Below are 115343 nucleotides of genomic sequence, written 5' to 3'. Positions count from 1 at the left end.
CAGTACGGGAACGGGTTCGAGCAAAGAAGCTACTAACGTAAAAGGCGGGTTTTTGACCGATAATAGGGGCGATAACTGATAGGGGCTGCCAAGGTAAAGCTGAGATGCGTATTCGAGGTAGTTGTTGTCGGCGTCGGTATAATGGTCAAACAACAGCGCAACTTGTTCGGTGTCGAGCGACGGTTGCACCCGTAAATGCCCGTAAAAGAGCACCAAAAAGATAAGGCCAATGCCCAAAAGTTTAAATGCCCATTTGCGTTTGGGTTGAAAATAAACAAGGATAACGCCCAGAAAGGCAAGAATAGGAAAGGCCATATTGGCCCGATTGCTACTAAAGGTGAGGGTAAAAGCTAGCAATAAAAAAACAAGGTGTTCAAACCATTTTAAACGCCGTGACTGGCGAACATGGTAGCTGTACCAAAGCAATACAATTCCCCAAAAACCAAATCGCTGACCAATATTAGCCAGTACACCAATAAAATTTCCTTTGAGGTTTTCGATGGCTTCGTGGGTGGTGTAGGTAAACAACGCCCCCGTCCAGTAGCTAGAAAACGAACCATAAAATAAGACGATAGAAGTAAAACCAATGATAAGGTAAAGCCAACCATAACGCGCTGGATGAGCAAAAGGACGCCATAGGGCTCGGGAAGGAAAAAGTGGGCTATGGTGCCAACCTACGGCGAAAAACACGAAAGAAGTCAGGATAATGCCGCATTCGAGCGCGATGGATGAAACAGTTTCGCTGAAAGAAATGTGGTTGCCTACCCACAGAATTTCGGCGGGAATGATAACCAATTTGCACAACCAAATAAAAAGAACGCCATTTTTTGGGGTCATCAATGGGGCATCATCATCGAGGCTAGGAAATGTCACAAGCGTAGATTTCCAACCCAAAATTAACAAGAAAAGAAGAGCAGAGGTGCAAGGATTAAAGATAGGGTTGTGTAAACACGCAATACCTATCAAAACTACCACAAACAGTGCCCACCAGCCTGCTGCGAGCAACGGACGACGCACAAATAGCATAAGTAAACCATTGAGCCTGCGTTTTTGACCATAAATCGGAAAAAAGTCACCGTTTAGTCAAAGCCTATTGCGAATAGGGGAATCGGTTTCTAACTTCGTGAAAAATTCAACCACAATGAGCAAGAAAAAAGCAACCCCGCCCGAAGGGACCGAGAAACCTCGGGTTCATAAAGACCTCGATGGCTTCGATATTCGTATCAATTCATTTGGGGAAATTACGTCAACAATTGACATTGATAAAATCAATCAGTTTTTGAATAAACACGTGGACGATAAAAAATTACGTCACCGCGACGACCTCAATGAAGGGGGAGAAGATGAGTAATCGACAACACAAACATTCCAAATAACCTTAACAAACAGAAAATCATGTATTCTCACGAAATTGACTACAAAATCATTGGCGAGGACATCCAAATCGTCGAAATTGAGTTAGACCCGAACGAAACGGTGATTGCAGAAGCAGGCTCAATGCTTTTTATGGAAGACGGCATTCAGTTTGAAACCAAAATGGGTGACGGTACAAATCCCAACCAAAGCATCATGGGCAAAATCTTCCAAGCAGGTACGCGCTTGCTAACGGGAGAGTCGCTGTTCATGACGCATTTTACCAACCGTGGTTACGGCAAAAGAAAGGTGGCTTTTGCGGCGCCTTATCCTGGCACGGTGATGCCTATCGACTTGAGAAATATTTATGGTAATACTCTCATTGTCCAAAAAGATGGCTTTTTGTGTGCTGCCATGGGTACAAAGTTGAGCATTCACTTCAACCAGCGTTTGGGAAGTGGTTTGTTTGGGGGAGAAGGTTTTATTCTTCAAAAACTTCAAGGTGATGGACTTGCATTTGTTCACGCAGGTGGGGTAGTGATTGAGCGTCAGCTTAATAACGAAACGCTCCGCGTAGATACAGGTTGCGTGGTGGCATTTGAACCTTCTGTTAATTTTAGTGTACAGCGTTCGGGTAGCCTCAAGTCAATGGTATTTGGCGGAGAAGGTATTTTCTTGGCAACTCTTCAGGGCACAGGTAAGTGTTGGATTCAGTCAATGCCAATCTCAAAATTAGTAGATCGTCTTTCTATCTATGGCCCACAATCACGTAAAGAAAGTGGTTCGGTTTTGGGGGGATTGGGCAATTTGTTTGAAGATTAATATTCTTAGGGGTATAAAAAATGAGGAGGTTGCGTACAACCTCCTCACACCTTCTAATTTTTCCCTCCGCCTAATGAGCCACTTGCACCGCCTAATTGTTGGTTGATGGCCACAATTTTGGTGTTGAGCGTATCAATCGCTTTCGCGTGGCGAGCTTCCAAATCAGGCAAATTGGCCGTTGACTTCAACGATGCTTCGTACTGGAAAGCGGGTAACATCCAAGACGCATACCCACTGTATGGGTCAGACGAGGCATACAACGAACGGTACCATGAACCATACGCCATGCCTTTAGGGTCGATAAAGGCTTTTTCCAAATCCCGTAATTCTTTGTTGATAGCCACCACTTTGGCTTTGTCGATTTGGTCGGCGGCCAAAAGTGTTTTGATGCGGCTTTCGTAGTTTTGAGCGTTTTGTTTCAACGTTTCCACTTGTGCCAACAACTTATCTATTGAGTACGACGGAGAATAAGCTTTGATGGCTTTCTCAGCGGTTTTGAGGTGCGTCGCCAAGTCGGTGGCATACCTAGAAACGTCGTAAGGCAAAATGTCGGCATTGGCCAAACGCAACGACATTGTTCCTACTACTTGTTCTACCATTGGCCCCATTTTATAGGTAGAGTCCACAAATTTGTTGTAGAAAAATAGGTCATCATACTGGGAGTGGTACAAGGTAGGGCCGCCTACGCCCGCGCTCAACGACGGGATACCTGCGTGCATATAAAACGCAATGTGGTCGGAGCCTCCGCCTAAGTTGCCAATGCTAGGTTCGCTATCGGCTAATACGGGAGCCGAACCACCCACGTTGGTAGTACTACCACGGCGGCCGCCTTTTTGAGCCATCCAATGTTCATAAACAGTTTTATTAGAATCGGGGTATTCGACGGCTTGAGAAGCCTCAATAAGTAGTTTTTTGAGCGAAGGAGAAGCACTTCCGCCGAAAATTTTCCCTGATACCGCCGCGTCATAGTTCATGTAGGCAACGGCTTTGGCACTCAATTCGTCGCGCATTTGCTCTACCCATTCTGCCGAGCCAATCACGCCGTGTTCTTCGGCATCCCAGTGACAAATCTTAATGGTACGTTTTGGCTTTTGGGGCATTTTACCCAACGACTCAGCAAGGGTCAAAAGCATGGCCGTACCGCTGTTGGGATCGGTAGATCCAAAAGACCAAGCATCGTAGTGACAACCCGCGATAATCCACTCGTCAGGAAATTCGCTACCTGTGAGCGTACCCACTACTTCATAAATTCTGACAAACTCTTTGTCTTGTTTTACCTTGAGTCGCACTTTGAGTTCTGGGCCACCTTCTAAGCGATATGCCAGCGGCAGACCGCCCTGCCAACTCGTAGGGACACCTTTGCCCGTCATTCTTTTGAGAATTTCAACGGCCGAGCCCCAAGGCAATGGCGTCACGGGGATTTTATGGAAAGCGGCGTCTTTGGGGTCAAGGCGTTTTACTTTTTTAGGCCCATCGAGTGGGAGAGCAGGTTCAAAGGGCGTCAGCGGATCTCCTGTATAATCGACGGTCAATAACGACCCCCGTTGGATGGTGTTGTCGTTTGACTGAGAACCTTCAGGAAACGTAATGCCTTTGGTATAGCCATTATCAGCAGGGTCGGTGTAGATAATGACGCCTGCTGCACCTGCTGCTTCGGCGTGTTTGGCTTTGTAGCCACGGAAGTTTCCACCGTAACGTGCCAATACAATTTTTCCTTTGACCGAAACGCCCATGGCTTTCAGCTGTTCAAAATCTTCTTTGCGTCCATAGTTGGCATACACAACCTCGGTTGTCACGTCACCAGAGCCAGAATACGAGTTCCAGCCAGGCGTGAGGCGCGGGTCACTCGAATACTTATCTTCTTTTACAATATACTCGCGATTGTTGAGTGGAAGTCGTACGGGTTCTACTACCTCAACGAGGCTTTCGCCTGGGCTTTTTGATAAATAAATATCATGCGGAAAAATTTCCACTTGCAAGCCTGCCTTACGCATAACATCGGCGATGTAGTCGCGTACTTTTTCGTTTTCAGGAGTTCCTGCCAAGTGTGGTACACTTGTTAGTTTATGTAAGTGGGTTTTAAAACGCTCGGCCGACTGTTTTGTACGGTACTCTTGTTCAATTTTTTCTTGTTTCGACTGGTTTGAAGCCGAAAACCCCGAGATGTTTTTTTGGGCGAAGGTCAGTGTGGAGGCGCACAGCAGACTCCCAATGAGCAAGTTTTTTTGCATGGAGGTTGTTTGATTGATGATGGAAAAGAGTTTAGGTTAAGCTATAAGTTTGGATGAGCCATTAAACTTAAAAAAAGCCACAAAAAGCCCCAAAAATCCATAAAAATGAACATTGAAGGCACTTTGTATCTTGGTGTAGCAAGTTACTAAAATCTTTTAAAAATGGTGTTAACAATCATTAACCAAGCCATTATAAACCTTCGTCGTTTTTAGCGTTCTAAGAGTAAAATAACGAAAAATAACCGTTCACATAAACCAATTAAAAGCCATGAAAAAGTTAGTGTTTGCCGCAGCCATGATTTTAGTTTCTATCGGTGCCAATGCACAATGGGGAAACAACAATAACCGCGATCGTCGTTATGACGACCGCTATGACAATCGCCGCGATGACCGTGGATATGACAATCGGGGAGGAAGAGGAAATATGGGCGATCGTGTTGATGATTTTCAACGTGAAGCTCGCCGCCGAATTGCCGATGGCATTGCGCAAGGCTCTATCACGTCACGTGAAGCCAAAAACTTAATGCGTGATGTAGAACGTATCGAACGTAAAGAACAAATTTTCTGGCGCGACCGCGTGCTAGATATACGCGAACGCCGTGAACTTCAAGAAGACTTATACGCACTTAATCGTGAGATTACCCACGAAAAGCGAGACAATGAACGCTCTACCTACGACGACTACGGTCGGAACGGGCAGCGTAACAGAGGATGGTGATTACATAACAGCGGGTCGAAATTTCGGCCCGCTGTTTTTTTTTCGCGGTAAACGTAACCTTTTCAATAAGGTCGAGTACACTTCAGTGAGAGTCCTCCACTAGATTTAACAAACTTTAATATAAAATTTTCTTTGTATTGTTAGGTAATAAACTAACCGAATAGTACGTTTGTATTGTTATAGCCATTTTCTAACCATTTTTAAACACATTTATAACCTAAACAGCCATGAAGAAACTTCTCCTCGGGGCACTTATGTGCCTTAGTGCGTTGTTTGCGTGCGCCCAAGCTCCCACACGTTTCCAAATCCAAGGTATCACTGCTGATACATCCTCAGGACCACTAGGTTCGGCAACAGTCATGCTGTTGCAGCGAAAAGATTCATCTTTGGTCAATTTTACACGTTCCAATGACAAAGGTGTGTTTTTGCTTCGTAACGTCAAAAAAGGCGATTATTTGCTCAAGGTTTCATTCGTAGGGTATATCCCTTTTCAAAAAGACATCGTGTTTGGTGACAAAGAGCTCATTGACCTTGGTACTTTAGAAATGAAAGCAATTACCAAAGAATTGTTTGAAGTAGTAGTCAAAACCGCCCGTGCGCCACTCAGTATCAAAGGGGATACGATTGAGTACAACGCCGCTTCGTTTAAAGTCCCACCTGGGTCAACGGTAGAAGATTTACTTCGGAAATTACCAGGGGTTCAGATTGACCAAGACGGAAACATCGTTGCCCAAGGCCAGCAAGTACGGAAAGTAACCGTCGATGGAAAACGTTTCTTTGGCGATGACCCTAAAATGGCTACTAAAAACCTTCCAGCGGAAGCCATTACCAAAGTTCAGATTTTTAACGATAAATCGGAACAAGCAAAAGTAACGGGAGTGGATGACGGTAAAAAAGAAAAAACGGTCAACCTTGAATTAAAGGACGGATTTAAAAAAGGCGGATTCGGGAAGGTGACGGCTGGCGTAGGAGCTGATGGAAATAATTCCCGAGGAGCACGCGGAGAATTAAAAGGAAACTACAATAAGTTTGATGATAAAAACCAATTCTCACTCATTGGCTTGACCAATAACACCAACCAGACGGGGATGTCATGGGATGATTACCAAGATTTTAGAGGAAGTGGTTCGTTTAATAACTGGAACGACAACGGCGACTTTGGCTTTGGTGGCGGTGGTGGCCGCTTCTTCATAATTGGCGGAGATGACGACGGCGGACTCAATATCCCCGTTGGTGGAGGTAGAGGACAAGGTTATTCCAACAACGTTGCCGCTGGTATTAACTACAATTACAACGGTAAGAAAACCAAAGTAAATTCGAGTTACTATTATAATTCTACGCGCCAAGTATTGGACGCAGTTCGTAGTCGTGAAAACTTCTTGACCAACGGGTCGTTCAAGTCACAAGAAGAAAGTAGCCAAATCAATTTCATCGGAAACCACCGTTTGGCTTTCCGTTATGAGCAAATGATTGACTCAACTAACACCATTATTTTTACCAACAATAGCCGCCTCAATGGCGGAAACACCAGCCTCAATAGTCTTCAGCAGTATTTTCAAGCAGGTAACTTTAAGTCGAACGAAACGACCATTAAAAACGCTACGGACGTTGACAAAATGGAAACTTCCAATACCCTTATTTACCGCTGGAAGGCCAAGAGTAAAAAAGGGCGGAACTTCGCAGCCAGTGGTTCTTACGGGTACGTTCAAAATGATGGAATTGCAGACCAAAATTCATTGAACTTATTTTACTCAGCCAACACCGCCAATGATGTGATTCGGAGAGCACTTGATTTGACCAACAATACCAATAGTCAAGTAAATGAGCTAAAATCAAGTTTGTTGTTTGTGGAACCAGTGTCGAAACGGGTATTTTGGGAAACATTCTTAAACCTAAGCCGCCGTGGAAATTTTGTTGACCGTGATGCCTTTGATTTGGCCCAAGAAAGTGGAAGAAGAATCCCCGTTGATACTTTGAGTAGTTACTTTAAAAATGACATTACATACGCGCGAATTGGGTCATCGCTCCGCTACTCTTACAAAGGGTTTAATGTTTCGGGAGGACTAGCCGTACAACGCTTTGGGTTGGATGGTAAATTTGCATTGGGTCAAAATCCAAGTTCATTCATCAACGTAAATCGTACGTTTGTAGCGTGGTTGCCCAACGCCTCTCTCAACTATGACCTCAAAAACAACCGTTATCTCTGGTCGGAATATGATGTAAGTGTGAACCAGCCAAACGTTCGTGATTTACAACCTGTCATTGACAATAGCAATCCGCTGTATATCCGTCAGGGAAATCCCGACTTACTTCCTTCGGTCAATCATAACATTAATTTTGGCTACAACATGTTTAATCCTGCGAGCTTCACGAACTTGGGCTTCAACTTGTTTTATTCATACAATGTCAATCAAATCATTTACAATCAGCAAGTTGATCCAAGAACGTTGGTGACCGTCACTACCCCTACCAATATTTCTGGTGGACAGAGTGTGGGTGCTTGGATGAACTTTGGTTTCCCGTTGAAGAAAACAAAAAGTAATCTTAGTGTAAATGCGAACCCTAATTTTAGCCGTAACTTGACTTACATCAACGGAGTACTTAACCAAACCAACAACGACAGCTATCGTTTTGGAATGCGTTTGGACTTGACGCCTAGCGACAACTTTACGTTTTTTGCCAATGCTAACTGGGGCGTTACCAACTCTCGTTTCTCGGTAAATACGTCGCAAAACATGAAAATCATCAACCATACTTATGGAGGTACGATGAACATTAAGTTGCCAAAAGATTTCTTCATTAACTCGAACCTTGATTATCGTATTTATGTCAACAACCGTTTCAACCTTGACCAACGTTTGCCGATTATGAATGCGTCGATTTACAAGATTTTGGGTAAAGCCAAAAAGGCGGAGCTTCGTTTGTCGGTGTATGACGTGTTTAACAAAAACTTGGGAATAAGTCAGTTTGCCAACCAAAACTTTGTTTCGCAAGAAAAAGTACAGACCTTGGCTCGTTACGGAATGCTTACCTTTACCTACAACATGCGTGGAATGAATACCACCCTCAAACGCCGTGGAGGTTTCTTTTAATTAATCGTTAATCCAACCAAACAAGATAATCGCTATAAAGACATGAAAAATAGATTGAACTTTTTAGTAGTGGGTCTGTTGTGGATAGCCAACAGTGTGTATGCCCAATCGACCCAAGGGATGGTCACGTACGAACACAAAAGCTACTGGACCAAAATCAATGCCCGACTGACGTTTTTGAGCAAAGAAGAAAAAGACCGCATGAAACTTACGTGGGGAAATGAAGACGGGTATGGCGTAAAAATGAAGTTGTATTTTGACGAAAAGCAAAGTCTTTATACCTATTTCAGTGACCAAGGCCAAAGCGAAGATGGGCAATGGTCGTGGCGGCAAGACGATTACCTAATTCACCGTAATTTTGATGCGAACAAGCTCATTGAGCACCACGAAATGTTGGGCAAAACTTACCTGATGGAAGACTCACTTGTAACGTATAATTGGCGGGTGCAAAACCAAATCAAAGACGTTGCGGGTTATATTTGTATGAAAGCGGAGACGTTTGATCCTGTTAAAAACCAGAAGATTACGGCTTGGTTTGCGCAAGATATTCCTGTGGCTGCGGGGCCTGAGCGTTATTTTGGTTTGCCTGGTTTGATTTTGGAACTAGATATTAACGACGGAGACGTAGTGGTTTCGGCCCAGAAAGTGGAGCTTAAAAACGTACAAAAAGAGCTTGCTTTACCCAAAATGAAAGGCAAGAAAATCAAAGTAGCCGACTACAATCAAATGATTCAAAAGCACATTGCCGAAAGCATGAAAGCGCAACGTAATCCATTTTGGTCGATGAGGTATTGAGTGAGGTTTTATTGCTAAAAAGAAAATAAAAAACGAATCGAAAAGCGGGAGAGTATTCTCTCGCTTTTCGATTTTAGAGGAGTTGCCCTAGTTATTAGCCGAAAAGACTTTCCAAGTTTATCAATTGATAGGGTATTAAAATATAAAGCCGTTATTCATTGCTCCAGAGGAGGCATTTTGACAGCCTATTCATCTTTTAAGTAGTAAAGTAAAAGTTCTAGAGTAATTCAAAATAGCCTCGGTAGAGGCGCAACATTTGTAGGCTAGAGTAATTCAAAATAGCCTCGGTAGAGGCGCAACATTTGTAGGCTTTTAAAAATAAAAAAGGGAACCGCATCGTGCGGTTCCCTTTTTTGTGTCAGACAAAAATGTCTTAGTTTTTCTTTACTGGATTAGCAGGAGTTTGAGTCGCTGGTTTGTTGGCAGGCTGCGTAGCAGGGGTAGTTGCACCACCTGTTTTTTGCTGCAATTGCTGAACTGCTGCTTCTGCTGCGGCTTTTTGTTGTTTTTCAACTTCCGCAGGGTCAACACCCAATTTTTTCAAAATCAAGTTGCTAACGTTCAATTCTTCCGAACCTGCAAACAAGATGATAGGAGTTGTGTTAGCCCCTGCATCCATGTTGAAGATATACGTGTAGCCGTTCTCTTTACCAACTGCGTCGATAGCTCCTTGGATTTTCACCATCACAGGTTGAAGCAATTGTTGTTGCTTTTTCTGCAATGACTCTTGAGAATTACGTTGAAAATCTTGGAAGTCCGTTTGAAGGCGGTTCAATTCTTTTTCTTTATCTGCACGAATGATTTCAGACCATTTGGCAGCGTTTTGTTGATAAGCCTTGTATTTGTCTTCGAACTCTTTCGATTTCTCTTGCATGGCTTTTTCAATTTGCTGTTGCTGAATCGTAAGCTCGTTCTCAATTTTTTTATAGTCAGGTAACAACGTCATTACGTAGTCCACGTTGGTCCAACCGATTTTGTTCGTAGCCTGTTGTGCTTTGCTTTCAAAACTCACTAAAGCAATAATCGCAAGGAAGGCTACAGTCAATGTACGTTTCATTTTTATCTACTGTTTTGGTTTGGTTACTTTATTAGCTGGGGTATTTGTTGCTGGTGTTTTTGTTGTTGGCGTATTAACGCTATTAGTCGCTGGTTTAGTATTTTTTTCTTTTTCTTCGGTACCTAAACCAAGCTCTTCGATAACATAATCAGTATAGTCATGTACTGGATTAGAATAGATAATGACAAAATCGCTTGATTTGTCAAGTAGTATATCCAACCTCCGCTGACGACATACGCGTTCTACTGCTTTATAAACCTGATCGGTGATGGGCTTGATGATTTCTTTTTTCTTTTGAAACAACATCCCTTCAAATCCAAAAATTTTGTTGTTATAATCTTTGGCTTCGCGCTCTTTATCAGCGATTTCCTGCTGACGTTTGCGTTTCATTTCGTCGGTCAAAAGTACTTCTTCTGCCTGATAAAGCCGCTGTAGGCGGTCTATTTCGGTATATTTATCTTGAATTTCTTTTGCCCAACGTTCCGAAAACTTATCAAGCTCAGTTTGTGCTTTTTGGTATTCAGGCATTTTGCTCGTGACATACTCCATATCCATATATCCCCATTTTTGGGCTGATAATGAGTAGGTTACCAAGACGAATTGCAAAATTAGTAAAAGCCTACGGGTTTTCATTGTAGATGCTTGGATTTTGTTGGTGGAGTAGGCGATAATTTGCCTACTCCATTCGGTCTATGTCTTTTCTAGCGAATTTGTTGTCCAATCGTGAAGTGGAATTGAGGGCCACTGCGATTTGTTTGCCCTGGTAGTGGGTCAAACCCGTACGCCCAGTCAATACCAATCAAACCAAAGGCTGGCATGAAGATACGTGCCCCAACCCCTGCCGAACGTTTCAAATCAAATGGGTTGTAGTCTTTGTATTTCTTTTGAGGTTGGTCGGTGCCCCAGTTGTTTCCTGCTTCTGCAAACACCAAACCAAAGATGGTCGCCGATGGATTAAGCGAAAGGGGATAACGTAATTCCATCACGTATTTGCTATAGGCAACTCCTCCAAGACTACTTACACTGCTTGTAGTGGTGCTGGTACTTTGTGAGGCATCAACTGTACTAAGTCGGTTGTAGATAGGTACAAGCGAGCGGTCGGTGTATCCTCTCAAACCGATGATGTCTTGGGCCAAAGCAAACATACCATAACCCGCCAATCCCGAGCCTCCGAGTACAAAGCGTTCAAATGGACTGATGGATAAGTTTTGGTTGTATCTACCCAAGAAACCAAGGTGAGCACGGGTGCTTAATACGAGTTTGCCTGCTATGGTTTGGTACCATGTCGCATCAAACATCCACTTGTGGTACTCTACCCATTTGTACTGTGCTTCTTTTGTTGAGAAAGACGTGTTTCCTGTGATGGCGGAGTAAGGCGGCGTAAAAGTGCCACTCAACGAGAACGACGAACCTCCGCGCGGGAACTGAGGGTTGTCAATCGTATTCCGCGATAGTGTTAAGTTCAAGGTTACGTTGTTTGAAACCCCGTTTGGATAGCCAATACCAAATAAGTCAAGGCTGTCCATTCTATATCTTTGGTATGAAAGTGCGGTACTTAATACGAAGTAACGATCAGGTATTTTAAGGCGCTTGCCAAGAGAAATGGTAACACCTGTATTTTTGTAAGAACCCAAAAATGTTAGCCCGCTTGTTGAACGAGTGTAGAGGTTGTTATAGTCAACTGTACGATATACCGTGTGGCTCAAGTTAATTCCAAAGTTGACAGGTTTTTTACCACCCAACCACGGTTCTGAGAAACTAAGCGTATATGTCTGGAACTGACGACCACTTGCTTGGAAACGTACAGAAAGCTTTTGCCCGTCGCCCGATGGAAGTGGTTTCCATGCTTTGAGGTTGGTAATGTTTTTGGTAGAGAAGTTGTTGAACACAAGCCCTAAAGTACCTACGAATCCAATGTAGCCACCCCAGCCTCCTGAAAGTTCAATTTGGTCACTTGGTTTTTCTTCTACGGTATATTCAATGTCCACTGTTCCATCTTCTGGGTGAGGGACAGGGTTAATCCCAATTTTTTCAGCATCAAAATACCCTAACTGAGACAACTGACGTTGGGTATTGATGATTTCCGTTTTGCTAAATTTTTGGCCAGGCAACGTAAACAATTCGCGAAGTACAACGTGGTCGCTGGTCTTGGTATTACCATTCAAAATAATCTTGTTGATGGTCGCTTGTTTCCCTTCAAAAATGCGCATCTCAAGGTCGATAGAATCCCCTTCAACGGCTTTTTCGATGGCGCGGCAGTTGTAGTACAAATAACCATCATCCATGTACAACGAGCTCACGTCTTGGCCTGGGTTGGCTTCAAGGCGTTTCTGGATTTCTTCAGGGTTATAAACATCTCCTTTTTTAAGGCCAAACACCTTGCTAAGTTGTTCGGTCGTACGAAGGTAGTTGCCTTGCCAAGTAATATCACGGATGTAGTAGCGAGGGCCTTCTTCGATGTTCAACACCACATCAATGGTTTTTTCTCCTGGGTTGTGAATAATGGAATCGGAGATAATGGTCGCATCACGGAACCCGTTTTTGTTATAGAGTTCGAGGACTTTCTCTTTGTCTTCTTCGTATTTCTTAGGAATGAATTTTGAAGGCGTAAAAAGGCGGCCAAAACGCATTTGTTTTGTCCCCTTCAGTTTGTTGCGGAGTTTTCCTTCCAATATCTCTTGACGACCATTAAACACAATTTGACGAATCTTCACTTTTGCGCCTTTGGTGACGAGGATTTTGAGGGTTGCATTTCCGCGAGTAGAATCCGAAATCTGGGTGATTCTGACCTTCACGTTCATGAAGCCTTTGTCGATAAAATAGCGTTTTACGGCCAATTGGGTGTTTTTAATCATCGTGTTAGAGATGATACGCCCTTTGGGAAGCTTGATCTTATCATTAAGAGACTCTTTTTCCCCCTTCCGAATGCCGTCAAATTCGACTTTGAAAAGACGCGATTGCTCCTTAATGCGAATCTCTAACCAGATTTGTTCGCCTTCGATTTTACGAGCTAAGATTTCGACATCTTCCAAAATCTTTTGGTCCATCAATTTTTTAATGGCTCCATTGATGGCATCGCCAGGAACTTTGATTTTGTCGCCTACTCTCAATCCCGACATTGAAATCATCGAGTTAGGGTCCAAAAATTGGTTGCCAGTGACAATAATTTCGGCAACAACATAGTCTTTAGGTTCCGCATAGTTGATAGCTTCGTCTTTCGGAGCAGACGTAGTTGCAGGGGTGTTTCGCCCTAGGCCCAGCTGCTGCGCATGAAGGCATACGGTTGTCATGACGAAAATACCAAAAAAGCTAACGAGACGGATAAGTTGGTTGAATTTTTTCATAGATACACTGTTCTTTCCCATTTTCTTATAACGGCAAAAGAAGGGGTTTATTTCGCTTCGGTCACAATCTGTTCACTGGTTTTACCAAAACGTCTTTCTCGTTGTTGAAACGACAAAATGGCCTCATGTAAATGCTCTCGGCGGAAGTCTGGCCAAAAGACCTCGTCGTAGAAGTAAAGCTCGGCATAGGCCAACTGCCACAACAAGAAATTACTGATGCGGTGGTCGCCTCCTGTGCGTAGCATCAGGTCAACATCGGGGCGGGGATAGGTCGAGAGCGTTTGGTTAAATAAGTCTTCGGTAATGTCTTCTGACCTCAACGAACCGTCTCTCACTTGTTGCGCTAAACGTTGGGTGGTTTGGATAATGTCCCATTTGCCACTATATCCTAAGGCCAAAATCAGATTAAGGCCTGTGTTATGCTTCGTTTTTTCTATGGCTTGCGCTAGTTCTTTTTGGCAAGATTTAGGCAAACTAGCTGTGTCGCCAATGGTGTCAAGCTTGACATCGTTTTTTTGCAATGTTGGCAATTCATCAGCAATGGTATGCACCAATAGTTCCATCAAGGCCCTTACTTCGGCTTCAGGTCGCCCCCAGTTTTCGGTCGAAAACGCATACAACGTCAGGTACTTAACGCCCAATTCGGCGCAGCCTTCGGTGGCTTCGCGTACGGCTTTAATAGCGTTTCTGTGCCCAAACACCCGCATGGCACCGCGCTGCTTGGCCCAGCGGCCGTTGCCATCCATCACGATGGCTATATGTTGAGGAAGTCTAGTACGGTCTATCTGTTCTTTCATTCGCACTTAAAAATGGCCTGCAAAGTTAGAGGAAATTATCAGGTAATCAAAAGGATAAACCTTGAGGCTATACCTTCTTGGTTTTCCACTTTCCGCGTCTAAAAAGGAGAATCCCTACCACAGCAAGCATTGACTCGCTGAATGCGACAGAAATATACACGCCGTTGGGGCCTAAATCGAGGTATTTTGCTAAGAAATAAGCAAGGGGTATTTCGATAGCCCAAAAGCAAACTAAGTTCATGAGCGTAGGGGTTAGGGTATCGCCTGCGCCGTTGAACGACTGGCTGATAACCATCCCATAAGCAAAAAATAAATACCCAAAACAAATGATTCGTAGGCAGTTGACGCCCGTGGCTACCGTGGTGGGGTCGTCGTTGAACCAGCTAATAATGTTTGCCGAAAAGACAAAAAATATAACAGCAACAACGGCCAAAAATACAAAGTTGAAGAAGGCAGCTCGCCAAACCGAGGTTTCGGCGCGTTCGGGTTTGTTTGCGCCAAGGTTTTGCCCTACCAAAGTGGCGGCGGCATTGGCCATGCCCCACGAAGGTAAAATGGTAAACACAATAACGCGAATGGCGATGGTATAACCTGCCACAATTTGAGGGCCGAAGTCTGACAAAATACGCGTCAGGAATACCCAACTGGCAGAGGCAATAAGGAATTGGCCCGTACCGCCTGCCGAAACACTGATAAGGTTACGAATAATAGTAAAATCGGCTTTGAGTTGTGATGAAAGTACTTTGACAACCCCATTACCCTTGGTCAAAGCATATAATTGGTACAGAACCCCAAGACTACGGCCTATGGTGGTGGCCATGGCCGAGCCCGCTACTCCAAATGCAGGAACAGGCCCCCAGCCAAAGATAAAAAGTGGGCAAAGCAGCATATTGACGCCGTTGGCAATCCAGAGCGAGCGCATGGCTACGGCGGCATCTCCGCCACCCCGTAAAACGCCGCTAAGGGTGTAAAGCAAAATAATAGCCGGGCTACTGGCAAAGATAATTCGGGTGAAATTGGCGCCTGAGGCGATGAGTTTTTCGCTGCCACCCATGGCACGTAAGATGGTTTCTGCCCCAAAAAAGCCGCCAAGCCCAATCACGACGCCTAATATCACGGATACCAAAATAACCTGCGCTGCGGCATGGCCTGCTTCGGCCTGTTGTTTTTCTCCGATACGTCGCGATACGATGGCGGTCGCAGCCGTACTAAGGCCAATGGCCACGGAGTAAACAAGCGTCAAGACAGATTCGGTAAGTCCTACCGTTGCAACGGCGTCGGTGTTGACTTTAGATACAAAGAAAATATCGACAACCGCAAAAAGAGATTCCATGACCATTTCTAAAATCATGGGTACTGATAGTAGAAAAATGGCGCGATTGATACTTCCCGAAGTATATTCGTGCTCTTCTCCTTTGAGAGCTTGTAAAAATAAATCAAAAAATTTACGCATGGCTGTTTAGTTGGTCTTTATGTCCCAGACCGAAATTCGACGATCGTCGCTGGCTGAAATGAGTTGATTGTTAAAAGACGTCCAAAGGAGTTTATTGATGGAAGTACCGTGACCTGCATGACGAGCACGGTCAATCACTTTGAGAAGTCGGAAAGTAGTCGCGTCCCAAATCTTAATGGATTTATCCATACTACAGGAAGCAAACAACCTTTGGTCGGGGCTAAAAGTAAGGTGATTGATGGCGAAAAGGTGAGCAACAATGTCTTGATGAAGTGCGTAGCCATTGGTTACGTCCCAGATTTTCAAGTGCGCGTCGCGGCTTCCCGATAACAAATAGCGGCCGTCGGGCGAGAAGCAAACTGAAAAAACGGAATTGGTATGGGCTTCCCAAGTGTGTCGTAAGTCTAGCTCGTCGATACCAAACACGCGGATGCAGTTATCGCTGTAACCGATGGCTATTTCGCGGGTGAGGGCGTTAATGGCGATAGATCGGACCGATTGCTGACTGGCTTTGATATGTTTACGAACGGCAAAGGCTTGGCGGTCCATTACGATAACAACGCCGTCTGAAAGGGCCAGAAACGCTTGGTTTTCAAAAAAAACAATGTCAAAAATAGCGGCTGTGGTCAGTTGTGCTGAAGCGACAACGCGTTTTTCGAGTGGGTCAATGACCTGAACCCCTTCGTAGTTTTGCCCTACCCACAGCTGATTTTGGGTTGTGTCAAATGCCAAAGCATAGACGGATGCAGGCACTTGTGCTACCACATCCCCCCAGTCGGGACGGGTTAGGTCCCACTTGACAACGAGTCCATCGCCACCTGCTGAATAAAAATGCTTGTCTTCCGCCGAAGGTTGAACGGCATACACGCAGTCGCGGTGACCAGAAAATGTGTCTATTTTAGTTACTTGAAGCATAAAACTCTAAACGCCCGTATTTTTGTGCAAAGTTACACCAAAAGATTGCATCTATGCCTATCGTTCGTCAGTGGACTATTTTTGATGAATGTTTGCTCCTGATTTGGGAGATTTCTGAGCCTATCGAAGAATTGAAAGAAGGACTTGTGGCCACTGCCGAAGAATGGGCAGAATACGACACCATTTCGCACCCACAAAAACGACTGGAATGGCTCACAGGGAGACGAGCGATGCAGTCGATTGTCGAAGCCAGTGGGCGTATTTATACAGGAATGCGGAAAGACAATTTTGGAAAACCGTTTTTGAACAATGCCGTAGCGGAGATTTCACTTACCCACACGGCGCGGTTTGTGGTGGTAGCCTTGCACCCGTCAGTATCCATTGGCGTTGACTTAGAACGAGTCGCGCCTAAGCTCGCCCGCGTGGCGCCCAAATTCCTTTCGGATTCAGAAACGACCCATGCGGGCGAGCAACTAGCGCGCCTTTGCACGTACTGGTGTGCCAAAGAAGCATTGTATAAATTGCACGGCACTCGAAATTTGAGTTTTAAAGAGGAAATTTTCGTTCACTCTTTTACCGACGAAAACGACTTTTTTACGGGCGAAATTTTTCCCATTCATACCCCACTACCACGCCAACAATACCGTCTATACCGTTTTCAGGTGGACGATTTTTTGGGGGTGTTGGCGGTGTAATAGGCCGTTCTTTTACTCCTCAATCGGTTCTTGCAATACTGCTGACATTCGCTCAATTTCTTTTACTTTATCGCTATCGCCCGTTTTTTCAAATGCGAGCGTAAGGTTACGAAGAACCCGACGCAAGATGTCGAGGTTAGAACAAGGCTGATAAAACGAATCGTTGGACTTGAGGTTGAGCTGCGCAATGTAATGGTCAATGTCGGAGCGCATAAACACCAAGCCCTTGTTAAAGACATTGATATAAAACTGCACTGCGTCCTTTTTGTAGGTAAGTACAAAAAGGTTCGGTAAATTAACCCCGTAAACGGGCATATTGAGGCGCTGGGCCACAATCATGTAAATACAACACAAGGTAATGGGATTCCCCTTACGGGATTCCAACACGATGTTGATCATCGAGTTGCTTGCCGCGTGGAAATTTTTGGTGTTTGAACCAAACTTTAGCTTTGAAAAAAAGACGTGATTCAAGGCTCGAATTTGATCAATCGGGTGCATGTCTTCTTTAAACTCAAGCCATGTTTCGTAATAAAACTGTTCAAAGTCGCTTCGGAGGCTTTCCAGCGACAAATCAGGATATTGGTAGGTAGCAATTACCCAGAGCCCTTCAAGTAAGTCAATTGCTCCGCCGTGGTGCCAAGTGGACAGGCGTTCAAGCAAGACTTCAAACTGAAGCTCGTGCACTAGTTCTTCGATGCGGCGCTGAATTTTTGGGTTAAAGCCCGCACCTTCCCACTCATTCTCTAAATAAGGAATGATAATCTCTCTTTGCTGTCTAATTTCTTTTTCAACCAACTGCAACACCTCTTTGTCGTCGTCGTCGAGAAGCGAAACCAGCGCTTTGATTTCTTGTTCTGTCATGGAGCAATGTCAGTGAAGTTTGCGTTAAAGAAAAACATTTTTTTTTCAGTGCCCAAATTTTATAGTTTTGTCATTCAATTTTCTACACTTTACATGAAAATATTGGTCACAGGAGGAGCTGGTTTTATTGGCTCTCATACGGTTGTTGAACTGCATCAGTCAGGTTTTGAGCCAGTTATCATTGATGACTTCAGTAACTCAGAAGAAAAAGTACTTAGCAGGCTAGAATCTATTATTGGGAAGGCTGTTGTGTCATACAGCGCCGATTGCAATGATGAAACAGCGCTGCGGCAAATATTTGAAAAAGAAAAATTCGATGGCGTGATTCATTTTGCGGCAAGTAAAGCTGTAGGAGAGTCGGTGGAAAAGCCATTGATGTATTACCAAAACAACCTAGGCTCTACGCTTGCGATGTTGAAAGTAATGCAGGAGTTTGGCGTAAAAAGCTTTGTATTTTCTTCGTCGTGTACAGTGTATGGACAACCTGACGTGCTACCTGTGACGGAAGAAACACCTCGCCAAGAAGCGGCTTCTCCGTACGGCAATACCAAGCGTATCTGCGAAGATATTATTCGGGACGTGGTGATCTCAAAAACGGGTCTTAAAGCCATTTCATTGCGCTATTTTAATCCAGTGGGTGCGCACGAATCGGCGCAAATTGGGGAATTGCCGCGCGGCGTACCAAGCAATTTGGTCCCTTATTTGACGCAAGCCGCGGCAGGTTTACGCGAAAAATTAACGGTATTTGGGGACGACTACAACACGCCCGACGGTACTTGTATCCGTGACTTTATCCACGTGGTTGACTTGGCAAAAGCACACGTAAAAGCGCTTGAGCTTTTGGCAAAAACCGAAGAAGAGAATTTTTACGATGTGTTTAACGTAGGAACGGGCGAAGGCGTAACGGTGCTTCGTTTGATTCAGACGTTTGAGCAAGTAAATAACATTAAGCTAAATTATGCAATCGGGCCTCGTCGTGCGGGCGACATTGAGCAAATTTACGCTCAGGTAGATAAGTCGCACAATGTGATGGGGTGGAAAGCTGAAAAAACGCTCGAAGAATCACTTCGGGATGCTTGGCGCTGGCAACAAGCGTTGGCCGCAGATAACGCAACTGTTTAACGGAAAACACATTTTATGCAAACTATCCTTATTACAGGCGGAGCAGGTTTTATTGGGTCGCACGTAGTGCGCCGTTTTGTGACCGAATACCCAGCGTATCAGATTGTGAATCTCGATGCACTGACGTACGCAGGAAACCTCGCCAATCTTACAGACATTGAAAATGCCCCCAATTACCGTTTTGTCAAAGGCGATATCACCGATGCGGTATTTATTGATAACCTATTCAAAGACAATGATTTTACAGGGGTTATTCACTTGGCGGCAGAGTCGCACGTGGACAGGTCAATTTCTGACCCGATGGCTTTTGTAATCACCAATGTCATCGGAACGGTCAACTTGCTAAACGCAGCTCGTCAGAGCTGGAAAGGAAAAGAAGAAGGACGCCGCTTTTATCATGTTTCGACTGACGAGGTCTATGGAGAACTTCATGACCCCAACGAGTTTTTTGTAGAAACGACCAAGTACGACCCTCGGTCGCCTTATTCGGCTTCAAAAGCCTCGTCTGACCATTTTGTGAGAGCGTACCAGAATACGTACAAACTTCCAGTAGTAATTTCAAACTGCTCAAACAACTACGGTCCTAATCACTTTCCAGAGAAGTTGATTCCGTTGATGATTAATAACATTCGTCACCACAAACCCCTGCCAGTGTATGGAAAAGGCGAAAATGTGCGTGATTGGTTGTACGTAGAAGACCATGCGCGGGCAATTGATGTCATTTTTCACCATGGGGTTAACGGTGAAACGTATAATATTGGCGGCTGCAACGAGTGGAAAAATATTGATTTGGTGCATTTGCTGTGTAACATCATGGACCAAAAACTAGGCCGTGAAGAAGGGGCGTCGGCGCAATTAATTACGTACGTGACTGACCGTGCCGGCCACGATTTGCGATACGCCATTGACCCTGCAAAGTTAATGAACGAGCTGGGCTGGAAGCCGTCGGTGACGTTTGAGCAAGGGCTTGAAAAAACGGTTCAGTGGTACTTAGATAACCAAGAATGGCTCGACAATGTAACGTCGGGTAATTATCAAAAATACTACGAAGGAATGTACGAAGACCGCTGAGAAAGGGTGGTTTAGAGAATAATTTTAAAGGGCGTTGCACATTAGTGCAATGCCCTTTCTTTTACAATACCCCCTCGGGCATCGTCAATTCCGTGTTGTACGACAAAAGCCTGCGGGTCTATTTCTGAAATGGCATCTCGTAAACGGCTGACTTCTAGTCGAGTAACGACCGAGTAGAGTACTTTAGTCTCTTGGTTTTGAAGTCCACGTTTTCCAAAGCCTTTCTCGCTGTTTAAGACCGTGACGCCTTTGTGGAGTTTGTTCGTAATCATTTCTCGGATGGCTTCGTGGTGGTCAGAAACAATCCAGACGGCTGTGTATTCTTCGATACCATGTATCAAATAATCGACGGTTTTGGAGGCGGTAAAGTAGGTCAGCATGGAGTAAAGGGCAATGTCAACACCCAAAAAGTAGGCGGCGGTTGCAAAAATGAGAATGTTCATTCCTAAAATCACGTCGCCGACACGAACCGTAGAGTTTCGACGGCTCACAAGCAACGCCGCTACTTCGGTACCGTCCAAAACAGCACCTCCTCGCATGGCTAACCCAATACCCGCCCCAATAAAAAAACCACCAAATACTGAGGTGAGTAACAAGTCGGGAGTTACATCGGGGAAGTGAATAAAAGCTAGGCAGATGGACAAACCCGTAATGGCAAAGGTACTTTTGATGGCAAACGCTAAACCGATTTGACGGTATCCCATTAAAATAAATGGTAGGTTGATGATAGGAATAAGAACAGCCAAGGGGACTTTTAGGACGGATGAAAGAAGCATAGAAATGCCCGTAACACCTCCATCAATAAAGTGGCTCGAAAGTAAAAAACCTTTGAGGCCAAGTCCCGCGCTAAAAATACCTGCTGTGATTAAAACAGCATCTTTTAACAGAGAACGTTTGGTAATTCCTTGCATATTCATCTAAATAGAAAAGAGTGGTTCATTACCTATTGTAACGCATAAAATACAATATCGTTTCCTTTTCTTAAAAAAGAGAAGAAATGTTGCTGAAAACGCAGGTGGTCGTTACATTTGAGAAAAACCTAACCTTTTACGCTTCATGAATTGGCTTTTTGGACTACTTTATCGGCTAGTTGGCTGGCGCACAATAGGACATGCTCCCACCGAACTAAAAAAAGGGATATGGCTTGTGTGTCCGCATTGGTACAATTGGGATTTTTTTGTAGGAGTAGGCGTGAGAGCGTACATAAATCTCAAAATTGGCTACCTCGGAAAAAGTGCATTGTTTAAGTGGTATTCTGGCTGGCTATTTCGCGGGCTTGGCGGGTATCCTGTGGATCGTACAAAAAACAATAACTTGGTGGAGGCGGTAGCGGCTACGTTTCAAGAAAACGAAACAATCCACATTGCCATTGCTCCCGAAGGGACACGCAGCAATGTGTCAAAACTAAAAACGGGCTTTTATTACATGGCCCTAAAAGCCAACGTGCCCATTATTTTGGTAGGGTTTGATTATCCACGAAAAGCAGTGGTTTTTGGCGATGTTATTTATCCTACGGGCGATTTCGTGAAGGATATGAAGCCCATTTACGATTTTTTCCTTACGATTCAGGGTTCTAAAAAAGAATGGTTGATCAACTACGCCCAAACAGGAGAAATCCCTTTGCCCAAAGAAGGGCGTTAGTAGTGTAGTCGGTTACTCTACTGTGTCGTCGGTTACTCATAACCGACGAGATCATTTATGAGTATTTAACTCTAACCGACAATACTTTCCAAAAAATCAATAATTCGTTGACTCGCCAAACCATCACCGTAGGGGTTGTTGGCTTCTGACATTGCTTGATAGACAGATGCTTGTGTCCAAAGCTCAGTAACGGCTTGGGTGATCGTAGCGCGATTGGCTCCCACGAGCCGAACCGTTCCCGCCTCGACGGCCTCAGGGCGCTCGGTGGTGTCGCGCATGACCAGCACGGGTTTGCCCAAACTCGGAGCTTCTTCTTGTACGCCGCCTGAATCGGTCAGGATGACCCAACTTTTTTTCATGGCATACACAAAATCGGCGTAATCCATGGGAGCGGGTAGGTGTACATTTGGTAAGTCTCCTAAGCGTTCGTACACGGGTTTCTGGACGTTGGGATTGAGATGCACTGGGTAAACAATTTCTAAATTGGGATACCGTTGCGCAAGTTCACGCAAAGCTTCACATATTTGAATAAAACCTTCGCCGAAGTTTTCGCGACGGTGTCCTGTGACCAATAAAATCTTGCGATTGGTAGAAAAAAGCTGCTTCAAGTCGTTCGATACCCGTTCCGAAAAACCTTCCACTTGTTTGCTGACGTGCAGGAGCGCGTCGATGACGGTATTTCCTGTTTTGATAATGATGTTTGGGGCAACACCTTCACGCAACAAAGCTTCTACGTTGCGGTCTGTAGGGGCAAAATAATAGTTGGCGAGGCGGTCGGTGATGAGCCGATTGGCTTCTTCAGGAAAAGGGGATTGCAAATTCCCCGTGCGTAGTCCTGCCTCAACGTGGCCTATTTTAATGCCAGCGTAAAAAGCTGCCAACGACGTAGCCATGCAAGTAGTGGTATCGCCGTGTACGAGCACGAGGTCGGGGCGATACGACTGGAAAAGCGTACGCAACCCCGTGAGGATTCGACACGTGACATCGGTCAAATCCTGTCCCGTTTGCATGATATTTAGATCAAAATCAGGCGTTAGCTCAAACAATTCGAGCACTTGGTCGAGCATGTGGCGATGCTGCCCTGTTACGCATAATTTATGCTCAAAATGAGGGTGGTAGCGGAGCTGACGAACAAGCATGGCCATTTTGATGGCCTCGGGGCGGGTGCCAAAAACAGTGAGGATTCTCATAATCCCTCGGGTTTCCAACCAATTTTTACGATTTTTCCACTGTTTTCAATCACGGGACGTTTAATCAACGAAGGTTTTTCGAGCATCAATTCAAGGGCACTTTGCGAATCGACAATAGCCGCTTTTTGCTCATCAGAAAGGGCTTTGAAGGTAGTCCCTGCTTTATTTACCAACTTTGTCCAATCGGTTTGAGAGAGCCAATTTTCAATCGTTTCGCGCGAAATTCCTTGCTTTTTATAATCATGGAATAAGAATTCCATTTGATTGGATTTGAGCCAATTGAGCGTTTTTTTGATGGTGTCGCAGTTAGGGATGCCGTAAACGGTAAGCATAGTGTCAGTAATGGTCGAAAACTTGTATTATTTATCTGGATAATAAGAGGTGGAGCACTACAAAATTACTCTTTGCTATGAGGCCCAAGAAACTTGTCGCCGTTAAAATGGACTAAATGGTCAGGATTATCGGCAATCCAAACTTCTGTTTCCCAGGCTATTTCAGACATAAACTGCTTAAATTTTTGTCGAGACATAAAAGCAGTGATATAAACGATGTCTGCCGTGCAATTTTGGGTCAGTTTTTGAAGCTGTAAAAGACGAATTTCTGAAATAGGCCCAGATGAGTGGACGGCTTCGATTAGATAAAGCCAATTTTTTTTGTTTGAATACGCAATGATATCGGGAAGTTCTTCATGAGAAATCTCAAAGAATTTTAGTCTTGCCAACTTCTCTTTTTCAAGAAAAAGGTATTTGTCGGTGCTATCACCAACATAAAGAAGCTCTGCTCCAAAACCATATCTAGGAAGAAATTCTTCGATTATAGCTTTCTGTAATGTATTATGTTCTCCTGGCGAAAAGGCCAGTTGTTGCCCTGTGGAAAGAGAAACTTCTATTTTGGAGATACGTCTTTCTCGTTTTAATTTTTGAGATAAAGCCTCGTTATTTTTTAGTTGGTTGGCGACTTTTTGTTCCCATTCATCTTGGCCAAAATCTCTTACTAATTCGGCATAGGTCGGGTTGAGTGCGTAGCCACGGGTAGAATCATTGGTTGCTGAATTGGGGCTTGACTGAACGACAATGCCAGCAATCGTAAGCAATTTTAAGTCTTGTCTTCGGATATTGTCGTAGGAACCAGGGCTTATAGTTTCGTTAAAATGCTGATTGAGGTACTGGATAATTTCTCTTGTTTTGAGTGAAAACCCAGTTGTCAAATCTTTAGCTTTAGGTATATCATTGAATGTTTTAATATCTCCAGTTGCTAAAAAAGCAAGGGCCATTCTTTCAAGCCGTCGTGCTGTGCCTTCGATGGGAATTCCAAAAGTTTCGAGAATAAAGAGTGCAGTATTGATAAGTTCTTGAATTGCTCTTGGTTTCTCATTGAAGGTTTTTGAACTAGCAGAACTAATATATTGCTTCATTCTCGAATAATTTTAGTTGTCCAAACTCACTTACAGGTGCATCATTCGCTGCTTTTGTTTTGAGATGTTTTTTGATATTCTTGGCCAAATGAAAGGCAAAGTTAGGGGCGACCGCATTACCTATTTGGTTGAACTGGTGGGTTTCTGTTCCCTGAAACTCAAACCAGTCGGGGAAACTTTGTAATCGTGAAGCTTCTCGGACAGTCAACCTTCTTCTGCGACCGTCGTTTAATCGAACGCGGTGCATATCGCCAGTAGCACCAGCAAGATTTCTACAGGTTAGCGTACGGGCAGGTTTATTGAGATAGAGGTCTCTTGGATTAATACATTTGGACGCTTTTTCATAGTTCGCAACGTATCTGTCCATTGATTCAGTAAAGAATTTAGACTTTTCATCGAATTGATAAGCGAGCGTTCCCAATGCTTCTCCTGCAGTAATAGTTCTCCCAACTGGCGGAGGAAGCTTAATGCTGGTTTTAGCGCCAATAACAATGACCCGTTCCCTGTTTTGAGGAACCTCATAATTAACTGCATTCAAAAGAGCATAGTCAATATGATAGCCTAACCGTTCAAGTTCACCAATGACTTCTTTTAAATACCATTTGTTTTTATATAACATCCCACGGACGTTTTCAAACATAAGAACTTCAGGCTCTAACTGACGAATGGCCGAGAGAAAAATGGGAAAACCATCTCTTGCATCTTTTAACCCAAGTTGTTTCCCGCCGACGCTGAACGGCTGACAAGGGGGGCCACCAATAACAATGTCTGCTTTAGGGTAGGTTGATTCAGGAGTAAGTGCCTCAATAAAACATTCTCCTAGAAGATTTTGATTGTAAGTGTGAGAGGCATTTGCGTCCATTTCGAAGCCAATCGTTTTGAAACCGTTGGCTTCAAAACCCAAAGACAAACCACCGCAACCTGCAAATAGGTCAACTACTGTTTTGTTTAAGTCAGTGTCAATCCAAGGCTGAAGCTTGTTGTTTATCTCATTCCAGTATTCCATTGGGTAAAATTACAAAATTTTTCCTAGTTGCAAGAGTTGGTGATAGTTTGCCAAGAACTCTGAAACTTTAAAACTTTTTGCAGAGCAGGAAGTTTATACTGTATGAAATTACAGATTCAAACGCATGTAAGCCAGCCCTACCAAGTGGTTTGGCAAGGGTTTAATGAGGAACTGTTTCGCAAACTTAGTCCGCCGTTTCCTCCCGTGCGGGTCGTTCGGTTTGATGGTTGCCTGGCGGGCGATATGGTAGTATTAGAACTGAATTTTCTCCTCTTTAAACAGCAATGGATTAGTCGGATTACGGAGCAACAGTCGTCCGAATCGGAGATTTATTTTGTTGATGAGGGAACAAAATTGCCTTTTTTCTTGCGCTTTTGGCGGCATCGCCACCGAATCATCCGTGAAGAATTAGGCGGTACAATCATTGCAGACGAAATTGAATTTAAAACGCCTTTGTGGGTAACCGACTATTTGATGTACCCGTTGTTGTGGGCGCAGTTTGCCTACCGAAAACCCATTTATAAGAAAGCGTTTGCGTTATCTCCCCATCTCTCGTAAACGCTTGCTGGCAAAGACAAACTCGTTGAGCTCTTTAACATCGGCTTGGAGAATGGTGTTGTTGTCGCCTTCCCAAAGTTTATAGCCTTTGTAGAGAAACATTACTTTCTCCCCAATTTCGAGTACAGAATTCATGTCGTGCGTAATGACGACGGTGGTGATGTTGTATTCGTCCGTAATTTCCTTGATCAACTCGTCAATTTTAATCGAGGTGAGTGGGTCAAGACCCGAGTTGGGTTCGTCGCAAAACAAATACTTAGGGTTCATCACAATCGCCCGAGCAATACCGACGCGTTTTTTCATCCCCCCACTAATTTCGGAAGGCATTCGATTAACGGCATGATCGAGACCTACACGAGTAAGGCAAACCATCACGCGGTCGTTTTTCTCGCTTTCGCTCATGTCGGTGAGCATATCGAGCGGAAAACGCACGTTTTGTGCTACTGTTTTAGAATCAAACAGTGCTCCCCCCTGAAACAAAACCCCCATTTCGCGGCGAACTTGTTTTCGTACTTCTTCGTCGCTGTTCCAAAAATCGCGGTCGTTGTAGAGTACTTGGCCGTTGTCGGGGCGAATAAGACCAATCAAGCATTTGAGCAAAACGCTTTTTCCCGTACCACTACCGCCAATGATAAGGCTGGTGTCGCCAGGCTTAAATGTGCCTGAGACACCTCCCAATACCATTCGTCCTTCAAACGATTTTTGTATATCAATAAACTGAATCATTTATGCTATGATTTTCATTAGACATCAGCGTCGGGTGTCCAAGGGTTGTTAAAAGCATCGTCTTCCTCTTGTTTGGCTTCCAGTTCAGCGTCGGCTTTCTTGTTACGCTCTACCCAGGCCGATACAAAAATACTGATTTCGTAAAGCAACGAAAGCGGTAAGGCCACCAATACTTGGCTAAGAACGTCAGGCGAAGGCGTGATGATTGCGGCTAAGATAAGAATCACCACGAAGGCGTGGCGACGGTATTCCCGCATGAAGCGTGGATTGAGAAAACCAATTTTAGAAAGTACAAAAGCGACAACAGGCAATTGGAAAGTAAGACCGCAGGCGAGGGTCAAAATAGAAATTAAACCTACGTACGAGGTAATATCGAATTGGTTTTTGATGCGAGGGTCAAGCTTGAAATTGGCAAGGAAGTTGATGGCCAATGGAGCAACAATGTAATAACCAAAAAGCACTCCTGACATGAACAGAAATGTAACGTAAAATACTGCCCCGCGCGACATTTTGCGCTCAGTAGGTTTCAGACCTGGTTTAATAAAGCGCCAAACTTCCCAGAACGCATACGGAAACGCAAAGAGAAGGCCAATGATAAGCGCCGACATCAAAGCCATCGTAAATTGTCCTGCCATTTCGCGGCTTTGAAGCTCAAAATCAAGTTGGTTGATGCAAAGCCCCTGGGCGCCTGTGAAATCTGCAATTTTACACAACATGCGGTAGGTCCAGAAATCCGAACGAGAGGGGGCCAAGATAATTTTATCGTATATCTCCTCAATAAAAATGAATGCCCCAATGGTAAAAACAATAATTGCACCTACGGCTCGGATAACGTGCCAGCGTAGTTCTTCGAGGTGCTCAATGAACGTCATTTCTGATTCTTCGTGGGTGGGGTTGTCAAATTCTTGATCGAGTGGCATTTTGTTTCAAATAAGGAATGATTGGTAATGTATAGGAACTACAAAGGTACGCGCTTCGACGTGTTTGCATTACAATTTCTTTAAAAATAAGGTTCTGTTTTGGGCATCTAAGAGGTTTTTACGACTTTTGAGAAAGAATTAGCTGATTTTTTTAAGCAGATTTTAATGCTTAACGATAAAATAACCACCCAATGGCATCACTTCCTAAAAATATCCTTTCGTTTGAAGAGCCTTTCGGAGATACCAACAGCCGCAAAACTGAGCTGAAGGAGGTATCGGAAGGGTACCGTAAACTCTTGGAAGAAAAGATGACGGATTTGAAAGATGACGCGGCGCGTGTCGGTAAGCAGGCTTTGGTGATAGGCGGGGCAATTGCGGCGGTTTATTTAGTGCTAGAGCTACTGTTACCAGACGATGAGCCCGAAGTCAAAACCAAACAGCAAGCATCTTTTGCATTGCCCGAACGAACCAACAGCCAACCGTCGTGGTTAGTAAAAACAGCGACTTCGTTGGCGATGACGTGGGCGTTGGATATAGCACGTCAAAAATTAATGGATTTTTTGGCTACACAGCAACAAACGAATGAGGTCAAGAATACGAACGATACTCCAGGATAATCTTCAAGAAAGACGTAAGGCGTTTGCCGTTTTGCTCGATCCCGATAAGGTCGAGTTCTCGTCGTTTCCTTTTTTATTGGCCGAGAGTGTACGTCACGGGGTTGATTTCTTCTTTGTCGGAGGAAGCCTCATTACACGCTATGCTGCCGATGACATCATCAAGGCCATTCACGAGCATACATCCATCCCTGCCATTTTATTTCCTGGGAATAGCCTTCACATTGAGCCTTCGGCCGACGCCATTTTGTTGTTGTCGCTGATTTCGGGACGTAATCCTGAACTTCTCATTGGCCAACACGTAGTGGCAGCTCCCTTGTTGAAACGTAGTCAACTGGAAATATTACCTACGGGGTATATGTTGGTGGAAAGTGGCCGTGCGACGACGGTTTCTTACATCAGCAACACCACGCCTATTCCGCACGATAAACCTAGCGTAGCCGCTTGTACGGCCATGGCAGGGGAATTGTTGGGGCTTCAAGTGATGTACTTAGATGCAGGTAGTGGGGCTCAAAAACCTGTATCGCCCGAGATGATTGCGGCTGTTCGCAAAGCAGTAGATACGCCTATCATTGTGGGAGGAGGAATCAATTCTCCGTCTAAAGCACAAGCCGCCCTCGAAGCAGGTGCCGACGTGATTGTGGTAGGAAATGGCATCGAACAAAATCCCGATTTACTTCCCGAAATTGCTCAACTTGTCAGGGCTTTCAATGATAAAGTAACCGTCTGAAAGTGTTCTTAGCTCACGGATAAAAATAAAAAGTCGGGTTGTAAGCAACCCGACTCACTACTATTTGCCTTTCGTTTTTTACTTCTTCGCCGAAAACGTATAAATCGTTGTTGTTTGGTACGTTTCACCTGGTTTTAGCACAACTGTTGGGAATGCTGATTGGTTAGGTGAATCAGGATAATGCTCGGTTTCGAGGCAGAGGGCAAAGCGCTTTGGATAGTTTGTTCCTTTCTTTCCAGTGATGCTTCCATCCAAGAAATTGCCTGTGTAAAACTGAATCGCAGGTTCGGTCGTCTGAACCTCCATGATACGGCCCGTTGTAGGCTCATATACCGTAGCAGCTAAACTCAGCTCCTTGTCTTTTTTGTTCAACACCCAGCAGTGGTCGTAGCCACCACCGTATTTGATTTGTTGGTCTTTAGGGTCATTGATACGTGCACCAATGGCTGTCGCTTTGGTAAAATCAAATACATTTCCCGCCACAGGTTTTAATTCTCCCGTTGGAATCAATGTTTCATTAACGGGTAAGAAACGGTCGGCGTTCAAGGTCAGCTGGTGATCGAGAATATCACGTTTTGCTCCCGTTAGGTTGAAATACGTGTGGTTGGTCAAGTTCACAACTGTCGCTTTGTCGGTAGTGGCAGTGTAATCAATTTTAAGCGAGTTGTTTTTTTGAAGCGTATAAGTGACAGTTACGTTCAAGTTGCCTGGGTAGCCTTCTTCACCGTCTTTACTTACGTACGAAAGTTTAAGCGCAGGCTCTTCGCCTTCAATCGGTTCGGCTTTCCAAAGAACTTTATCGAAGCCCACTGTACCACCATGAAGGTGATTGACCATGTTGTTGACAGCTAACGTATAGGTTTTTCCATCGAGGGTAAACTTCCCTTTGGCGATACGGTTGCCATAACGACCTACAATTGCGCCAAAATATGGACTTGATTTAAGGTAACCTGCCAAAGAATCATAGCCTAAAACTACATCGTCGAACACACCGCTAGAATCAGGGGCGGTAAGATGGGTAATGATGCCGCCATAATTGGTGATTTTGGCCTCCATCCCATTGGTATTTTTGAGGGTATAAAGCTCGGCAGCTTGCCCGTCGGGAAGTTTACCAAAATCGGTTTTTTCAATTTTGAGCGCTTGCGTTTCGGTGGTTGACTCGCTGCTTTCTGAAGATTTGTTGGAGCAACTTTGGAAAATGACTAGCCCAGCCAAAAGGAGGGGCAAAAAGGTAGATTTCATGGAATAACTGATTAGGGGGTTGAAATAAACTAAACCATTCTTTGGGGGAAATATACTTAGGCTTTAAAGGATTTGTGTGAAAGGGCGGGGTTGTGAGCAACCCCGCTGCACTGATAAGAAAGTAGAAATTCGACACTCTACACTGGATCCTCGACATTCCCTAACATCCTTGTCCGTAATAGGCATTTTTGCCGTGTTTACGTTCATAGTGTTTCATACGGAGTGTATCTTTAATACGAGGAGTGTTGGGGTTGATTTGTAGTGTGAGGTAAGCCATTCGCGCTACTTCTTCTAGCACTGCGGCATTATACACAGACTTTTCCGCGTTTTTTCCCCACGTAAATGGCCCATGATTTTGTAACAAAACCATTTCAACTTCCTTGTGCGAAATTCCTTTGGCCTTGAAGACGTCAAAAATCTGGTTGCCCGTTTCATGTTCATAATCGCCCTCAATCATCGCGTCGGTAAGGACAGGAGCACAAGGGATGTCTTGGTGCGTATGGTCAGCGTGGGTAGTGCCAAAAATGGGAATATCGAGCCCCGCTTGCGCCCAAGCCACGGCATAGGTGCTGTGCGTATGGGTGATTCCGCCGATGTCTTCCCAAGTTTTGTACAACAAAGCGTGCGTTTTTGTATCAGACGACGGGCGCATACTGCCTTCGACGACCTTGGCGTCGTAATCCATGATTACGATGTCTTCTGGACGTAGGTTTTCGTACGGAACTCCGCTTGGTTTGATGGCAAAAACTCCCTTCGAGCGGTCAACGGCGCTTACATTACCAAAGGTAAAAAGCACTAGCCCGAGCTTGGGAAGTTGCATATTGGCTTCAAAACACTCTTCTTTCAGCGATTGGTAAATACTCATACTTGGTGGTGGCTAAAATTCTAACACAAAAACTATTTGTACGCTACTTCACTGAAACGCAGGTCGTTTTTGAGCCCACGAATGGTGGTATTTTTGTCAATGACAACAAGCTCTACTCCTAGCATTTCGGCAAAATCTTCGATGTATTCGGTCGTCAAGTTTTGACTGTAAACTGTGTGGTGAGCACCACCCGCCAAAATCCACGCTTGAAGGCCAACTTCCATGCTTGGTTGTGGTTTCCAAAGAGCGCGAGCCGTTGGAAGTTTTGGGAAAGTTTCGGTTACTTCTACGGCTTCTACTTCGTTGACTAACAGACGGAAACGGTTACCTAAGTCGATCAATGAAACGTTGAGGGCAGGCCCTGCGGCAGCGTTGAATACCAAACGAACGGGGTCTTCTTTGCCACCAATGCCCAACGGATGGACTTCGCATTTGACTTTATTGGCGGCAATACTTGGGCAGATTTCGAGCATGTGCGAGCCGAGTACCATCGGGTTGGCAGGGTCGAAATGGTAGGTATAATCTTCCATAAATGAGTTTCCACCCTTCAAGCCACTCGCCATTACTTTCATAACGCGTACCATGGCTGAGGTTTTCCAGTCGCCTTCGCCACCGTAGCCGTAGCCTGCAGCCATCATGCGCTGCGAGCCAATGCCTGGAAGTTGGCGCATTCCGTGGAGGTCTTCAAAGGTGTTGGTATAAGCGGAAAAACCACCTTCTTCCAAAAATGCTTTGATACCGAGCTCGATACGTGCTGCTTCAAAGACCGACTGACGCATTAAGCCGCCGTTGAGCAACGAAGGCATCATCTCGTAGGTGTCTTCGTATTCTTGAAGAAGGGTAAAAATATCGGCTTCCGAAATCTGATTAATGTACTTCACCAAATCGCCTACTCCGTGGGTATTGACCGAAAATCCAAACTTCATTTCAGCCGCTACTTTGTCGCCGTCTGTTACGGCTACTTGGCGCATGTTGTCCCCAAAACGTACCACTTTCATGGTTTGCATGGTGTATTTAGCGGCGGCAACGCGGCTCCAAATATTGATTTTTTCGAGAACATTCTCCGACTGCCAGTGTCCTACCACCACTTTGCGGTTGAGGCGCATCCGAGTCATAATAAACCCAAACTCACGGTCGCCGTGCGCCGATTGGTTGAGGTTCATGAAATCCATGTCAATGTCGTTGAATGGAATGTCACGGTTAAATTGGGTGTGTAAATGAAGCAAAGGAAGTTGAAGCGCATTGAGGCCATTTATCCACATTTTAGCGGGCGAAAATGTGTGCATCCACGTGATAATACCCACACAGTTGGGAGTGCTGTTAGCTTCTTTGCAAATGGTCAAAATCTCGTCGGGTGTTTTGACGACGGGTTTAAAAACAACTCGTACGGGGATGGTAGGGGAGTCGTTGAAAAAATCGGCAATGATTTGAGAGTGTTCGTCAACTTGACGCAACGTTTCTTCTCCGTATAAATGCTGGCTTCCTGTGACAAACCAGACTTCAAACTGTTTAAGCATATTAGGTAATTAAATTTAATGTTGTTAAATGTTCGATGATTTCGAGGACACTACATACCCTCCATTCTGGTCGATAGAGGTAATTACCCCCTTCGGTGGTGATGATAAAATTGTGCTTGGTTTTTAAATCATTCACAGCTTCTGTCGAGCCACGGGTAAGCGCAGTTGCCGTTGATAATTTAATTTCAATAGAAACCAGCGGCTCGATGCCTTTGACGAGTACCAAATCTATTTCAGCACCACTGACCGTTCGATAAAAGTACGGTTTGACAGAAGCATTGAGGCGGCAACAAATCTGCTCAATGACGTAACCTTCCCACGAATTACCTACAGATAAGTGGTGAGTTAGTGATTGAAAGTCAGATATATCTGCTAGAAAATGGAAGTTACCACTATCTCTAAAATAAAATTTAGGTGACTTCACTAGCCGTTTACTGATATTTACAAACCACGGTTGGAGACGCCGAACAATGAACGCTTGTTCCAAAATATCGAGATACCGAGCAATGGTTCTTTGGTCTAACTGCATTGAATTAGCCAAGTTTGCATAGTTTAGTAATGATCCTTGGATACTCGTTAACATTTTCAACAGTGTGAATAGAACGATTGGATTAGAACTCATTCCTAAGCGTCCTAAGTCACGCTCAACGTATGTTTTGATAAAATTTTGCTGCCAAATTTGCCAAATCATATCGTTAGGGGATAATAAGGCATCTGGGTACCCTCCTCTAAACCAATGTTTTTTTAAGTCAATATGGCTACTATTTACTTCTTGTGCATGAATGGGACTAAGCTCGGCGTAAGCAATTCTTCCTGCAAGTGTTTCTGAGCTTTGGGCTAGAAAATCAGGCGAGGCTGACCTCAATAAAATAAACCTCGCTGCTACTCGGTGTCGATCAATAAGTGACCGTAGCACAGGAAATAAAGGGAGCAACATTTGAACCTCATCTATAATGATGGTTTGATTCTGGTATTGTGACAAAAACCATTCAGGGTCGGTGCTAATCTGTCGAAAAGAGTTAGGCGACTCTAAGTCAAAATAAATAGAGGGTTTTGGAAATGATTCCACCAAATGCTTGACCAATGTTGTTTTCCCAACTTGCCTTGGGCCTACGATTCCCACGGCAGGAAAGTAGCTTAACAGTGTCGAAATATACGCTTCTTGAGTTCTCGCAATCATTTATTTAATTAATTAACCTTGTAAATATTACATTTCAATGTAAGATTTGCAAGGTTAATTTGCCATAGTGCCCTTTTCAACAAACTCGCCAAGTTGGATGTATTTCTGATAAAGCCGTTGATAAACAGAGGATTTGTCGGCATTTGGTTCGTAAAGCGCATCAAAACCCGAGCCCATCGCTTTTTGCGCGTCAAATAGGTTGGCGTGTACCCCCGCCGCTACAGAGGCGTTCATGGCAGCGCCTAAGGCACAGGCTTGGTCCGAACTAGCTACTTTGATGGGCATGTTTAAAACGTCAGAGAGCGTTTGCATTACAAAGGGGGATTTTTTTGCCACACCTCCAATTGCAATTACTTGTTTGATAGGAACGCCTTCGTTGATGAAGCGGTCCACAATGGCCTTGGAACCAAATGCCGTAGCTTCTACAATGGCTTTAAACAACTTGATGGCGCCCGTACCGAGGTTAAGTCCAGAAATTGCGGCCTTGAGCGAGTGGTTAGCGTCGGGGGTACGTCGGCCATTGACCCAATCGAGCGCAACGGGGTCTTTGTCCGTCACGGGTAGTTTTGCTGCTTCTTCGGAAAGGTATGGAATCAGTTTTTGGGCGAGCTCTTCGGCGGCAGCTTCACCTAGTAATGTGCGTACAGGTTCGGTGATGACCCGCTGAAACCACGCGTAATAATCGCCGTAAGCCGACTGACCTGCCTCCATTCCGAGCATTCCTGGGATAATCGAACCATCGACCTGCCCACAAATACCGCGAATCAACAAGTGCCCTATTTCTTCATTGGGAGCGATAAGCATATCACAGGTAGAAGTACCCATTACCCGTACAAAATCATAGGGCTGAATTTCGGCTCCAACGGCTCCCATGTGGCAGTCGAACGCCCCAACGCCAATCACGACGCTGTTAGGAAGACCCAGGCGAGCGGCCCATTCTTCCGAAATTACGCCCATGGCTTGGTCGGAGGTATAAGAGTTTTGGAACAAACGAGCACGTAACCCTTCTAACAGTGGGTCGATGGCTACCAAGAAGTCTTCGGCGGGTAAGCCATCAAACTCATTGTGCCACATTGCTTTATGCCCCGCAGCGCAGCGTGAGCGTTTCATTTCTAACGGATGGGTATTGCCCGTTAGCACGGCCGAAATCCAGTCGCAATGTTCTACCCACGAAAAAGCACGGGCACGTACTTGCTCATCGACGCGGAGGGTACGTAAAATCTTTGCCCAAAACCATTCAGAAGAATAAATACCCCCAACGTATTTGGTGTAATCAATGGGCCAGCGATGCGCTACTTCATTGATTTCCTCGGCTTCGGCGTTGGCCGTATGGTCTTTCCAAAGAATAAACATGCCGTGAGGGTTCTCAGCAAATTCGGGAAGGAGTGAGAGCGGTGTGCCCTGTTCATCGACGGCCACGGGCGTAGAGCCTGTCGTATCAATCGAAATTCCTACAATATTGGCCGCCACTTCGCTTGGAAGTCCTTGTAATGCCCCTTTGATAGACGCCTCAAGCCCTTCAACGTAGTCGAGCGGGTGTTGGCGAAATTGAGATAATTCAGGTTGGCAGTAGAGCCCTTTTTTCCAACGCTCGTAATAATGTACGGCTGTACCCACCGCTTCACCCGTTTGGGTATCCACAACCAAAGCCCGAACCGAATCAGTGCCGTAGTCGAGCCCAATAGTGTATTGATGTTGCATGATATATTTTGTTCTATTTCGTTGAATATTAAATATTTAGGCGGAAGGTTCTGGCATAAAATACCAAAAAGAGTGAAACTTATCTTCGTATTTTTCTTTGTCTAAGCGGTACAAAATGGCTTTTTTGGTCGCTGAGTTTTCATTTTTTTCACCCGTATCTACCAGTAAGCCCGTGGACAAAATCTTACGACTAAAGTTACGTCTGTCCAACTGCATACCGTAAATGGCTTCGTAAAGTTTATGTAACTGGGGAATGGTGAATGTTTCGGGCAGGAGCTCAAAACCAATGGGGTGGAGGGCTGCTTTATAGCGCAGACGCTCAAGGGCATTTTGAACCATTTTTTCGTGGTCAAAAATGAGTTGGGGCATATTTTTTAAACTTACCCAATGGGCATTGTGTGCCCGAACCGACTCTTCGTCGTGGCTGTGGATGTTGATAAGCGCAAAGAAAACAACCGAAATGGTGCGCTCAACAGGATCACGATTGACCTTGCCAAACGTCAGTAGTTGTTCGACATAAATATTATTTAGTCCTGTCAGTTCATGCAAAATCCGTTCAGCTCCTACTTCTAAATCTTCTTCTTGGTTTACAAACCCGCCCATCAATGACCACTTGCCGCGTTCTGGTTCAAAATTACGTTTGATAACTAGCAGTTTGATCTCGTCTCCGTCAAATCCGAAGATGATACAGTCGATGGCAACCAGTAAGCGGGTTGAATGAGGGTATTGGTTCATTCTTCTGAATGTGTCGTTTGGACACAATATTACCCTCTTTTCTATTATTTTTCAAATTATTTTTTTGAATTTATTGATTTAAAAATGCCTAACCTTTTTGGGAATACTTTCCAAAAAGGTTAGGCCAAAAAAGAGGAGCTAAATTAGAGGCAAAATCAGCCTGGAAAAGCTTGCAAAAAGGTTTTGGTGGAGGTATAACCCGAATGGTACAAAGCTTGTACTTGCTGCGGTGTAATGCTAAAATCAGTAGCTGAAATTCCTAAATCGTCGATTTGGATGGTTCTTTTTTCCTCGTAAAGGTCTTTTTGAATCATTAAATCTTGGGAATTTAAAAGTGCTTCAAACAGTGACTTGATGTAGATTTCCAAATGGTCAATGCCGTACGTTAAATCATTCGGGGGAGAGACGTTGTGTAAGTCGGTCAGAAAAAAGCCCAACGTTGTTTGAGGAGAGGTCGAAGAACTGTCAAACGTATCAATGGGATAGTTATACATCACGCCGCCGTCCACATACAGATGGCTGCTGGGGTTAGCGTCAGGAAATTGCCATGCTTTGAAAAACATAGGAATTGACATGGAGGCCCTCACCGCCATCGCGATTTGAACATTGGGCGTTTTTGCTACTGAAAACTCCTGAATTTTTTGCGTGTTTAAGTCCGTTGAAAATACCTTTAATGTAGTTCCAAACTGGGCATACACTTCTTCAAAAGTAATGGCGGGATTGATGTTCTGTTGTTGGAGAAAAACTTTGAACCAATTGTTCAAAAAATAATCGCCTTCATAAGGGCCAAATTTGCTGGCAAGGTCATCCACAAAATTGAAGATACCTCCTTTGTCTTTGAAGTTTTCGTAATTGGTGGAGGCCAAAAACGTATTGAGGGTATCGGAAGAGATGCGGCAAGCTCCTAGGGCAGCCACAATGGAGCCTGCCGACGTACCTGCAAAGCCGTTAATTTGGGAACTGATATTGGCTTCTTCGAGTGCTTTCATGGCACCTACGTAGGCAATGCCTTTGACGCCGCCGCCTTTGAAAACAAGGTGTTGAAATGGAAAAATAGACATAAGGTTGAGTTATTGGTTAACAGTGTTTACAACGTAATTTTTGAAATCGAAAAGTTGGGTATAAGGAACGAGTTTTTGGGTGTTTTTATCGTAGCTGAAAAACAATGCTTTAAAAAACACCCCCGTTTTTTTGCCTTCGACGTTGATTAAATCGTTGCAGTTAGAAGTCAACTGAAACGTGATGCCTTCAATTTTGAGGGTCTGGATCCCGCTCTGGTTTGTGCTATTGTTTTTGGTTTGGAGCGATAGAGAATCAGAATAGACGACGCTCGTAATCACCATAAATAAAACGTTGTCTTGGTTGAGCTTCGCAAATGTTTCGTTTTGCTCGGTTTCGATTTTCTGGAGAAAAAAATACGGTCGATTAAGCCGTACACGGGTGGCATTTTTGAGTTTGAGTTGGGTATTTCGCTCCAGACTTTCTTCCACTTTAGCCGAGAGTAGTTTGATTTTTGGCGTCTCCGAATCAAGTGAGGTCGATAAATTTATATCGGCCGAAATCATCAAAGAATTGATGGAATTATCCACCAGAATATGGCTCGAATCGGGTTGTTGGTGGAATATATACCCCACAAACTTGTCTTTTTGATTGATGTAATATACGTCGCCGACGGTCGCTTGAATGGAATTTAACAGGCCGTAGGGCGATGTATAAGTGGCGATGTCCTTGCAATTAATTGTTCCTGTTACGATGCGCCGACAAGAGCAGAAGGATAGGGTAATAAAAATGACTAAGGCGCATTTTATAATCGCTTGAAGTGGGTAAAGGCGATGCATGGTTGTAGAGGTTTAGGTGGGTTAATACAGTAAAACTCCCCTCATGTGAGGGGAGTTGATTATCTTATAAATGAATTGGCTAGGTTGGCGACTTGCTGCCAATCAGACGAAGCAGCCTGTACCAATGCGGGAGTAAAGGCGTTGTAATCACTGATATTTTCGTCAGAAATTGTCTCCTTTAAGTCCGCATTGAGTGATTCCCAGCCCGTGGCGAGCCCGTTGATGCCTCCCTGAATTTGCCCAAACGAATTTTGGTAAGAAGTGACAACGTGCAACGCATTTTGGGCTTGAGAAGACTGCTGATTGATGTTGTTTAACTCACTGTTGAGTTGGTTCTGTTCATTTCTCAAGCTATCAAGTTGGCCCGTAAGTTTGTACCACAACTCAGAAAATGGGTTGCTGCTTTCTTCGTTGATTTTTCTTTGAACATCATTCATTTGCTGTTCAAGACTTTGCATTTGCGCATTCAGACTGTTGACGGCAGTTTGTAGCTGCGAATTGTCGTTGTTGAGCGCTCGCATGGTGTTATCTACCTGAACCAAGTAATTGGTAAGGGCGCTTTGTGTCGAGTTTACTTGATTTTCTTGCGTTTGAGTAGCGTTTTGCAGCGCCGACAGAAAAAATTGAAATTGGGCGATTTGAGTGGTGTCTCCTTTCGCTATGGCTTCTGCGATGCTGTAAAGCCCATTGAATACACTCTGAAATAAGTCATTAAAACCAACGATACCTTCCAGTGACATCATCACTTGACGAAGGATGTCACTCGTCCATTGATTTGCTACTGCTTTGGCGTTGGATATATCCTGCTGTAAGCTAGGTGCATACGGAGAACTATAAATAGGCATAATTTGAACATTCTGACAGGCAGCATTAATGTTGCCGATGGATGTTCCTGTGGTCTGGACACTGGCCGTAAAACCAGGCGGCGGAGATAATTGGGCATTTATCATGGGAAAAGATGCTACGTCGAGAATTGGGATGAAATGTGTTACGAATGACTGATGTCTTTGACATTAATGGGGATGATACCCATTTGTTGGAAGGCAAGTGCTTGAGCCAATAAACTGGTCCATTCGGGTTGAGCACCTTGAAGCGACTGGGCCAAATTGAGGGTGACAGTAGGGCCTTGTTGGAGTCGATTATAGATGTCTGTTAGGCTTCCCGCAAGTGAGTTCCAACCATCGGAGTACGCCTGAACCGCCAACGCCGCGCCTTTGGCATGGGCTGCCAATAAGTCGGTGTTGAAGGCAAGGTTTTGCACAACGGCATACACGGCTTCATCGTAAAGCAATTGCGTAATGGTGTCCATATAAGCCTGATTCTGAGTGGTTAGGTCAGCTAGCGCGGCGCTGTGCTTATCGGATTCTTTCACAATCCCTTGAATTTCGCCCAGAATCGTATTGAAGCCTTTAGCAGGGTCTTTGTACCAACCCACTAGAATAGCTACGCCGATTTTTAACCCTGCCACCACGCCATATACTCCCCCTGAAGCTACAATTTGGTTGTCGGAATCAATGGCCTGCTGAATCGTAGCAAGTTGTGCCTGAAGCTTAGTAATATCGCCGCCCAGAAGTTGTTTTTGGGCTACTTCTAAGTCAGCATCTAAGTCGGTTTGATTGCTCGCTGATAAGTCGATGAACTGGGTCAAATCCCTAGCCATGCTGTTGCGAGTGGCTGTACCGTTGTTGATGGTAGCAATGAGCTGGTTTATTCCCGTACAAAAATCATGGGTGGCATTGGTGCGGGCGTTGGCATCGGCAGTAGCATCATCAATGAGCTGGGCATCACTGAGCAAATGGGGGTACATTTGGAGAAATTCGTTTGCAAAGCCGATGTCTTGAGCCGATAAGGCGACTAATTCTGGCGTTATCTTGGTTAGGCAAAAAACAGCGTTTTGTTGAACACTTTGTTGATCTTCCGTAAACTCAGGGACTGAGTCAAGCGTGACTTCGGGCTGATTAGAAATAGCTTGACTGTAATTTTGAAGTAGGATGGAGGAGGTGGCAATGTTTGCAGTAGCTATTGCAATCGGAGCCGCTGAAAATGCGTTGGTCATAACGTTGAAAATTGAGTGAAAAAGATAGCGAAATAAATAGCAAGCAAGAGGCTGTCTAAAAAGCCTAGTATGACCAAATTATCTTCGGCTTATGTTTAACCTCACGGCAGCGGCCGACCGTCCCCTAAATCCCCCTCTCCTTTCTGGAGATGGGGACTTTTAGAGCCCTTCTCCAGAAAGGAGAAGGGTTGGGATGAGGTTGAAACCAAAGAATATTGTGTGGCCTGTTACTTTTGAGACAGCATCTTGAAGAAATAACTAGTTTGTTGACTTCTGAACTGGTAGTGTTCCATACTGTTGGATGCTCTTAGCAAGTTCGAGGGTCGTTTCCCAGTCGGCGTTTGCGGCAGAGAGTAAACTCGTCAACCAAGCACCTAAACTTGGGTCATCGGCTTGTTCCAACGCTTGAACCACTTGATTGAAATCCGCCTGTAACGAGTTCCATCCTTTTTGTAAGCTTTCAACGGCTGAAATTCCTTGTGCAACGGCATTGACGAGGGTCGAAATCGTAGCGGCGGCTTGTTGGGTGGACGTCATCACTTGTTGGTCTTGGGCCAACTGAGCGGTGGCATCTGCGTAGGCTTTTTTGGTTTTAGAGTAATCAGCACCTGCTACCCCCATTGCAGTGGTTCCCCCCGCTACTACGGCAAGCCCCCCAACGATTAGAGCCGTGCTGACCCCTGCGGTTTCGATTTCTCCCAAAATCCCTACCACAATCATCAAACCACCCACCACGTCGGCGGTGGCACCCGCGCCAATGATGGCGAGGTCTTTGTTCATGGCGGTGTTATAAGCGGCAACCTCTTTTTGTAACTGCGCAATTTCTCCCTGTTCTCCTCCTAAAGCATTGTTTACGTTGGTAGCATCTTGATTAAAGTTGCGCTCATCCGTCTGAATCAATGGCAAAAAGGCATTAAGAGCATCAATAACGGGCTGCGTGCTTGCTTCGGCTTTTTGCGTTTTATTGATAAGGTTATTCATTCCTTGAGTAAACGTATTGGCATTGTCCCCTTGACTAATGTTTTCAGCTAACGAATACAAAAGGTTATACTCGGCCGACCATAGATTTCCAAACCCAATGACATCGGCAATCGTGTTGACAATGAGTGGGTTGAGGGTGTTTAAGTAATAGGTAGCGTTGGTACGGGCAAGGGCTTGGTGGGCGGGCAAATCTTCGACTACAGTACTTTTTGAGTCAGTATCAACTTGGGAAGGAAGTTTGATGTCAGGAGTTTGTAGTACCGTATTGGTGTACGTTTGGAGCATAATAGAAGTTGACATACTGTTGCTCATTCCTGTTTGTACGTTTGAACTGCCGATGTTTACATCTGATGCAAGTGCCATGATTGTTTGTTGTTTTAAAAAAGGTTGAGTAAAAAGAAATAACGTTGAGGTGATTTGCTTACATGTTCTTCAATGGCTACTACCCGTAAGCGCATAGCAGTAGCTTCTTGGGAGGGAAAAGGCCCAACAATAGAAAGCCAATTACCAAAACAGACTGGTAATTTCCGTTTGTTTTCAAATGAAAACAGAAGCAAAACACCACAGAGAATCATGCTGCTACAAAAGCACCATGAAAAGGCGAAAACCGATAAGGCTTGGACAGATTAAGCCGTGGACGAAAATGGGGAAGAGAATGATTGTTTTTTCATAATTAACATTGACGTTGAGTAATAAAATAAACTGTGTAAGTGATGCCAATAAATAGGACGTACTGGTAAAAACTCACGAAGCAAATTTAGATAAAGTCCTTATAAATGTCAACAAATAAGTGTTATTATTTTGGTATAAAAAATGTTGCTTTTGGAAAAGTTCTTTTGGTAACTTTTTATCCCCATTGCTCATCTGCGTATTCACTTTCACTTGACTTGGAAACAAACAAAGGCCGTGCTTTGACGGGGCGTTCTGGTTTGACGGTTCGGAAGTTACGGTATTGCTCGTCCGAAATGATTTCGAGTAAAAGAGCACGTTTGAGAATAACCGTAAAAGGCATTTGGAAAAAATCAGCAATGTCCATTGCCAACGACGGCGAAAGTTTGGAGATACCTCGGTGAAAAAAGCTACGCACGTCGGTCTCAGGAAGGAAGGTTTCAAACACCAACTGTTCGGCGCGGGTGCTGAGTTCGGCGGCGGGGTAGTTCATGTATAACCCCAAAGAAGTGACCAAAAAACAGGTGTAGTAGTGGCGTTCGTAATCAGACGCTTTGGCATTGATAAAAACCCATCCTTTGTTTTGATACAAGGCCGAAAAGCCTACAAAATCGTTTTCGACGTGGTGAAGTTGGGCTACTTTTACGTCTTCGGGATACGCTAACCGCCGCCCAATTTGCCGAATAATCTCCTGCCCCGACGATACATCGGCGGCCTCGCCAGCGGGTTCGAGTAGCCACTCCTCTGTCAAGAGCGTTTGAAAAAGATGCTCTCCTTCACGTTGTGCCGCGATTTGTCCCAAATGCAGCACCGTGCGGTTGGGCAAATGAAAATCAATGGCTACTTGGTTGACAGGTGGCTTTCTCTTTCCCATGGCTTTCTTAAAAGCTTGATTCCTAGACAAAAGTACGTGGAATTTATAAATGCAGCTAGAGCGTCTTGTTCATTTTTTTGAAATAACTCGTTTTTCAAAACCTGCACTTTTCTGATTGTCAATTTAGAAAGGTAGCTTTGCACCCAAAATTTCAACAAGCCAAGAACATGACTGAGCAACTAAAAACAGTTCCTCTTAACGACCTACACCAACAGTTGGGGGCAAAAATGGTACCATTTGCGGGCTACGTAATGCCTGTTCGCTATTCGTCTGACCTCGAAGAACACCACTGCGTTCGCAACGGAGTGGGTGTGTTTGATGTGTCGCACATGGGTGAGTTTATTGTCAAAGGACCCAAAGCTTTAGACTTGATTCAGCGCGTATCGGCCAACGACGCTTCGGTGCTTTTTGACGGAAAAATTCAATACAGCTATCTCCCCAACGGAAAAGGTGGGGTAGTGGATGATTTGTTGGTGTATCGAGTGAGTGCGGATGAATACTTTTTGGTCGTCAATGCTTCTAATATCGAAAAAGATTGGAATTGGATTCAGGGCCAAAATACCGAAGGTGTTGAAATGCAGAACATCTCGGACGACCTTTGTTTGTTTGCCGTTCAAGGCCCTAAAGCTGCCGAAGCGCTGCAATCGCTCACCGAGGTTAATTTGTCAGAAATGGACTATTATACCTTTGTAAAAGGTACGTTTGCGGGTTTGCCTGACATCATCATCTCTGCCACTGGCTATACGGGTGCGGGTGGTTTTGAGTTATACATACCAAAAGAATACGCTGTAGAAGTATGGAAAGGTATTTTTGAGGCAGGCAAAGAGCTGGGTATCAAACCAATTGGCCTTGGCGCACGCGATACGCTGCGTTTGGAAATGGGCTATTGCCTTTATGGAAACGATATTGATGATACGACCTCGCCGTTGGAGGCGGGACTTGGCTGGGTTACTAAGTTTACCAAAAATTTTATTGATTCAGACGTCCTTCTTGCCCAAAAACAAGCGGGTCTTGCCAATAAATTGGTAGGTTTTGAAATGATTGACCGTGGAATCCCACGCGGGCACTACGAATTGTGTGATGCCGACGGAAATGTGATTGGGCATGTTACCTCAGGAACGCAGTCGCCAACTTTGTCAAAAGGAATTGGACTCGGCTATGTTCCATTGGCAAACAGCAAAGTCGGAAGTGAAATTTTTGTAAAAGTACGCGAGCGTTTGCTCAAAGCCCAAGTAGTGAAATTGCCTTTTGTAAAACCAACGGTCTAATATTTTTTGTATGAAATCAATTGATGTTTGTTTAACCCCCGATTTGCTTCACCTTCATAATATTGATAATACGATTGTTGTAGTAACGGACATCTTTCGGGCTACCTCGTGCATGGTGACGGGCCTGGCTTATGGCGTAGGAAGTATCACGCCCGTGGCCACGGTGGAAGAATGCTTTGAACTTCAACAAAAAGGCTACATCGCCGCTGCCGAACGGAATGCCATGAAAGTCGAAGGGTTTGACCTCGACAATTCGCCGTTTAGCTACATGGACGAAGACCTAGTGGGGGCAAACATTGCGATGACGACCACCAACGGTACTTTATCCATCACTAAAGCCAAAACTTCGGCGGTGAAAGTATTGGTGGGCGCATTTTTGAATTTAGGAGCCATTGTTAACCACCTTCAATCGCAGCCTTACGACGTACTCGTGTTGTGTGCGGGCTGGAAAGGTCGGGTTAATTTGGAAGATACATTGTTTGCGGGAGCGTTGGTCGATGCCCTTAAAGACGAATACATTATCGGAGAAGACAGTGCTTTGATGGCCATGCGGGCGTACCAACAAGCCCAAAATGACTTGTTAGGATACGTCGCCAACTCGTCGCACGTGCGTCGTTTGCAGCGTTTAGGAATTCATAAAGACATTGCCTACTGCTTGCAGCGCGACTTATACGACGTTGTGCCCGTACTTCGCGGAAGCACCCTCGTGAATATGTAGTATTGTGGTGTGGGTTGCTCACAACCCACACGCCGCAGTTCGGGTTGTGAGCAACCCGAACACACTACTGCGTCAAATGCTGCCAACCTTGCGCCTGCACGGGGAAGCGGCCACCTCCTTTGGTCACAATTTCTACGGCAGAGGGGTCATTGGTCATAAAGCCAATAAAACTAATGTGCGGTGAATTTTTGATTTTTTCGTAGTCGGTTTGTTTAATCGTAAACAACAACTCGTAATCTTCGCCACCGTTCAATGCCGCCGTTAAAGGACTTAATTTAAACTCATCGGCGGTGAGGAATGTCTCATCGGCGACAGGGATATGTTCTTCAAAAATCTGGGCACCCGTTCCTGATTGTTTGCACAAATGTAAGATTTCGGACGCCAATCCGTCGGATACGTCAATCATTGAAGTAGGTACCAAATCGGCATCATTCAACTCATAAATGATGTTGGTACGTGCTTCAGGCTTGAGCTGACGGCCTACCAAGTAAGCCTTATCTTCAAGCTGGGGTTGCATGTTGGGGTTTTCCAAAAACTCCCTTTTTTCGCGTTCGAGCAATTGAAGTCCTAAGTACGCCGCGCCTAAGTCGCCCGTCACACAAATGACGTCGTTGGGCTGGGCGCCGCTTCGGTACGCGATTTTGTCTTTTTTGACCGTTCCGATGGCCGTCACTGATAACACTAGCCCCGACCGCGACGCACTCGTGTCGCCTCCTACCAAGTCAACTTTGTAGGCTTCACAGGCCGCTTGAATACCTGCATACAGCTCATCAATGGCTTCCACCGAAAAACGGTTGCTTAGCCCAATGCTCACCGTAATTTGGCGGGGAGTGCCGTTCATGGCAGCAATGTCAGAGACGTTGACGGCCACGGCCTTAAAGCCTAAATGTTTTAGAGGGGCGTAGCTCAAATCGAAATGAACACCCTCGATGAGCATATCGGTCGAAACTAAAGTATATTCATCACTGCCCGTGTCGATGACGGCAGCGTCGTCACCAATTCCTTTGATGGTTTGGGGCAAAACAGGAGTAAATTGCTGATTGATGCGCTCAATTAGCCCAAATTCGCCTAAAGTGGAAAGCTCGGTTCTCGTCATTTTGGAAAAAGTGTCAGATGGCTGACATTCGCTTTGAATTAAAAGTCAGATAATTGTATCACAAAACTTTTCGCTGCAAAGTTCGTTAAAATTACGTCTTTTCTCGTATGTATTTGCGGGAAACACGCCAAGGCACTTTCACAACCCCTTTTTTGTTGATTAATTATGAAGACATTCCTTAAAAAACTTATTCTCGGAACGCTGACGTTGACGGCTCTTTCGTCGTGTGGACAGTCGGCAAAAAAAATCGAACAAATGGAAGACAAAGCAAAAACGCTGACAGGATTGGCCACCGCGACCTTTGGTACGGGTTGTTTTTGGTGTACCGAAGCCGTCTATCACGAGATGGAAGGTGTGGAGTCGGTGGTGTCGGGGTATTCGGGTGGTTTTATTGAAAACCCTACTTACGAACAAGTATGTAGCAAAGTAACGGGCCATGCCGAATGCGTGGAAATCAAATACGACCCTAAAAAGGTAAGTTACGTGGAGCTATTGGAAGTATTTTTCCGCGTCCATGACCCAACGACCAAAGACCGCCAAGGCAACGACGTTGGGCCGCAGTACCGTTCGGTCATTTTTTACCACAACGATGAGCAAAAACAGTTGGCCGAAAAAGCCATTAAAGAACTGAACGCCTCGGGAGCTTACAGCAAGCCTATTGTAACAGAAGTGGCAAAAGCAGAGAAGTTTTATGTGGCCGAAGCATACCACCAAAACTATTTTGCCAACAACCCAAACCAAGGCTATTGTGCCTTCGTGGTAGCACCCAAAGTGGATAAGTTCCGTAAGGTGTTTAAAGAGAAATTGAAGAAGAATTAGTGAGGTATCAAGTTAAAAGCACCACGTTCATCATTGAGCGTGGTGCTTTGTTTTGAGCATTACTTTATTGGTTTCAAATCGTGTTATTTACTCTGCTCGTAAGTGTTTCACGGGATTGGTCACGACGGCTTTCATTGCATGGCCTATGATGGTGGCGGCGGTAATGGCAACCATAAGCCCGAGTGTAGCCACCAAAAACCAGCCGCTCATTTGGATGCGATAAGCGTATTGCTGCAACCAACCCGACGTAAGCCACCAGCCTAGGGGGGCGGCAATGGCAAATCCTACCAACAATAAGCGACTAAATTCTCGCCCAAAAACCCACAGCAATTGTTCGGTTCGCGCGCCAAGCACTCGCCGAACGCCAATTTCCTTCGCCCGTTTTTCGGCCATAAACGTCACCAAGCCATACAGACCGAGGCAGTTCATGGCGATGGCAATAAAGGCGAAAATCTGTACAAAACCAGCCAATAGTTGCTCCATTTTTGTGAAAGAGTCGAGCAGTTCATTCAAGAAACTCCTTCTATAAATATCTTCTGGAAAAGTGTTGTTCCAAATTGCTTCAACTGCGTTACTAGCCGAGGACACTGCCGAGGGTGCAAAGGTGAGAATCGCCATTGAGCTGTGAGATAAGTCATGTAACAGCGCGATTGGACGGATGGGCTCGTGCAAATTTCCCGTACGAAAATCTTTAACAACGCCCGCAATAACGTGCTCCGCACCTTTGATACGAATGGGTTTTCCGATGATTTCATTGGAGGAAGCGGAAGCGATGCCGAGCTGTTTTACAAAAGTTTCATTCACCAGTACTTCGTGGCGAGAGGTATCCTTTTTGCTAAAATTCTGCCCTTTGACGAGAGAAAGCCCAAAAGCAGAGAGGTAGTGCTCATCGGCGGTGCGGACGAGGATTTCAAACGATTCGGGTTCTGTAGAGGTATGATAACTGAACGGGCTGGGACGGTTGTAGGGAGAAACGGGCGGTTCGTTGGCAAAGGTAACGGATTGTACCCCAGGCGTATCTAACCAACTTTTGCGCAACCGTTCGTAAGGAATAGGGCCTTGTTTGGGTAACCAAACCACCAATTTGTCGTTGGTTCTAAAGCCCCAATCGGCTTTTTGCATGTGCCGAAGTTGGCTGGTAATGACCAATACTACAATCAAAAAGAGCTGGGTGAGTAAAAATTGTCCCGTTATCAGTGTTCTCCGAATGGTGAACCCGCCTTTGGCCCTGGTCAATCGCCCCGCGAGGGCTTTGATTGGATTAAAACCCGAGAGCACCCAAGAAGGGTAAAAACCCGCCAAAAAAACCACACCCAATACCAGCGGAACAAACCAAAGTAGCGCATTGGGGGTAAACAAATCTAAGACCGAAATGTTGGGATGTAGCGTTTGGTCTTGCTGAGTGAGCGTGTCATTGACTACGGGTAAGGCCAACTGGGTCAAAATTAAGGCAAGAAGTACGGCGGCGAAAGTTAGCAGGGCGGTTTCGGTCATAAACTGCTTTATCAATTGCCAGCGATTGCTACCCACCACTTTGCGAACGCCCGTTTCGTGGGCGCGTTGCAAGGCTTGGGCGGTGGCCAAGTTGACGTAATTGATACAAGCCGCTGCCACAAGCAACAACCCAACGGCCATTAGAGCAAACAAAATAGGGCGAGGTGCCATGCCGCTTCGAGCGTGATTGAGCTCCGTCAGTGGAAGTACTTGGTAAGAAAAGTTGCGAATTTGAGCCGCTGGCAAATGCTTCTTCTGAACGGCTGCCAAGGCAGTGGTTAGTTGATTGGGAGAAATGCCCTTGCGCAGTCGCACAAAACACATGCTCTGAAGCCCTAACCAATCGTTGAGAGCAGCAGCTGGCTCCAAATTGGCGAGAGTTGCGTAGGAGACGAGCCCGTCGTAACGAAGTTGGGTGTTTGAGGGTGGATTTTTAATGATACCCGTAACGGTCAGATTGACCCGATTGTCTAGGCGTACAGTTTTTCCAAGGGCGAGTGTGGTTTGAAAATACTTCTCGGCGTATCGCTCACTGATGACGATGGCATTGGGCGTTGCCAAGGCTTTTTGAGGGTCGCCACTGAGCCATTCTACCCCAAACAAATCAAAATACTGAGGCTCAGTGAAGCACATGTTTCGCGATTCATTGAACTTCTTTTCCCAACCTCCTTGGCCATTAGGAATGCTGATGGTACGTCCAAAAAAGGTTTCTAATTTAACAGCGCTTTCTACAAACGAATAATCGCGGCGGAGCACTTCGGCCAGAGGGCGAGGAGCAGCATCGGTTTGAAGCGTTTTTTCTCTTTTTAGATCGGTTACTACCCAATACGAGCGTTCTACCTCAGGGTGATAACGGTCAAATGTCAACATGTAGTTGACGATAAGAAAAATGACCAAGCCACTCGCCAGTCCGATACTTAAATTAGCGATGCGGATTAGGTTGATTTTCTTCTCACGCCGAATGCGGCGCCAAGCAAAAGTGAGGTAGTGCCAGAGCATAAAAGGAGGTTTTCTAAATAATTGAATTTTATTTTAATAAAAGTATTTTTTATATATAAATATACTATATATAAAATAAAATTTTTTAATAAAAATCTAAGAATGATTAGACGGGTCGCTTGTAACTCACTTATGAAAGGGGGTGACTCTATGAAGCTATTTTTAATGCGTTAACCTATTGAAATAATATAATGATTACAACGTTATAGAAATTAGTTAATATAATAAGTGATTTTTACTTAAACCCAGAGATAGTTATGAGAAGTTTTTTTATTTTACTTTTTATAGGCATTAATTTAAAATTATGTGCCCAGAAACAAGTATTTCGGCTAGAGGGAAAAATTAGTAATGCAGATAGTGTATCAACAATTACTATTATGATTATCGGTAATAATGAAATAAAGCAGCCTACCTCAAAGGTTATTGATGGAAAATTTGTTTTTGAAGGTTATATAGAACACCCCTGCCTTGCAATAATAAATACAGATAAAGTGAAGGGAGGACTAGGAGTATGGTTGACAAATGGAGTAATTAAAGTAAACTTAGCTCCGTATAAGTATGAAGGTCAGAAGGAGTATAGGTTGCAAACATTGTTCATTGAGGGTGTACAAGAATCTCAAGATTTTATTTCGCAAATGAACGTGCAAAATAAAATCGTACAGACTGAAAAGAATGTACTTAAAAGGAATATAATGATTGGTGATGAAGTTGAAAAGTATGCCAATACTCATAAGACGTCCTATTTATCTCTCTTTTTAGTAAATCAAGCAATGTATTATTGCGGAGTACAAAGGACTAAAAAGCAATTTTTGGGGCTTTCCGAAGAATTGCAAAATTCAGAAGAAGGTCGTGATTTGCAAAAAGAAATCGAAAAAAACGAACAAAATGCCATTGGCGAAATACTAACAGACTTCATAGTTTTTGATACACAAGGAAGAATGAGGCAATTAAGTACAATGATAAAGGGAAAAACAATATTGAATTTTTGGGCTTCCTGGTGTGGGCCTTGTCGGTATGAGAATAAGGTGTTAGTAGAGCATCAAAAGTTACTAGAAAAAAAATCAATAGAGATAATAAGTATTTCATTAGATGAAGAGAGGGAGAATTGGTTGAAAGCAATTCAAAAAGATGGGCTGAACTGGCCTCAACTTTTAGAGCTAAAGGGTGGCTTTAAAGGTGAACTTGTACAAAAGCTCAAAATTACGGGTATTCCATACACATTATTAGTGGATGAGAATTTGAAAATTATCTCTACTAATTTTCAAGATATTTTGTTGTTAGAGAAAAATTAGCGTAGATGTTATTTTTAGACTAAACGCGTTTGAAAGGGAGGGATAACCTTCAAGTAAGGCAAGTACAGGCTTTTGCAGTTCTGTAGGAATGTCATCTTAGTAGCCTAAAAGGTTTCTAGAAAGAACAATCTGCCGCTTTCATTCCTCCAACAGCTCCGTCTCTACTTCCAGCGAATTGAGGGTGGCATTGCCAAATTGTGTCACCATCGCGACGTCGGCGGCGTCGCGGCCGTAGCCAAGGACAACGCGGTAGCCGTGGGTTTCTGATTGAACGGCGTCGAAAGTGTACCATTTGTCGCCTACGTAGGCTTCAAACCAGGCGTGTAAATCCATGAAATTGAGCTTGTCGAGGTAGCCGACGGTCATTCGAGAAGGAATAGACAGCGTTCGGCATAAGGCAATGCCCAAATGCGTAAAATCGCGGCATACGCCTACTCGTTGATAAACCAAATCTAAGGCAGTAGTGCTTGAGTGGGTGGTATTGTATTGGTAACGAATGTGTTGATAAATCCAGCGTCTGATGGCTTCTACTTGCTCATAGCCCCAAGAGGCATCGCCTACGATTTGGCTTGCTAGGTTTTGGAGTTCTGGTAAGTCCGACTGGCAATAGCGGCTCGGAGAAAGATATACCAACGTTTCGATGGGTAAATCTTCTACCAAAATGTAAGGAGGGAAAGGAGCATTTGGCGCTTCTTCTTCGTTGACCAGCACTTCTATTTCGGTAGTAATCGTTAGCTGACCGACGGGCAAAACGGCGCGTACACAATGGTTTTCATAACAATCGTTGTAAGTACTAAAAGGAACGAAAGGCTCAATGTGAAATTCTTCTTTTAAGACAGCTTGCCCTTCTTGGCGTCGGGGACTAAGAAGCATTTGAACGGTTGTAGGGGTGTGTATTTGGTACTTAAATACACTTTTACCTCTTATCTTCATGGGTAAGAAACGTCGTAATAGAATTTTGTGTAAAGTACCAAAAAAAACGCAGTTTTAGCATCATTTTCGCTGATTTTTGGTGTATAAAAAAGGCAGGTTCCTTGCGGGCCTGCCTTTCTCGTGATTGTACTCAGGTGCCAACGTAACCCCTTACATTGGTTTCTTTACGGACTTGCGTCCCATGGCGTATTCGATGCCGCCTAAAAGGTGTTGGACAAACAATGGTTCTACAAACGATTCGTCGGTGTGGCCGCCACCTGTGTAAAACGAGCGCCCTCCGTCAAATTCACGATACCATATAAACGGGTGATTGACCCCGTTTGCGCCTCCTTTGTAGGTGCTTTCATCGAGCGTGGCGAGGACTTTAATCCCCAACACAATTTTTTTATAGTTGTATAATTCGTCAAAACGTTTCCAACGGTCAGGAAGCATAGACGTCGAAGGGTGATTTTGGCTGTGTACCACCACGTCCACGCTTTGCTGCTTGGGGTGGCTTAAAAAGTACGCACCCACCAATTGATTGTACCAAGGCCAATCGTATTCGGTATCTGCCGCCGCGTGAATCCCTACGTAGCCGCCTCCCCCGCGAATGTATTGCTCAAAAGCAGTTTGCTGAGCATCGTTGAGGACGTCGCCTGTGGTACTCAAAAACACCACTGCTTTGTATTTTTTTAAGTTCTCGGACGTAAATGCGCTCGCATCTTCAGTCGTATCTACGGCGAATTTGTTTTGTTCACCAAGCAACATCAACGCGGCTTTCCCTTTGGGGATAGAAGCGTGGCGGAATCCCTTGGTTTTAGCAAAAACTAAAATCGCATCTTTCGTCGTTGATGCGGCTTTTTTCTTTTTCTGGGCAAACGAACTTACCGTGAGCGCCAACAAGAAAGCGCAGCAGTAAAACAATCTTGTCATAATCTTAATCTGGTATTTTGGGAAAAAAGACGCGCCCAAATGAAAACTACTATAAAAACTGAGAAGTAGTTGAGAGTTATTATTCACCCTTCACGGAGGCTTTCTCGTATTTTTTGGGGGCATACAAAAACCCAAATGCCTCGGCGCCGTCGCGCTCGTGGACTTTGTGATGAATATAATGCGCCCGAATGATTCGGTTGAGGTAACGATTGCTGGTTTTAAATTTGATTTTTACCCGACGGTGAACAATCACGTCGTGAAAAAGAAAATACCCAATGCCGTACAGGGTAATGCCAAAACCAACGTACATCAACCAACGAAGCGATTCCACTTCTGAGCCCACTACGATGAGGGCGGTAGCCGACGCGCCAAAAATAATGCCAAAGAGGTCATTGGTTTCCCACCAGCCTTTGTGATGTACGTGGTGCGATTCGTGCCAGTTCCACATGATGCCGTGCATGATGTATTTGTGCGTGAACCAGGCAAAGCCTTCCATAAAAACAAACGTGCCGAGCACAAGGAGAAAATTGAGTAGCATGGGAAATATATGTCCGATGTTTTCAGAAAAACCAATTTTTAGGTTCTTTTGTTAGACAACAAAATCAAAACATTGCAAAATTAGCTATATGTCAGCACTTACCATACCGCAGCGACCGCCCCGTCCGTTTTTGGGGGAGGAATTTTCTTTGACAACTTGGGAACAACTTCAACCTTTTTATGAAAATCTAAAAAACCGCGTCATTGAATCGACCGACGAGCTTCGTCAGTGGTTTCTGGATAAAAGTGAATTGGAGTCGTACTTGTCGGAAAATTTCGCGTGGCGATACATCCGCATGACCTGCGATACCAGCAGCGAACAATATCAACAAGAGTTTAACGATTTTGTGGAAAACTTTCAGCCACAGTTGAGTACCTACGGAAATGAGTTGGATAAGAAAGCCTTGGCCAGCCCTTTTTTGAACGAACTCAAAGACCAAGGTTTTGAGGTAGCGCTGCGCGGAATGAAAAAAGCGATTGAGATTTTTAGGGAAGAAAATATTCCATTACAAACGCAAATCCAGACCGAGCAAGCCAAATACGGCGCGATTATCGGGGCGATGACGGTGACAATAAATGGGGAAGAAATGACGCTCCAAAAAGCATCGGATATATTGCAATCAACCGACCGTGCGGTGCGTGAAGAAGCTTGGCAACAAATTCAATCACGCCGCTTGGCCGACAAAGATACGCTAGACCAATTACTCAATTCACTACGCGATTTGCGGCATGAAGTCGCTACCAACGCAGGTTTTACTAACTTCCGCGATTATATGTTTGCGGCGCTTGGTCGTTTTGATTACACGCCACAAGATTGTTTCAACTTTCACGAATCGGTGGCAGAAGCAGTGGTGCCTATGCTCAATGACATGGCCCAAGAGCGTAAAAAAGCGTTGGCATTGGAAGCGCTTCGCCCGTGGGATTTTAAAGTGGATCCCCAAAACCGCCCGCCGCTAAAACCGTTTAGTACGGGGGAAGAATTGTTGGAAAAAACGATTACTTGTTTTACGAACCTTGATCCACAATTGGGTGATTATCTACGGATTATGAAAGCCATGGGTCATCTCGACCTCGAATCAAGAAAGGGAAAAGCGCCAGGCGGGTACAATTATCCGTTGGAGGAAATAGGAGTGCCGTTCATTTTTATGAATGCTACCTCCAACCTGCGCGATTTGGTGACTTTGTTGCACGAAGGCGGCCACGCCGTACACAATTTCGTGACGCGGGATTTGATGCTCAACGCCTTCAAAAACCCTCCTGCTGAAGTGGCGGAATTGGCCTCAATGAGCATGGAATTGTTGACAATGGATTATTGGGATGTGTTTTTTGATAACGAAGATGACCTGCGCCGCGCTAAAATCCAGCACTTGGAGTCGATTATCGAAACTTTACCTTGGGTAGCAACGATTGATAAATTCCAACATTGGTTGTACGAAAATCCTACTCATACCGTCGAGCAACGGCAAGCAGCGTGGTTAGCGGTTTATGAACAATTCAGTGACTCCATAACCGACTGGAACGGGCTCGAAGACGCGAAAAAATACATTTGGCAAAAACAGCTCCACATTTACGAAGTACCGTTTTACTACATTGAATACGGCATGGCGCAGCTAGGAGCCGTAGGGGTGTGGCGCAATTACAAACAAAACCCACAAAAGGGTCTTGAAGGGTATTTGAACGCCTTGAAATTGGGCTACACCGTTCCGATTAGCCAGATTTACGCCGCAGCCAACATTCCTTTTGACTTCTCAAAAGGCTACATCACTGAGTTAATGAATTTTGTCAAAGAGGAACTGACGAAGTTGAAATAAAACTGATTTTGGAGTGTCGAGGGCAGACAGGGTCGCCTGTGCGATGCAGAATGTCGAATAAGTGGATTTAATTCGACATTCTGCACTCTACATTCGATATTTTAAATTGGCTTAATTTTTGGGCTTTTCAATGGGTTTAAAACGCACTTCAGTGGTATAGACTGCGTCATTGATAGCGTCTAAATAAGGAGAAGAAGGAAACTCTTTCTGAAAACGTTCCAAAAGTCGCTTAAAGTTGGTCGGTTTGCGGTTCATTCCTACGGTCATACGGGCAAAAAGCGATCGGTGGGTAAGCTGGGCTAGGGTCAACTCGCGCGTGTGAGGGAGGTGTTGGAGCCCTTCCGAAAGCGTATCGTAAGACTTTTCCCATTGGCTGCTGTCGGCAATCACCAATGCCCCTCGCACCATACCCATGTCTAAACTCGTTCCCAAAAAATGCTGGTTAACAGACGAGATATATAAATCAGCGACGCGGGCGTCGTCTGAAAGGAGTTTAAACGGCGGTTTTTCGTTGATGTACAGTTCACCCTGCGACCGAATGTGCGCTTGTTTACGAATATACTTTTGTCCTTCAATGGACGCCATGACGTAGGTGTTCACAAACGAATGGGTAGTATCACACGTTCGTTGGAAGCGCTCCCAATACTGATCCGCGAGGTCATTGACGATGGTACTATAATTATCCAACGACATGTGCCTCACCAGCGGTTTATCGGCCAAAGAATCTCGCCCAAGAAGCATACTTTCGTACAAAAAATGATGCAAAGCGGCCGTACGACCTTGCACCTGAGGTGATTGCGTACGACTCGGGTTGCAAAAAACGAGGGTATCGTTGGGCGATAAAATAAAATCAACCCGATAACCGAGGCAATCAATGGAAACTTTCTGGGTTGTTTCTAAACGAATATCGGTTTCAAAGTTGCCATGATTATCTGTGCGTCCTTTCGCAATCGAACTCGACGAATAGAGAGCGTTCGAGGGCCTGATCGAAATTTGGTAATTTGAGGACGGAAAACCCTCAAAATGCCCCCGAATGTGAACATTGGGTTGCGCAAGGCACTGCATCGCTCCCAATAACAACGTACACAAAAATCGCATCTTCATTTGGTGTAAATAAATAGTGATTAAGGGTCAACTTTAACGCAAGGCATTCCACAAAATTTCAATGGGATGGAGGGCTTTTTTGCCCGTACCGTCTTTGATTTGGTGACGGCAACTGGTGCCTGGGGCGGCGATGAGCACATCGTCGGGCTGTTGTCGAACCGTAGGGAAAAGCACCAATTCGCCTACTTGCATCGAAAGTTCGTAATGTTCTTGCTCATATCCAAACGACCCCGCCATTCCGCAGCACCCCGACGGAATCAGCTGTACCTGATAGTTTTGCGGCAATGACAACATTTTCTTCGTAGGGGTCAGCGAACCAAGGGCTTTTTGGTGACAGTGGCCGTGTAGTTTGATAAGCTGGCGGTCTCCCGTAAATTGATTGCTACGGATGTTTTTGGCGTCGATTTCGCGAGCGATAAACTCATCAAACAACAACGCATTTTGGGCTAATTTTTGGGCGTCTTGACGGAGATTTTCGGGGACTAAATCAAGGTATTCGTCGCGGAAAGTCAATAAGGCGGAAGGTTCGATGCCTACCAACGGCGTCTCACTCGAAATCAAGTCTTTCAGCAACGCTACGTTTTGGATGGCAATCTTTTTGGCCTCTTTAACCAGTCCCTTAGAAAGGTATGTTCGCCCGCTTTCGAGGTGATTAGGAATGATAACTTCGTAGCCTAGTTTTTCGAGCAATTGAATCGCTTTTTGTCCAATTGCTACGTCGTTAAAATTGGTAAACTCATCACAAAAAAGATAAACCTGCCCTTTTACTCCTTGCTTATCGCCTTTTGCCACCTGTCTTTTGCCCTTTGCCCAATTTTTCAAAGTGGTACTACTCAGCATCGGCATGGTGCGGTCGGGGTGAAAACCGACGATGCGGTTGGCGATTTTGCGTAGGCTTTCGGTGCCAAAAACAGCATTATACGCCCATGGCACGAGACTCGCAAGCTTCATTTGTTGCGTAAAATTGGCAATCAAACGCGCGCGAAACGGTACGCCATTTTTGTCATAATAGCTTTGCAGAAACTCTGCCTTCATTTTGGCAATGTCCACGCTCGATGGGCACTCCGATTTACAGCCTTTACACGATAAACACAAGTCAAGAATCTCTTTCGTTTCTTCGGCGCTGGTAGAAGTAGGCGTAGCCTCGGTATAAAAATGGCGAAGCATATTGGCGCGAGCACGGGTAGTGTCGCGTTCGCGGCGGCTGGCCATGTAGCTGGGGCACATCGTTCCGCCCGTGATTTGCGTCTTGCGACAGTCGCCCGAACCGCTGCATTTTTCTGCCAATCGAAGGATACTTTCTTGGTGGCTAAAATCAAAAACGGTTTCGGTTTTGGGTGCAATTTGGTCGGGTTGGTAGCGCAGAAATTCGTTCATGGGCGGCGTATCCACGATTTTACCACGGTTAAATACGCCGTTAGGGTCAAAAATAGCTTTGACTTTTCTAAACAGCTCATACACCTGCTCACCCATCATAAACGGAATAAATTCCCCGCGAAGCCGTCCGTCGCCGTGCTCGCCTGAGAGCGAACCGTTGTATTTTTTGAGCAATACGGCTGTGTCGGCCAAAATCGCCCGAAAAGTAGCTTTTCCCTCGGACGTCTTCAGGTTGACCATTGGCTCTACGTGCAACTCACCCGCGCCCGCGTGGGCATAATACGACACATGAACGCCGTGTTTTTGAAGCACTTCGCCCAAGTCTTGAATGTAATCGGGAAGGTCTTCTACGGCTACGGCACAGTCTTCAATGAGGTTGACGGGCTGGGTGTCACCTGGGAGGTTTCGGATAAGTCCCAAACCTGCTTTGCGCACATCCCACGCCTTTTTCGATTCGTCGCCAAATAAAAGCGGGTAAGCATAACCCAAATTGGCCGCTTTTAGCTCGGCTACAAGGCGGCTGGCCATGGCTTCTACTTCGGGGCGGGTAGCGGCACCAAACTCGACCATGAGCATAGCAGCGGGGTCACCTTCGATAAAAAAACGGTTGTGCCGGTATTCGTTGTGGCCTTTGGTAAAATCCATGATGTATTTATCCACCAATTCCGACGCCAATGGTTGATGACGCATAGCAAGACCATTGGCCAACAACGACTCATGTAGCGACGTGCAGTGAATGCACAACAAGCCCAACTCGGCAGGAGGCAACGGCAATAAATTCAGTTTGGCTTCGGTCACAAAACACAGCGTTCCTTCCGAACCTGCAATGAGTCGGCACAGGTTAAACGCTTCCGTTCCCCCAAAAGGAACTGTATCGAGCAGGGCGTCGAGGGCATAGCCTGTGTTGCGTCGAGTGACGGTTTTTTTTGGGAAGTTTTTATGGATTTCTTCTTGGTATGAAGGCGTTGAAAGCAGGGCAAAAATCTCGTTGTCGATTTTTTGTCTCAAATCGCCTTCGGTATTTTTGGGTGAATTAACTTTTGAAACCTCGGAACCAAAATGAACTTCGGTACCGTCGGAAAGCAGGGCTTTTACTTCCAATAAATGGTCGCGGGTAGTGCCCCAACTGATGGAGTGGAGGCCGCAGGAGTTGTTGCCAATCATCCCTCCAACCATAGCCCGACTCGCCGTGGATGTTTCGGGGCCAAACATCAAGCCGTAAGGTTTCAAAAAGGCGTTGAGGTCGTCACGAATGACGCCAGGCTGAACCCGAACCCAACGTTCTTGTGGGTTGACTTCCAGAATTTTATCAAAATATTTAGAAATATCGACGACAATGCCATTGCCCACCACTTGCCCCGCAAGCGATGTACCTGCGGCTCTTGGAATAAGCGTAAGTTGATGGCGGGTTGCAAACGCAATCAATTGTTGAATGTCCTTACTACTGCGCGGCAAAGCCACGGCCAAGGGCATTTCTTGATAAACCGAAGCATCGGTAGAATACAATTTACGAATGGCTTGGTGCGGGGTGGTGGTGTCGAAATACAATTCTCCCTCAAAATCAGAGGTAAGTTGTTCAAAAGGAAGTTGGGTAGTGGTAACGTAAAACATCAGACATGAATGGTTTGTGCAAATGTAGTTTAAAATCAGATTGGGCGTACCTTTGCAGCGAAACGGTAATTTATGAAACTATGCCTGCTACTTATTATGAAGCGCGTTTGACGCTTAATCCTGATTTTAACGAAATCGTTATGGCTGAATTAGGCCAAATTGGCTACGAGTCGTTTGTCGAAACCGACGAAGGGCTTTTGGCCTATATTATAGATGAACAATTTGACGCTGCCCAACTTCAGCAATTGGTTGACGACTACCAGTCGATGACGCCGATTGTGGTGGAATACCAACAGCTCGAACCCAAAAATTGGAACGAAGAGTGGGAGAAAAACTACCAGCCGATTGAAGTGGCGGGAAAAATCCGCGTACGTGCGTCGTACCACGAACCGAATCCTGCGTTTCAGTACGAAATTGTGATTGACCCCAAAATGTCGTTTGGAACGGGGCACCACGAAACCACTACGTTGGTCATGGAACAGCAACTTTCGCTGGATCATCAGGGAAAATCGTTGCTCGATGTAGGAAGTGGCACGGGTATTTTGGCGATTTTGGGAGAAATGTTGGGAGCGACTAAACTCACCGCTTTCGACATCGAGGAATGGGCGTATCTCAACGCCGTTGAAAACGCCGAGATGAATGGTTGTAAACACATGACCGTTTTTCAAGGAACTATCGAAGACTGTCCCCACGATACCTACGACATTGTGTTGGCCAATATCAACCGCAACATTTTGCTTCGAGAAATACCTATCTATGAAACGTTTTTGAAAGCGGGTGGTACACTGATGGTGAGTGGGTTTTACGAGTTTGATATTGAAGATATTAAGCAAAAGGCCGAAGAAGTTGGGCTAAAGCTAGCAGTTCAAAAAACGCTCAACCAATGGGCAACTTTACGTTTTGAAAAACCATGAAAGTAAGCATTTTAGGGTGTGGCTGGCTGGGCTTGCCTTTGGCCAAAAAACTCATAGAACAAGGACACGTAGTAAGGGGCTCAACAACCCGTGCCGAAAAATTGAGCGAACTGCGTCAAGCAGGGATTGAGCCGCTTTGGCTGCAATTATCGCCCGAACCGAAAGGAATAGGCTGGGATTATTTGTTGGATACCGAAGTATTGGTGGTAAACATCCCGCCGCGATTGGCGCAGACGGGCGCAACGTTTCATCCTGCCCAAATCGAGCACTTGGCTACTTTGATAAAAAATAGCTCGGTGCAGCGCGTGATTTATGTAAGTTCAACGTCGGTCTATGCCGATGACAATCGGACGGCGGTAGAAGACGACGTAACAACGCCCGAGGAGTCGGCGGCACCCGCCTTGGTGGAAGCCGAGCGTATCATACAGAATGTAGGAAAAACGTGGCTAGTGCTTCGTTGCGGTGGCTTGATGGGCTACGAGCGCATTCCTGCAAAATACGTATCGGGCAAAAAAAATCTGACGACGGGGCATTTACCCGTCAATTACCTCCACCGCGACGACGCCATCGGAATCATTGAAACGTTTTTATCTTTACCCAACGAAGCATGGAATCAAACCTATAATGTGGTTTCGCCCCAGCATCCCACTCGCCGCGAGGTTTATTTGGGGAGTTGCGAACCGTTTGGGTATATTCCTCCAACGTTTGAAGATGATGCTTCGGCACCTTACAAATTGATTTCGTCGGAGCGCCTGCAAATGCACCTTCCTTATTCGTTTCTGTACCCCAACCCTCTAGATTTTTATTATGCACTCTAAAAGGTCTCTCATTTTGAGGTAGGTAGATACACAAAAAAAGCGCCATCGAAAGTGGCGTTTTTTTGTTGCTTCTTTTGGTCAATAGGGGTTATTTTGTTTAATGTATTGTTAACAATATTAAACAGACATTAGAATTTTAGATTTTGTTTAACTTATTTTCCTATAAATTAAACAAAATTGAAAATTGTACTTTTTTGTGTTAAAGTCCTTTTTTTGGGCTCTTTTGGCGTATTTTTTTGGAAAAAAGGCATTGTAAAAGACATTAAAATTGGTCGCTTAGAATAAAATTAGTAGGATTTTGTTCTATAATTTCCAAAATAGGTTTGGTATTGTAAAATGTTATTGTTTAACTTTGCTTCATAAAGGTTAAACAAAAATCAACAATCCCAAGACCATGACCGCCATAGAATTCACTTACAATATTTCAAAAGTTTCAAAGTCATTGAAACCTTTTGCAATGCGCCTCACCAAAGACAATGATGATGCCAATGATTTGCTTCAAGATACCTTGTTGAAGGCATTTACTAACCGAGAAAAATATGCTGATGGAACTAACCTGAAAGCGTGGCTCTACACAATTATGAAAAATACTTTCATTACCAACTATCAGCGCATGGTAAGAAAGAATACTTTCATCGACGAATCTGAAAATTTGTATTACATCAATTCGCTTGAGAATAGTACTGATAACGAAGCGCCTTCGACATTTATAATGAATGACATCAACCGCGCCGTAGATTCGTTAGAAGAATCGTTCCGTACGCCGTTTATGATGCACTACCGAGGGTTCAAATACCATGAAATTGCGGAGCGTTTGCGTATTCCGATTGGGACAGTGAAAAACCGAATTCACATTGCCCGAAAAGAATTGAAAGACAAATTATACGTGTACGAACACGCATTTTAGGAGAGAATAGACAGATTCGGGCAGTTGGCCGTTTAAAGGGAACTTTTCAGTTGTCTTTAGAACGATTTGGCGAAGATTTTATGTTATAAAAAGCGCAGTGAGTAAATTAAGCTGCTACAGATAAGTTTTAACAACTCTCCAATAAATATAAACCAAAAAGACAAAAAAAGGAGAGTAAAAAGATATAGAGGTTTGTTTTTTAAGGAAACATCAAAAATTTTAATTTTTGGTTAAAAAAGAGGAAGGTTCCGAAAAGTTGGCTAGTTTCTGGCCAACTTTTTTTTATATGAAGTTCACCTCTGTATGTAACCGAATGCCAAATTGCTCTTCGACTGAGTTTTGAATCTTATAAGCAAGCTGTTGTATATCAGCGCCTTTTCCTCCGCCGTAGTTTACCAGTACCAGCGCTTGTCGGGTATGAACTCCAATGCTACCAAAACGTTTTCCTTTCCAGCCGTTTTGTTCAATCAACCAACCTGCGGGCACTTTTACGGTACTGTCATTGATAACATAGCCTGGAATGGCTGGGTATTGGATTTTAAGTGCCTCATACTGCGAAGCAGGGATTTCGGGGTTTTTGAAAAAACTGCCCGCGTTTCCGATTTCGGCGGGGTCGGGGAGTTTACTACGTCTAATTTTGATGACGGCCTCACTTACTGCTCGAATGCTCAATTCTTTCACGCCCATTTGCGTAAGGGTCGTTTGAATGTCGCCGTACGACACCTGAAAAGTGGGTTGTTTAGCCAGCTTAAACTGAACACTGCTGATGATATATTGGCCTTTCACTTCGTTTTTAAACACACTATCGCGGTAGCCAAAGCGGCAATCGGCATTGGTAAAAATGTGTTTCTCGCCCGTAGATAACTGTATTGCTTCGAGGCGGTCGAAGGTGTCTTTGATTTCGACACCGTACGCGCCAATATTTTGCATGGGGGCAGCTCCGACAGTACCAGGTATCAAAGATAAATTTTCGATACCTGCCCAGCCTTTTTCGACGCAGTGCATCACAAAACCGTGCCAGCTTTCACCAGCACCAGCCCGTACCCACACGTGTTCTTGGTCTTCTTTCACAACTTGAATGCCTTTGAGGTTGATTTTGACCGCCAACCCGTTGAAATCTTGCGTGAGGAGAAGGTTGCTGCCACCGCCCAAAATGAGCATTGGGGACGTATGTGCGTTGGGAAGTTGAAGGAGTGTCTGAATGTCTTCTTCGTTTTCTACTTCTACCAAGTAGCGTGCGGTGGCATCGATACCGAAGGTATTATACGGCTTGAGTGAAACGTTGCTTTGAATGGTAAGCATTATGGGTGAGTGGTTCCTTGGACAAATAACGTAAAAAAGGTGGTTTTTAACAAGGTTTTACCAACGATGCCATATAAAACCCGTCGAATCCGTCGCGGGCGGGAGAGGTGCGCGTTTCGGTTTCAAGCGTCCATTGTTGACCTTGCTCTTTCAGAAAACGCTGCACCTGATTTTCGCTCTCTGAGGGTAAAATACTACAAGTGGCATAGACTAATTTGCCGCCAGGTTTAACCATTTGTGAGTAATGGCTTAAAATATCGTACTGCGTTTGGCGAATTTGTTCCAAAAATTCGGGCATAATCTTCCATTTAGAATCAGGATTTCGCCGAAGCACTCCCAAACCTGAGCAAGGTACGTCTAACAGTACCCGATCGGCAGTTTCGCGAAGACGCTTGATGGTTTTGGCTTCGATGAGGCGCGTTTCTACGTTACTTACTCCATTGCGACGTGCGCGGCGGCGAAGTTCATCTAGTTTCCAGTTTTCTACGTCCATGGCAATCAATCGCCCTTGGTTTTGCATCAATGCTGCTAGATGCAGGGTTTTTCCACCCGCGCCTGCGCAAGCATCAATCACCCGCATTCCAGGCTGAACGTCGAGCGTGGGAGCAATCACCTGCGAACCCGCGTCTTGAACCTCAAAAAAGCCGTTTTTGAACGCCTCCGTTTGAAATACATTTTTCTTTTCTGACAACGCTAATGCAGACGGCAACGAAGGAAGCGGGTTCGTCTGAATGCCATCTTCGGCCAACTGCTTTTGAAGTGCTTCGCGGTTGGTTTTGAGGGTATTAACGCGTAAAACAACGGGGGCGGTTTGGTTGAGCGCGTGCAGCTCATCATCCCATTTCTGTCCTAATTCCGCAGCGCCCACTTCGTCGAGCCAATCGGGGATGGATTCGCGGACTTTTCGGATTTTCTTGGCTTCTTCGTAAGCTTGACGAATACGCTGCGGCTGAATGTGGGCAAATTCGGTCCAGGCGGGAAGTTCGTTGCCTTTGAGCGTCTGCCAAATGGCAAAAATATCGCTATAAGCGGGTCGTTCTTCTTGACTTACAAACAATAACAACCGCCACCAGCGGACGATTTCGTAGGTATTTTCGGCGATAAAACCGCGGTCGCGAGCACCCCATTTACGGTTTGATTTGAGGACTTGCTCAATCACTTTATCGGCTTGACGGCCTTTTTCAAAAATTTCGCCGAGCGAAAAAACAATCGCTTCGACCAACACACGGTGGTATCTCATTCGGGGAAGATGGACAAATATTCCTCAAAAGTACAAGAAATTCTGCGAATGTCGAAGGTGGACGGGGGCGCCTGAGCGATTCAGCGTGTCGAATAATTGTACCGAAGGGTGCCCATAATGGCGTGCTGAGGGTTACTCGGGTTGTGAGCAACCCTTAGCACGCTTACAGAAGTATAAACTTCAGGAGATAAACCATCCCCAATGCGACCAGGCCCATCAGGGTAGAGGCTGGTGAAAAGAGACGTAAGGTCTGAGATACGCTCAGATTGCCAAAGCGAGAAATGACCCAGAAGTAAGAATCGTTGGCGTGTGAAGTCACCATCGAACCTGCACCCGTAGCAAGTAGGGCGAGTACCGTGCCAGTTTCGGAAGCAAAACCTAATGAATCTAACAAAGGCGCAATTAACGAAGCAGTGGAAACAACGGCAACCGTGGAAGACCCTTGGGCTGTTTTGAAGATAGCGGCTAATCCAAACGGTATAAGCAGTCCCCAGCCACCCGAAGCAATGGCCGAACCATAGACTTTTCCGAGTTCAAGCCCTTTGATGATTTCTCCAAAAGCACCTCCCGCTGCCGTTACAATCAAAATCGGCCCTGCTTTGGAGATGGCATCGTCGAAAAGGGCATTGAGCTGGTCTTTTTGCAGTGGACGAAACAATGGTAAGGTCAGCAGTAAGCCAACAATAAGGGCAGGAATGGGCTCACCCAAAAACTTGACCATTGTAAGTAAAACAGGAGGTAATGCTTCGGGGCTAAGCAATACGACTGATTTGAGCGAAATGAGGGCAATAGGAACGATAATCGGGAGAAATGAGGGCAAAGGAGAAGGAAGATTTTTGGTCGGAATTGTCGGTGTAGGTAAGGTATCTTTATCGCTGCTTGCAAGAATGGGAGTTGGCTGAGCAAGGCTGTACAGATACCCCACGATGGCAGCGGGTAATGCGACAACTACGCCTAGTAACATGGCTCTTCCTAAATCGACATTCAGGACGCCAGCGGCGGCAGTAATTCCAGGATGTGGAGGAACCAAGCAATGCACCGCATAAAGCGAAGTAGCCAAACAGCCGATAAGAGATATTCGCTTTTGGGGCAATTGAAGCCCCAAAGAAACGACAAGCCCGCTCAACACGACAAAGCCAGAGTCGCAAAAAATCGGTAGTCCAATCAAAAAACCAATGATACTCACGGCCAAGGGAGCGTAGCGTTCGCCCGTTTTAGCTAAAACAAAATGGGCGAGACTAAGGGTAGCGTTGGTTTTATCCAAAATAACGCCCAGCGTTGCCCCCAAAATAATCAGTAAACCAATTTTTTCGAGTGTACTTCCAAAGCCAGTTTTAAGGGCTTTGAGTACAATTTCTCCGTCCATCCCTGCGGCAAATCCTACGCCCATCGCTACGAGTACCAACACAAAAAAAGTATTGAATTTGTATCGTGAGCTTAAAATGATGATGGCTAAAATACTGATAAACAGTAAAATGCTGACGAAGAGTGGACTAAGCATCATGAATGGGGTTTTTGTACATTATCATTGAAACTCAGTTATGCCCTTTTTTTACTTAATAACTTTCAAACCAAGCAAACTTTTCATGAATTAGGTTCTGTTTTTCTTGCGTCACGTAGTCCAAGTAAGCTTGGGCAACGGGCGCAAGCTTTTTGTCTTTCAACCATATCAATGTCCAAGTAGAAGTAATAGGAAAACCTTCGACGGGAATAATGCGTAGTTGCTGATTGACCAGTTCGTTTTTGATGCCAATGAGCGGCATGATGGAATACCCAAGTCCCGCAATCACGGCCTGTTTGACGGCTTCGTTGGAGGTCAATTCCATTTTTTTGCGGACGGGAAGGTTGTTTTGCAGAATAAACTTTTCCATCACATGCCGCGTACCTGACCCTTGTTCTCGATAAATAAGTGGGATATTTTCAAAAATGGATTTATCATAAAGCGCTTCGTTGTACTGCGTTTCGGTATTTCCTACGACGAAAAGTTTGTTTTGCATGAGCTCAATTTTTTCAATTTTTAGGGTGTCAGGCAAGACACTTACCCACGAAAAATCAACCTCATTTTTTTCGAGACTAGCCACCACTTGGACTTTGTTGGTAACATCCATTTGGAGCTCTACGCCAGGGTGTTGTCTGATAAAATCGGTAATGAAGTAAGGGGCGATGTACTTGCCCGTCGATACCACCGAAAACTTGAGTTTACCCGTAAGTTGGCCTTTGTGGGCGTGCATTTTGTAATTGATGGCATACACTTCAGCCAAAATCTTGTCGGCAGCTTCGGCTATTTCTCGGCCAAAATCAGTGACATAGATTTTTTTGTTGAGTACTTCAATCAACGGAATATCAAACTGCTCTTGGAAGTTTTTGAGCTGAATCGAAACCGCAGGCTGCGTCAAATGCAGCTCTTCAGCAGCTTTCGTAATGCTGCGTGTTTGTGCCACTTTGAGGAATATTCGTAGCTGATTAAGGGTATAATTCATAAAAAATATTTATGATAGCTATTGTAAAGTTAAATAAAAATTTATAAATATTACTACAGACCTTTGCACCGTCAACCAAAAACAAATCTATTAATGAAAAGAATTACGGTAGCAAAGGGCGACGGCATCGGTCCCGAAATCATGGATGCCACTCTTTCCATTATCAAAGCCGCAGGGGCGCAAATTGAAGTAGATGAAATCGAGGTGGGTGAAAAAGTGTATTTAGCAGGTAACACCTCAGGGATTGCCAAAGAATCGTGGGACATTATCCGTCGCAACAAAGTATTCTTGAAAGCACCCATTACGACTCCCCAAGGTGGTGGTTACAAAAGTTTGAACGTAACTACGCGTAAGTTTTTGGGTTTGTATGCCAACATCCGTCCGTGTATTAGTTTACACCCTTTTGTGAAAACAAAACACCCGCAAATGGACATCGTGATTGTGCGCGAAAACGAAGAAGATTTGTACGCAGGTATCGAACACCAACAAACCGACGAGGTAGTGCAATGTTTGAAACTGATTAGCCGCCCAGGCTGTGAAAAAATCGTTCGCTATGCGTTTGAGTATGCCAAAAACTACGACCGTAAAAAAGTGACGTGTTTTACCAAAGACAACATCATGAAGCAAACCGATGGACTGTTTCACCAAGTCTTTGATGAAATTGCGAAAGAATACCCTACCATCGAAAATGAACACTGGATTATTGATATTGGGGCCGCTAAAATGGCTGACACGCCCGAAGCCTTTGACGTCATTGTGATGCCGAATTTGTACGGAGACGTACTTAGCGACGTGGCCGCTCAGATTGCGGGGTCGGTAGGTTTGGCGGGTTCGGCCAATATCGGCGAAGAGTGTGCTATGTTTGAGGCGATTCACGGCTCGGCACCCCGAAGAGCAGGTCAAAACATGGCCAATCCGTCGGGCTTATTGCAAGGAGCGGTGCTGATGCTCAATCACATTGGGCAGACTGACGTGGCCGAAAAAGTACAAAATGCGTGGCTCAAAACCATCGAAGAAGGCATCCATACCTACGATATTTACAAAGAAGGGGTTAGCAAACAAAAAGTAGGAACCAAAGAGTTTGCCGAGGCAGTTATCAAAAATTTGGGTGAAAAGCCTAGCCAACTCAATGCCGTAAGTTATGCCGCAGGCGCTTCGTTTAACCTACCAAAGTACCAACGCAAAGCTCCCAAGAAAAAAGAACTGCTAGGGGTCGATTTGTTTGTGCATTGGGACGGCGAAAGTGCTGATGAATTGGCAGCTATGGTGCAGAAAATCAATACCTCCGAAGCAACATTGAGCATGATTACCAATCGTGGTATCAAAGTTTGGCCAGAAGGTTTTCCCGAAACGTTTTGTACCGACCACTGGCGCTGCCGCTTTAAACCCGTCGGAACAACCGAGTTAGACAAGCAACAAATCGTAGGGCTGTTGGAGGCCGCAAGCGAGTACAACATTGACATCATCAAGACCGAAAATCTCTACGCTTTTGATGGTACACCTGCTTTTTCATTGGGACAAGGACAATAACTTTCTGAAAAAATGAATATACAACTTTTGAATGGCCATTTTTCGTCATCGGAGGCAATTGACCTTTTGGCGCAGTTTGTGCAGGTAAAGGTGCGGTTTCACGAAAATAAAATTGAAAAAAGCCAAAATGAAGAAGACATAAAAATGCGTGAAAAACGTATCAAGCAACTTCAGCAGGTTTTTTTTGAAACCAAACAACAGCTTTTGAAGCAACCAACGACTGGGCTGAATGCCGAGATAAAAATCAACTAACCTACCTGTATTTTAAGAGAAGTACCATTACCAAAGGGTTGTTCCAATCACTGGAACAACCCACCTTCATCAACAACTAAATGCTATGAATTCCATTTCTTCAAATCAGTTATTTTTGGTATGCCCTTTCTGCCAAATGGAAGGATTTATTCGCAAGCATTTTGGCGACGTATTCTTTCTAACCTCATCCGCTTCGGTGTTTGATTTTGAGGATGATGCGTATTTGAAAGAGGTAAAGAAGACGATTCGCAGTGAAAACATTCAGGACATTTACTTGGTGGGAGACGTTTCTTGTCGATTTGTGAAAAATGCGTTGGTTTCGGGAGAGGTGGGTTATTTATCGTGCGAAGAGTTTATTCGTCATTTATGTTCAGAAACTGATAACCCTATTTCTTTGACCGAGAAATTACTTCGTAAACAACTCTATGAACTAAGTGCTGAACGTATATTCGGTAGCGAACTAGCAAAGGGCGAACTGAGACTTCACGGGTTGATGACTTCCAAGGCTGAGAATTTGATTACGCCCGTGTATTGTGAGTTTTTGCAGCGAATGCAGTTGGATATTGCTAAAAATGATAACGGCACGCGCCTTGAACACGTGCCGTCATTGGAGCTAATTCTCTAATTTATACCATTTTACATTACGCAATGCTTCGCGCCGAGAGTAGGCACTTTGGCTGGGGGCGTAGTGTTTGGCTAGGTAATCGAGAACCGTTTTTTCTGATTCTCCCAAATCCCACAATTTATGATTACGCTGCATCCAGCGAATTTTACTCAACCATTCGTCGCGGGTAAAACGGTGCTGAAGAATGAGTTTTGGGGAATGACAACTCGTACATTGGGCCTTCACAATCATGAAGTTAGGATCGAGGGCCAATCCTGTTTCTTTATCGACACTGTCGGCAACGGCGGCAGTCAGCTTCGTTGACGAATGGGCGGACGGCTCGCGGCGAATGGCCGCGAAACAAAACGCCACCACAGCTGCACAAAAGAATACGATGTTTGTTTTCATAGTAAAATGGGGTTAAACGACTTTAACGGCAATACGGTGACAAGCGTTGTTAAGATACCCTCCTGGGTTCCACGCAGGAATCACCATCGGTTGTGACACGCCATTTGCGTCTATAGCGCGCGCCCATACTTCATAATATCCTTTTTGAGGGAAAGAGATTTGAGCCGACCATTGCTGCCACGCCAAACGATTCTTGGGCGCGTTGAGCGTCGCTTTTTGCCACGTTGCCCCGTAGTCAATCGATGTCATTAGTTCTTTGACTGCCACGTCGCCTGCCCACGCATGGCCGCGAAGAGACAGCGACTTCCCAAAGTCAATCATCGCACCCGTTTTGGGATAAGTAATAAGCGATTTTATGGGCATTGACTCAATGATTCGGAAATTTTCGGGCGTTTCGGCTAGTTTTTCCCCTGGCATGACAGCCTGGCGCGGTACCCGATAACTGTGGCCGTCCATCTTCGCGCCGTCGTGTTCTTTGTTGCGAACTGCAATGGTGTGAAGCCATTTGCCCGATACCGACGCAGGCCAGCCACCTACCACAAGGCGCAGCGGAAAACCGTGCATGAGCGGGAGGTCTTTGCCGTTGAGCGCCCACGCAATGAGGGTCTCGTCTTCCAAGGCTTTTTTGATCGGAACCCCGCGCGAAATCACGACTTTGCTCGGGTCGCGGCTCGGATGCAGGTCTTTGCCATAATACCCAATATAAACGGCATCGTCTTTTAGACCCACGTCATTCAAAATATCTTTGAGGCGTACGCCCGTCCATTCGGCACAGCTCACTGCCCCTTGATCCCACTGATTTCCAGAGGTTTGAGGAACATACCCCGAACGGCCATTGCCGCCACATTCCAATACCAATTGGTAAGTGTAGGTTTTGAACTTGGCCTTTAAGTCGCTGATTTTGTAGGTTTTGGTTTGTTTTACGGATTCACCTTTGATGGTGAGTGTCCAAGCCGAAGGATCGATTTTTTCTTCAGGGACAAGGCCGTTGTTACGAATAAACATCCGTTCGACGGGGGTAATGGCATCGTCTAACAAATGGGGCGGCGTTTCTACATTCCACGGTTTGTCACTCAAGACGACCATGTCGGGGTGCTTTCCTGCCAACCCTTCGTCGAAAGCCAATGGAACGTGGTGTGGAGGCATGTTTTTGGCAAAAACAATCTCCGTCCCCACCATGCCTGCAAGGGTAGTGAGGGCACTTTTCTTGAGGAAACCTCGGCGATTGTGAATGTGTGAGTTCATAGAGAAATCGAAATAGGTTAGATGGATACGTTGTTATTTTTTAGGATATTCACGAAAGGCAAACCGCATAAATGCCTCGGCCATAGGTTCGGGCTGGCCTTGCAGGTGAATGAGCCAAAACTTTCGTAAAAGCGGAAGCCCGTTGATTTTGATTGTTTTCAATTGGCCCGTTACCAGTTCTTTTTGAATCGAGCGAATGGATAAAAACGCCATACAATTGGCATGTTCGAGAAACGACTTGATGCTTTCGGTACCTCCTAAGTGCATCACGATTTGGAGCGACGATAGTTTGAGGTTGTGTTCTCTGAGGGCGCTTTCAATCACTTCCAATGTGCCTGAGCCTCGTTCGCGCAGTACCAGCGGAATTTTTACTAATTCTTGTACCGAAATTTCGTTGAGGGTGGCTAGCTTACTTTTAACATGCACTACCGCTACGAGTTCATCGTCCATAAAATCAACGTATTTGATACCTGATTGGTGTTTTTTTCCTTCCACCACTCCCAAGTCGATTTGGTGGGTAAGAATGGCATTTTCAATCATTTCGGTGTTGCCGTTGAGCAGAGAAAGTTCCACTTGAGGAAACTTTTCGTAATACTTGGCCAAAAGGGGAGCAATCAAATACTGCCCTATGGTCGTACTCGCGCCCAGTCGAAGGACACCGTTGTGCTTGTCTTGCAGTGTCCCTAATTCAAACGCGGCTTCTTGGTATAAATGCAAAATCTGCGACGAATAGCGTTTCAAAATTTCGCCCGCTTCGGTCAATACGACTGAATTGCCTTTGCGCTCAAAAAGGCGCGTGCCGTACTGTTGTTCGAGTTCTCGAATGTGCTTGGTAACGGCGGGTTGGCTAACAAACAACTCACTCGCTGCCTTGGTAAAGCTAAGGTGTTGGGCTACACTACAAAAAACTCTTAATCGAAAATCGGACACAGTGGTGGAAAATTGGGTTGATGTACAAAGTAAATAGAATTGTGAAAATAATGCCCTAAATGCCTAACTTTACGCTTTGAGATTTTGAAAAAAAGCGACAAACCAAGATGTCACAAAAAAAAATAAAAGCTGTTTTTGAAGAAATGGGCAAGGTAGTGGTAGGGCAAGAAACCCTTATCAACCGCCTTTTAGTAGGGCTTTTTACGGGAGGCCATATTTTGTTGGAAGGGGTGCCTGGGTTGGCCAAAACACTGACAGTAAACACCCTAGCCCGTGTGCTAAGTCTTGATTTTCAACGCATCCAATTTACGCCCGACTTGTTGCCTGCTGATATTGTCGGGACGATGATTTATAGACCCAAATTGGGCGATTACGAAGTGAAAAAAGGGCCTATCTTCGCCAATTTGATTTTGGCCGATGAGGTCAACCGTTCGCCTGCGAAAGTGCAGTCAGCATTGCTCGAAGCCATGCAAGAAAAACAAGTGACAATTGGAGAAGAAACATTCCAATTGGATCAACCGTTTTTTGTGTTGGCGACCCAAAACCCCGTAGAACAGGAAGGTACGTATCCGCTTCCTGAGGCGCAGTTAGATCGTTTTATGATGAAGGTTTTTGTGGATTATCCAACAAAGCCTCAAGAGCTGGAGGTCATGCGTCGGATGTCGAACTTGGATTATAATTATGAGCCTAAGCCTATTTTGTCTAAAAAAGACATTGCCCAAATCCGCCAAGAAATCAACCAAATTACGTTGTCCGAAACCCTCGAAAACTACATCGTAGAGTTGGTATTTGCCACGCGTCGCCCGTTGGATTATGCCCTTCGCGAAGAAGCACGCTATATTCAGTTTGGGGTGTCGCCGCGCGGAACCATCAAACTCAACCTAGCGGCCAAAGCCTTGGCATACATGGACGGGCGTGACTATGTGCTGCCCGAAGACATCAAGGAAGTAGCCCCCGATGTGTTTAACCACCGCATTATGCTCAACTACGAAGCCGAAGCCGATGGCATCACTACTCGTTTTGTGATTGATTCTATCCTTCGGAAAGTGGCGATTGGGCGGTAGTGCGTTTGTGCTTCCAGCGCTTGTGGCTCCATAGCCAAGTCGCAGGTTCTTGGCGAATGTCGGCTTCGAGCCACTTCATCATTTTTTCGGTGATTTCCCCGTAGGCCGTTTCGCGCGGGGTTTCGGTGAGTAGTTCAAAATTGGCGTAGTAATAACCGCGCTTTGTGGCGTGAATGTGTCCAAAAACCACGGGAAGGTCGTATTCTTTGGCGTATTTTTCGGTGCCAAACAGAATGGGTGTGTCTTGGTTTAAAAATTGCATCCAATAAGCACTTTCTGGGTTGGACGGTGACTGGTCCATGGCAAAGGCCGCCGCCACAGGTTGCTCGACTACTTGCTCCCCAAACTGCGATTTGATTTCGTAAATTGATGCTAAGTTTAAGCCCAATTTGCTACGACTCTGCTTGATTTTTTCGTCAAAAAAACGATTGTTCAAAGGACGATACAATGCCATTACTTTGTGCTTTACCAGCGGGTCGATGCCCGTCACGAGCCACTCGTAATTGTGGCAGTGCCCTGCGGCTATGATAATGCTTTTGCCTTGTTTCGCATAATGGTCGAGCAGGTCTAATCCCGTAAAAGATACCCGTTGCATAAATTCGGCACGGGTCATGCTGAAGGCTTTGACGGTCTCGATGATAAGCGTACACAAATGCGTGTAAAAGTCGCGGGCGATTTGCTGTACTTCAGCTTCTGATTTTTCGGGGAAAGAGTTACGGATATTTTCTACAACTACTTGTTTGCGGTAACCCACTACGTTGAAAAAAAGCCAGCTTAGGCCATCAGCAATGGCATACAAAACTCTAAACGGAAGGCGAGAGATAGGGATGAGAAGGAAGTAATAAAAAAAAGCAGATAGGTAATACATTCAATTGGCATCGTTTAAAAACAGACCAGACCTATAAGGTTTTAAAAACCTTATAGGTCTAGATAGAGGACTACTTTTGTGAGCCACTACCAAGCTGCGAAGCCTTTTGAGAAGAAACGGGGCTTAGTCCTTGACGGATTCCCTTTTCGACCATCGGAAGGCCCTCCGACATCCACTCGGGAGCGGGAGCATCTTTGAGGTAGTGGTCAAAATATTGGTACAAACGTACGGCAAAATCTTTCATGTTTTGTCGTTTTGTTAAGCCATGTTTTTCTCCGTTATAATTAAGCATCCAAACGGGCTTATTTAAGCGTTTTAGAGCCATATAAAATTCAATACCCTGGTACCAAGGCACAGCACCGTCGTCGTCGTTGTGCATCATCAACACGGGCGTTTCGATTTTTGGGGCGTGGAAAAGTGGGGAATTTTCGAGGTATTGCATCGGCTTTTCCCAAAGTGTCCCACCAATACGACTTTGCGTACGCTCATACTGTGCCTGACGCGACATCCCTGAATCCCAGCGAATTCCGCCGTAGGCACTTGTCATGTTAGAGACAGGAGCGCCTGCTTCGGCTGCACGAAACAAATTGGTTTGGGTCACAAGGTAAGCCGTTTGGTAGCCGCCCCAGCTGTGGCCTGAGATACCAATTTTGTCTTTATCCACAAACCCTTTGTCAATCATACTCAATACGCCTGGCACGATACAATTGTACGCACTTTGGCCAGGGTAACCGTCCTTATAGACAATATCAGGTACAAAAACCAAGTACCCGTTGCTGGTAAAATACGAGAAGTTGATGTACGAACGAATTGGGCGAGGGGCGTAGTGGGTATGGATATTTTCTGAGTTTTTTTCGTAGAAATACGTCATCATTGGGTATTTCTTGGTCGGGTCGAAGTTCTCAGGCTTATAGAGTAATCCTTGCAATGGTGTACCATCACCCGCGCGCCAATTGACGATTTCGACGCTTCCCCACCAGTAGTTGGCTTGCTGAGCGTTGGCTTCGGTAACGCGTCTTACGTTTTTGAAACTCACATCTGTCGCGTACCAATCGGGATAATCTTTGAATGTTTCTTTCGTAAAAAGAACACGGTCAGCGTCTTTGGCCTTCAATACGGCCATTCCCACTTTAAAATCTCCTTCGTACAAACGCTGGATTGCATTGCCCGTTAGCTGACTGAAACCTTCTTGGCGAGTAGTTTCGTTGACCGTACGCAACAAAAGTGACTTACTGAGGTCGATGTTGCGTTCTTCGGCATCCAACCGTACGTAGCGATACTGGTTTTTGGCGGCGCGTCCATCAGTTAATTTTACGAGCGATGCTGGCTTTTTAGGGTCAATTTGCCAAATATCAAAACGGTCATACACCAATAAGTACTGGTCGTTTTTGGTCCAACCCGCTATGCCGTACGGATTGGGAAAATCGGGATGGTCGTCTTCTTCGTCAGCGTATTTAACAGTTTTGTTATTGGTCAACTGTATGGTTTGATTGGCCGCAATATCGTGTGCAAACCAAGCTGTGTCAGGGTTAGAAAACCAGTACAAATATTTGCCTTCTGGAGAGGTACGAGTACTGCCTTCTATTTTTTCTTTGGCCATTTTTTTAGAACCATCGCGCAGGCTGATGATGTAGGCATCCTCCACGGGATTCCAATCCCAATGCTGGTGCGAATAGCGGCGGTCGGATTTACCAACTGCAAAATCAGCATTGCCTTCATTGACAAGGGTAACGTCAGGAACCTCTAAACTGCCCAACTGCGTCAATTTTAAGTCATTGAGGTGAGCAACGGCCAAATACGACTGCTTTTTGTCGCGTTCGAGGCTCACTTTTTGTTGGGTTTGAAGGCGTTCATCTTGCCAGTGCCATACTTCTACGTTGACAATCTCTTCGGTAAGTAAGGTGGTATCTTGTACGATGGGCTTGGGGTTAGTGCCAAAAAATAACTTAGAGCCATCTTTGGCAAAACGAGGGGTGTAGTCGCTGCTTACGAGCCAGCCTTGCGCCGCAGGTTGGTTCGCCTCATCGGCGAGGCGAGCGGCAGTAGCTTGACCAGCCTTCCAGTAGAATAATTTGGGCAAACGAATCTGAGCTTTGCTATTGGTGTCCAAATCAGCAATGAAGGCCAATTGCTCGCCGTTTTCGTCAAAAGAAAGCTTTTTGAATTTGTGTTTTGAATGCCCTTCATAGACCTGTTGAAGTTGGTTGGAAGCAGGTTCGAATACATAAACCCCTGCTTTGGTAGAATCGCTGCCCGTGGTCGAAAAGGCCAACCGTTTTCCATTTTTACTTACTTCGTAATCGGTCACAAAACCGAATGCGCGTTCGGTATTGGTTTTGAGCATACGCGTCACCAAGCGGTAGCCATTGTCGTCCGATTCGCGTTTGGCGCGTCTCGCGGGGGCTTTTTTTGTGGTGTCAGGCTTTACTTTGGGGCTTTCGCCCAAGTACGCCACCCATTCGCTGCCTTTTTCGGGTAACTTGAATGACTGAATGGCAGGAAATTTGCTGACTTTTTTGGTCGAAAGTGTATAGATGCCCAGCGAGTCTTTCGGCATTTCGTCTTTTTTCTTTTTGGCCCGTTTGGCCGCTTTGGTAGCGCTCAATTGGGGCTTGATTTTAAAAATGGCAAATTCTGAGTCGCTGGAAAAACGCAACTCACCGCCTCGTGCTACCGAGTCGATTTGGTTCGTGACAAAATTTTGAAAAACGACTTTGCCGTCGCCTTCTTGGGGATTGAGGGCATAGCCAAACCATTGTCCGTTGTTGCTAACGACGCGCTCAGGAATATCTTTCCAAAAGTCATACACATCGTGCGTGAGGGCTTTTTTGGCAATTGGCGCGGGGGGCGGCGTTGTCTTTTTGGGTTTCTTTTGGGCAATCAATGATGAACTGATTACTCCACAAAATAGAAGAAGTACACACTTTCTCATACGTAAAAAAGCTGTTTTTTAGTTTGTTACTTCAAATTTGGTAAGATTGATTGATGTCAAACGAACTTAGAAGCAACTTTGCGACGAACGGCGAAAGTGTGACTATGACTTTTACTCTTTTACGTCCAAAGCACAAAAACGCATTTGCATTTCTAACGATTCGAATTCGTCGTCCCAAAGCGCATTTTTTTGCATAAGCTGTTTAATAACGATAAAATCATCATCGTGCAGAAGGTACGAGGCTACTACCGAGCTGTATTCGGCACGTGGCGTACCTGCGTAAAAAAGATTCCGCAACCGCCTTACGATATTGTTGCGTTTTGGGATTGTTTTAGAATGGCTTGAATCGTACTCTTTGAGCGTATCTCTGATTTCTTCTAAGGTTTCTATGGCCTCATCTCCGATTTTATATCGTTTGTTGACCCAATGTGAACGGTCATTTAGATTGAGCACATCAATGGTACGTTGTCCTTGCTCACTTTTGGCTTTAAATCGGTAGCCTTGAAAACACAGATGTTCTTTCGGGTTGTCGTAGCGAGGGTTGATAATGGGGGCGTTTTTGTTGTCGTGGTTGCCTTTGGCTTTGTTGCAAGCGCCGTTAATGGGGAGCAGGTTTTTCCAATCGACAACTTCGTCGGGGTATAATGACTTTGGGTGAAAATGCTCAACTTCGGCGTATTTTCCCTCTTGGTTCAATAAACATTCAGAAAAAGCGCATTTTTGGTGCGTCATTTCTAGCAACCTATCAGTAATAAATGGTTTTTTCCAGACAGCTTTGCCTGTACTTTTGAACTCATGAGTTAATTGAACAACCAACTCGTCGGTCAATTCCTCGGGAGGAGGTACGTCGTGTAATCGAATCATACGGTGGCGGGTGCGATGGCTCCTAATTGCAGCTTGAGGAGTTTTCGCTGGCTACTGGTTGGGTGTAAAAGAGGGATGAGTTCATCGTAGGCGGCTTTGGCTCTAGGATAATCTTCCGAATCGAGTCCTGCATCAAACTCGCCCAATAGATATAAATATCGGTCGGATAAAGTTTTTTCTCCTAACCCCATTAAATCCTGTAAAATTTCCTCGATTGTCCAGCCTTGGTAGGTGCCAAATTCTTGGCGAATATGGGTTTGGCCGTTTTCGCCTTTTTCTAAAATGATAAGATTAATGTCTTCCGCTGATTGTACCACCAGTGGACTATGCGCGGTGACGATAAATTGGGTATTGGGGAAAATAGTGCTTAAATGCTTAATGATTTTGCGCTGCCAATCGGGATGTAGGTGCAAATCTATTTCATCCACAAGAACGATGGCAGGCCCCGTGAGCGGATTATCGAGCTGCGGATAGCGTTCAAATAATTTTTTTGCCAAGTCCACGACCCATGCCATGGTTGATTGGTAGCCGTAACCCAACTCCTTTAACCGAACTTTACCATAGTCGGTGTCAAAGAGGGCGTAGTTTTTGACGCTATTGGTTTTTTCGTCAAGCTCAGATTTTAATTCTATGGATTTGACATCGGGGAGCAATCCACTGGTTAGAATTTCTTTTATTCTATCTACCAGTTCTTTTGCATTTTTATATCCACTTTTTGCGGCATAGTCTATCTGTAACAGCCATTCTTCTGCATTTGCAAGTTCGTAATTTTCATAAAATAATCCTGTAACATTGTCTTCAGTTGATGATTCTGATAGGTTAGATGTTTTCATTTTTCGGGATATGCCATACCCATAAAAATGCAATTTTTTTATGACGTTAAATTCCTTTGATTCACGAGGAAAGCCATTAGTGATAATTTTTTTTTCGTTATCTAAGTAGTATTTCCAATTAAATCCAACAGGAAGAAAGGTGTCAAGGAGCGTTTCTTGTACGTCAGCTATAATTGAAAATGGTATGTCTGTGTTGAGAGAATGCCACAAATTTTGCTGATGTAATAATATGATGGGTATAGCACCTACTGTATTATGCATCGGGTTGTATTCCTCTACACTCAACCCACTCAATAACCTCAAAATCGTCGTCTTCCCTGTATTGTTATTACCCAAAATTACATTCCACTGCTGATAACGTCCATCAGGGCGAGTGAAGTTAATTTCATTCTCTCCTTTGAAGCAATGAAAGTCTGAAATAGTAACTTTACTTAAATAAACGCCTGCGATTTCTTGATTCATCTTGCCTACTTGTTTTTGTAAACTTACTCAAAAACAAGTTTTATTACCAAAATATCAGCAATTTTGCACTTTAACCAACAACTTCTTAGTCGAAACTGATGAAAATTGCCATTGTAGGTTGCGGAAACATGGGAATGGCCTTTGCCAAGTCGTTTTTGCAATATGATTTAGTAAAAAAAGAAAACCTTCTTTTGATTGAAAAAAGCGCCAATCGCGCGGAAAACCTGCGAACCGAAAATACGGGCGTAGTGGTCGAAACCATCAGTGCGCACGTGGGTGAGTACGACGTTGTGATTTTGTCGGTTAAGCCGCAAGATTTCGGCATGGTTCAGGACGCGTTGCGGGAGGTACTTCAACCGCAGCAGGTGGTGTTATCAATCATGGCGGGGATTCCGATTTCTACCATCCAGGAAACCCTAAATCATCGTTTGGTCATCAGGGCCATGCCTAATACCCCCGCTATGTTGGGAATGGGTATCACGGGCTTTTCGGCTGCGAAAGAGTTGAGTTTTGCGCAACTATTGAAAGTAGATAACCTCATCAATGCCACGGGGCGCTCGGTGTTTTTGGAAGACGAATCCATGCTCGATGCCGTAACGGCCTTGAGTGGTAGTGGTCCTGCGTATTTCTATTATTTGGTCAAAGCGATGGTAGAAGCAGGCAAGCAGATGGGCTTTGAGGAGTCGATGGCGACGTTGTTGGTAAAACAAACCATGTTGGGTTCTTTCCACCTCATCAACAATGCCGATAAAAGCCTCGATGATTTGATTAAAGCGGTAGCTTCCAAAGGGGGAACAACCGAAGCCGCTTTACGCGAGTTTGAAGGAGGTGGTTTAGCCCAAACGCTCCAAACGGGGATTTTGGCCGCAGAGCGCCGTGCCAAAGAACTTTCAAAAGGATAGATTTAGGTCAAGGCGCTGATTTTTAAAGAAAATAACAAGGCTTTCCAACGTTCTAGTACTTTGGAAAGTCTTGTCTTTATAGATTGCATAATTTCAACGAAGCTTTTTTCGTTTGTTTTACATGAAGCATTTTGTACGCATTTTAGTTGTATTGTTTTTGGTGTGGGGAGAGGGGCGTGCGCAAACCCCCTCAGCGGTGCGTTTTGTGCGTAACCAAGGCCAATGGGACGCCGACGTACGTTATCGCGCCGATATTCCAGGAGGTTATTTACTCCTGAAAGAAAAATCGTTGATGTACGTTTTTTTTGAGGGAAACCCCCTTCGGAGTGCCCACGCCACGGGTGAACGCTTGTCTAATGCTCGTACAAGTCCACTTATAAACGGGCATGCTGTAGAAGTGATGTTTGACGGGGCGTCGTCGGCCATAAAAGTAAAAGAAGACCATTCAAACGCCGCCAAGTTTAACTACTTTTTGGGCAATGACCCCAGTAAATGGGCGAAAGATGTTCCTTCGTTTGGCGAGATTGTCTATGAAGATGTCTATCCTGGCATCGACTTTAAAATGTATGCTTTTCGCCAAACCCTCAAGTACGAATTTTTGGTCGATCCTCAGGCTGATGCCTCTAAAATTAAGCTTCGTTACGAGGGTAGTAAGTCGTTGAAGTTGGAAGATAATCAATTAGCGGTCGAAACTTCCATCAATACTTTTCGGGAATTAAAACCTTATACGTACCAAGAAATTAACAACCGTACCCGTGAAGTAGCAGCTCATTATCAGTTAGATGGCAATCAGTTGTCGTTTAATTTTCCCAAAGGATATGACCGCAGTCAAGCCTTAACGATTGATCCTGAGTTGGTGTTTTCAACTTTTTCGGGTTCGTTTGCCAATAACTTTGGGCACGCTGCTACTTACGACGAACAAGGAAATTTGTATTCGATTGGTACATTGCATTCAACGGGACCTTTTCCAGCGACTGCGGGAGCTTTTCAGCGACAATCGACTTTGAGTGTGGATATGGGTTTGTTAAAATTTAGCCCTGACGGTACTCGCCTTCTTTACGGAACCTACATCGGAGGCTCCGACGTTGACGTGCCGCACAGTATGATTGTGAATAACAAAGGAGAACTGGTCATTTTTGGCACGACTTCTTCCCAAAATTTCCCACTCTCATCTGGGGCCTATCAAACGCGTTTTGGCGGTGGAACGGCCGTTGAACCTGTAGGTGGATTTGGATATAATAATGGTAGCGACATTTTTGTGTTAAAATTGAGTGCCGATGGGTCAACTTTAGCGGCCAGTACATTGGTAGGAGGAAACGGTAATGACGGAATCTGTCGAACGTTTGATTTCAATTTAATAAACTACAGCGATGAGTTTAGGGGTGAAGTAGTAGTGGATGACAAAGATAACGTCTATGTGGCTACTTCGACCAACTCGACCAATTTCCCAACCGTCAACCCTACCACGGCTCAGTACGGTGGAGGGCGTCAAGATGCGGTGGTATTTAAGTTGAGTTCAGATCTCAGAACGATGGTCATGAGTACGTACTTGGGAGGTACAGCTGCCGATGGAGCATACGGTGTGAAATGGGCACCGTCGGGGGCTTTGTACGTCGCTGGTTTGACCCGAAGCTCAAATTTACCTGCCAAAACAACCGCATTTAAAAGCACCAAAAGCGGGGAAGAAGATGGTTTTGTGGCCAAATTTGTCAACGATAAACTTGAACAACTTACTTACCTCGGGACGGATAGCTCAGACGTGGCGTATTTGTTGGATGTGGATGCCGAAGAAAATGTTCACGTTTTTGGACTAACACGTGGCCGCTACCCCACCACCACAGGAGTTTACAGCAATACCAATGCGGGGCAGTTTATTCATGCCTTGGATAAAACACTCTCTCGAACGATATTTTCAACCACCATTGGCTCATCCAGAGCGAGGCCAGATATTGCGCCGACCGCTTTTTTAGTCAACGAATGTGGTAATATCTATTTGTCGGGTTGGGGAGGGGTTGTCAATTCACGAAATGGTTATAACCCAACAAGTAGCACCATTGGTCTGCCAACGACGCCTGACGCGTTTCGGACGACAACCACAGGAAGCAATTTTTACATTGCTATTTTAGAAAAAGGAGCAAAATCGCTGCTTTACGGTACGTTTATTGGAAGCACAACTTCGAGCACCGATGGTGATCACGTGGACGGTGGAACGAGTCGCTTTGCCAAAAATGGCGTGATTTATCAGGCCACTTGCGTGTGTCGTCAAGCCAATTTCCCTTCTACGCCCAACGTGTGGGCCGTAAATCGTAACAGTGCTGATTGTAATAACGCTGCCTTCAAGTTTGACATCGACCGCCTCAAAGCGGATTTTGATGTTTATCAAGGTGCGGCTAAAAATGTACTTTCGGGCTGTGCACCCATGACCCTAGATTTCTTAAATACAAGTGAGGGAGGAAAGACTTATACCTGGGACGTGCAAGGGAACAACATCTCGCGTGATCCGTTGAAAGCCACTTACACCTTTAACCAACCAGGCGAGTACCGTGTGACGCTGCGGGCATTTAACCCTTTGGTTTGTCGTGGGCAAGATGTCGTGACCAAAATTATCAAAGTAGGCGTAAGCAAAGCGGCTGCCAGTGGAGATACCACCGTTTGTAGCAACGTAGGTGTGCCGCTTAAAGCGACAGGCGGATTGAAATATTCGTGGACGCCTTCGGTGGGTTTGAGCAATCCGAATATTGCCAATCCTATCGCCAAAGTAAATGCCACTACCAATTTTATCTGTACCATTACGGATTCGGCTTGTGTCGTAACGCGCACCGTAACGGTCAAAATTAACAACGATAAGCCTGATTTTGCGGCTTTTAAAGATACCACGATTTGTGTAGGACAAAGTGCGGTGTTGAGCGCGCAAGGTAGCGCCACTCGTTATCGTTGGACTCCTTCGTTGACGTTGAGCGATTCGGTCGGAACGCGGGTAACGGCCAAACCACTGGTGACAACCGTCTATACCGTGACAGGGCAATATGCCGACGGCTGTTTGCCACAAAAAAACATTACTGTTCGCATTGATAACAATAAACCTGATTTTAAGGTAACGCCCGACACGACGGTTTGTACAGGACAAACGGCCATGCTCCTGGCGCAAGGTGCAGGGACAATTCGCTGGAAAGCTTCACCAACTTTGTCGGATACGACAATCAAAAATCCCGTTGCCAATCCTTTGCAAACTACTACTTACACCGTGACAGCTGTCTATCCTGATGGCTGTAAACCAAGTAAAACGGTAACGGTAAACGTGGAAAGTGGGCCACAAAACACCAGTTTTGACGTAGCACCGACCTACGCTTGCGGAAAACCGACAATGGTGCAATACGTGAATAAAACAACGGGAGCATCGCGTTATGAGTGGGATTTTGGCAATGGAACAAAGTCGGGCGTAGCGGCACCTGCGGCGTTGGACTATACCCAAAACGGAACGTATCAAGTAACACTCAAAGCGTATTCGCCGCGCGGTTGTGCAAGCACCGTGACGCAGTCGGTGTCGGTGTTGAACTTAGATAAAATTCCGAACGTCATCACCCCCAATGGAGATGGCAAAAACGATACATTCGTAGTAGGCGCTCCAAGTACCCGCATTGAAATTTTTAACCGTTGGGGAAAACGCGTATTTGCGAGCGACAATTACGGTGATGATTGGGGCAAAGATGTACTAAATGGCACGTATTATTACCAACTCACGCTGCCAGGTAATTCAACTTGCAAAGGCTGGATTCAAGTAATTGAATAGAAACGAATAACGATACTACAACAAAAAAGCGGCTTTCGGCCGCTTTTTTGTTGTAACTGTTTGTGTGTTTGAGGTTGTGAGCAACCTCAAACACGTTTAGTCATCGCTACGACGACCAAGCAATAAGCTTGCGTAATATAGTAAGTTAGCTAACGCTCCCAACGCAGCTACTACGTAGGTGAGGGCAGCCCATTGGAGTGCATCTTTGGCCATTCCGTACTCGTTACGATTGACAACGCCACGTTGTTCAACCCATGCCAAGGCGCGGCGGCTTGCATCAAATTCGACAGGAAGGGTAATCATGGCAAACAAGGTTACCCCTAAGTTGGCAGCTACCAAAACAGTTAGAATGGTGGTGCTAACAAGACCTTGGTTGTAGAAAATAAACCCACCAATAAACATCATTGCCATGTTGAAAAAGTTCAGGATGTTGCTACACACCTGCACCACAGGCACCAATGCTGAACGCATCTTCAGGGGAGCATAAGCTACTTTATGTTGAACGGCGTGTCCGCACTCGTGGGCAGCCACGGCTGCCGCCGACACACTGCGTCCGTGATAAACATCAGCGCTTAGGTTGACGGTTTTATCCGTGGGATTATAGTGGTCTGTCAGCATTCCTTCTACTTGCGTGATACGCACATCGTAGATGCCATTATCGCGCAGCATTTGTGAAGCAATTTCTGCACCACTCATGCCATTCATTAATCCTACCTGTGAATATTCGGTAAATTTGCTTTTTAAGCGCCATTGGACAATCATACCAATGACCATAAAGACAATTCCAATGAGAATTAAACCACCCATGTTTGTTTAAATTTTGCGCTGTCAATAACTATTTTTAATCTTCTCGATAAGCGAAGTCGTAGAATAACCTTTTACTAACGGAATGGTTTTCACGGCTCCTCCTCTATTAACGACAAAATCTGCACCAACGATGTTATCTACTGAATAATCGTCGCCTTTGACCAAAATATCAGGACAAATTGTCTGAATTAGCTCCAATGGCGTAGGTTCTCCGAACAAAATGACAGCATCCACAAACCCCAATGAGGCCATCAAGCGGGCGCGGGCGTATTCGTTGACCACAGGGCGAAGTGGGCCTTTGATGCTGCTTACCGAGGCGTCGGTATTGAGGCCAAGCACCATTCGGTCGCCTAAGTTACGGGCTTTTTCGAGATAGTCGATGTGGCCCAAGTGAACGATGTCGAAACATCCATTGGTAAATACAATTTTTTGACCTTCTGCTTGCCAAGCGCGGGCGGCTTGTGCACCTTCTTCCCAAGATAAGATTTTAGCGGCGGAATTAAACATGAGATTGTTACGAGGATAATGTGTTAATTGGAAAATTTGAAAATGTGCCAATTCAGAATATTTATTCCCAAATTTTCAAAATGATTCATTTTCAAATTATACTGTGGTTTTGGGGCTTTTTACGAGGGTGATGATAAACGAAATACCACCGAGAATGAGCATCAAAATCATCTGGGTACCGTGGATGTACGTCGCGAGGGCAAGGCCATCTTCTTTTGATAATCCGTAAAGTACCAATGCGCTACTTACCAAAATATGATAGGGGCCAATGCCTCCTTGCACGGGTGCCGACATTCCCAAACCACTCATGATAAGAATGGTTAGTCCTGCCAAAAGGGTAAGGTGTGATGACTCAGGAAGTACAAAAAAACATACGTACGAACTGAGCAAGTACATGGTCCAGATGAGAATGGTATGGAACAAAAACAGCCACGGATTCCGTAGTTTTCGGACGCTCAACAAACCATCAATTAACCCCAATACAAATCCTTCGATTTTGGCAAAAAGCGAATTTTGACGCAAACGCTCGGCATTTTTTCGGTAAAACCACCACGCAGCTCCTAAAAAGCCTATTCCTAGTACCGCCAAACCTCCCAAAAGGGCTATCCGATTGCTGCCATTCCCTTGGCCGATGCCCAACTTTTCGCCAAACAACTCCATGAAGAAATTGCTCAAACGCCCAAATTCGAGCACAAAAGCAAGTCCAATCAAAAACAAAAGCGTCACAACGTCAAAAACGCGCTCGGCTACGACGGTACCGAAGCCCACGTTAACGGGTACTTTTTCGAGGCGATTGAGCGTGCCGCAACGCGTCACTTCGCCCGCACGAGGGATAAGCTGGTTGGCAAAATACCCCGTAAATACCGCAACTGTGGAGTCGAACGCAGAGGGGCGATAGCCCAATGGCTCAAGGAGCATATTCCAACGGTAAGCGCGACTCCAAGCGGCAACGATGGTAAAAATGGTAACCAAAATGAGCCAGCTGTGGTTGGCGTGTTGGAATTTTGCCCACATGGAAGCCAAGTCCATGTCTTTAAAAACGTACCACATCAACCCACCCGCTACAGCAAGCGAAAGGCAGTATTTGAGAATATTTTTCATTTTATGTTGTTTGTAGTTTTATGGTCTATAGTCCATAGGGAGCAACGAATCTACTATTGACCATCGACCGTGGACCATTAACTATCGACTATCGACTATAAAACTCTGTTATTTTCGTCGGGGAAAACGATTTTTGGTTTGAAGGTTTTGGCTTCTTCTTCGGTCATCATTCCGTACGAAATGATAATGACCACGTCGCCCACTTGGGCTTTGCGGGCGGCGGCACCATTGAGGCAAATAATTCCCGTATTGCGCTCTCCTTTAATGACGTACGTGATGAGTCGTTCGCCGTTGTTATTGTTGACTACGTGTACTTGTTCATTTTCCAAGATACCCGCCGCTTCCATGAGGGCTTCGTCGATGGTGATGCTTCCTACGTAGTTGAGTTCGGCTTGCGTTACTTTAACGCGGTGGATTTTTGATTTAAAAAGGGTAACAAACATTGTTGTTTGGATTGTTTTCGCGGCAAATTTCAGTCTAAAAAACTATATTATCAATCAGACGGACCTTTCCAAGGTGGGCTGCAATACACAGCGCGGTTTGTCCTTCAGGTTGTAGCTCAGTAACATCTTGCAAACTGAAAGCATTCACAATTTCAAAATATTCTAAGCGAAAAGCGGGTTGTTGTGCAAAATGAGCTTCCATCCAATCTTTTACTTCGGCGGGAGTTTGCCCAGACAATAGCTGTGATTTGGCGGCACTCAAGCCCGCAAAAATGTGCGGAGCAATGGCACGTTCGTCGGGCGTAAGGTTACGATTTCGCGATGACATAGCAAGGCCGTCGGCTTCGCGGAGGGTAGGGCGGGGGTGAAGCTCAATTTGGAAACCTAAATCAATCATCATTCGACGCACAACGGCTACTTGTTGCAGGTCTTTTTGCCCAAAATACGTACGGTCGGGTTGAACAATGTTGAATAGTTTAGACACAACGACGCCCACGCCATTGAAGTGCCCAGGGCGGAATTTGCCCTCCATGACACGTTCCAAATCTCCAAAATCGAAAGTTAAAAGGGACTTTTCGGGATACATTTCTTGAACCGAGGGTGCAAAAACGGCGTCGCAACCAACCGTTTTGAGCAATTCACAATCTGCCTCCAACGTACGAGGGTACCGAGCAAGGTCGTCGGGGTTATTGAACTGAATCGGGTTGACAAAAATACTGCAAACCGACAGGTCGTTTTGGGCGTTAGATGCCTCAATGAGCGACAAATGTCCTTCGTGAAGCGCCCCCATCGTGGGTACAAATCCAACAGATTTGCCTTGTGCGCGTTCAGCCCGTAAATAGGCCCGCAAATCGGCTATAGTGGGGAAAATGTGCATTTTACGTTTTACTTTTTATAAATAAACCAAGCCCACGCAATCAATACAAATTGAATGGGCAAACGCACCAAGGCGGCTTGGTGGCTGCCAATCGCAGGGTTCTCTTTGAAAACATCAATAACGTGTAGAGGCAAAAATACCAGCATCATGACTAAGATGCCAAGTGCGGCAAACGAACGAAAACGGGGAATAAATGTGCCTACGCCTACAGCAATTTCTGCGATACCTGCCAAGTAATTAATCGCGGCTTGGGGTAAGAAATCAGGAATGAACGGCAAAAACATTGCTGGCTTTAAAAAGTGACTAACGCCCGCCAAAATCATTACAGCTCCGAAGAGAAATGTTAAAACCAGCTTTGCTTTTTTCATTGACTTTTAAGTTCATTGTTAAGTAAATAGTCTCCTTTATTTCGCCCGCAGAAGCCCGCTGAATAATACAAACGCAGATTTTTGCTGAAAAAGGACTTTATGAAGCGATTAATCTGCGTCCATCGGCGGATTTAAATCTGCGCCAATCTGCGGGTAAAACTTTAAACAAACTTAGCTAACACGTAGAAGTTTAATTTTTTAAAAATCCGTTGTCAATTTTCCAGTTTTTCTTGTCCGAACGCAACTCGAAATTGGCGCGGTCGCCTAGTTTTAGTACCATAGGTTTACCACTTTTGGTGTCGAGTAGTTGCGCTCCTTGGGCGTCGATTTCGTCGATGCCATAAAATACCGACAAATCACCAAAATCTTCGATGCTACTGCGATAGCTAAAGCCCGTCGCGTCAGCATTGTTGGCCTCGTTGCGGTTAATGGCTACGTCCACTGTGTAGCTTACGCCGTTGAGTTCGGTACGAGCATTGCGGATGATGAGGTCGAAGTGATTTTTCTCGTTTTGCGGAATTTTTTCGTAGTCGTTCCGATTCTGACGCGTGTAGGTTCCGTCGGCGATGGCTTCAAGCGCGGTCAAAATCGCGATGAAATTCATTTTACGCAAATACTGCTTTTCAGGGTCGTTTTTGTAACCTCCTGACTCAATAAGTACTAGGCTGGTGCCCCATTTGGCAATGTTATCGCCGAAGGCCCGTGGTTCAAACTCATCCGAATACCGTGCCACTTGGTTAGGAATAAATTTTTGTAAATCGCGGTTCATGCCCACAATGAGCTGCATGGCTCGTTCGCGGACGGAGTTGATGGTACGTTCTTCGTTGTAAGCCGTTGCCAAAAACGAAATCGCGGCGACTTCTTTGGTATTTCCTACGCTGTACCGAGGGCTTTGGTCGTGAAGGTTGAAGCCCACCAACGGCTTGAGCGTTTGTTGGAGGTTTTTAAGCAGCTTCGACTCAGGGCATTGAAGACGCACAGCATCGCGGTTCATGTCGATTTCTTGGGCGGTGCGGCGTTGCCAACGTTCGACACCGTCGGGGTTGAGCATCGGGACAAAATACAAGGTACTTTTCTCCAAAAGCTTTTTGCGAAGGTCGTCGAAACCATCACCGCTGGCATTCAAGAAGTTGAAAATATCGAGTAGTGCCATCGTTGCAGTAGCTTCGTCGCCGTGCATCTGCGACCAAAGAAGCACAGGAGGTGCGCCTTTGCCGTATTTGATTTGGTAAATGCTACGTCCTTCAAACGATTTTCCTGCTTCGCTTACGGCAAAGTTAGGACTCGTTTTGAGACGTTCTATCAACGGCACCAAGTGGCGGTGCTTAAACTCGCGACGTACACTGACGCTCTTTTCTCTAAATAAATCGTGCGCGTCGAAAAGGCGCTGAGCGAGGTTACTCTGGGCAATAATGGTTTCAGACATACAAAAAAAAGAAACCACCAATAACAGGTGTTTCATGATCTTAAAGGAGATATTGTGAAAACTCCGCGAAAGTTCTGAACTTTCGCGGAGGTTCGCAAGTATGAATGCTAAATCAGCCATTAGCCCATGAAAATGAAATGCTTAATCATCGTCTTACTCTTGACAGCTTTTGAGTTGCGTAGTCAACCACCCGCGAGCGTGCTTGAGCTTAAATTTGAAGCACCGAACCTCAATTATACGCCGTTGATAGATTGGGAAAACTACCAATTTACAGCCCGCGATGTCCCCATCGACAAGCAACATTTTTTGCGCGTAAACGTGCCCATCGAGCGCTCGCAGGTGGTGTATGTCCATTACATGGATACTACCAACCGTACGTACATCCACCGTTTTTTCTTACCCAAAGGCGATACTCTCAAAGGGCAGGAAGTCAATGGAAAGTTTGATTTTGAAGGCAAAAACAAGGCTGCGATTATCAACCGCTTTTTGTACCAGCAGGGGGTATTTGGTGGAGATTCTTTGATGAAGCGGCCGTTGATGCAAAAAGTTTCTACCGACATTTATACCAAGTTAATGCAAGATTTGGCCGAAGAGAGCTGGGAACGCTACAAGGCGACACAAGACACTGCCGACACAGGGCAAAATGCGTTTGTAAGAGCGGCTTTGGAAGCGCAGTATTACCAGCGTACCAAGTTTTTTGTCGCTACCAAAAACTGGACGGAGGCCATGTTTGAGGAGTACCGTAAAGGGAATGAACCCTCTTTTGTTTCGTCGGAGGTATATCATCCGCCGTTGCGTATTTTGCCCTTTGACGACGCAGTGTTGTCATTGGATTACCAAGGGTGTCTTTCGGAACATCTTCAAAAAGACATTACTCCCAAAGGAGACTTGTTTGAGGTGATGAGCGAATTGTATAATGTACTGGATCATCAATTAGCCCATTTACCCGTCACTCGCGAAACTCTTCTAGTACCTTGGTTGCTGTGGAAAAGAGATTATCCCCGAAAATACGAGATTATTAGTCGCTTTGAACGAGATTTCCCGAATTCTAAACGCCTCAAAGAATTGAAGTACGAATTTTGGAAAAATCAGAAGCCTGTTTCTGGAATCTCCATGCCTTCGTTGCCACTTTTGGCGGTAGATAGTAACCAAGTCTTTTTACCGACCCTTGCCAAAACTACCCATTCGCTGCTGTTGATTTGGAATACGTGGGAAGACAGCTGCGAACTTGCGTTGACTACTTGGGCAACTTTGGCACAAAAATACATGTCCCCCAACCTCAGTTTTGCCACCGTAGGAGTCCGCAACCATTTTGACAGTTGGAAAGAAGCGTTGAAAAAAAACTGGCCTGCGTCCAAAACAGGAACGCATCTATACGCGCGTCACGGAGAAACGGAGGTACTAGAGGGAATGTTTGGAGCCAAGCGCCCGCTGGTAGTGGTCATGGATACGGCGGGAAATTACGTGGAGCATTTTTCTCCGTTTGAGAAAGAGCGGCTGGATAAATGGTTGAAACGGTGAAGAGTTAAATTTTTATCTAATTTCGCCGACTTTTCTCAATTGATACAAAAACCGTTGTAATAGTCTAAGGTCTTCTGTGACAATTTCGGCATTTGCCACCATACCCGTACGGTAACGTAGTTTTTGATGATAAGTAGTTACCAAACCATTAGGTAGTGTTACTTTGGCGGGGAAAACACCGTCTTGAAGGGGTACTTCTGAGATTTCGGTAATGATTCCTTTAACGTACCCAAATTGCTCAAAAGGATAGCCCGCAAATTTTATCAATACCGATTGCCCCACTTTTACTTTTCCCAGATTTTGCTGTGGAATGGTAAGTAGTCCAATATAATCTGAGCCTGTGGGTATAACCGAAAACAATTCAGTTCGGTTGGGAATAAATTGGTTTTCTTCCAACAAAGTCGGGAAAGAGACCCGCCCAGCGATGGAGGTAGTCAGTACGTAGCGGCTTTTCCACTCTTCTACAGCACTGCGAAGCGTATTTAATCGCTGTAAAAAATTAGCGCGGTATTCGCGTACTTGTTGGTCCAGTACTAATAAATCACCTTGTTTGTTCCGTTGAGCTGTTTCATTTTGTAGAATTATCGTTTCCGTTTGACGATAAGGAAGGGTTCGAGCCAGTAACTTGCTTTCTTCTCGTTTCAATTCCAGAGGAGCAATGAGCCGTTCTTCGGCTAGTTTCTTTTGGACAGCGTATTCTTCCTGTGCCAGCCGACTGTCTTTTTGCTGAAGAAGCTGTTGCTGTCGTAGGTTGTCGGTCATGGCCTTTAAGTCTTCTATTTCTTTTAAAAGAAGTTCTTTTTTCTGGCTGTAAAAATGTCCTGCCAAGTAGGCTTGTAATCCCGTCAGTGACTCCTCAAATACCTGAAATTGGGGCTGTAATTCACCCAAATGACGATAGTCAGTCAGCCGATGCTGAGCCAACGTTTCCAGTCTGCCTGCATTTACCTCTTGCCATGCTCGATTCAGTTCGTTGGATAATCGCAAAACTTCATCGTGGTGGGCCGTACTTTCCAGGTAGCCCATGACTTGATTTGCCTGTACCGCTTGCCCATTTTTTACAAACAAACGAACCAACCGACCTTCACTGCGGGCGACTATACTTTTGGGAGCATTGACCGACGTAAGACGGAAGGGCGCTGAAACAACGTCAGGGTAACGAATGACCCACGTACCTATAAAGAAAGCAATGACTAACAACAATATGACCGTGGTACCCCACCGAACCAGCGAATGTGGAATACGGGTAATAAGTTCTTCTACTTCTTCAGAACGGACCGACGAGTAAGATGAATGGTTTGGCATAGGTTTAAGAGTCTAATTCCAATTGATTTTTAACTAACTCCCAATAAGCCCCGTGTTGGGCAATTAATTGATTGTGCGAGCCTACTTCTACGATTCGACCTGCATCGAGCACCACAATTTGATCCGCATTTTTGACGGTACTTAGTCGGTGAGCCACCACCACGACGGTTCGGCCTTTAAAAAAATCATTGAGTGCGTGCATGACGGCTGCTTCGTTGTTGGCATCTAGTGCATTGGTAGCCTCGTCGAAAAACAAAAATTGTGGGTTTTTGTAAATAGCTCGGGCAATCAGCAAGCGTTGCTTTTGGCCTTGACTGAGGCCGTTTCCTTCTGCCCCGATTTTGGTATTGTATCCCAAAGGCAGTGCATCAACGAAGTCAATGATGTTGGCTGCTCGCATGGCATTTCGTAAACGACTTTGGTCGAAATGTTCTTCCCCCAAAGCGATATTGGCCGCGATGGTATCCGAAAAAATAAAGCCTTCCTGCATCACTACCCCGCAGTTGCTACGCCACATCTCATGGCTCATATCGCGAAGCCGCGATTCGCCTACTTGGATTGTGCCTTCGGTGGGTTCATAAAATTTTAAGAGGAGCTTTAAAAGGGTGGTTTTTCCACTGCCGCTCATGCCCACAATAGCGGTGGTTTTATTGGCAGGAATGGTTAAGTTAATACCGTTTAAGACTTTGCGGTCGGCCATGCCAGGGTAGGAGAAAGAAAGCTGTTGTAATTCTAGCGCGCGCTGTTCGGGAAGGTAGTTCATTTTGGGGCGTTCAACGGGGTCTTCGTCCTCAAGGGTATGAATTTCATTGAGTCGTTCCAAGCTGATTTTGGCATCTTGCCAACTATGGGCAAAACCTACCAACTGCCCGATAGGGCCGCTCAACTGACCCGTAATAGACTGAATGGCGAGCATGGTTCCGAAAGTAAGTTCTCCGTCGATAACTGCTTTTGCACTCATAAATAAGATAACCAAGCTGATTCCCTGGAGAATCGTAAAAGTACCGGTTTGCTGAAACTGCCCTAGTGACAATGTACGAACCTGTAGGTGAAATATCCGAGCCTGTAATCGTTCCCAATCCCAACGAAAAAAGCGTTCGGCACCCGCCAGTTTAATATCCTGAACGCCCGAAATCATTTGGACAATTTTGTTGTGGTCTTTAGAAGCTAATTCAAACGATTTGAAGTCTATTTTCCGACGTTGGCGCATAAAGAGAAAAACCCAGCCGATATAGAATAGATTGCCAATCATGAAAATGGCGAAGATGCTTAGATGATAATAAGCCAATACACAGCTCAGGAGTAACAAATCAACCAAAGAAAACAGAATTGTCAGAGCTTGCCCTGTTAGCAGATTTTCGATGCGTTGGTGATCGCCAATGCGTTGAAGAATATCCCCAAGCCGTTTTGTTTCAAAAAACGAGTTAGGCAACCGCATTAGTTTGTTCAGAAAATCCGAAAGAATGGATAGGTTCAGTCGGGTACTGACATGGAGCATGATTCGCCCTCGAATAGCCTCAATGATTTGTCGACTGATAAGCAAAAAAGCCATGGCAGCTAGTAGTGTATATACAAAAGGTAAATTTCCGGTATTGACCCCTATATCAACCAATGACTGGGTCAGCATAGGATAAATTAGCTGAATGCCGCTGCTTACTAAAAGCCCCAGCAGCACTTGCGCAATGAGCCGACGGTATTGAATCAAGTAGCTTCCCAATTGTCGTAAACCCAAGGCTCCCGTTTTCTCGTCTTCCTGCTGGTAAAAAGCAGGGGTAGGTTCGAGCAGTAACACAATACCATTTGAGGAGCCATTGGGTGAATTAGTGGCCCAGTTTTGGCAAAACTCCTCGGTCGAATAATCAACTAATCCCTTGGCAGGATCGGCTACTCTAACAGCTTGGCGTCGCTTGCCCCAAAGCCATGTAGGATGATTTGATTTCCCCGCCCCAGTGATTTCGTAAACAATTACAAAATGGTTTTGCTGCCAATGTACGATGCAGGGAAGAGGTACTTCCTGCGCCAGTACCTCAAACGGCAGTTGCGTAGCCATGGTGCGAAAGCCAATATTTTCTGCTGCTTCGGCAATACCCAATAGCGATACACCGTCTCGGTTGATTTGAGACTTCTCTCGGAGCGTTTGCAACGAAAACGAGCGACCATAATGTTTGGCAATCATGCGCAGGCAGGTTGGCCCACAATCCATTTGATCAAGTTGACGATAAACAGGAAAGCTCATATTGGGCAAGGATTAGAGCCGGCTTGGCAGATTAGTTGAATTTCTCACTAAGGTAGGGAAAACGAGTAATTGTTGAAGGGTTTCCGTCGAGAGTGATATCTGCCATTGGAAATGGAGTACCACAAATGGGGGGCTTTTCCTTGGGTAAAAAGGGGCTGTCGGGAAGGCAAGACGACAAGCCTGATTTCCGAATGGATAGTATCGTTTCCAATCCCTTGCCTCCAACAATGGACTGTTGTTGGAGGGCTGAAAGCTCAAATTTTGTTAACATAGTCTTCGAAGTAAGCTATAAAAAGGCAGGAGCTTAATGAATTGAACTTCGGCCAAAAATTGAAATCATTTACCGTTTGGTCATTGCGCCGGCCATACTAAATATTCCTGCCGCTATTTGCATCGAAGCACCTGCGAGTGCCGCATTAAACCGGTATTGGGCTGCATTTCTTTTGGCTTCAGCCTGTCTTTCGGCTTCAGCCTGTTTTGCTTGGTTTAGTAGCGTCTGAAAGTCTTCTGATTCAGAATCAGAAGTGCCACCTTGTACGGCTTGTTGCTGATTTTTTGAGATGGCGAATTTTTCAAATTGTGCTAACATGATTTGTGCGTGCTTTGGCTACCCGTGCTTCTCCTTGAAGTACCTCGTCCTCGGCGGATTGATGATTCAAAGGTAGTTTGCCAAACAAGGACGTGCCGTAAATAGGGTGTGAATGCCTGCTGTGAAGCTGTGAAACCTGCCAATTTTGTAGGGGAATCAGCAAGTGCCGGTACTTGCTCATCGTGTTTGTGAAGCGGTAGTAATAGATGGGCAACGGCTAAAAAAACAAAGTGCCCGGATGAATTCACCCAAGCACTTCGGCAAGCGATTTTGTCTGTATTATCTGATATTGTTAACGATGCTACTCAGTACGTTACCCGTTTGTTTTACAATTGCTGCCTGAGTTTGAGTGGCAAGGTTAAAAGCATTCATCGTATTCTGAACTTCCTGTAGTGCTTCCGGCGAAATGTTTGGTTGCAATTCCAGGGTTGAATTCAGAAGGTTGGCTCCTATTTTAGCAACGTTTAATGCTGCGCCCGTAACACTGGCTCCACCTTGTACGGCTTGTTGCTGATTTTTTGAGATGGCGAATTTTTCAAATTGTGCTAACATGATTTGTGCGTGCTTTGGCTACCCGTGCTTCTCCTTGAAGTACCTCGTCCTCGGCGGATTGATGATTCAAAGGTAGTTTGCCAAACAAGGGCGTGCTGTAAATAGGGTGTGAATGCCTGCTGTGAAGCTGTGAAACCTGCCAATTTTGTAGGTGAATAGGCTTTTCTTAACGCAAACAAGATAATCCTATCGTCAGTGGTCAATTAGCGACATAGGTAAGTGAGCAAATTTGGAAATGAGTTAATTCGGTAATTGTCTACTGTAAATAAGATAGTTGAGGCTTAAGAAAAGGTAGATTATAAAAATAGAATGGACTTCGCACACAAAACCTTTGAGTGTTACCCACACAAAATCGGAGTTTACCTACAATTCTCGGTTTGCACTTTTTTATCGGCTTAATCTTGTATCGGATTTACGGGGCGGTGAATAAAACATGACAGCCTGCTGAATTTTGAATACTTTAAAAACAACCGAATTTTCCTCATTTTTAAACGATAAAAAAACAATGAAAAAGCAAATTACATACGCCATTGTAGCTGCAACAGTCTTAATGTGGAATTGCAAGCCGACTGAAATTGACGCTGTTGACTCCCCAACGGCCGCCGTTAAGCACTCAAGTGCGCGTATTGAAGCCCCTCCTAAACAATGGGATAGAACACTGGGTGGCTTTGGTGTTGATATATTAACTGTCGCCGTAAACAATCCTGCCGGAGGATATATTTTTGGCGGTTACTCCAATTCGCCGGCCTCTGCCGTTTCACCGTTTAACGATAAGTTAGATGCCTATGGAGGGAATGATTACTGGGTGGTTAAAGTAACCGAAGATGGTACTAAATCGTATGCACGTGCTATGGGCAGTGCAGGTGACGACCTGTTAACATCTATCGTGCCACTGTCGGACGGGACGATGTTGTTAGGCGGGTTTTCCAATTCACCATTTATGTCTCCTAATAAAACTCAAGGGTCTAAAGGTGGTCATGATTACTGGATTGTCAAGGTGGACCGTAACGGAAATAGGATATGGGATAAAGTACTGGGAGGAACCAATGAAGACCACCTGACCTCAATGGTGGCAACAGACGACGGGGGCTTTCTGTTAGGGGGCATTTCGGCCTCGCAGGCTAATACCGTTCCTCTGCCATCCGGAAACCCGCTGGGTGGAATAGCTTCATTTCAAAATAAGACAGCCAGCGACAAATCAATGAACAGTTGTAACGGGAGCTACGATTACTGGATTGTAAAAGTAGATGCCAATGGAAATAAGCAATGGGATATAACCTTGGGTAACGGAGGTAATGACTATTTGCAATCGGTCGTAAAAGCAGCGGATGGTGGCTATCTGCTGGCCGGCTACTCCTCTTCTCAGGGAGCAGCAGGTAACAAAACGGCCAGCGGTAAAGGGGGTTATGACTATTGGGTAGTTAAGATTGATGCCAATGGCAACAGGCAGTGGGAGAAGACGTTCGGAGGAACACAGGACGATAAATTAGCCAAGGCTGCTGCTACGCCCGATGGTGGATTTGTATTGGGAGGTAGCTCATCTTCGGCCGCCGGGGCTGACAAGTCAGAAGGGCTACGCGGTATTGCTGGCCATAATGATTACTGGGTGGTCAAGATTGATGCCAATGGTAATAAACTGTGGGATAAGACAATTGGAGCAGGAGGAGATGAGACCTTTAAGTCACTGGCCGTCACAGCCGATGGAGGTGTCTGGATAGGTGGCGATTCGCCTTCTGCTCCCGGTGAAGAAAAAATTGAAATGCCTAAAGGAGGAACCGATTACTGGATTGCCAAAGTGGAAGCAGATGGAAGCTATCTGTGGCAGGATAAAACGTTGGGTGGGGCCTATACGGATAGTTTTTCTGATATGTTAATAACTACTGACGGAGGGATTATTGCTGCGGGTTCGTCTCAGCCTTATTCCGGTGCGCGCAGTGATAAAAGTGAAAATGCCAAAGGGATTTTAAATTACTGGATTGTCAAGCTGAAATGATCAGACAAGTATCTACAAAAAGGCGGTCTCTAATTTAGAGGTCACCTTTTTGTAGATGCAAGCGAGCTCTCATTTAGCTAATGCACAACGCTCAGTAGATCAGGCTACTGCCGGTTCTGTTTCGGTAGTAAGTATTGCTTTCTTTTCAGGAACGGGCAGAATCAACAGAAAACGAGTACCGTTCTCGCCACTTATTTCCAGCCGTCCACCGGCCTGTTTGGTCAGGGAGGTAATCAGTCGCTTCCCAAATGAACGACTCGGTTTTTGCCACTGGCTCACATCCATGCCCGGGCCATTGTCTTTGATTTCGAGGTATAGCTGATCTTCTTCCCACAGGCGGATGCTAAGGCTTGGCGTATCAATCCCTTTGTAGGCATGTTTGAAAGCATTCGTTGTCAATTCGTTCAAAATCAAGCCCAACGGTACCGCCAGTTCTACATCCAAATCAATCGGAGCAATAGTTAACCGGAGGTCGAAGTTGTCTTGGTGGTTAAACGATTGCATTAATCCGCGCACCAACTCGTCGATATAGGTCTGCATATTCACCCGAGTGACGTTTTCGGTTTGGTACAATTGCTGATGAATCAACGACATGGCTTCCACCCGCTGCTGTCCTTCCCGTACAGCTCGTACGGCGTTTTCATCTTCCAGTCGGTTGGATTGCAGGTATAACAGACTGGACACGATGGCCAGATTGTTTTTGACCCGGTGGTGCAATTCTCGCATGAGTTCTTTCAATTGGCCGGATTGTTTATTGATACGTTCGTTAGCAAGAGAAAGTGTTTGGTTTGTTACTGTCAATTTACCATTAACCCGTCGTATAGTACGGTATTGTAAAAGCATGATGCCGAGCAGAAAGGTCAGCAGTATGGCACCACCCGTCAGCCAGGCCAATTGCTGTCTTTGGCGGAGATTATCTTCGTCAAGGCGTTCAATATGCAGTTGTTTTTCACGGGTTTGAAAGCGAGTTTCTGTTTCGATCAATTGGCGGCTTTTTTCGACATTCATAACACTGTCCCGATACACCATACTCAGCTTTTGATACTGAAACGCCTGTTGAAATTGCCCGCGTTTTTCGTAAATGGCCGTCAGGGTCTCGTAGATATTTTGATAATAGGGTGGCGTTTTTGACTGAGAATCAGCCCATGTCAAGGCCATTCGGATATACTCCTCGGCTTCATTAAGCTGATTTAACAGCAAAAGTGTATTCGGCAGGTTGACATAAATCATACCTTCCAATTCTACATCCTTTTTTTCTTTTGCAGCTCTTAAACATTGCTGATAAATGTCTGCCGATTGCCGGTATTGTCCCGAATTTTTCAGAGTAATAGCCCGATTAAATAACGCCACAGTATAAGAATCCTCTTCCTTGAGCGATTGGAATATGCGAAGGGCTAAACCATTATAGTGAAGAGCTTGGTTATATTTCTTACGAATGTCTTCAATAGAAGCCAGGTCATTATAAATATTGGCAATCTCTAACTCAAGCTTTTGTTGCCGGGCTATGGTCAGTGCCTGTTCGCAATAGTATTGTGCTTTTTCTAACTCCCGGAGACTGATATAAACGCCCTCTATTCGTTGCAGCGCTCTGAGCTGCCTCCGATATTCACCAACGGAACCAAAAATGGATTGTGCTATTAAATAATGCGATATGGCCTTTGTCGGATTATTCTGATTGCGTTCCATATTTCCCATTGCCATATACGTTCTGCCCAGCTGAATCTTATTATTGGCATGTTGGGCAATTTGCAGCATTTCCTTTGTTGCCGGGGCTGCTTCGGGAGGCTTATTTTGGTTTAAGGCAGTGACACTGTAGTCATAAAGCCGTTCAAAGCGGGCAGAATCCGATAAGGTTTCAATCTGATGTTGAAATACCGGAAAAGGAAGCAATGTGTCGGACTGGCTCATAAGTTTGTGGGCAAACAAACAGAAACAGAGCGCCGTCAATATAGAGAGTTTCATAATATGAGGCTTATTTATTGTGCCAAGAATCAATAGTGCAAGGTCAACGAGCTTGAAAATGCCGCATAAAATCTTCCTTGTATTGTTGTCCGAAAGGAATGGTCATCGTTTCAATAAAAATCTCTCGCTCATTGAATCCTTTCAATTGATTTACATTAACCGCGTAAGAACGATGTACCCGTACCAACGACGAACAATCAAGGCGTTCGAGTAAGCTGCTCAGTGAAAGCCGAAGCGTGTATTTATGGCCTTTGGTTTGGATGGTTGTATAGGTATTGTCGGCCTCCAGCAACAGAATGTCATTGAGAGAAATTCCGACAAACTGATAATTATGTTTGATAAACACCTGATCACCACTGCGGAGAATAGATTCACGACTTGATGCTTCCTTCTCTGGCGTACCGGCTTTGGTTTCTTTTCCGGCCGCCGACGGTAAACGATTCATGACATAATTATGAATGGCGAGGTCAACCGAAATCTGCAAATTATCCGGTCGGACGGGCTTCGCAAGATAAGCAGCGGGGAACGTTTCTTTTGCCCGTTCAATGGTTTCTTTATCGGTTTGCGAAGTAAGATAGATAACCGGAACCGGTTTGAAATCCAAAATATGTCGAATGGTTTCAATGCCGTCCCAGTCTCCTTTTAGGTTAATATCACATAAAATCAAGTCAATACGATTCTGGCGATAGAGTGATAATGCCTCGGGTCCGTTATCCGCAACGCCTGCCACTTCATATCCCTGAGTTTCCAAAAGGTCACTGACATACATCGCTAAGATAGCTTCATCTTCAATAATTAAAATTTGAATTTGCTGATTAGGCATAGTGAAGGTAGGGTTTAATAAGCATACCAACAAATGTACGAAAAAGGCATGCAGATAGCCGTGATACCCAACACTTTTTGTATCAGATTGGAAATGACAGCTTCTATATTCTACTTGAATATTTTGTCATATTGGCTAACTTGTTTCTCTTACTAAAGGCATCTAGAGGATTATCACCATCTCACCTGCCCATCACCCACCATTACCCATTTCTTCGTTACGAGTTTTTCGAGGGCAAAGGGGCCGCGGGCGTGGAGTTTTTATGCTGCCGCATAGCCATCCATGTATTTTCGGACGGCGGGAGCTTGGAAACCTATCACAATGTCATTCTTGGGGACACCATAGGATTGAAGTTTCTCAGCAATACGCAGGTCTGTACCATCATGTTGAAGCCAAACTTTACCATCTGACTTCACATCAACATGAATAAAAGAAGCGTATATCCATCCACTGTTTTCTTTGGCCCAACCTACCCCAAAATAGAGATAGTGTCCATGTTCATCGTCAGTTATGATTTGATTGTCAATGCCATCTTCCACGGGGGGAGATAAACTCGCGATTTCTTCAACAATTTGTCGAGTAATTTTTTTATAAAAAGCTACTTTATCCATTGGTTGATACACGGTTGAATTTCATCAAAAACTAGCATTTTTACATCAAAAGTAGTGGCCACATCAATAAAAAAAGGGTCATCAAAAAAGCGTTGATAAAAACCGTTGGGGACAGCTAAATACAGGGTTCTTTCGGAGTCGGTATTTTTTAGAGCCTTCCAATAAAGCAAAAACTGTCCTAAGGCATCTTCAAAGTCATCTAAATCAGAATGGCCAATGAAACTTTTAATTTCAACTGCAATTTTTTCATTTCCTTTTTGAGCAGCGATAACTTCTTTTTCCGCACCCAAATCAATGTAGCCATTTTAAAATTACCATCTCACCTGCCCATCACCCACCACTATCCATTTCTCCGTCACGAGTTTTTCGAGGGCAAAGGGGCCGCGGGCGTGGAGTTTTTGGGTAGAAATACCAATTTCAGCCCCAAGCCCAAACACCCCTCCGTCGGTAAAACGCGTAGAAGCATTGGCATAGACCGCTGCCGCATCGACTTCGGCTAGGAAGCGGTCAACCGCTGCTTGGTTTTGGGAAACGATGGCTTCGGAGTGGCGCGACGAATAATTCTGAATGTGTGAAAGCGCTTCGTCGAGGCCGTCAACTACTTTTACGGCTAGTTTATAATCCAAAAACTCGCGTCCAAAATCTTGGGGTTGAGCGTGCTGTAGTTTTGGGTAAGAGATGCCTTCAAAAATCGGGTAAGACACATCATCGGCATAGACTTCTACGTTCCACTTGATAAAATCGTCGTTGAGCATAGGCAAAAACGCAGTGGCAATGGCACGGTCAACAATCACGCAATCCATGGAGTTACAAACCGAAGGCCGCGAGACGCGCGCATTCACTACAATGTCGCGTGCTTTGACAAGGTCAGCCGTGGACTCAATGTAGCCATGACATACGCCTGCCCCTGTTTCGATGGTAGGAATCAAGGAGTTTTTCCGTACAAACTGAATCAACGACTCCGAACCGCGCGGAATGATAATATCGACATAGCGAGTGGCGGTCAAAAGCTCGGTCACAAACTGACGGTCGGTAGGAAGTAGCATCACGGCGCTGGTGTCCACCCCTGCTTCTTGCAGCGCTTGGTGAATCAAACCGACCAAACAACGATTGGAAAAATCGGCCTCTTTTCCGCCCTTTAACACGCAAGCATTTCCCGAACGCAAACACAACGAAGCCACGTCCACCGTCACGTTGGGGCGCGACTCGTAGATGGCACCGACGACGCCAAGGGGCACCGCAATTTTTTTCAATTTAAGCCCTTGTTCAATCTCTCGTTCCAACAACACCTGCCCCGACGGGTCGGGCAACAGCGCTACGTCGCGGAGGCTGTCGGCTAGTCCCTGAATCCGTTTTTCGTTTAAAAACAAACGGTCTTTTTTCGGGTCGCCATCTGGCATTCGCTCCATGTCTTTCTGGTTTTCGGCCATAATAAGCGCTTGATGTTCTAGCAGCAAATCGGCGAGGCGGTTGAGCAAGGCCGTTTTTTGCTCGCTAGTCAAGCGACGCACTTGCGCGGCGGCTTGTTGCGTGGCTTGAAGTTGGGGTACGATGGTAGTTGTCATAAAAAAGAGATTGAGCCGCAAAGATAACAACTTTGAGGGTTATCGGCTCAAATTTACGCCTAACCAATACGCCTGGGTATTGTTTTGCCAACGACCTACGGGCGCAGGAGCGTACTGATAAGCCAGTCCGATGCCCGTACCTAGAAAAATACTCCGAATAGGAATCCGCACTAAGTCGCGTACTTCAAGCCCCGCCTCAGCATGGAAAGGGGCTGACTGGTATTGCCACGAAAAGGAATGTTTTTCAGGACGGCGGAAGCTCCCCACGATGAGATTGTTATAGACCAACAGCCGAGGCTGACTGTATTTGCTTTTGAGACGAAGCAGCGTACGACTGAAGTCGTGGCTGTAGTAGAACGCCGCGTATCGGTCGGCAATAAAGGCATAAGTGGGTAAAGTACGGAAATTGGCCAGCGGGAAACTGGAAGAATTGAGCCCTGTGATGTTAATAAGCCCCGAACTCCCTAACGAACCAAACAAATAAGGGTAAGGAATATCGCCACTGGTGAAACCTCCTGCTAGTTTGACGTTGCTAAAGCCGAGGCGTCGGGTTCTAAATTGAAAGTAAAGTTGCATCGCTAACCGCCAGTAGTCAAATTGGCTACCGAGGGAAGGCAAGCCTTTGGTAATTTGCACGTTGATAATCGGGAAATAGCGATTGACGACCGATTCCATGCGTCCCGTTCGGTAAATGGCCTCCCGAAACGCGAAACGCCAGTCGAGGGTAAGGTCGGTGGTTTCAAAGGTGTTTTGGTCTTGAAAGAAATAGCGATAACTCGGGGTTCGTTGCTCGTGGTTGAGGGCGAGTCGAAACCACGTCCACGGAAAAGGCTTAAAATGCAGCGATACACCGTACCGCTGGTAGTAGTCGGCCTGAAAAGGGATGGAGTCTTTCTGGGAGAAAAAAGGAAGCGAAGGTTTGGGGTCGATGAGGTAATTGGGACCTAAAAATTCGGTCGTGCCTGGTTGGACAAGGTCGCGCTGGTGATAAATACTGAGTCGATTGTAGCGGTCGCGGGTGATGTGCCAACTGGCCAATAGTTTGTACTTCCAACGCTGATCTTTTAGGCCGTAACCAGCATATCCGTACAGCCGAAACCTCGGGCGGTTGCTTTGTTTATTTTGAAAACCTCCTCCAAGTCGCACATATTCAGCGGAGTTGCCCACCAAGAAATCACTGGGTTGGAGTTCAATGGGGCCTATTTCAAACACGTTGCTCAATATACTCCCTAAGATGTGCCCGTAGGTAGAGTCGAGGCGGCTTGCCAACCCATTGGGTTTTTTGAAATTGAAATACATTTTACGCTCCCAATCGGCCAGTGTATCGGGGCGCAGGGCTTTAAACGTCTCGTACGTATGGCGTGTGGCGGAGGGGCGCATGGCGCGTTGCACTTCGTCAAACAGTTGGTCGTCGAGCGGGGTGTTCAGTTCCACGTTGTGGAGTTGCGTGGTAAACTTTACCTGAAAAGCGCCCGTGTAACCGCTGGACGAATACCCCGCCAAAAGCCGCGTGGTAGCGGTTTGGGGAAACCATCGCCCCGAAATCCGCTGGTAGCGTTGTTGAATCCGAAAACCAAAATTTTGTAACGTATCGACGGGCGCTACGTTAATGTATTCGAGGGCGTAGCCGTCGGTATTGATGTGCATTACGCCTTGTAGGGCATCAAAATTGGTTTTGGGGTAAGGCCGAAAACTAATGATAAACGTGGAGTCACGCTCGTGAAAGAGGGTGTCTTCGAGCGCAAAATCGTATTGCGAGAACGTTTTTGAGTTGAGCGGATTGACGTAAAACCGCTTGAGGAGGGTGAAGTTGTAGAGTTCGGAATAAAAATCAATTTTGTGCAAATCGAGCGGAAGATAGTTGAGCATTTGACTATATACTTGCGCGAGGTTATTGACCGAAGCCACAACTGTCTCCTTGTTTTTATTGGGCTTTTTGTGAATCAATTCACTGATGTTTTCTACGATGTAAATAGGTGCCGTTACTTTTTTAGAACCAATAACTTTCTTGGTCGAATCTTTCAATACCCGATTGAGGCTATCGACCACGACCACGATTTTGGTATAAGCACTTGCCTTGTAGGTATCGAGTTGGTTAGGGTCGTTTTGGGGGCGGTTGGCCAGTACTTTTCGAATAATCGCCCAGGCGGGATTTTCGCCAGGACGCACGCGTACTTCGGCCAACTCGTTGACTTTTTGGCGGAGTTTGATGGTAATCGTCGTGCCTTTGGGGGCAACTTGAACTGTCTCGTAGCCAACCATGCTCACCAGCAGCGTGTCGGACGACGATTTGAGGCGCAGCGAAAACCGACCTTCCATGTCGGTGAGAGTTCCTGAAGTTTGGCCTTTGAGGCGCACGCTGGCCTGAGGTAAGGGCACGTTGTCTTTGGCGTCAATGACGATGCCTTTGATTCGGATTTCTTGAGCAATTACAATTTGGCATACAAAGAGAAAAAGTAAAAGCTGTTTTATCATGGCCAAAGAGGATTTTCTACTAAACGTTACAAGGGGAAATAGATTTTAATCGTGTCCTACGAAATATTTCGTATAAAAAATTTGGTAATACGAAACGCTTCGTATATGTTTGCTACGAAATTATTCGTACTTAAACCATGAAACCAACAGACTCAGAACTTGAAATCTTACAAGTGCTTTGGCAAGAAGGCCCTTGTACCGTACGGCAGGTCAACGAGCGTTTGACCGAAAACCGCGACGTGGGTTACACCACCACCCTCAAACTAATGCAAATTATGTACGAAAAAGGGATTCTGACCCGTACCGAAGATGCACGGTCACACGTCTATGAAGCCAACGTGAGCGAAGAAGAAACCCAAGCTACGCTTTTGGAAAGATTTGTGGGCACGGCTTTTCGGGGTTCGGCGAGCAAGCTAGTCATGCAAGCACTTGGTAATCACAAAACAACCCCCGCAGAACTGGACGAAATTCGTAAACTCTTAGACCAAATCGAACAACAGCCATGAAAACGACCACTTTTCTTTCAGAATCCATCACCTCGGCTTTGGGGTGGACATTGCTTCATTCTCTTTGGCAAGGGGGAGTGGTAGTGCTTCTTGCCGCAGTTGCGTTGTTTGCCTTGCGTAAGCGCTCTAGCGTTGCGCGGTATTGGGTAGGTATCAGCGGTTTGGCTACCCAAGTGCTTGCTTCGGTGGCTACCTTTGTGCTTTACTACCAGCCAGTAAACGCCGTTGCTACGTCCTCATTGACAACGCTTCATACGCAACGTTATTGGGTCTCGGGCATGACCTACGCCAAAGTGGCTTTGCCTTGGTACAAAGAAGTGCTACTATTTCTCCAACTTCATTTGGACACCATTGTGCTATTTTGGGGCATTGGTGCTTCGGTATTATTGGTACGTTTGGTGGGGAGCTGGGTGTATGTACAACAACTCAAAGCCGAAGGCATTCAACTGACTGAGGCTAGTGTACAGTCATTGTTTCGTCGGGTGCTGGGCACGTTGCGCATTCGCCAGAATGTCCATTTGTTTGAGTCGGTGCGGGTAAGTACGCCCATGGTGATTGGGTTTGTGAAACCCGTCGTGCTTTTGCCTGTTGGCTTGGTCACGGGCTTGAGTCCTAAGCAAATTGAGGCAGTATTGGCCCACGAACTCGCCCACGTGAAGCGGTACGATTATTTGGTCAACTTACTCCAGTCGTTGGTAGAAGTCGTTTATTTCTTTCATCCAGCTTTATGGTGGTTGTCGGGGCGCGTCCGCCAAGAGCGCGAACACTGCTGCGACGACATTGCCGTTGCCGTTTGTGGTGACAAAATGGCGATGGCCAAAGCCCTAGCCGAAGTAGCCGCTTACCGTTCCACCCCCGCGTTAGCGATGGCTTTTGCCAATAAAAAAGGAGCTATGCTGCACCGCGTCAAAAGAGTATTGGGCGTGACTGAAAAGCCGCAGCAAAGGTTAAATGCGAGTGGTTTGTTGTTGGTATTACTTTTGGTGGTTGGAGTTTCTGTGTATGCTTTTCAGCCGCAGGATAAGCCCAAAAAAGACGCCAAACTTAGAAACACCAGCCATACTTTGAAAGACATGCAATTTGTGATGGATGAACAAGGCAAGTTGACCAAAGTAAAATGGAAAAATCGTTTTTTATCGTCAAAGCAAGTGGCGGAGTTACAGCAGCTAAAAGAGCAATTGGCAGAGGGAACGGTAGCGCTTAGCGATATTAAACAAGCGGATTTTAGGGCTATATTGTCTCGGATTACGGAGGTTGAAGAGGAATTATCAACGGGTTTGTCGGCTTTGGGCAACATTTCGCTGGATAACATAGAGATCATGGAAGCAGTAGAAGATGTGATTGAGCCTGTTGAGGCACTGGCAGAAGTTGAAATAGCCGACTCCATTCTAGTCAATGGAAAATGGGTTGCCACTGGTAGTGCCTTTGAAGCTAACATAGACGAGGCAAAAATGGCATATTATCACCGCCAAATAGACAGCCTTCACCGATTGATGGAGCCACAGATGCAAAAAATGAACGAGCTACGTCTAAAGATGGAGCAGTACGAGTTTCAGGTAAATGAAGTGGAGCGTAAGCGTGAAGTGCTCGAATGGAAAAAGAACAAAGCCTCCAACGAACGCAGTCAAATTCTGGAAAAACGTAGTCAGTTGCTTCACCAAGAAAATGCGGCCAAAAAGCTATCAGACGACCAGATTGAAAAGGCATTGGTGCAGTACGAAGAACAGGTGAAACAGTTTGAAAGCCAGATGCAGCAGTTTAATAAGCAGATGGCCGAATTGTCGGAGCAAGAAAAGGCCGCCCGCAAGCCCATCGAGGAATTGGAAGAACAACAACGTAAGTTGGAAGCGATAAACGAGAAGTTTTCGCAAGAGATGGAACGTTACTCGGACGAGTTGAATAATTTGTTTCCGCCTCCGCCGCCACCAGTCGAGTTTCGTGCCAAAGCGACCCGTACTCCTCGCGCACCACGTGCCATTCGTACGCCCGTATCTGCGGTGAAGGCCGTGGCTCCCATTACTTCTAAAGCAGCAGGAACGCCACCACCACCCCCGCCGCCGCCCGTCAAAAAGAAGAAGTAATTGGTCTTAAAAATACCCCTGAAAGCGCTTGGTTTGCTACCGAGCGCTTTCTTTGTAAGAGGCTATTTGATAAAAACCCTAGTTTATTTTTGGGAGGCTGTCAAAAATGCGTTTATTTTGCTCACTTACTATGCACACTTGTGAAGAAGAAAACTACTCTATTTAACATAAAAGACCTCGTCGTATATTTTTTTGTTGCAGGAACTGGGGCCGCTGTACAAATTGTAACGGGAAGCTTTTTTAGAAATTATACAGAATATTCGACTTCTGTTTCTTTGGGTTACATCGTTTCTGCATTTGTTGGATTTGTACTGACCAAAATGTTTGCTTTCGATGCTAGAAACACCAGCAAGACTAAGCGTGAAATGATAAAGTTTGGGATAGTTGTTATTATTTCGTACGCTATTACTGTTGGTTTTGCTACTCTAACATTAAATCTTTTCCACTCGGTCAATCCCAATAACTATATTATTGCCATTCCATTTAGTTGGACTCCTAAAAAATTTAACGAAATCAACGTGACCGAAGCTACCTCAACCTTGGTAGGGATGGGCTTTAGCTTTGTGAGCAACTTCATTTTGCACAAAACCTTTACTTTTCGCAGTACAGGTTTCTACGACCGCGCCAAAGCAGCGTTGAACTTGGGTAAGAACTAAGCTAGCGCACTGACCCCGTTATTTCCCAAATTCACGTACAAACTGGGCTGATTCACGTAATAGAATTGATGGAAAATACTTGAACTTCGATTTTTGACATCGAAATTCAAAACGTTTATCTATCAACAGCCATGTATTGTATCGAAACCAGCGAGTTGTCGTACCAGTACTCCCGACAGGGCAACGAGCTTCATCGTGTCAACCTTCGGGTGAAAGAAGGGAGTATATACGGGTTTTTAGGCCCCAACGGTGCGGGAAAAACTACCACACTCAAGCTCATTTTGGGCTTATTAAAAAAACAACAAGGGCAGATTAAGGTCTTTGGGGAAGAGTTTATGCCTCACCGACTTTCTGTTTTGTCAAAAATCGGCTCGTTGATTGAGTCGCCTTCCCTTTATAGCCAACTCACGGCTACGGAAAACCTCAGCGTTTGGCAAAAACTCTATGCCTGTCCCAAAGCGCGTATTCAGGAAGTATTGGAATTGGTAGGATTGGGGGAAACGGGCACCAAAAAAGCAGGACAATTTTCGCTCGGGATGAAACAGCGCCTTGGCATTGCCACGGCTTTGCTGCATAACCCGTCGGTGTTGGTGCTCGACGAGCCTACCAATGGTTTGGACCCGAGCGGAATGGTGGAAATGCGGGAATTGCTCAAACGCCTCAACAAAGAACACGGAATTACGATTTTGATTTCGAGCCACTTGCTGTCCGAAATCGAAAAATTGGTAACGGAGGTAGGTATCATCAACCACGGGAAAATGCTGTTTGAGGGGTCGTTGGGCGAATTGATGCAGCGGCAACGGACTGCGGGAGGAATACGGCTGGATACGAGCAATAATGCCGAAGCCGTTGAGCGTCTGATAGCCCAAGGGCTGGACGCAAGGCAGGAGCAGGGCAAAATCGTACTGCCGTTGTTGGCTCGTTCGGAAATTGCCCAACTTAACCGAGCATTGGTACAGCATCAGCTCGATGTGTACGAAATCAGCACTGTCGAAAGCGATTTAGAAAGCATTTTTATGACCTTAACTCACCCCTAATCTTCTCCAAAACATGACAACGTTTGTCGCAAGTTATCAGAGCGAATGGCTCAAAACCAAGCGAAGTTTGGCCGCATGGTTGGTCGTGCTTGGCGGTTTTTTTATTCCGTTTATTCTTTTCTGGGCGCGGGTGCTATATCCCGAAAAATTAAAAAAAGCGGTACTTGCCCCCACGTATTGGGAGGAAGTATTGAGCCAAAGCTGGCAGTTTATGGCTATTTTGATGCTGCCGATGGGACTTGTACTGGCCACGAGCTTGCTGACCCAAATGGAGTTTCGCAACAATACGTGGAAGCAGCTCCACACGACCCCGCAAAGCTACACGAGCATTTTTGTGGCAAAGTTGGGCGTTTTGCTAACCATGCTTGTTCAATTTTTTATATTGTTCAACCTCGGGATGTATTTGTCGGGGATACTCTCGCCCTTGGTGCGGGGAATTTCGCTACCCAAACAAGCGTTCCCGTGGGAAATGTATCTAAAAACAAGCGGACATTTTTTGGTAAACTGCTTGCCTATTATAGGGTTTCAATACTTAGTGAGTCTTCAATTTAAAAATTTCTTGGTACCATTAGGAGCAGGAATCGGGTTGTTATTGGCCTCTTTGATTGGCATCGAATGGGAGCATGGGCATTGGCTGCCGTACAGTTATTGCTCCTATTATTTTTTTAGCCTACGTGGGGCAAAAATGGGTACATTGCCCGTCGATGCTTTTTCGAAATGGGCGTTGGGGTATTTCGTTGGATTTACGCTTTTGAGTTACTTCTTTTATATCCTTAAAAAAGACAAAAGCTAAGTGGTTTTATATTTTACCCGCAGAAAAGCGCTGAATTACAAACCCTAATTTTCGCTGAAAAAGGGCTTTATATGGTTATTAATCAGCGTCATCTGCGACTTTCAATCGGCGTAAATCAGTGGGTAATAGTTAAACAAACTTACTTAGACACTTAAGACGAGTATTCTTTCAAAATAAGACGCAAAACCACATGAAGCGAGGCGTAGTGATTTCATTGCATTTTGGGTACTGGGTGCTGTACTTGTTGTTGCTCTCGTTGATACTGGTATGCCTTCAACTTGGCTCGCCCATCAAAGGGCAGCCTTTTTTTTACCAGTGGCGGTTTCACGTTTTCTTCAGTACGTTTGCCGTTTTGCCCGCGTTTTTGGGTTTTTATAGCTTCTACCTGTGGTTGTTCGACTACTTTTTGCTTCGTCGTAAAATCGTGCTGTTGTTTGTCGTTGGGCTGCTTACCGCTATCGGATGCGGAATTGTCAGCGAGGCCGTAATGTCAGTATTGCACTCATTCAAAGTCGGCCCAGGAGTGTTTCATGAAGGACTTCGTACAACGTTGGCGTTGTTGGTGGTCATTACGATTATTGCGGTGCTAAACGGTGCAGTGGCACTTATTATGCGAGGGTTTATGCGTTGGTACGCCGAAATGAAGTTGAAAGAAGAACTAATGCAGAAGAATTTTGAAATGGAACTGGCCTTGGTAAAATCACAAATAAGCCCCCATTTTTTGTTTAACACCCTCAACAACATCGACGTACTGATTGTCAAAAACGCGCCGCAAGCATCGGCTTACCTTAATCAGCTGTCGGATATCATGCGGTTTATGTTGTACGAAACCAAAGCGGAAGAGATACCGTTGGGCCGAGAGTTGGGCTATTTGGAAAAATACATTGCGTTGCAAAAAATCAGAACATCCAATCCTGATTTTGCGCGCTTTCGGGTAGAAGGCAGGGTAGAAGAGGCCACGATTGCCCCCATGGTGTTGATTCCTTTTGTGGAAAATGCCTTTAAACACGCCGATGCGCGAAAGCAAGGCAATGTAATCGACGTTTCGGTGGAGGTATCATCCGAAGCCATTGTGTTTGAATGTGTTAATAAACGTAGGCTACAGCCCAGTACCACCGAATATGGCGGTTTGGGCAACGAACTTATCAAAAGGCGGCTATCTTTGCTGTACCCCAACGAACACCAACTAAATATTGTCAGTTCTGAAGAAGACTATCGGGTAAGATTACGAATCAGTCGCCATGAAGCATAGCTGTATTATTGTCGAAGATGAGCCTTTGGCCCTCGAACGCGCCAAAGATTATGTTCAGAAAGTGCCTTTTTTGAGCTTAAAAGCCACGTTTGAAAGTGCGTTGGAGGCATTGAGCTTTTTGAAAAACAACCCGATTGATATTGTCTTTTTGGATATTCATTTGGGCGATTTTTCGGGTATTCAGTTGTTAGAAAGTGTTTCGCTGAAAGGGCAGGTCATTCTGACGACAGCCTACCATGAGTATGCCCTCAAAGGGTTTGACCTCAAAATCGCCGATTATTTACTCAAACCTTACACCTTTGAGCGTTTTGTACAGGCTGTTGACCGAGCACAAAGTTTACTGCCCAAGTCGGAGCCTCAAAATTCAAGGTCGTTTATTTTTGTCAAAACCGAATACCGCCTCGAAAAGCTCATGCTGGACGAAATACTGTTTATTGAAGGCATGGGCAACTACCGAAGGATTCATACGGCTACCCAGAAAACCATGACGTTGCAGACCTTCGCTGAGTTTGAACAAGAGTTGCCGCCGAGCCTTTTGTGTCGGGTGCATAAGTCGTACATGGTGGCGATTTCGAAAATTGATTCGATTGAAAAAGACCGCATTCGGATTCGGGAAACGATGATTCCAATTTCTGATAGCTATCGGCAAGCGTTTTTTTCGCTCATCGGGCAAAGTTGAGTTTATCCCATTTGTAAGGTGGTTCGTCCCATATATTTACATAGGGACCATAAAAAGCCGACTTTTGTGCAAGACGTTGGGGTTGTGAGCAACCCCAACCACCGTGCGTCAGGTTGCTCACAACCTGACCGACGCCCGAGAAATAAAAAAGTTGCGCGTATGCTTGTTGGTTGTGAGCAACCAACAACACTTTAATTCAAAACCCATGATTGCCATTGCCATCGACGACGAGCCCAAAGCGCTAGACATAGTGCGAGTTTTTGCCCAAAAAGTGCCCTATTTAGCGCTTCAAGCTACTTTTCAGGATGCGTTTGAGGCGCTGGATTTTCTGCAAAAGCAATCGGTGGACTTGATTTTCTTGGACATCAAAATGCCTGACATTTCGGGACTGGAGTTTTTGCGGGCGTTACCTAATCCTCCGTTAGTGATTTTTACCACTGCCTACGCCGAACACGCCGTACAGAGCTATGATTTTGATGCAGTTGATTATCTGTTAAAACCCTTTGCATTGAGCCGATTTTTAAAAGCGTGCAACAGAGCCCACGAAACGCTAAAAATGCGCGAATTGGCCTCGGAAGAAGCTAAAACCCGCCCAGCGACTGTTGCGCCCACCGAAAGTATTTTTGTGAAAAATGGCTACGAACAAGTGCGGGTGATGCTCGACGATATTTTGTATCTGGAAGCGGGCGGCAACTACGTTGTTTTTGTTACTAAAACTCAAAAAATTGCTTCGCGCATGACGATGAGTGAGGCAGAAAGCTTGCTTCCTGTCGAGCAGTTTGTGCGGATTCATCGGTCGTACATTGTAGCAAAGGGTAAAGTTGAGCGATTCGACCGCTATGAAGTGAGTGTGGCAGGACAATTATTGCCCATTGGGGCTAATTATAACACCGCAAAATTGGCATAAGAAGTTTTAGGAGCATATTTTTGCTATTATTGCAGAAAAACCATAACCTACATCCACTCAATGCCTAAATCTTCTAACCAAAATACCCTTTTTGGGCTTCCTGTTATTGTGGCCGCACTAGGCTACTTCGTTGATATTTACGATTTACTATTATTTGGAATTGTACGCGTACCTAGCCTCAAAGATTTGGGTTTGAGTGAGCAAGACGTGTCGGCCGTGGGGGCATCTATTATCAATTGGCAAATGGGGGGCTTATTGCTCGGTGGAATCATTTGGGGAGTATTGGGCGACAAACGCGGACGCCTTTCGGTGTTGTTTGGTTCTATTATTACCTATTCCATTGCCAACGTACTTTGTGGATTTATCCAAGATACCTCGTTTTTGCCAGCCACTGAGTTGTACAAATACTTACGCTTTATTGCGGGAATTGGATTGGCGGGAGAGCTGGGAGCGGGAATCACCCTTGTGTCCGAAATTTTACCTAAAGAACTGCGTGCCATCGGAACGTCGTTGGTGGCGGGCATTGGCCTTTTAGGCGCAGTAGTGGCCTATTTTACGGTCGAGATATTTGGCGACTGGCGCATTGCATATTTTGTGGGCGGTGGGCTAGGCTTTGGCCTTCTTTTGCTTCGCGTGGGCGTCATTGAATCAGGAATGTTTACGGAAGTCTCCAGCCAAAAACATGTGGCCAAAGGCGATTTTCTTTCATTTTTTACCAACTGGGAACGCTTTGTGCGCTACATGAAATGTATCGGAATTGGCCTTCCGACCTGGTTTGTGATTGGTATTTTGGCGACTTTCAGCAACGAATTTGGCAAAGCTTTGGGCATCACCGAACCCATCAAACCAGGGTTGGCCATTATGTGGTGCTACGTCGGCTTGGCAGGAGGAGACTTGGCCAGTGGATTTATTAGCCATTATTTCCATTCGCGCAAAAAAGCCGTGGCGGTATTGATGGCGTTTTCGGGCGTGTTTAGCATCGTATATTTGTTTGCGGGCGTTCAATCTTCGACCATGCTTTATACGCTTTGTTTGTTGATGGGCTTTGGCATTGGCTACTGGGCCATGTTTGTGACCATCGGAGCCGAGCAATTTGGCACCAACCTTCGGGCTACGGCTGCTACGACTGTGCCCAACATGGTACGCGGAATGGTGATTTTGATGACTACGCTGTTTGCGGGTTTCAAAACGGGCTCATTGGATGTTTTTGGTTGGTTTACGCTCACTGTTCCTCAATTGGGCGTCATTGGAGCAGGTACGTTGGTAGGGATTTTGAGTTATGCTTTAGGATTTTACTCTACCCTCACCGTTCCCGAAACCCACGGCAAAGACCTTGACTTTGTAGAAATCTAAAGAGGATGAAATACCGTGCTCTTTTTACCTTGCCCGTCATTGTGTCGGCGCTAGGTTTTTTTGTGGACGTGTACGACTTGCTGATTTTCAGTATCGTACGCGTTCCGAGTCTTCAATCACTGGGCTATTCGGAAGCCGAAGTTTCTAAAATTGGAACGTTTATCTTCAACTGTCAGCAAGCGGGCTTATTGGTCGGAGGGATTTTGTGGGGAATTTGGGGCGATAAACGAGGTCGCTTGTCGGTACTATTCGGTTCGATCATTACGTATTCGTTGGCAAACATCGCTTGTGGATTTGTCGAAGATCCCAACTTATATGCGTTGCTTCGTTTTGTAGCGGGGGTGGGGCTTTCGGGGGAAATTGGGGCGGCAATGACGCTTGTTACCGAAATTGTCCCCAAAGAAATCCGCAGCCTTGGGCCGACGTTGGTGGCGGGGATTGGTTACTTAGGCGCTGGAGCTGCTTATTTGACCCAAGAATGGTTTACGTGGCGAACGGCCTACATGGTAGGCGGAGGTATGGGCTTGTTGCTGCTGCTGTTGCGAATAAGCGTGTTTGAGTCGGGGTTGTTTTTGCAACTGAAAGAAACGAAGGTCTCCCGAGGCAACTATTTATACTTTTTCAGCAGTTGGCCGAGACTGGTCAAATATTTCCGTTGCGTGCTCATCGGCGTCCCGACTTGGTTTGTGGTGGGAATATTGGGAACATTTGGCAACGAATTTGGGAAAGCTTTAGGCATCGAGGAAGGGATTTCGCCTGGTAAGTGTGTGATGTTTATCTACTTCGGTCTTACGGCGGGCGACTTCTTTAGCGGGCCGCTGAGTCACTGGCTACAATCGCGGCGCAAAGCCATTTTATTTCTGCTTTCTATTGGGGCAATTTTTGTTGGAATTTACTTGTACGGAGGGGCTAGGTCAGCCAATATGCTCTACGTGATTTGTTTCTTAGCGGGCATCTGTACGGGGTACATTGGTTTGTACTTGATGATGGTTGCCGAGCTGTACGGTACCAACCTTCGCGCCACAGCGACCACTTCGGTACCGAGCGTGGTGCGAGGAATGGCTATCCCGATGACGCTGGCTTTTCAAGGGTTAAAACCTTCGTTTGGAGCGCTGGGTGGAGCCGCTTTGTTGGGAGTACTTTGCTACGGATTAGCGCTAGTAGCGATTTACAAAACCGATGAAACCTTTGGTCGGAATTTGGATTTTGTGGAGGAGTAGGGGGAAAGCGTTAACCGTTATTTGTTAATCGTTCAAAGTCAATGAATAATAAGTTATGTTAAAGTAAATGCCCTAAAACGTTCGTTTGGCTATTTAAGAAATTGTATATAAATTCTAGTGTAGTTTATATCGCTTCGGCGAAGCATAATAAAGCAACAGGTTATGCTTCCGCACAGGCGGCCCTGTCCGAAGCAAAATAAAAAAACTCTTGCTGCTACTACAAATGTTACGCCTCTACCGAGGCTACTTTGAATTACTCTAGAACTTATGCTCAACTACTTAATATAATCATACATATAATAAACCCCCGCGCTTGGCAAGCACGGGGGTTTGTATTTTAAGCCAATTTACGATTATCGAAGACTTACTTCGCCATATTTTGAGACGATTTTTACTCTAGTGCCTTTGCCTGTTCCAATTTTTCCTACGTATTGCTTGGTCATTTTTGGGCTATGGCGCTCGTTGTCTTTGCGTTCGTCGTCGTTTTGAGTGAATGACACTTTGCGGTCGTTGGGGTATTTGAAACCGCCGTAACTTACCGTCACGTCAAAGTTACATTCGTTGTTTTCCATCGGAATCACTACCGACGAATAATTGGC

The 115343-nt window shown here is 45.3% G+C and carries 104 protein-coding genes (2 of these 104 only partly in view); 39 read left to right on the top strand and 65 right to left on the bottom strand.

Annotated features, from left to right (window positions below; genetic code table 11):
• Positions 1–1026, bottom strand: partial view of a hypothetical protein gene (locus AC23P2_RS01990; RefSeq protein WP_487771632.1) — the 5' portion only. Its footprint begins 363 nt before the window's first position; the window shows 1026 of its 1389 coding nt (coding positions 1–1026); the start codon lies at positions 1024–1026; its stop codon lies beyond the left edge, outside the window.
• Between the two features lie 115 nt (positions 1027–1141).
• On the opposite strand from AC23P2_RS01990, the gene AC23P2_RS01985 reads away from it, so the two are divergent.
• The gene (locus tag AC23P2_RS01985; protein WP_037300299.1) at positions 1142–1351 is read left to right on the top strand and encodes a hypothetical protein; all 210 of its coding nucleotides are present in this window, start codon (positions 1142–1144) and stop codon (positions 1349–1351) included.
• A 44-nt stretch (positions 1352–1395) separates the two neighbouring features.
• Positions 1396–2175 (top strand): TIGR00266 family protein, encoded by a 780-nt coding sequence (locus AC23P2_RS01980; RefSeq protein ID WP_122932432.1) that lies wholly within the window; start codon positions 1396–1398, stop codon positions 2173–2175.
• Between the two features lie 53 nt (positions 2176–2228).
• Here AC23P2_RS01980 and AC23P2_RS01975 read toward each other — a convergent pair whose 3' ends face one another.
• Entirely contained in the window at positions 2229–4406 is a 2178-nt protein-coding gene (locus tag AC23P2_RS01975; protein ID WP_487771631.1) for a M28 family peptidase, read from the bottom strand.
• Positions 4407–4674: 268 nt separating this feature from the next.
• Here AC23P2_RS01975 and AC23P2_RS01970 point away from each other — a divergent pair, with 268 nt between their 5' ends.
• The 3 genes from AC23P2_RS01970 to AC23P2_RS01960 all read left to right on the top strand — a co-directional run bounded on the left by AC23P2_RS01970 (position 4675) and on the right by AC23P2_RS01960 (position 9011).
• A complete protein-coding gene (locus tag AC23P2_RS01970) occupies positions 4675–5124 on the top strand; it encodes a hypothetical protein (protein WP_487771630.1) in 450 nt (149 codons plus the stop codon).
• Positions 5125–5351: 227 nt separating this feature from the next.
• Complete coding sequence (locus tag AC23P2_RS01965) at positions 5352–8216, top strand: outer membrane beta-barrel protein (protein WP_487771629.1); 2865 nt, start codon at positions 5352–5354, stop codon at positions 8214–8216.
• 42 nt (positions 8217–8258) lie between these two features.
• Complete coding sequence (locus AC23P2_RS01960; protein WP_487771628.1) at positions 8259–9011, top strand: GLPGLI family protein; 753 nt, start codon at positions 8259–8261, stop codon at positions 9009–9011.
• Between the two features lie 373 nt (positions 9012–9384).
• On the opposite strand, the gene AC23P2_RS01955 is transcribed toward AC23P2_RS01960, so the two are convergent.
• The 6 genes from AC23P2_RS01955 to AC23P2_RS01930 form a co-directional block, all read right to left on the bottom strand.
• Positions 9385–10068, bottom strand: a complete 684-nt coding sequence (locus AC23P2_RS01955) for an OmpH/Skp family outer membrane protein (protein WP_487771627.1) — start codon at positions 10066–10068, stop codon at positions 9385–9387.
• A 6-nt stretch (positions 10069–10074) separates the two neighbouring features.
• On the bottom strand, positions 10075–10701 hold the full coding sequence (locus AC23P2_RS01950; protein WP_487771626.1) for an OmpH/Skp family outer membrane protein: 627 nt from the start codon (positions 10699–10701) through the stop codon (positions 10075–10077).
• A 68-nt stretch (positions 10702–10769) separates the two neighbouring features.
• Positions 10770–13412, bottom strand: coding sequence for an outer membrane protein assembly factor BamA (bamA, locus tag AC23P2_RS01945; protein WP_487771625.1), 2643 nt, complete (start codon positions 13410–13412; stop codon positions 10770–10772).
• Between the two features lie 47 nt (positions 13413–13459).
• Positions 13460–14209 carry an undecaprenyl pyrophosphate synthase gene (gene uppS, locus AC23P2_RS01940; RefSeq protein ID WP_487771624.1) on the bottom strand — a complete coding sequence of 250 codons (750 nt, stop codon included), beginning with the start codon at positions 14207–14209 and terminating at the stop codon, positions 13460–13462.
• Between the two features lie 67 nt (positions 14210–14276).
• Entirely contained in the window at positions 14277–15662 is a 1386-nt protein-coding gene (locus tag AC23P2_RS01935; protein ID WP_487771623.1) for an MATE family efflux transporter, read from the bottom strand.
• A gap of 6 nt (positions 15663–15668) precedes the next feature.
• Entirely contained in the window at positions 15669–16577 is a 909-nt protein-coding gene (locus tag AC23P2_RS01930; protein WP_487771622.1) for a WD40 repeat domain-containing protein, read from the bottom strand.
• 53 nt (positions 16578–16630) lie between these two features.
• Here AC23P2_RS01930 and AC23P2_RS01925 point away from each other — a divergent pair, with 53 nt between their 5' ends.
• Positions 16631–17272: a 4'-phosphopantetheinyl transferase family protein gene (locus tag AC23P2_RS01925; RefSeq protein WP_487771621.1), complete on the top strand. Its 642-nt coding sequence runs from the start codon at positions 16631–16633 to the stop codon at positions 17270–17272.
• A 12-nt stretch (positions 17273–17284) separates the two neighbouring features.
• On the opposite strand, the gene AC23P2_RS01920 is transcribed toward AC23P2_RS01925, so the two are convergent.
• Positions 17285–18133: a transglutaminase-like domain-containing protein gene (locus AC23P2_RS01920; RefSeq protein WP_183972216.1), complete on the bottom strand. Its 849-nt coding sequence runs from the start codon at positions 18131–18133 to the stop codon at positions 17285–17287.
• A 93-nt stretch (positions 18134–18226) separates the two neighbouring features.
• Between AC23P2_RS01920 and galE the strand changes: the two genes are divergently transcribed.
• Together galE and rfbB are read left to right on the top strand one after the other, a co-directional pair.
• The gene (gene galE / locus AC23P2_RS01915; RefSeq protein WP_487771620.1) at positions 18227–19255 is read left to right on the top strand and encodes a UDP-glucose 4-epimerase GalE; all 1029 of its coding nucleotides are present in this window, start codon (positions 18227–18229) and stop codon (positions 19253–19255) included.
• Between the two features lie 15 nt (positions 19256–19270).
• Positions 19271–20326 carry a dTDP-glucose 4,6-dehydratase gene (gene rfbB / locus AC23P2_RS01910; RefSeq protein WP_487771619.1) on the top strand — a complete coding sequence of 352 codons (1056 nt, stop codon included), beginning with the start codon at positions 19271–19273 and terminating at the stop codon, positions 20324–20326.
• 41 nt (positions 20327–20367) lie between these two features.
• On the opposite strand, the gene AC23P2_RS01905 is transcribed toward rfbB, so the two are convergent.
• Complete coding sequence (locus AC23P2_RS01905) at positions 20368–21237, bottom strand: YitT family protein (RefSeq protein WP_487771787.1); 870 nt, start codon at positions 21235–21237, stop codon at positions 20368–20370.
• 145 nt (positions 21238–21382) lie between these two features.
• Between AC23P2_RS01905 and AC23P2_RS01900 the strand changes: the two genes are divergently transcribed.
• The gene (locus tag AC23P2_RS01900; RefSeq protein WP_487771618.1) at positions 21383–21967 is read left to right on the top strand and encodes a 1-acyl-sn-glycerol-3-phosphate acyltransferase; all 585 of its coding nucleotides are present in this window, start codon (positions 21383–21385) and stop codon (positions 21965–21967) included.
• Positions 21968–22038: 71 nt separating this feature from the next.
• Here the strand turns inward: AC23P2_RS01900 and wecB are convergent, their stop codons facing one another.
• The 4 genes from wecB to AC23P2_RS01880 all read right to left on the bottom strand — a co-directional run bounded on the left by wecB (position 22039) and on the right by AC23P2_RS01880 (position 25577).
• Entirely contained in the window at positions 22039–23157 is a 1119-nt protein-coding gene (gene wecB, locus AC23P2_RS01895; protein WP_487771617.1) for a non-hydrolyzing UDP-N-acetylglucosamine 2-epimerase, read from the bottom strand.
• Complete coding sequence (locus AC23P2_RS01890) at positions 23154–23489, bottom strand: arsenate reductase (RefSeq protein ID WP_487771616.1); 336 nt, start codon at positions 23487–23489, stop codon at positions 23154–23156. The genes wecB and AC23P2_RS01890 overlap by 4 nt, the downstream gene beginning before the upstream one ends.
• 65 nt (positions 23490–23554) lie before the next feature.
• Positions 23555–24571, bottom strand: coding sequence for a BsuBI/PstI family type II restriction endonuclease (locus tag AC23P2_RS01885; RefSeq protein WP_487771615.1), 1017 nt, complete (start codon positions 24569–24571; stop codon positions 23555–23557).
• A complete protein-coding gene (locus AC23P2_RS01880) occupies positions 24555–25577 on the bottom strand; it encodes a DNA cytosine methyltransferase (protein ID WP_487771614.1) in 1023 nt (340 codons plus the stop codon). Before AC23P2_RS01880 ends, AC23P2_RS01885 begins: the two co-directional genes overlap by 17 nt.
• Positions 25578–25679: 102 nt before the next feature.
• On the opposite strand from AC23P2_RS01880, the gene AC23P2_RS01875 reads away from it, so the two are divergent.
• On the top strand, positions 25680–26135 hold the full coding sequence (locus tag AC23P2_RS01875; RefSeq protein WP_487771613.1) for an SRPBCC family protein: 456 nt from the start codon (positions 25680–25682) through the stop codon (positions 26133–26135).
• Here AC23P2_RS01875 and AC23P2_RS01870 read toward each other — a convergent pair.
• Complete coding sequence (locus AC23P2_RS01870) at positions 26115–26861, bottom strand: ABC transporter ATP-binding protein (protein WP_028524031.1); 747 nt, start codon at positions 26859–26861, stop codon at positions 26115–26117. The genes AC23P2_RS01875 and AC23P2_RS01870 overlap by 21 nt on opposite strands.
• A gap of 17 nt (positions 26862–26878) precedes the next feature.
• On the bottom strand, positions 26879–27781 hold the full coding sequence (gene tatC / locus AC23P2_RS01865) for a twin-arginine translocase subunit TatC (RefSeq protein ID WP_487771612.1): 903 nt from the start codon (positions 27779–27781) through the stop codon (positions 26879–26881).
• Positions 27782–27972: 191 nt separating this feature from the next.
• Here tatC and AC23P2_RS01860 point away from each other — a divergent pair, with 191 nt between their 5' ends.
• Together AC23P2_RS01860 and AC23P2_RS01855 are read left to right on the top strand one after the other, a co-directional pair.
• Positions 27973–28398 carry a hypothetical protein gene (locus tag AC23P2_RS01860; RefSeq protein ID WP_028524033.1) on the top strand — a complete coding sequence of 142 codons (426 nt, stop codon included), beginning with the start codon at positions 27973–27975 and terminating at the stop codon, positions 28396–28398.
• Positions 28364–29125 (top strand): phosphoglycerol geranylgeranyltransferase, encoded by a 762-nt coding sequence (locus tag AC23P2_RS01855; RefSeq protein ID WP_028524034.1) that lies wholly within the window; start codon positions 28364–28366, stop codon positions 29123–29125. Before AC23P2_RS01860 ends, AC23P2_RS01855 begins: the two co-directional genes overlap by 35 nt.
• A gap of 78 nt (positions 29126–29203) precedes the next feature.
• Here the strand turns inward: AC23P2_RS01855 and AC23P2_RS01850 are convergent, their stop codons facing one another.
• From AC23P2_RS01850 to AC23P2_RS01800, 11 genes are all read right to left on the bottom strand, one after another.
• Positions 29204–30367, bottom strand: a complete 1164-nt coding sequence (locus AC23P2_RS01850; protein WP_487771611.1) for an aldose epimerase family protein — start codon at positions 30365–30367, stop codon at positions 29204–29206.
• A gap of 160 nt (positions 30368–30527) precedes the next feature.
• On the bottom strand, positions 30528–31232 hold the full coding sequence (locus AC23P2_RS01845) for an L-ribulose-5-phosphate 4-epimerase (RefSeq protein ID WP_487771610.1): 705 nt from the start codon (positions 31230–31232) through the stop codon (positions 30528–30530).
• Positions 31233–31264: 32 nt separating this feature from the next.
• Complete coding sequence (gene araA, locus AC23P2_RS01840) at positions 31265–32749, bottom strand: L-arabinose isomerase (RefSeq protein ID WP_122932409.1); 1485 nt, start codon at positions 32747–32749, stop codon at positions 31265–31267.
• A gap of 1 nt (position 32750) precedes the next feature.
• Entirely contained in the window at positions 32751–33929 is a 1179-nt protein-coding gene (locus AC23P2_RS01835) for an ATP-binding protein (RefSeq protein WP_487771609.1), read from the bottom strand.
• Positions 33930–33983: 54 nt separating this feature from the next.
• A complete protein-coding gene (locus AC23P2_RS01830; protein ID WP_487771608.1) occupies positions 33984–35630 on the bottom strand; it encodes a ribulokinase in 1647 nt (548 codons plus the stop codon).
• A gap of 36 nt (positions 35631–35666) precedes the next feature.
• Positions 35667–36365, bottom strand: coding sequence for an NUDIX hydrolase (locus tag AC23P2_RS01825; protein WP_028524040.1), 699 nt, complete (start codon positions 36363–36365; stop codon positions 35667–35669).
• Between the two features lie 155 nt (positions 36366–36520).
• Positions 36521–37426, bottom strand: coding sequence for a patatin-like phospholipase family protein (locus AC23P2_RS01820; RefSeq protein WP_487771607.1), 906 nt, complete (start codon positions 37424–37426; stop codon positions 36521–36523).
• Between the two features lie 9 nt (positions 37427–37435).
• Positions 37436–38203 carry a hypothetical protein gene (locus AC23P2_RS01815; protein WP_487771606.1) on the bottom strand — a complete coding sequence of 256 codons (768 nt, stop codon included), beginning with the start codon at positions 38201–38203 and terminating at the stop codon, positions 37436–37438.
• Between the two features lie 59 nt (positions 38204–38262).
• Positions 38263–39153: an HBL/NHE enterotoxin family protein gene (locus AC23P2_RS01810; protein WP_487771605.1), complete on the bottom strand. Its 891-nt coding sequence runs from the start codon at positions 39151–39153 to the stop codon at positions 38263–38265.
• A 38-nt stretch (positions 39154–39191) separates the two neighbouring features.
• Positions 39192–40259 carry an HBL/NHE enterotoxin family protein gene (locus tag AC23P2_RS01805; RefSeq protein ID WP_487771604.1) on the bottom strand — a complete coding sequence of 356 codons (1068 nt, stop codon included), beginning with the start codon at positions 40257–40259 and terminating at the stop codon, positions 39192–39194.
• A gap of 258 nt (positions 40260–40517) precedes the next feature.
• Complete coding sequence (locus tag AC23P2_RS01800) at positions 40518–41603, bottom strand: HBL/NHE enterotoxin family protein (protein ID WP_487771603.1); 1086 nt, start codon at positions 41601–41603, stop codon at positions 40518–40520.
• A 72-nt stretch (positions 41604–41675) separates the two neighbouring features.
• Between AC23P2_RS01800 and AC23P2_RS01795 the strand changes: the two genes are divergently transcribed.
• The gene (locus AC23P2_RS01795; protein ID WP_487771602.1) at positions 41676–41870 is read left to right on the top strand and encodes a hypothetical protein; all 195 of its coding nucleotides are present in this window, start codon (positions 41676–41678) and stop codon (positions 41868–41870) included.
• Positions 41871–42087: 217 nt separating this feature from the next.
• Here AC23P2_RS01795 and AC23P2_RS01790 read toward each other — a convergent pair whose 3' ends face one another.
• Positions 42088–42783: a hypothetical protein gene (locus tag AC23P2_RS01790; RefSeq protein WP_487771601.1), complete on the bottom strand. Its 696-nt coding sequence runs from the start codon at positions 42781–42783 to the stop codon at positions 42088–42090.
• Positions 42784–42950: 167 nt separating this feature from the next.
• On the opposite strand from AC23P2_RS01790, the gene gcvT reads away from it, so the two are divergent.
• Both gcvT and AC23P2_RS01780 read left to right on the top strand, forming a co-directional pair.
• Positions 42951–44051 (top strand): glycine cleavage system aminomethyltransferase GcvT, encoded by a 1101-nt coding sequence (gcvT, locus tag AC23P2_RS01785; RefSeq protein ID WP_487771600.1) that lies wholly within the window; start codon positions 42951–42953, stop codon positions 44049–44051.
• A 10-nt stretch (positions 44052–44061) separates the two neighbouring features.
• Positions 44062–44769 (top strand): 2-phosphosulfolactate phosphatase, encoded by a 708-nt coding sequence (locus AC23P2_RS01780; protein ID WP_487771599.1) that lies wholly within the window; start codon positions 44062–44064, stop codon positions 44767–44769.
• 64 nt (positions 44770–44833) lie between these two features.
• Here AC23P2_RS01780 and thiL read toward each other — a convergent pair whose 3' ends face one another.
• Positions 44834–45865 (bottom strand): thiamine-phosphate kinase, encoded by a 1032-nt coding sequence (gene thiL, locus AC23P2_RS01775; RefSeq protein WP_487771598.1) that lies wholly within the window; start codon positions 45863–45865, stop codon positions 44834–44836.
• 165 nt (positions 45866–46030) lie between these two features.
• Between thiL and msrA the strand changes: the two genes are divergently transcribed.
• Positions 46031–46684, top strand: coding sequence for a peptide-methionine (S)-S-oxide reductase MsrA (gene msrA / locus AC23P2_RS01770; RefSeq protein ID WP_472490994.1), 654 nt, complete (start codon positions 46031–46033; stop codon positions 46682–46684).
• Between the two features lie 87 nt (positions 46685–46771).
• Here msrA and AC23P2_RS01765 read toward each other — a convergent pair whose 3' ends face one another.
• A complete protein-coding gene (locus AC23P2_RS01765) occupies positions 46772–49177 on the bottom strand; it encodes an ABC transporter permease (RefSeq protein WP_487771597.1) in 2406 nt (801 codons plus the stop codon).
• Between the two features lie 257 nt (positions 49178–49434).
• Between AC23P2_RS01765 and AC23P2_RS01760 the strand changes: the two genes are divergently transcribed.
• Positions 49435–50469, top strand: coding sequence for a redoxin domain-containing protein (locus AC23P2_RS01760; protein WP_487771596.1), 1035 nt, complete (start codon positions 49435–49437; stop codon positions 50467–50469).
• Between the two features lie 138 nt (positions 50470–50607).
• Here AC23P2_RS01760 and AC23P2_RS01755 read toward each other — a convergent pair whose 3' ends face one another.
• The 3 genes from AC23P2_RS01755 to AC23P2_RS01745 form a co-directional block, all read right to left on the bottom strand.
• Positions 50608–51342, bottom strand: coding sequence for a transglutaminase-like domain-containing protein (locus AC23P2_RS01755; protein WP_487771595.1), 735 nt, complete (start codon positions 51340–51342; stop codon positions 50608–50610).
• A 210-nt stretch (positions 51343–51552) separates the two neighbouring features.
• Positions 51553–52314 carry a ThuA domain-containing protein gene (locus AC23P2_RS01750; protein WP_472491000.1) on the bottom strand — a complete coding sequence of 254 codons (762 nt, stop codon included), beginning with the start codon at positions 52312–52314 and terminating at the stop codon, positions 51553–51555.
• 79 nt (positions 52315–52393) lie between these two features.
• Positions 52394–52852 (bottom strand): sterol desaturase family protein, encoded by a 459-nt coding sequence (locus AC23P2_RS01745; protein ID WP_487771594.1) that lies wholly within the window; start codon positions 52850–52852, stop codon positions 52394–52396.
• Positions 52853–52940: 88 nt separating this feature from the next.
• On the opposite strand from AC23P2_RS01745, the gene AC23P2_RS01740 reads away from it, so the two are divergent.
• Entirely contained in the window at positions 52941–54662 is a 1722-nt protein-coding gene (locus tag AC23P2_RS01740; protein ID WP_487771593.1) for a M3 family oligoendopeptidase, read from the top strand.
• 111 nt (positions 54663–54773) lie between these two features.
• Here AC23P2_RS01740 and AC23P2_RS01735 read toward each other — a convergent pair whose 3' ends face one another.
• Together AC23P2_RS01735 and AC23P2_RS01730 are read right to left on the bottom strand one after the other, a co-directional pair.
• On the bottom strand, positions 54774–55766 hold the full coding sequence (locus AC23P2_RS01735; RefSeq protein ID WP_487771592.1) for a hypothetical protein: 993 nt from the start codon (positions 55764–55766) through the stop codon (positions 54774–54776).
• A 33-nt stretch (positions 55767–55799) separates the two neighbouring features.
• Complete coding sequence (locus tag AC23P2_RS01730; protein ID WP_487771591.1) at positions 55800–58754, bottom strand: FAD-binding and (Fe-S)-binding domain-containing protein; 2955 nt, start codon at positions 58752–58754, stop codon at positions 55800–55802.
• 5 nt (positions 58755–58759) lie between these two features.
• On the opposite strand from AC23P2_RS01730, the gene prmA reads away from it, so the two are divergent.
• The 3 genes from prmA (at position 58760) to AC23P2_RS01715 (ending at position 61393) form a co-directional block, all read left to right on the top strand.
• On the top strand, positions 58760–59668 hold the full coding sequence (prmA, locus tag AC23P2_RS01725; protein WP_487771590.1) for a 50S ribosomal protein L11 methyltransferase: 909 nt from the start codon (positions 58760–58762) through the stop codon (positions 59666–59668).
• Positions 59665–60486, top strand: coding sequence for an NAD(P)H-binding protein (locus tag AC23P2_RS01720; protein ID WP_487771589.1), 822 nt, complete (start codon positions 59665–59667; stop codon positions 60484–60486). Before prmA ends, AC23P2_RS01720 begins: the two co-directional genes overlap by 4 nt.
• A gap of 394 nt (positions 60487–60880) precedes the next feature.
• Positions 60881–61393 carry an RNA polymerase sigma factor gene (locus AC23P2_RS01715; protein ID WP_487771588.1) on the top strand — a complete coding sequence of 171 codons (513 nt, stop codon included), beginning with the start codon at positions 60881–60883 and terminating at the stop codon, positions 61391–61393.
• A gap of 282 nt (positions 61394–61675) precedes the next feature.
• Here the strand turns inward: AC23P2_RS01715 and murB are convergent, their stop codons facing one another.
• The 4 genes from murB to AC23P2_RS01695 form a co-directional block, all read right to left on the bottom strand.
• Positions 61676–62695, bottom strand: a complete 1020-nt coding sequence (murB, locus tag AC23P2_RS01710; RefSeq protein ID WP_487771587.1) for a UDP-N-acetylmuramate dehydrogenase — start codon at positions 62693–62695, stop codon at positions 61676–61678.
• Between the two features lie 46 nt (positions 62696–62741).
• Positions 62742–63935: an RsmB/NOP family class I SAM-dependent RNA methyltransferase gene (locus AC23P2_RS01705; RefSeq protein WP_487771586.1), complete on the bottom strand. Its 1194-nt coding sequence runs from the start codon at positions 63933–63935 to the stop codon at positions 62742–62744.
• 163 nt (positions 63936–64098) lie between these two features.
• Entirely contained in the window at positions 64099–65439 is a 1341-nt protein-coding gene (locus AC23P2_RS01700; RefSeq protein WP_487771585.1) for a GntP family permease, read from the bottom strand.
• 52 nt (positions 65440–65491) lie between these two features.
• Positions 65492–66415 carry a LysR family transcriptional regulator gene (locus tag AC23P2_RS01695; protein WP_487771584.1) on the bottom strand — a complete coding sequence of 308 codons (924 nt, stop codon included), beginning with the start codon at positions 66413–66415 and terminating at the stop codon, positions 65492–65494.
• Positions 66416–66508: 93 nt separating this feature from the next.
• On the opposite strand from AC23P2_RS01695, the gene AC23P2_RS01690 reads away from it, so the two are divergent.
• From AC23P2_RS01690 to AC23P2_RS01680, 3 genes are all read left to right on the top strand, one after another.
• On the top strand, positions 66509–67945 hold the full coding sequence (locus tag AC23P2_RS01690; protein ID WP_472491024.1) for an NADP-dependent isocitrate dehydrogenase: 1437 nt from the start codon (positions 66509–66511) through the stop codon (positions 67943–67945).
• 12 nt (positions 67946–67957) lie between these two features.
• Positions 67958–68197, top strand: a complete 240-nt coding sequence (locus AC23P2_RS01685; RefSeq protein ID WP_487771583.1) for a hypothetical protein — start codon at positions 67958–67960, stop codon at positions 68195–68197.
• 85 nt (positions 68198–68282) lie between these two features.
• A complete protein-coding gene (locus AC23P2_RS01680; RefSeq protein WP_487771582.1) occupies positions 68283–68822 on the top strand; it encodes a hypothetical protein in 540 nt (179 codons plus the stop codon).
• On the opposite strand, the gene AC23P2_RS01675 is transcribed toward AC23P2_RS01680, so the two are convergent.
• The 3 genes from AC23P2_RS01675 to AC23P2_RS01665 are packed head-to-tail and all read right to left on the bottom strand — an operon-like array spanning position 68811 to position 71384.
• Positions 68811–69209, bottom strand: coding sequence for a hypothetical protein (locus AC23P2_RS01675; protein WP_487771581.1), 399 nt, complete (start codon positions 69207–69209; stop codon positions 68811–68813). The two genes, AC23P2_RS01680 and AC23P2_RS01675, sit on opposite strands and share 12 nt — an antisense overlap.
• A 12-nt stretch (positions 69210–69221) precedes the next feature.
• On the bottom strand, positions 69222–70454 hold the full coding sequence (locus AC23P2_RS01670) for a sulfite oxidase (protein WP_487771580.1): 1233 nt from the start codon (positions 70452–70454) through the stop codon (positions 69222–69224).
• Positions 70455–70487: 33 nt separating this feature from the next.
• Positions 70488–71384: a LysR substrate-binding domain-containing protein gene (locus AC23P2_RS01665; RefSeq protein ID WP_487771579.1), complete on the bottom strand. Its 897-nt coding sequence runs from the start codon at positions 71382–71384 to the stop codon at positions 70488–70490.
• Between the two features lie 107 nt (positions 71385–71491).
• On the opposite strand from AC23P2_RS01665, the gene AC23P2_RS01660 reads away from it, so the two are divergent.
• A complete protein-coding gene (locus AC23P2_RS01660; protein WP_028524066.1) occupies positions 71492–72448 on the top strand; it encodes an AAA family ATPase in 957 nt (318 codons plus the stop codon).
• Here the strand turns inward: AC23P2_RS01660 and AC23P2_RS01655 are convergent.
• The 4 genes from AC23P2_RS01655 to AC23P2_RS01640 form a co-directional block, all read right to left on the bottom strand.
• Positions 72417–73316 carry a lysophospholipid acyltransferase family protein gene (locus tag AC23P2_RS01655; protein ID WP_487771578.1) on the bottom strand — a complete coding sequence of 300 codons (900 nt, stop codon included), beginning with the start codon at positions 73314–73316 and terminating at the stop codon, positions 72417–72419. The genes AC23P2_RS01660 and AC23P2_RS01655 overlap by 32 nt on opposite strands.
• Before the next feature lie 70 nt (positions 73317–73386).
• Positions 73387–76248 (bottom strand): alpha/beta hydrolase family protein, encoded by a 2862-nt coding sequence (locus AC23P2_RS01650; protein ID WP_487771577.1) that lies wholly within the window; start codon positions 76246–76248, stop codon positions 73387–73389.
• 111 nt (positions 76249–76359) lie between these two features.
• Positions 76360–77112 carry an HNH endonuclease family protein gene (locus AC23P2_RS01645; RefSeq protein ID WP_487771576.1) on the bottom strand — a complete coding sequence of 251 codons (753 nt, stop codon included), beginning with the start codon at positions 77110–77112 and terminating at the stop codon, positions 76360–76362.
• Entirely contained in the window at positions 77109–78407 is a 1299-nt protein-coding gene (locus AC23P2_RS01640; RefSeq protein WP_487771575.1) for an AAA family ATPase, read from the bottom strand. Before AC23P2_RS01640 ends, AC23P2_RS01645 begins: the two co-directional genes overlap by 4 nt.
• A gap of 98 nt (positions 78408–78505) precedes the next feature.
• Here AC23P2_RS01640 and proC point away from each other — a divergent pair, with 98 nt between their 5' ends.
• Both proC and AC23P2_RS01630 read left to right on the top strand, forming a co-directional pair.
• Positions 78506–79309, top strand: a complete 804-nt coding sequence (gene proC, locus AC23P2_RS01635) for a pyrroline-5-carboxylate reductase (protein WP_122932374.1) — start codon at positions 78506–78508, stop codon at positions 79307–79309.
• 121 nt (positions 79310–79430) lie between these two features.
• Positions 79431–83099, top strand: coding sequence for a DUF7948 domain-containing protein (locus AC23P2_RS01630; RefSeq protein WP_487771574.1), 3669 nt, complete (start codon positions 79431–79433; stop codon positions 83097–83099).
• 96 nt (positions 83100–83195) lie between these two features.
• On the opposite strand, the gene AC23P2_RS01625 is transcribed toward AC23P2_RS01630, so the two are convergent.
• The 7 genes from AC23P2_RS01625 to AC23P2_RS01595 all read right to left on the bottom strand — a co-directional run bounded on the left by AC23P2_RS01625 (position 83196) and on the right by AC23P2_RS01595 (position 88664).
• Positions 83196–83906 (bottom strand): zinc metallopeptidase, encoded by a 711-nt coding sequence (locus AC23P2_RS01625; RefSeq protein ID WP_487771573.1) that lies wholly within the window; start codon positions 83904–83906, stop codon positions 83196–83198.
• A gap of 21 nt (positions 83907–83927) precedes the next feature.
• Entirely contained in the window at positions 83928–84413 is a 486-nt protein-coding gene (gene rfaE2 / locus AC23P2_RS01620) for a D-glycero-beta-D-manno-heptose 1-phosphate adenylyltransferase (RefSeq protein ID WP_028524072.1), read from the bottom strand.
• Between the two features lie 96 nt (positions 84414–84509).
• A complete protein-coding gene (locus tag AC23P2_RS01615) occupies positions 84510–85514 on the bottom strand; it encodes a lysylphosphatidylglycerol synthase transmembrane domain-containing protein (protein ID WP_487771572.1) in 1005 nt (334 codons plus the stop codon).
• Positions 85515–85609: 95 nt separating this feature from the next.
• On the bottom strand, positions 85610–85957 hold the full coding sequence (gene panD, locus AC23P2_RS01610) for an aspartate 1-decarboxylase (RefSeq protein WP_122932370.1): 348 nt from the start codon (positions 85955–85957) through the stop codon (positions 85610–85612).
• 34 nt (positions 85958–85991) lie between these two features.
• Complete coding sequence (panC, locus tag AC23P2_RS01605; protein ID WP_487771571.1) at positions 85992–86834, bottom strand: pantoate--beta-alanine ligase; 843 nt, start codon at positions 86832–86834, stop codon at positions 85992–85994.
• Positions 86835–86842: 8 nt separating this feature from the next.
• The gene (locus AC23P2_RS01600; RefSeq protein ID WP_487771570.1) at positions 86843–87202 is read right to left on the bottom strand and encodes a DoxX family protein; all 360 of its coding nucleotides are present in this window, start codon (positions 87200–87202) and stop codon (positions 86843–86845) included.
• A 190-nt stretch (positions 87203–87392) separates the two neighbouring features.
• Positions 87393–88664: a M14 family zinc carboxypeptidase gene (locus AC23P2_RS01595; protein ID WP_487771569.1), complete on the bottom strand. Its 1272-nt coding sequence runs from the start codon at positions 88662–88664 to the stop codon at positions 87393–87395.
• A 90-nt stretch (positions 88665–88754) separates the two neighbouring features.
• Here AC23P2_RS01595 and AC23P2_RS01590 point away from each other — a divergent pair, with 90 nt between their 5' ends.
• A complete protein-coding gene (locus AC23P2_RS01590; RefSeq protein ID WP_487771568.1) occupies positions 88755–90149 on the top strand; it encodes a hypothetical protein in 1395 nt (464 codons plus the stop codon).
• A gap of 12 nt (positions 90150–90161) precedes the next feature.
• On the opposite strand, the gene AC23P2_RS01585 is transcribed toward AC23P2_RS01590, so the two are convergent.
• The 5 genes from AC23P2_RS01585 to AC23P2_RS01565 form a co-directional block, all read right to left on the bottom strand.
• Positions 90162–91454 (bottom strand): beta-barrel domain-containing protein, encoded by a 1293-nt coding sequence (locus AC23P2_RS01585; protein WP_487771567.1) that lies wholly within the window; start codon positions 91452–91454, stop codon positions 90162–90164.
• A 4-nt stretch (positions 91455–91458) separates the two neighbouring features.
• Positions 91459–93690, bottom strand: a complete 2232-nt coding sequence (locus AC23P2_RS01580; protein ID WP_487771566.1) for a peptidase domain-containing ABC transporter — start codon at positions 93688–93690, stop codon at positions 91459–91461.
• Between the two features lie 31 nt (positions 93691–93721).
• Entirely contained in the window at positions 93722–93961 is a 240-nt protein-coding gene (locus tag AC23P2_RS01575; RefSeq protein WP_487771565.1) for a hypothetical protein, read from the bottom strand.
• Between the two features lie 69 nt (positions 93962–94030).
• A complete protein-coding gene (locus AC23P2_RS01570; protein ID WP_487771564.1) occupies positions 94031–94279 on the bottom strand; it encodes a hypothetical protein in 249 nt (82 codons plus the stop codon).
• Positions 94280–94558: 279 nt separating this feature from the next.
• Complete coding sequence (locus AC23P2_RS01565) at positions 94559–94831, bottom strand: hypothetical protein (RefSeq protein WP_487771563.1); 273 nt, start codon at positions 94829–94831, stop codon at positions 94559–94561.
• A gap of 451 nt (positions 94832–95282) precedes the next feature.
• On the opposite strand from AC23P2_RS01565, the gene AC23P2_RS01560 reads away from it, so the two are divergent.
• Positions 95283–96824: a hypothetical protein gene (locus tag AC23P2_RS01560; RefSeq protein ID WP_487771562.1), complete on the top strand. Its 1542-nt coding sequence runs from the start codon at positions 95283–95285 to the stop codon at positions 96822–96824.
• A 99-nt stretch (positions 96825–96923) separates the two neighbouring features.
• On the opposite strand, the gene AC23P2_RS01555 is transcribed toward AC23P2_RS01560, so the two are convergent.
• The 6 genes from AC23P2_RS01555 to AC23P2_RS01530 form a co-directional block, all read right to left on the bottom strand.
• Positions 96924–98732, bottom strand: a complete 1809-nt coding sequence (locus AC23P2_RS01555; RefSeq protein WP_487771561.1) for a histidine kinase dimerization/phosphoacceptor domain -containing protein — start codon at positions 98730–98732, stop codon at positions 96924–96926.
• A 97-nt stretch (positions 98733–98829) separates the two neighbouring features.
• Positions 98830–99609: a response regulator gene (locus AC23P2_RS01550; RefSeq protein WP_487771560.1), complete on the bottom strand. Its 780-nt coding sequence runs from the start codon at positions 99607–99609 to the stop codon at positions 98830–98832.
• A gap of 260 nt (positions 99610–99869) precedes the next feature.
• On the bottom strand, positions 99870–100220 hold the full coding sequence (locus AC23P2_RS01545) for an element excision factor XisI family protein (RefSeq protein WP_487771559.1): 351 nt from the start codon (positions 100218–100220) through the stop codon (positions 99870–99872).
• The gene (locus tag AC23P2_RS01540; RefSeq protein ID WP_487771558.1) at positions 100208–100510 is read right to left on the bottom strand and encodes an element excision factor XisH family protein; all 303 of its coding nucleotides are present in this window, start codon (positions 100508–100510) and stop codon (positions 100208–100210) included. Before AC23P2_RS01540 ends, AC23P2_RS01545 begins: the two co-directional genes overlap by 13 nt.
• Before the next feature lie 21 nt (positions 100511–100531).
• Positions 100532–101785, bottom strand: coding sequence for a glutamate-5-semialdehyde dehydrogenase (locus AC23P2_RS01535; protein WP_487771557.1), 1254 nt, complete (start codon positions 101783–101785; stop codon positions 100532–100534).
• Positions 101786–101824: 39 nt separating this feature from the next.
• Positions 101825–104260, bottom strand: coding sequence for a DUF5686 and carboxypeptidase-like regulatory domain-containing protein (locus AC23P2_RS01530; protein WP_487771556.1), 2436 nt, complete (start codon positions 104258–104260; stop codon positions 101825–101827).
• 137 nt (positions 104261–104397) lie between these two features.
• Here AC23P2_RS01530 and AC23P2_RS01525 point away from each other — a divergent pair, with 137 nt between their 5' ends.
• The 10 genes from AC23P2_RS01525 to AC23P2_RS01480 all read left to right on the top strand — a co-directional run bounded on the left by AC23P2_RS01525 (position 104398) and on the right by AC23P2_RS01480 (position 114744).
• The gene (locus AC23P2_RS01525) at positions 104398–104766 is read left to right on the top strand and encodes a BlaI/MecI/CopY family transcriptional regulator (RefSeq protein ID WP_487771555.1); all 369 of its coding nucleotides are present in this window, start codon (positions 104398–104400) and stop codon (positions 104764–104766) included.
• On the top strand, positions 104763–106847 hold the full coding sequence (locus AC23P2_RS01520) for a M56 family metallopeptidase (protein WP_487771554.1): 2085 nt from the start codon (positions 104763–104765) through the stop codon (positions 106845–106847). The genes AC23P2_RS01525 and AC23P2_RS01520 overlap by 4 nt, the downstream gene beginning before the upstream one ends.
• Positions 106848–106987: 140 nt before the next feature.
• Positions 106988–107503 (top strand): GtrA family protein, encoded by a 516-nt coding sequence (locus tag AC23P2_RS01515; RefSeq protein ID WP_037300332.1) that lies wholly within the window; start codon positions 106988–106990, stop codon positions 107501–107503.
• Between the two features lie 131 nt (positions 107504–107634).
• Entirely contained in the window at positions 107635–108540 is a 906-nt protein-coding gene (locus AC23P2_RS01510; RefSeq protein WP_487771553.1) for an ATP-binding cassette domain-containing protein, read from the top strand.
• A gap of 13 nt (positions 108541–108553) precedes the next feature.
• Positions 108554–109333: an ABC transporter permease gene (locus tag AC23P2_RS01505; RefSeq protein WP_487771552.1), complete on the top strand. Its 780-nt coding sequence runs from the start codon at positions 108554–108556 to the stop codon at positions 109331–109333.
• 190 nt (positions 109334–109523) lie between these two features.
• On the top strand, positions 109524–110585 hold the full coding sequence (locus AC23P2_RS01500) for a sensor histidine kinase (RefSeq protein WP_487771551.1): 1062 nt from the start codon (positions 109524–109526) through the stop codon (positions 110583–110585).
• Complete coding sequence (locus tag AC23P2_RS01495; protein WP_487771550.1) at positions 110575–111264, top strand: LytR/AlgR family response regulator transcription factor; 690 nt, start codon at positions 110575–110577, stop codon at positions 111262–111264. The genes AC23P2_RS01500 and AC23P2_RS01495 overlap by 11 nt, the downstream gene beginning before the upstream one ends.
• 103 nt (positions 111265–111367) lie before the next feature.
• Positions 111368–112171, top strand: a complete 804-nt coding sequence (locus AC23P2_RS01490) for a LytR/AlgR family response regulator transcription factor (protein WP_487771549.1) — start codon at positions 111368–111370, stop codon at positions 112169–112171.
• A gap of 60 nt (positions 112172–112231) precedes the next feature.
• Positions 112232–113524 carry an MFS transporter gene (locus tag AC23P2_RS01485; protein WP_487771548.1) on the top strand — a complete coding sequence of 431 codons (1293 nt, stop codon included), beginning with the start codon at positions 112232–112234 and terminating at the stop codon, positions 113522–113524.
• A 5-nt stretch (positions 113525–113529) separates the two neighbouring features.
• Positions 113530–114744, top strand: a complete 1215-nt coding sequence (locus tag AC23P2_RS01480) for an MFS transporter (protein ID WP_487771547.1) — start codon at positions 113530–113532, stop codon at positions 114742–114744.
• 353 nt (positions 114745–115097) lie between these two features.
• Here the strand turns inward: AC23P2_RS01480 and AC23P2_RS01475 are convergent, their stop codons facing one another.
• Positions 115098–115343: the 3' portion of a hypothetical protein gene (locus tag AC23P2_RS01475; RefSeq protein WP_487771546.1), read on the bottom strand. The gene runs 834 nt beyond the window's last position; 246 of the gene's 1080 nt are visible here — the last part of the coding sequence; the start codon falls outside the window, past its right edge; the stop codon is at positions 115098–115100.

This window comes from Runella sp. R0.1_18 (assembly GCF_057652155.1).
This window is presented reverse-complemented; position numbering and strand designations above follow the sequence as displayed.

What these genes read in the sequence shown, in the direction of transcription:
- AC23P2_RS01985 (WP_037300299.1), top strand. Translation starts at nt 1,142, where the DNA reads ATGAGCAAGAAAAAAGCAACCCCGCCCGAAGGGACCGAGAAACCTCGG.
- AC23P2_RS01980 (WP_122932432.1), top strand. Translation starts at nt 1,396, where the DNA reads ATGTATTCTCACGAAATTGACTACAAAATCATTGGCGAGGACATCCAA.
- AC23P2_RS01975 (WP_487771631.1), bottom strand. Translation starts at nt 4,406, where the DNA reads ATGCAAAAAAACTTGCTCATTGGGAGTCTGCTGTGCGCCTCCACACTG.
- AC23P2_RS01970 (WP_487771630.1), top strand. Translation starts at nt 4,675, where the DNA reads ATGAAAAAGTTAGTGTTTGCCGCAGCCATGATTTTAGTTTCTATCGGT.
- AC23P2_RS01965 (WP_487771629.1), top strand. Translation starts at nt 5,352, where the DNA reads ATGAAGAAACTTCTCCTCGGGGCACTTATGTGCCTTAGTGCGTTGTTT.
- AC23P2_RS01960 (WP_487771628.1), top strand. Translation starts at nt 8,259, where the DNA reads ATGAAAAATAGATTGAACTTTTTAGTAGTGGGTCTGTTGTGGATAGCC.
- AC23P2_RS01955 (WP_487771627.1), bottom strand. Translation starts at nt 10,068, where the DNA reads ATGAAACGTACATTGACTGTAGCCTTCCTTGCGATTATTGCTTTAGTG.
- AC23P2_RS01950 (WP_487771626.1), bottom strand. Translation starts at nt 10,701, where the DNA reads ATGAAAACCCGTAGGCTTTTACTAATTTTGCAATTCGTCTTGGTAACC.
- bamA (WP_487771625.1), bottom strand. Translation starts at nt 13,412, where the DNA reads ATGAAAAAATTCAACCAACTTATCCGTCTCGTTAGCTTTTTTGGTATT.
- uppS (WP_487771624.1), bottom strand. Translation starts at nt 14,209, where the DNA reads ATGAAAGAACAGATAGACCGTACTAGACTTCCTCAACATATAGCCATC.
- AC23P2_RS01935 (WP_487771623.1), bottom strand. Translation starts at nt 15,662, where the DNA reads ATGCGTAAATTTTTTGATTTATTTTTACAAGCTCTCAAAGGAGAAGAG.
- AC23P2_RS01930 (WP_487771622.1), bottom strand. Translation starts at nt 16,577, where the DNA reads ATGCTTCAAGTAACTAAAATAGACACATTTTCTGGTCACCGCGACTGC.
- AC23P2_RS01925 (WP_487771621.1), top strand. Translation starts at nt 16,631, where the DNA reads ATGCCTATCGTTCGTCAGTGGACTATTTTTGATGAATGTTTGCTCCTG.
- AC23P2_RS01920 (WP_183972216.1), bottom strand. Translation starts at nt 18,133, where the DNA reads ATGACAGAACAAGAAATCAAAGCGCTGGTTTCGCTTCTCGACGACGAC.
- galE (WP_487771620.1), top strand. Translation starts at nt 18,227, where the DNA reads ATGAAAATATTGGTCACAGGAGGAGCTGGTTTTATTGGCTCTCATACG.
- rfbB (WP_487771619.1), top strand. Translation starts at nt 19,271, where the DNA reads ATGCAAACTATCCTTATTACAGGCGGAGCAGGTTTTATTGGGTCGCAC.
- AC23P2_RS01905 (WP_487771787.1), bottom strand. Translation starts at nt 21,237, where the DNA reads ATGCAAGGAATTACCAAACGTTCTCTGTTAAAAGATGCTGTTTTAATC.
- AC23P2_RS01900 (WP_487771618.1), top strand. Translation starts at nt 21,383, where the DNA reads ATGAATTGGCTTTTTGGACTACTTTATCGGCTAGTTGGCTGGCGCACA.
- wecB (WP_487771617.1), bottom strand. Translation starts at nt 23,157, where the DNA reads ATGAGAATCCTCACTGTTTTTGGCACCCGCCCCGAGGCCATCAAAATG.
- AC23P2_RS01890 (WP_487771616.1), bottom strand. Translation starts at nt 23,489, where the DNA reads ATGCTTACCGTTTACGGCATCCCTAACTGCGACACCATCAAAAAAACG.
- AC23P2_RS01885 (WP_487771615.1), bottom strand. Translation starts at nt 24,571, where the DNA reads ATGAAGCAATATATTAGTTCTGCTAGTTCAAAAACCTTCAATGAGAAA.
- AC23P2_RS01880 (WP_487771614.1), bottom strand. Translation starts at nt 25,577, where the DNA reads ATGGAATACTGGAATGAGATAAACAACAAGCTTCAGCCTTGGATTGAC.
- AC23P2_RS01875 (WP_487771613.1), top strand. Translation starts at nt 25,680, where the DNA reads ATGAAATTACAGATTCAAACGCATGTAAGCCAGCCCTACCAAGTGGTT.
- AC23P2_RS01870 (WP_028524031.1), bottom strand. Translation starts at nt 26,861, where the DNA reads ATGATTCAGTTTATTGATATACAAAAATCGTTTGAAGGACGAATGGTA.
- tatC (WP_487771612.1), bottom strand. Translation starts at nt 27,781, where the DNA reads ATGCCACTCGATCAAGAATTTGACAACCCCACCCACGAAGAATCAGAA.
- AC23P2_RS01860 (WP_028524033.1), top strand. Translation starts at nt 27,973, where the DNA reads ATGGCATCACTTCCTAAAAATATCCTTTCGTTTGAAGAGCCTTTCGGA.
- AC23P2_RS01855 (WP_028524034.1), top strand. Translation starts at nt 28,364, where the DNA reads ATGAGGTCAAGAATACGAACGATACTCCAGGATAATCTTCAAGAAAGA.
- AC23P2_RS01850 (WP_487771611.1), bottom strand. Translation starts at nt 30,367, where the DNA reads ATGAAATCTACCTTTTTGCCCCTCCTTTTGGCTGGGCTAGTCATTTTC.
- AC23P2_RS01845 (WP_487771610.1), bottom strand. Translation starts at nt 31,232, where the DNA reads ATGAGTATTTACCAATCGCTGAAAGAAGAGTGTTTTGAAGCCAATATG.
- araA (WP_122932409.1), bottom strand. Translation starts at nt 32,749, where the DNA reads ATGCTTAAACAGTTTGAAGTCTGGTTTGTCACAGGAAGCCAGCATTTA.
- AC23P2_RS01835 (WP_487771609.1), bottom strand. Translation starts at nt 33,929, where the DNA reads ATGATTGCGAGAACTCAAGAAGCGTATATTTCGACACTGTTAAGCTAC.
- AC23P2_RS01830 (WP_487771608.1), bottom strand. Translation starts at nt 35,630, where the DNA reads ATGCAACATCAATACACTATTGGGCTCGACTACGGCACTGATTCGGTT.
- AC23P2_RS01825 (WP_028524040.1), bottom strand. Translation starts at nt 36,365, where the DNA reads ATGAACCAATACCCTCATTCAACCCGCTTACTGGTTGCCATCGACTGT.
- AC23P2_RS01820 (WP_487771607.1), bottom strand. Translation starts at nt 37,426, where the DNA reads ATGTCTATTTTTCCATTTCAACACCTTGTTTTCAAAGGCGGCGGCGTC.
- AC23P2_RS01815 (WP_487771606.1), bottom strand. Translation starts at nt 38,203, where the DNA reads ATGCATCGCCTTTACCCACTTCAAGCGATTATAAAATGCGCCTTAGTC.
- AC23P2_RS01810 (WP_487771605.1), bottom strand. Translation starts at nt 39,153, where the DNA reads ATGATAAATGCCCAATTATCTCCGCCGCCTGGTTTTACGGCCAGTGTC.
- AC23P2_RS01805 (WP_487771604.1), bottom strand. Translation starts at nt 40,259, where the DNA reads ATGACCAACGCATTTTCAGCGGCTCCGATTGCAATAGCTACTGCAAAC.
- AC23P2_RS01800 (WP_487771603.1), bottom strand. Translation starts at nt 41,603, where the DNA reads ATGGCACTTGCATCAGATGTAAACATCGGCAGTTCAAACGTACAAACA.
- AC23P2_RS01795 (WP_487771602.1), top strand. Translation starts at nt 41,676, where the DNA reads ATGGCTACTACCCGTAAGCGCATAGCAGTAGCTTCTTGGGAGGGAAAA.
- AC23P2_RS01790 (WP_487771601.1), bottom strand. Translation starts at nt 42,783, where the DNA reads ATGGGAAAGAGAAAGCCACCTGTCAACCAAGTAGCCATTGATTTTCAT.
- gcvT (WP_487771600.1), top strand. Translation starts at nt 42,951, where the DNA reads ATGACTGAGCAACTAAAAACAGTTCCTCTTAACGACCTACACCAACAG.
- AC23P2_RS01780 (WP_487771599.1), top strand. Translation starts at nt 44,062, where the DNA reads ATGAAATCAATTGATGTTTGTTTAACCCCCGATTTGCTTCACCTTCAT.
- thiL (WP_487771598.1), bottom strand. Translation starts at nt 45,865, where the DNA reads ATGACGAGAACCGAGCTTTCCACTTTAGGCGAATTTGGGCTAATTGAG.
- msrA (WP_472490994.1), top strand. Translation starts at nt 46,031, where the DNA reads ATGAAGACATTCCTTAAAAAACTTATTCTCGGAACGCTGACGTTGACG.
- AC23P2_RS01765 (WP_487771597.1), bottom strand. Translation starts at nt 49,177, where the DNA reads ATGCTCTGGCACTACCTCACTTTTGCTTGGCGCCGCATTCGGCGTGAG.
- AC23P2_RS01760 (WP_487771596.1), top strand. Translation starts at nt 49,435, where the DNA reads ATGAGAAGTTTTTTTATTTTACTTTTTATAGGCATTAATTTAAAATTA.
- AC23P2_RS01755 (WP_487771595.1), bottom strand. Translation starts at nt 51,342, where the DNA reads ATGCTTCTTAGTCCCCGACGCCAAGAAGGGCAAGCTGTCTTAAAAGAA.
- AC23P2_RS01750 (WP_472491000.1), bottom strand. Translation starts at nt 52,314, where the DNA reads ATGACAAGATTGTTTTACTGCTGCGCTTTCTTGTTGGCGCTCACGGTA.
- AC23P2_RS01745 (WP_487771594.1), bottom strand. Translation starts at nt 52,852, where the DNA reads ATGCTACTCAATTTTCTCCTTGTGCTCGGCACGTTTGTTTTTATGGAA.
- AC23P2_RS01740 (WP_487771593.1), top strand. Translation starts at nt 52,941, where the DNA reads ATGTCAGCACTTACCATACCGCAGCGACCGCCCCGTCCGTTTTTGGGG.
- AC23P2_RS01735 (WP_487771592.1), bottom strand. Translation starts at nt 55,766, where the DNA reads ATGAAGATGCGATTTTTGTGTACGTTGTTATTGGGAGCGATGCAGTGC.
- AC23P2_RS01730 (WP_487771591.1), bottom strand. Translation starts at nt 58,754, where the DNA reads ATGTTTTACGTTACCACTACCCAACTTCCTTTTGAACAACTTACCTCT.
- prmA (WP_487771590.1), top strand. Translation starts at nt 58,760, where the DNA reads ATGAATGGTTTGTGCAAATGTAGTTTAAAATCAGATTGGGCGTACCTT.
- AC23P2_RS01720 (WP_487771589.1), top strand. Translation starts at nt 59,665, where the DNA reads ATGAAAGTAAGCATTTTAGGGTGTGGCTGGCTGGGCTTGCCTTTGGCC.
- AC23P2_RS01715 (WP_487771588.1), top strand. Translation starts at nt 60,881, where the DNA reads ATGACCGCCATAGAATTCACTTACAATATTTCAAAAGTTTCAAAGTCA.
- murB (WP_487771587.1), bottom strand. Translation starts at nt 62,695, where the DNA reads ATGCTTACCATTCAAAGCAACGTTTCACTCAAGCCGTATAATACCTTC.
- AC23P2_RS01705 (WP_487771586.1), bottom strand. Translation starts at nt 63,935, where the DNA reads ATGAGATACCACCGTGTGTTGGTCGAAGCGATTGTTTTTTCGCTCGGC.
- AC23P2_RS01700 (WP_487771585.1), bottom strand. Translation starts at nt 65,439, where the DNA reads ATGATGCTTAGTCCACTCTTCGTCAGCATTTTACTGTTTATCAGTATT.
- AC23P2_RS01695 (WP_487771584.1), bottom strand. Translation starts at nt 66,415, where the DNA reads ATGAATTATACCCTTAATCAGCTACGAATATTCCTCAAAGTGGCACAA.
- AC23P2_RS01690 (WP_472491024.1), top strand. Translation starts at nt 66,509, where the DNA reads ATGAAAAGAATTACGGTAGCAAAGGGCGACGGCATCGGTCCCGAAATC.
- AC23P2_RS01685 (WP_487771583.1), top strand. Translation starts at nt 67,958, where the DNA reads ATGAATATACAACTTTTGAATGGCCATTTTTCGTCATCGGAGGCAATT.
- AC23P2_RS01680 (WP_487771582.1), top strand. Translation starts at nt 68,283, where the DNA reads ATGAATTCCATTTCTTCAAATCAGTTATTTTTGGTATGCCCTTTCTGC.
- AC23P2_RS01675 (WP_487771581.1), bottom strand. Translation starts at nt 69,209, where the DNA reads ATGAAAACAAACATCGTATTCTTTTGTGCAGCTGTGGTGGCGTTTTGT.
- AC23P2_RS01670 (WP_487771580.1), bottom strand. Translation starts at nt 70,454, where the DNA reads ATGAACTCACACATTCACAATCGCCGAGGTTTCCTCAAGAAAAGTGCC.
- AC23P2_RS01660 (WP_028524066.1), top strand. Translation starts at nt 71,492, where the DNA reads ATGTCACAAAAAAAAATAAAAGCTGTTTTTGAAGAAATGGGCAAGGTA.
- AC23P2_RS01655 (WP_487771578.1), bottom strand. Translation starts at nt 73,316, where the DNA reads ATGTATTACCTATCTGCTTTTTTTTATTACTTCCTTCTCATCCCTATC.
- AC23P2_RS01650 (WP_487771577.1), bottom strand. Translation starts at nt 76,248, where the DNA reads ATGAGAAAGTGTGTACTTCTTCTATTTTGTGGAGTAATCAGTTCATCA.
- AC23P2_RS01645 (WP_487771576.1), bottom strand. Translation starts at nt 77,112, where the DNA reads ATGATTCGATTACACGACGTACCTCCTCCCGAGGAATTGACCGACGAG.
- AC23P2_RS01640 (WP_487771575.1), bottom strand. Translation starts at nt 78,407, where the DNA reads ATGAATCAAGAAATCGCAGGCGTTTATTTAAGTAAAGTTACTATTTCA.
- proC (WP_122932374.1), top strand. Translation starts at nt 78,506, where the DNA reads ATGAAAATTGCCATTGTAGGTTGCGGAAACATGGGAATGGCCTTTGCC.
- AC23P2_RS01630 (WP_487771574.1), top strand. Translation starts at nt 79,431, where the DNA reads ATGAAGCATTTTGTACGCATTTTAGTTGTATTGTTTTTGGTGTGGGGA.
- AC23P2_RS01625 (WP_487771573.1), bottom strand. Translation starts at nt 83,906, where the DNA reads ATGGGTGGTTTAATTCTCATTGGAATTGTCTTTATGGTCATTGGTATG.
- rfaE2 (WP_028524072.1), bottom strand. Translation starts at nt 84,413, where the DNA reads ATGTTTAATTCCGCCGCTAAAATCTTATCTTGGGAAGAAGGTGCACAA.
- AC23P2_RS01615 (WP_487771572.1), bottom strand. Translation starts at nt 85,514, where the DNA reads ATGAAAAATATTCTCAAATACTGCCTTTCGCTTGCTGTAGCGGGTGGG.
- panD (WP_122932370.1), bottom strand. Translation starts at nt 85,957, where the DNA reads ATGTTTGTTACCCTTTTTAAATCAAAAATCCACCGCGTTAAAGTAACG.
- panC (WP_487771571.1), bottom strand. Translation starts at nt 86,834, where the DNA reads ATGCACATTTTCCCCACTATAGCCGATTTGCGGGCCTATTTACGGGCT.
- AC23P2_RS01600 (WP_487771570.1), bottom strand. Translation starts at nt 87,202, where the DNA reads ATGAAAAAAGCAAAGCTGGTTTTAACATTTCTCTTCGGAGCTGTAATG.
- AC23P2_RS01595 (WP_487771569.1), bottom strand. Translation starts at nt 88,664, where the DNA reads ATGAAACACCTGTTATTGGTGGTTTCTTTTTTTTGTATGTCTGAAACC.
- AC23P2_RS01590 (WP_487771568.1), top strand. Translation starts at nt 88,755, where the DNA reads ATGAAAATGAAATGCTTAATCATCGTCTTACTCTTGACAGCTTTTGAG.
- AC23P2_RS01585 (WP_487771567.1), bottom strand. Translation starts at nt 91,454, where the DNA reads ATGCCAAACCATTCATCTTACTCGTCGGTCCGTTCTGAAGAAGTAGAA.
- AC23P2_RS01580 (WP_487771566.1), bottom strand. Translation starts at nt 93,690, where the DNA reads ATGAGCTTTCCTGTTTATCGTCAACTTGATCAAATGGATTGTGGGCCA.
- AC23P2_RS01575 (WP_487771565.1), bottom strand. Translation starts at nt 93,961, where the DNA reads ATGTTAACAAAATTTGAGCTTTCAGCCCTCCAACAACAGTCCATTGTT.
- AC23P2_RS01570 (WP_487771564.1), bottom strand. Translation starts at nt 94,279, where the DNA reads ATGTTAGCACAATTTGAAAAATTCGCCATCTCAAAAAATCAGCAACAA.
- AC23P2_RS01565 (WP_487771563.1), bottom strand. Translation starts at nt 94,831, where the DNA reads ATGTTAGCACAATTTGAAAAATTCGCCATCTCAAAAAATCAGCAACAA.
- AC23P2_RS01555 (WP_487771561.1), bottom strand. Translation starts at nt 98,732, where the DNA reads ATGAGCCAGTCCGACACATTGCTTCCTTTTCCGGTATTTCAACATCAG.
- AC23P2_RS01550 (WP_487771560.1), bottom strand. Translation starts at nt 99,609, where the DNA reads ATGCCTAATCAGCAAATTCAAATTTTAATTATTGAAGATGAAGCTATC.
- AC23P2_RS01545 (WP_487771559.1), bottom strand. Translation starts at nt 100,220, where the DNA reads ATGGATAAAGTAGCTTTTTATAAAAAAATTACTCGACAAATTGTTGAA.
- AC23P2_RS01535 (WP_487771557.1), bottom strand. Translation starts at nt 101,785, where the DNA reads ATGACAACTACCATCGTACCCCAACTTCAAGCCACGCAACAAGCCGCC.
- AC23P2_RS01530 (WP_487771556.1), bottom strand. Translation starts at nt 104,260, where the DNA reads ATGATAAAACAGCTTTTACTTTTTCTCTTTGTATGCCAAATTGTAATT.
- AC23P2_RS01525 (WP_487771555.1), top strand. Translation starts at nt 104,398, where the DNA reads ATGAAACCAACAGACTCAGAACTTGAAATCTTACAAGTGCTTTGGCAA.
- AC23P2_RS01520 (WP_487771554.1), top strand. Translation starts at nt 104,763, where the DNA reads ATGAAAACGACCACTTTTCTTTCAGAATCCATCACCTCGGCTTTGGGG.
- AC23P2_RS01510 (WP_487771553.1), top strand. Translation starts at nt 107,635, where the DNA reads ATGTATTGTATCGAAACCAGCGAGTTGTCGTACCAGTACTCCCGACAG.
- AC23P2_RS01505 (WP_487771552.1), top strand. Translation starts at nt 108,554, where the DNA reads ATGACAACGTTTGTCGCAAGTTATCAGAGCGAATGGCTCAAAACCAAG.
- AC23P2_RS01500 (WP_487771551.1), top strand. Translation starts at nt 109,524, where the DNA reads ATGAAGCGAGGCGTAGTGATTTCATTGCATTTTGGGTACTGGGTGCTG.
- AC23P2_RS01495 (WP_487771550.1), top strand. Translation starts at nt 110,575, where the DNA reads ATGAAGCATAGCTGTATTATTGTCGAAGATGAGCCTTTGGCCCTCGAA.
- AC23P2_RS01485 (WP_487771548.1), top strand. Translation starts at nt 112,232, where the DNA reads ATGCCTAAATCTTCTAACCAAAATACCCTTTTTGGGCTTCCTGTTATT.
- AC23P2_RS01480 (WP_487771547.1), top strand. Translation starts at nt 113,530, where the DNA reads ATGAAATACCGTGCTCTTTTTACCTTGCCCGTCATTGTGTCGGCGCTA.